This is a genomic window from Sphaerisporangium sp. NBC_01403, from assembly GCF_045040145.1.
In the GTDB taxonomy this organism is placed as follows: domain Bacteria; phylum Actinomycetota; class Actinomycetes; order Streptosporangiales; family Streptosporangiaceae; genus Sphaerisporangium; species Sphaerisporangium viridialbum.
The window spans coordinates 5,548,389-5,660,633 of sequence record NZ_CP109534.1 but is presented as its reverse complement, the minus strand read 5'-3'; the positions used below and the strand labels follow the sequence as shown (position 1 = coordinate 5,660,633).

The window sequence follows — 112,245 nt, the reverse complement described above, 5'->3', positions numbered from 1 at the left end:
CAGTTCCTCGTGTTCCTTGGCGATCGCCCACATGCGGATCTCGCTGGCCTCCGGCCAGTTCTGCCCGGAGGCCAGCAGGGAGATGAGCGTGTCGGCCCAGCCGGGCAGGGACTCGCCCCACGCGGGCTCGACGTCGGTGGTGGAGCTGCCGCCCCCGACGATGGACGACTGCCCCGAGGGGGTGTTCGGATTGACGTTGACGCCAGTGCTCTGAGCCACGTCACCCCGATCTCGTCGTCTGCTGGGCGGGCGCCGGGTGGCCGGCGCCCTCGCGGCCGGCGCCCCCGGCCGGCCTCATCCTCAAGGGGTTCGCAGAACCCGGTCAGATGCTCTTGATCGTCGCGGCCCCGCCGTGGTCGGTGTCGTCGGTCCTCGTGACGGCCGTGCGCACCTTCCCGGACAGGCCGCCGAGGTCGTCGATGACGCCGTCGCCTTTCCTGACCATGTCGTCGGCGCCGCCCGTCCGTTTGTACGCGGCCTCGAAGGCGCTGCCAGCGGAGTCGCGTCCCCAGGGCGACGCCGCGACGAGCTGCTGGAGCCGCGCCGAGCGCTCCCTCCACAGCGTGGTGAGGTCCGATGTCGTGGTACCCAGCCGGGATATGCCGAGGTGCGCGGGGCTCTTGTGGATGTCGACGTAGTCAGGCATGTGGATCACCTCTCTCCGAGCATCTGGGAGGCCATCTGGTCGAGCACGCGCTGGAGGTCTCCATCGAGGTGCGCCTTCATCTGCTCGCCGGGGATCAGCGGCTCGAACAGCTCGACGACCTTGTCCCGCGCCTTCTCCGCCGCCCTCTGGACCGTCTCGGTGATGGAGTCGGCCAGCTCGCGGGAGTCCGGCCGCCGGTAGACGCGGGGGTCGATGTCGAGCCTGATGAGGTCGCCGCGCGGGCCCACGGTCGCCGAGATCAGACCGTCGCGCGACGTCTCCGTCACCTGGATCGCCCGCGCTCTCTCGTGCATCGCCGGCGCTTCTTCCTGCAACCGCGTGAAGTTGGCCCGCAGCTCGTCGGCATAGGCCTGAAGGGCCGCCGCGTCCGCCCCGCCGAACGGCTCCATGCCACCTCCCCGAGCACCTGTCCACATGGATCGGGATGCTTAACGGCTCCGTAACCCCGGCCTAACTGAAGGGAAACAGTCCGCTGGCCGGTAATTCTGACATTTTCGAACGCCGTTCGGCAAGCATTGTGACCCGAAGCCGCCACATCAGGAGATTTGTCCGGATCGGCGGAATTCAAGGGATAATTGGCCGTACCAGCGGATTTGCACGTACGGCGGGGAACGCCGGCCGTACGAGAAGCCGAACGAGCGAGAGAAGTGGCGGCCGCGCTAGAGGTGCAGCGGTACGGCCTGCTCGTGGAGCCCCGTCACCTCGTCGCGGGGGACCCAGGCCCGGTGGACGCCGCGCTCGACCCGCTCGAAGCCCAGCTCACGCGCCACCGGCATCCGGCCTCCGGTGTACTCGACCAGCAGCTCGCCGTCGCGCTCGTCACGCACCAGGCACGGGGCGCCGCGCCAGTCGCCCACGGTCGTCACGAAGAAGACGGCCTCGCACTCATCCGCGGGAACCGGCCGCACGAAGCGGCCGGGCGCGAGCTCCTCGAAGCCCTCGCCGGGCCCGGAGCCGCGCAGACGCATCCACACCCGGTCGGACCGGGGCTCGGGGCTCGCCTCGTACTCCGCACCCCGCCAGCGGGCGCGGTACGAGCACCACCTCATCCCTGCTCCGCGACGGCGGGCCCGCCGGGCGGCAGGACGGCCACCAGCATCCAGCGTTCGAGGTCGCCGTCGTAGATGGCGCGGCGGTGCTCCACCCCGAAGACTGTCAGCTCCACGATCTCGGCCCCGTGCGGCAGCCCCACCCCGTCGATCTTGTACTCGCGGATCACACGGTCGGCGTTCGGCACGAGCCCCATGCCGGCGAACGGGGGCTCCTCGATCACCCACCCGGCCACCGCCGCCATGGTCTCCTCGTCCACGCCGCCGTACGGGGTGCGGTAGAGGTTCAGACCGGCCGTGCGCCACCGCAGGATGTTCACGGACCCATCGTCGGTGATGACGCCCTCGTCGGCCGACTGCCCCAGCGCTTCCGCCAGCACGGACGGGGTCGCGATGTGCGCGACGTCGAGGGCGTGGTGGCAGTAGCCGGAGACCCGTGTCTCCCCTTCGGCGATGAAGGCGTACAGGTCGGCGGGCCTGAGCAGCTTCTGCACCACCGGTGTACCCGAGTCCGGCTCCGCGAGGCGATCCTCGGCCAGCGACGGCACCGCGAGCCTCGCCACCGTGCCGGATTCGAGGAAGAAGTTAACCGGGAGACCGGGATTGACCGCCAGCCCCCAGCGCGTGTCGGGCCAGCCGGCGGCCAGCTCGGGCAGCGAGATGATCCGGTAGTGCCGGGTGACATCGCCGAGCATGGCCCACATCGCCTCCTGCGAGGTGTAGGCCACCATCCAGGTGCGCTCGCCATCCGGCGTGATCGGCCAGGCGGCCGGCTCCTGACCGGCGGCGGCGGCCGGGCTGATGGGGAGCGCGAGATCGGCCGCCCGCAGCAGCCCGAGGCAGACGGCCAGATCGCCCGCCGCGAACGCCGTGCTGAGGCTCTCCTCGAACGCCCCAGACGGCTCCCATTCCCGCACGGCGACCACTCTAGGTCGTCAGCGGACGGCCGCGGTCGCGGAGGTCTAGGCGGACGGGACGGCCGTCAGAGTAGACCACGGCCGAACGACTCGGCCTCGTCGAGGAACGGCCGCATCAGCGACTCGGCCCGCTCCGCGGCGTCGCCCTCGGCCTCCCTGGCCGCCCGCAGGATCGCCTCGGCGAGGGCCTCGGAGCCGAGCCGCATCGCGCGCGGATCGATGCGCAGGGCCGCGAGGGAGCCGCTGGGCAGCACCTCGACGACCACGCGCCCCTCCTCGGCCTCGCCCCGGCCCCGCGTCTCGGCGAGCCGCTGCCCGGCCTCCTGGAACCGCGCCGACTGCGTGGCGAGCGCCTCCAGCACCGCGTCGACCTCACGGTCACCGGTCGAGGGGAACGGCTCGCCACTCGTCGTCATCTCGGTCGTCGTCCTTCTGCTAGGTGGAGAGTCCGGCTATCCGCAGTTGGCGAACGGCACGCTGGTGGAGCCCCCTCCGGCGCTGCCGCTGAACCTCACGCACTTGCCCTTGGCCTCGGCGATCACCGGGCCCGCGTAGTACTGGAAGGACCCGCCGTCGCTCATCGGGCCCGCGCCCTGCACCTCCAGAGTCGCCGAGACGGGGCTGGCCTTGCCGATGGAGGTCGTCTTCAGCGTCACCACGCAGTTGGATCCCGTGGAGGCGTTGTAGAGCTGGTAGGTCACCCCGCCGCTGAACGCGCTCGACCGCTGGACGTAGAAGCCCGTTCCCTTGCCCGCCGAGTTGCAGACCTTCTGCGGCGTGTACGGGTTGGAGGCCGGGGCCGGCGGCTTGGGCGGCGCGGTGCTCGGCTTGGGCGCGGACGCCGTCGGCTTGGGCGCCACCGCGGTCGGGACGACCGTCTTGGTCACGGTCGGCCTGGGAGCCGCGGTCTTCGTCGCCGTGGGCCCGGGAGCGGCCGTCTTCGTGGCAGTCGGCCTGGGCACCGGGGGCGGTGTCGCGGACCTGGTCGGGGCCGCCGTGCGGGTGGCGCTCGGGGCGGGGGCCGGCGAGGACTCCGACGGCGTCGTCTCCGGCGTGGGACTCGCGGTGTCCGACGGGTCGGGAGTGGGAGTGTCGAGGCCCGAGGGCGTCGGCTCGGAGGACGGCGTGACCGTCGGCGTCTGCGTGACGGTGACCGTGGGCGCGGGGGTGGCCGAGGACGACCGGGTGGCCGTGGCCGTCGGCGCGGGCACCGAGGAGGGGATCGGCGGAGGGGTGAACATCGGCCCGGGCGTGAGGCTGGGCACCCCCGTGAACGCCGAAGGGGTCGTGAGCTGCAACGGGTACACGCCGGTCTCCTGCGGCCCGGGGGACAGCGCCCACGGCACGGTGACCTGCGGCCTGGGCGCCGTCGTACCGCCGGGGACCCCGACGCTGCCGACGCCTCCGGACGGCGCCGGGATGCTGGTCACCTGGCCCTCGGCCGCCACGCGCCCGATCTGCTGGGTGTCCGCGTAGTGCCCCGCGCCCCACAGCCCGAGACCGGACAGGCCGATCACCACGCCCACGCCCGCGGCGAGGCCAATGGGGAAGTGGGCGCCGGTCTTCTTGCGAGGCGGGACGCCGGGCGCGGCGGCAGGACCGGCGGAGACGGGCTGGGCCTGGGGCTCGGCCTCCGCCGACGGCAGCTCGGGCGCGCCCCACAGCTTCGGGGACTCCTGCGGCTGCGGGGGAACCGCCCACACTTGCGCGGCCCCCTCGCCCTCCGGCTGGTTCGGGACGAGCGCGGGGGGCGGAGCCTGGCCGTCCAGCCCGTTCACGTCCACCCAGGTCTGCCGGTCCGGGTCGCCCACCGGTACGGGGGGCAGGACGGGCTCGGGCCGGGCGGACTTCTCCTCGCCGAGCAGCCAGAGCATCGCGCCCTGGGCGGTGGGCCGCTCGACGACGGCCTTGGCCAGGCACGAGGCGACGACGTCCCGCAGCGGGAGGGGCAGGGCGCCGAGGTCGGGACGGGCCGTGGCGATCGCCTCGGCGCTGCCGCCGAACAGCTCGCTGCCGGTCGCGGCGTACGCGATCGTGGTCGCCCAGGCGAAGACGTCGGCGGCCGGGCCGGAGGGCTCCCCGCGCACCTGCTCGGGGGAGAGGTAGCTGGTCTCGCCGAGGCCGAAGTCGGCGACGCGGGGCCCGTCGGGGCCGAGCAGGACGTTCTCGGGGGTGAGCGCGCGGTGCGCGATCCCGGCCAGGTGGATGGCGGTGAGCGCGGTGAGCGTGCCGATGGCGACGCGCTCCAGGGCGTCGCCGGTCAGAGGCCCGCCGGCCTGGACCGTCTCGCGCAGGGAATGGCCCTCGATGTGCTCGCGCACGATGTAGGCGCGGTCGCCGGTCCATCCGGCGTCGACGGTCCTGGCCGTGTACGCGCTGGAGACCCGCTGGGCCGCGGAGAGGTCGTCGATGACGCGTGCGCGGGCGGCGGGGTCCGCCTCCGGCCACGGGGGCAGCAGCTTGACGACGAACAGACGATCAGGGTCGGCGGCCTGGAGTGCGGAGGCGGCCTGGAGTGCGGAGGCGGCCTGGGGCGCGGAGGCGGGCTCGGGTTCGCCCTGGCCCTCCGCGGAAGCCTCCGGGGCGGTCTGCGCGGCGGGTGACGCCTCATCGGGATCGGCGGCGGCCTCGGGCTCCCCGTTCCCGGCGCCGCCGGTGATCTTCGCCGTCTCGGGTGCCTCGGCGGGGTCCCCCTGACCCTCGCCTCGGGCTTCTCCGGAGAGCCGGCCAAGGTAGACAATTCCTCGCGGTCCCTGACCTAAGCGCCCAAGAAGGGTGTAATCCCCCACCTGCTTGGGGTCTTCCGGCAGCAATGACTGCATGTCCCCTATCGCCTTCCCCTGTGGCTCAAGTGTCGCGAGTCATGAGATCACATAACTAAGCCCCAATTACTGTATTTTGTCACGTCTGCATCACATGTTACGGATTTGTTGATCTTCGGTGCACGGAAACGGGTACGGCTTACTGCCTCACTCGCCGGGCACGGCCGTACGGCCCGGTTTCCACCCGCGCCTGCGGCCCAGGGGGACGACCAGGCTCACCGCCGTCACCAGCGCCGCGACGCAGACGGCCACCACCGCGACAGCCACCGACACATCGATCGCCTCCTGGTCGGGGCGCGGGGCCTTGCCGATGACGCCGGGGGGCAGCGGGTCGGGCGGGCGGGGCGCGATGGCGACGACCTCGGACGGCAGGATCTCGGACACGGCGAGGAGGGGGTTCACGATGCCCGCCCCCGTGCCCGCGCCGGAGGCGCCGTCGGCGGTGAGCTCGATGCGCCGCCGTACCCGCACGTTGTCGAGCTCGGGGTGCCGCGAGCGCACGAGAGCCGCGACCCCGGCGACGTACGGCGCGGCGTAGCTCGTGCCCTCCAGGTCCTGGCGGTACGCGGCGCCCGGCCACGTGCTGGTGATGCCCGCGCCCGGGGCCAGGACCGAGACGGGCGTGGTGGCGTTGGAGAAGTCGGTGCGCTTGCCGTCGGCCCCGGCCGATCCGACGGACAGCACGCCCGGATAGGCCGCGGGGTACGCGGGCGCGGGGGTGCCGTCCTCCTTCCGCAGGTTGCCGGCGGCGGCCACGATCACGACGTCGCCGGCCAGCGCGTAGTCGACGGCGCTCTTCAGGTCGGGCTGGTCGCTCGTCTGGATGGAGATGTTGACCACCTTGGCCCCGAGGTCGGTCGCCTGCCGGATGCCCTGGGCGAGCAGCGCCACATCGCCTTTCTCGCTATTCGTCTGCTTTATAGAGATAAGCCGGGCTTCAGGGGCTACGCCGGCGAAGGGAATCTCCTTCATGTCGGCGCCCGCGATGATCCCCGCGACCGCCGTCCCGTGCCCCACGCAGTCAAGGGGCCCGGTGCCGGTCAGGTCGACCGACCTCGCCACCCGCACCTGCGGATGGCGGGTGTCCACCCCGCTGTCGATCAGCGCCACGGTCACCCCCTCGCCCCGCGTGAGGGGCCACACCCGGGTGAAGGCGAGCCTCCGCTGCCCCCACGACTCCCCCACCTGGCTGCCGCCGCGCTGCGGCGCGCAGGGCTCGGGAGCGCGCACGACCGCCGCGGCGGCCGTGCCGGGCCCCGCCGCGAGCCCCAGCGCCAGCACACCGGCCACCATTCCCCGGATGCCCCGGATCCCCCGACCGGCCATGCGTCAACTCCGTCTCTCGCAAGGTGACCGCGGGGCGTACGAGTCGCCGGGCGGGCACGACGCAGAAGCCTAGCCAATTCCGCTTTACGGTTCTTTTGGATGTGTCACTTCGCGCTGAGATTGCGCCTTTTGCCGATCGGGAAGAAATCCCGCAGGCGGGGGCCGGGGATTCCCGCCGGGCGGGATTTCGGGGGAGCACGATGCGCATCACCGGTGTAGTCCTTGCCTTCGCGCTGGTCACCGGGGTGACGGCGGCCTGTGGCCTGGGCGAAGGCGTCTTCGGCGGGTCCGCGGGAAAGCAGGAGCTGTCGCGGGCGCGCAAGGCCCTGGCGGAGGTCGAGGACCCGTCGGTGGACTTCGCCGACCGCGCCGAGGCCGCGTGGCAGCCGCCGTTCGTCCCGGCCAAGCAGGAGTGCGGCAGGCTCTTCGAGCTCGCCGAGGGCAAGGCGCCCGACCTGGCGTCCGCGAAGGCGGAGTCCACGAGCTTCCGGGGCAACCGCCTGGGCGAGACGGCCGGGGTCGTCCTCGCCGCCTACGCCCCGGCCGAGGCACGGCAGGCCATGCGTACGGTCGCGGACCTGATGCGCGACTGCCCCGTCGCCGCCGTGAAGACCGCGGGCGGGGGCGACCGGCTGGTGGGGTCCGCGCTGCCCGTGGGCGACATCGGGGACGGGGTCGAGGCGCGGCGGTTCAAGGGCAGGGTCGGCGGCTATCCGTACGAGATGCACCTGGTCGTGGTGCGCTCGGGCAACATGCTGATCTCGCTCGTGCACACCGGACTGGCCAAGCTCGACCCCGAACGGACCGAGCGGCTGGCCACCGTCCTCGCCACCAAGGTCCGCGAGGCCGCCCAGTAATCTGGGCCCCGTGACTGAGACCACCCTCGACCCCGAGGACAGCAAGATCATCACCCTGGCCCGTGCCGCCCGCGCCCGCAACGGCACCGCCGAGGGCGGCGCGGTGCGTGACGAGACCGGGCGCACCTACACCGCGACGAACGTCGACCTTCCCTCGCTCAAGCTGTCCGCCGTGCAGGTGGCGGTCGCGATGGCCGTGTCCAGCGGGGCCGTCTCGCTGGAGGCCGCCGCGCTCGTCAGCGACGGTGGGGAGCCCTCCGAGCAGGACCTCGCGGTGGTCCGTGATCTCGGCGACGCCGTCGTCTTTCTGGCCGCTCCGGACGGCACCGTGAAGGGGCGGTACATCTGATCGGCGACAATGGGTGGCGTGAGTTCCTCAGCCGCTGAGTTCCGTGCCGGATTCGCCTGCTTCGTCGGCAGGCCCAACGTCGGCAAGTCGACGCTGATGAATGCGCTGGTCGGCGCCAAGGTGGCGATCACCTCCTCCAAGCCTCAGACGACCCGCCGTGCCATCCGCGGCATCGTCAACAGGCCGGCCGCCCAGCTCGTCATCGTCGACACGCCCGGCCTGCACCGGCCGCGCACCCTGCTCGGCGAGCGCCTCGACAGCCTGGTGCTGTCCACCTTGACCGAGGTCGACGTGATCGGCTTCTGCGTCCCCGCCAACGAGCCGATCGGCAAGGGCGACCGCTTCATCGCCGAGAAGCTCGCGGCCGTCAAGAAGACCCCGGTGGTCGCCGTGGTCACCAAGTGCGACCTCGCCACCCGGGAGCAGATCGCCGCCCAGCTTCTGGCCGTGTCGCAGCTCGCGGAGTTCGCCGAGATCATCCCGGTTTCGGCGGAGTCGGGGGAGCAGCTCGACGTCCTCGCCGACCAGCTGGTCGAGCGGCTGCCCGAGTCCCCTCCGCTGTACGCCGGGGGAGAGCTCACCGACGAGCCCGAGCAGGTGCTCGTCGCCGAGCTGATCCGCGAGGCGGCCCTCGAAGGGGTGCGGGACGAGCTCCCGCACTCCATCGCCGTGGTGGTCGAGGAGATGACCCCCCGCGAGGGCCGCGACGACCTTCTCGACGTGTACGCCCACATGTTCGTCGAGCGCCCCTCGCAGAAGGCCATCGTGATCGGGCCGAAGGGCGCGCGGCTCAAGGACGTCGGCAGCCGCGCCCGCAAGCAGATCGAGGCGCTCCTGGGCACCCACATCTACCTCGACCTGCGCATCAAGGTCGCCAAGGACTGGCAGCGCGACCCCAAGCAGCTCCGCCGCCTCGGCTTCTACGACTGATCGGCCCAGGGCGGGGGGCGTCACGCCGGGCGGAGCCGCTTCTCGCCCCAGGTCAGGCGCTCGCGCAGGGCGGCGGCGTCGGGGGCGAGGGCCGACACCAGCGTGCCCGGGCCCGCCAGGGGCAGCACGGCGCAACCCTCCGCCAGCACCGGTTCCGCCAGGGAGGGCTTCTCCCCGGGGGCGCCGCCATCCGCGACGGGTCCGGCCGTCCTCGCGTCGACGATCAGGACGCTGCCGACGCATCGCGCGTCGCCGTACACCGCCGGGCTGCCGTCCACTGCGGGGTCGCCCACGACGAACTCCTGCCGCAGCAGGGGCACCCCGTCCACCGTCGCGTCGAAGCGCGAGTGGCAGGTGCCGGGCCGCTCGCCGAAGCGGCCGAAGACGATCTCCTCCCGCCAGTGCACGGAGGCGCCCTCCTCCAGCGTCAGCCGCACGATCATCCGGTGCGCGCAGCCGGCCGCCAGCACGGTCGGCTCGGGCACGTACCGCAGCGTGGCGCCCGCTCCCACCCACGCCTCGACGATCGACACCGACTCACCCGGCCCGGGCAGCACGAGCGTGCTCGCCACGGAGGCGATCTCCAGGGAGGTGCCCGGGGCCACGTCGACGCGGAGCTCCAGGCGGTCGCCACCGAGCGGGCCCGCCGCCGTCGACACCAGATGGACCGTGCCGGGCCCGGTCTGGCGCAGGGTCAGCGGCGGGTCGGACCTGAGCGTGCCCAGCACGGTACGCCCGCCCGTCCGCTCGGTCGCGACGGCCGCCCGCGCGTCGAACGACCTCCTGTTCCGCGAGGGCGTGCCCGTGCCGATCGTGGTGCTCATCTCTTTCCGGCCGCTCGCTCAGGCGTTGGTCGTCGGGACGGCGGGGCCGTGCGGGTGCGCCCGCGCGTGGGCCCAGGACCCGACCACTCCGTGCACCCACTCGGCGACCGCGTACACCTCCGGCACCTCCCTGATCGAGGTGAACAGCACCGGCTTGCCGTCGCGCACGGCCGCGGCGTCCCTGGACATCACGGTCAGGTCGGCGCCCACGTGCTTCGCCAGGTCGGTCTTGTTGATGATCAGGAGGTCGGCGGTGGTGACGCCGGGGCCTCCCTTGCGCGGCACCTTGTCGCCGCCGGACACGTCCAGCACGAATATCTGCTGGTCGGCGAGCCCCCTGCTGAAGGTCGCCGTCAGGTTGTCCCCGCCGCTCTCCACGATCACGAGGTCGAGCGGGCCGAAGCGTTCCTCAAGGGTCTCGACCGCGTCGAGGTTGGCCGCGATGTCGTCGCGGATGGCGGTGTGCGGGCAGCAGCCGGTCTGCACGGCGACGATGCGCTCGGGGTCGAGCACCCCGGCCCTGCGCAGGAAGTCGGCGTCCTCGGTGGTGTAGATGTCGTTGGTGACCACGCCCAGGCGGAGTATCGGGCCGAGCGTGCGGCACAGCGCGGCGACCAGCGCGGTCTTGCCACTCCCCACGGGGCCGCCGACGCCGAGGCGCAGCGCCCTTCCATGCGGGTCGGGAGAGTCGTGACGGTCGTCGTGGTTAGCTGACAAAGAGCCGTACCTCCGTGCGTAGGTGCTGTTCAGCCAGCAGATCGAGTGCGGGAGCGGCATGCGCGGGAAGGTCCTCCCACGCGGTGCGGGCGCGAGCCGTGCGCGCCACGCCTTCCAAGTCGGGCACGAGGCCGGCGAGCACGCGGTGCACGACGACCGGGTCGAGCCCGAGCAGACGGACCGCCGCGGTGGCAGGCCCGGTTACAGAGGTGTACGCGGTGGCGAGCGCCGCGTCGTGGGGTGCGCATCCCGCCGCGGCCGCCACCGCGCCGAGGGCGATCGGATGGTGTGCTCCCTGCGGTACGGCCCGCGCCGGCGCGTCCAGGGCCGTGGACGGCCAGATGCGGCGGCCGGTTCTCAGCAGGAGCCTGCCCTGGGTGCGGCTCGCGCCGCGCTGCGCCGGTGAGGCCGTACGGGCGTCGGCCTCGGCGTCCAGCTCGCGCCACGCGCGCGTGCCCTCCTCGCCCGAGGCGCACAGCTCGCAGGCCGCCGCGGCGAGGGCCGCGGCGACCAGGCCGGTCGTGGCGAGCCGGCCACGGAGGAACCGCGCCAGGTCCTCCGGGCCGGTGATCGCCCCGATCCGCACCGCCTCCTCGGCTCCTCCCGAGTGGCCGTGGCCACCAGCGGGGAGCCGGGAGTCGGCGAGTAGCAGCAGCGCCGCGTCCATCTCAGAACAGGAAGTAGCGCTGGGCCATCGGAAGCTCCTCGGCCGGGGCGGGCTCTATCAGCTCGCCCTCCACGCGGACCGCGAACGTGTCGGGATCCACGTCGATGGCCGGGAGCGCGGCGTTGTGCGGCATGGACTCCTTACCGCGCCGTCGCACGTCGGCCACCGGGACCAGGCGACGCTGGACCCGCAGCCGGTCGGCCAGGCCGTCCTCGATGGCGAGCGGCGCGACGAAGTGCAGCGACGTGGCGGCAGCGGTGACCGGCGCGGCGCCGAACATCGGGCGGGGCATGACGGGCTGGGGCGTCGGGATGGAGGCGTTGGCGTCACCCATCTGCGCGTAGGCGATGACGCCGCCCTTGACCACGAGCTGCGGCTTCACCCCGAAGAAGGCGGGCTCCCAGAGGACGAGGTCGGCCAGCTTGCCGACCTCCACCGAGCCGACGTGCTCGTCCAGCCCGTGCGCGACGGCCGGGCAGATCGTGTACTTCGCGACATAGCGCTGGGCGCGGAGGTTGTCGGCCGGGCCGTCCCCGGGCAGGGCGCCCCTGCGCCGCTTCATCACGTGGGCGGTCTGCCAGGTCCTGATGATCGTCTCACCGACCCGGCCCATCGCCTGGGAGTCGGACCCGATCATCGAGATCGCGCCGATGTCGTGCAGCACGTCCTCGGCGGCCATCGTCGACGGGCGGATGCGCGACTCGGCGAAGGCGAGATCCTCGGGCACCGCCGGGTTGAGGTGGTGGCAGACCATGAGCATGTCGAGGTGCTCGTCCAGGGTGTTGACCGTGTGCGGGCGCGTCGGGTTGGTCGAGGACGGCAGCACGTTGGCGTACGCCGCGACGCGGATGATGTCGGGCGCGTGCCCGCCCCCCGCCCCCTCGGTGTGGTAGGCGTGGATCATCCGGTCGCCGATGGCCTGGAGCGTCGACTCGACGAACCCCGCCTCGTTGAGCGTGTCGGTGTGGATGGCCACCTGCACGCCCGTCGAGTCCGCGACCCGCAGGCACGCGTCGATGGCGGCGGGCGTCGTGCCCCAGTCCTCGTGGAGCTTGAATCCCGAGGCCCCGGCGCGGAGCTGCTCGGTCAGCCCCTCCGCGCTGACGGTGTTGCCCTTGCCCAGCAGCGCGACGTTGACCGGCATGCCGTCCATCGACTCAAGCATGCGCGCGAGGTACCAGGTGCCGGTGACCGTGGTGGCCTTGGTGCCCTCGGCGGGCCCGGTGCCGCCGCCGATGACCGTGGTCACGCCCGCCGCGAGCGCCTCGTCCACGATCTGCGGGCAGATCAGGTGGACGTGCGAGTCGATCGCCCCGGCGGTGAGGATCTTGCCGTTGCCCGCCAGGATCTCGGTGGAGGGGCCGATCACCAGGTCGGGGTGAACGCCGTCCATCGTGTCGGGGTTGCCGGCCTTGCCGATGGCGGTGATCCGCCCGTCCCTGACCCCGATGTCGGCCTTGACCACGCCCCAGTGATCGAGGATGACCGCGCCCGTGATCACCAGGTCGGGGGCGCCCTCGGCGCGGGTGGTCCTGGCCTGGCCCATGGACTCGCGGATCACCTTGCCGCCGCCGAACACCACCTCGTCGCCCGCGCCCGGCCCCCTGCTGAGGTCGTCGGAGACCTCGATGAACAGGTCGGTGTCCGCGAGCCGTACGCGGTCGCCGGTCGTCGGGCCGTACAGCATGGCGTACCGGGAACGGCCGATCGTCGGCTCAGTCATGCGAACCCCCGTCAGGTGCACGTGTGTCGAGCGGCCCCGCCCATTCGAGGCGCAGGCCCGGGACGACGCGATGCCCGGCGAGGGGCACCAGCGTCACGTCGCGCTCGATGCCGGGCTCGAACCTGACGGCGGTGCCGGCGGGCACGTCGAGCCGTCTGCCCCACGCGGCGTCCCGGTCGAAGGCCAGCCCCGGGTTGGCGGCGGCGAAGTGGTAGTGCGACCCCACCTGGATCGGCCGGTCGGCGGTGTTGACCACGCGGAGGGTCACGCGCTCGCGGCCGGGGTTCAGCGGGATGGGACCGTCGCCGAAGACGATCTCGCCGGGCACCATCGGCTCGGCGGTCACTGGATCGGCCGGTGGACGGTGACGAGCTTGGTGCCGTCGGGGAACGTCGCCTCGATCTGCACCGATTCCAGCATCTCGGGGATCCCCTCCATGACGTCCTCGCGGCGGAGCACCTTGCGGCCCGCCTCCATCAGGTCGGCGACGGTCCGGCCGTCCCTGGCGCCCTCCAGGAGGAACGACGCGATGATGGCGGTCGCCTCCGGATGGTTGAGGCGCAGCCCCCTGGCCTGGCGATCTCTGGCCACGCCCGCCGCGACGTGGATGAGCAGGCGTTCCTGTTCGTGTGGGGTGAGCCGCATGGCCGGACCTTAGGCAACCGCCGTTTCCGTGACGTGACATCGGCATTTCCGCCGTGTGTCGGCCGTTCGCGGGGCCGGATATCCCGCCCGCCGGCCCGCCGGGTGAATTCACGGCAAAGGCTACTTGGCGCCGAGTGGCCTTGCATGAGTTCAACCCCGTTCCCCCGGGACCCCTTATACGGACCTGCCGGCCGGACCCGTCATGTTGTTTCGGTGATGAGCCGGTAAACGGCAATTAACAAGCGCGACGTCGGCGGGAAACCTCACTCGATCACCTTGGCGGCAGATGGGTCGGTGCGGGGGCCGTATCGGCAAGGAGGAGTAATTGCGGAATTCAGCTTGGCGTATCGGGACCGCGATGGCGGTCCTGGCAACCGGGCTCGCGGCCTGTGGCGGTCAGTCCTCGACGACCACGGGCGGCACGGCGGCGGGAGGGGATTCCTCCACCATCAAGGTCGGCGTCCTGCACTCCCTGAGCGGCACGATGGCGATCAGCGAGGTCACCGTCCGTGACGCCGAACTGCTCGCGATCGAGGAGATAAACGCGGCGGGCGGCGTGCTCGGCAAGAAGCTCGTGCCCGTGGTGGAGGACGGCGCCTCTGACTGGCCGACCTTCGCCGAGAAGGCCACCAAGCTGATCGCGCAGGACAAGGTCGCCACGGTGTTCGGCGGCTGGACCTCGGCGAGCCGCAAGGCCATGCTCCCGGTCTTCGAGAAGCGCAAGGCCCTGCTGTGGTACCCGGTGCAGTACGAGGGCCTGGAGAGCTCACCGTACATCTTCTACACCGGCGCCACCACCAACCAGCAGATCGTGCCCGGCCTCGACTATCTCAAGGAAAAGGGCAAGAAGAAAATCTTCCTGGTCGGCAGCGACTACGTTTTCCCCCGTACGGCCAACAAAATCATCAAGGCGTACGCGGCGGCGAACGGAATGCAGGTTCTCGGCGAGGAATACACCCCGCTCGGCCACACCGAATACAGCACCCTCGTGAACAAGGTGGTCCAGGCCAAGCCCGACGCGGTGTTCAACACGCTCAACGGCGACAGCAACGTGGCCTTCTTCAAGCAGTTGAAGAGCGCCGGGGTCACCGCCGAGCGGATGCCCGTCATGTCGGTGAGCGTCGCCGAGGAGGAGGTCAAGGGCATCGGCGTCGACAACATCGCCGGGCACCTGGTGGCGTGGAACTACTACCAGACCACCGACAACCCGGCGAACAAGAAGTTCGTCGAGGCGTTCAAGGCCAAGTACGGCGCCGACCGGGTGACCTCCGACCCGATGGAGGCCGGCTACAACGCCGTCTACCTGTGGGCCGAGGCGGCCAAGAAGGCCGGCTCCACCGAGGTCGAAGCGGTGAAGAAGGCCGCGGGCGGCATCACCCTGGACCGTCCCGAGGGCGCGGTCACGATCGACGGCGAGAACCAGCACATGTACAAGACCGCCAGGATCGGCGTCGTCGAACCGGACGGCCAGATCAAGGAGGTCTGGAACTCCGGCAAGCCGATCAAGCCCGACCCCTACCTCAAGACCTACTCCTGGGCCGGTGGCCTCGCCTAGCGGCGAGACGGCTCACACGAACGTGGCCGGGTCGAGGGGGAGTCTCCACCCGGCCACCCACGACGGTTCCGGAACGCGGGCGCGACCTGACCGCGGACACGACCGCGGCGCGGTGACGCGGCGCGGCGCGGCCCGCGTTCCGGAACCGTACGAGGCACCAGGGGCAAGGACAGGCACGAGCACGAGGAGAGCCCCATCAGCGACAGCGACACGGCCGCCCCGCGGCCGGCGGAAACGATGCGGCAGGCGAAGACGGTGCGGCGGACGGTGCGGTACGCGGCGACGCGGGGAGAGGCACGGGAGGTGAGGCCGCGATGGAGGCCATAGTCAACCAGCTCCCCATCGGGCTCTCGATCGGAGCGGTGCTGCTGCTCATCGCGCTCGGACTGACCTTCACGTTCGGCCAGATGGGCGTGATCAACATGGCCCACGGCGAGTTCATCATGGCCGGCGCCTACACCGCGTACCTGCTCCAGGGCTGGGCGGGACGGCAGGCGGTGCTCGTCGCGCTGCCGGTGGCGTTCGGCGTGGCCGGGCTCATGGGCCTGATCCTGGAGCGCACCGCGATCCGGCACTTCTACGGCCGCCCCCTCGACACACTGCTGCTCACCTGGGGGGTCAGCCTGGTGCTGCAGCAGCTCGCGAGGGACCTGTTCGGCGCCCCCAACGTGCAGGTGCAGGCGCCCACCTGGTTGCAGGGCGGCTTCGGCATCCTGCCCTACAACCGGCTCTTCATCTTCGCGCTGGCGGTCGGCAGCGTCGTGGCGATCTGGGGGTACATGAGCCGTACGTCCCAGGGACGCCGCATGCAGGCGGTCATGCAGAACCGCCGGCTCGCCGCCGTCATGGGCATCAACACCGGACGGGTGGACCAGCGCACGTTCTTCATCGGCTCCGGCCTCGCCGGTATCGCCGGGGTGGCGCTCACGCTGATCGGCCCCGTCGGCCCCGCCCTCGGCACCTACTACATCGTGGACGCGTTCCTCGTCGTGGTCGCCGGCGGCCTCGGGCAGCTGCGCGGCGCGGTGATCGCGGCGGTCGCGCTCGGGCTGCTCAACTCGTACGCGGAGTTCTGGACCAACGCCAGCCTGGCCAAGGTCATCGTCTTCGTGGCGATCATCGCGTTCCTCCAGGTACGGCCCCAGGGCCTGTTCGTGCTCAGATCGAGGGCCCTGACATGACCACGACCGTGCGCGACGTCGTACAGCTCGCGCCGCCGGAGCCCGGCGGCTCATGGCGCGGCCGGCTTCGCGGCCCGGCAGTGTTCGTCCTGATAGCGGTGCTGGCACTGGTGGTGGCCCCGCTGGCGCTTGAGCCCTTCCGCCTCGGGCTCCTGGCCAAGTACCTCTGCTTCGGCATCGTGGCTCTCGGCATCGGCCTGGCGTGGGGGCAGGGCGGCATGCTCACCCTCGGCCAGGGCGTGTTCTTCGGCCTCGGCGGCTACGCGATGGGCATGTACCTAAAGCTCCACGACGCCGGGGGCGACCTGCCGGACTTCATGGTGTGGAGCGGCGTCGAGAAGCTGCCCGCGCTGTGGATCCCGTTCGAGAACCCGTTCTTCGCCATCGCGTTCGCCGTCATCGGGCCGGTGCTGCTCGCGGTGCTGCTCGGGTCGCTGGTGTTCCGGCAACGCGTGCGCGGCGCCTACTTCGCGATCCTCACGCAGGCCCTCGCCGCCGCGATGGTCATCCTCCTGGTCGGGCAGCAGGGCCTGACCGGCGGGACGAACGGCCTGACCAACTTCTTCGACCTCTTCGGTCAGGACCTGGCCGTCGACGGCACGCAGCGCGGGCTGTACGTCGTCGTGGCGGCCGTCCTCGGGGTGCTGTACCTGGTGGCCTGGCAGCTCGTCCGGAGCAGGTTCGGCAGGCTGCTGGTCGCGATCAGGGACGGCGAGGACCGTGTGCGGTTCCTCGGGTACAACCCGGCGACCGTCAAGACCATCACCTTCGCCGTCTCGGCGGGCATGGCCGGCCTCGCGGGGGCGCTGTTCGTGCCCGTCGTCGGCATCATCTCGCCCGCGCTGCTCGGCGTCGTCCCCTCCCTGGAGCTGGTCGTCGCGGTGGCGGTCGGCGGGCGGTTCTCGCTCGCGGGCGCCGTGCTCGGGGCGGTCGTCATGGGGTACGCCAAGACCTCCTTCAGCGAGGAGTTCGCCGACGGCTGGCTCTACCTGCAAGGAGCGCTGTTCATCCTGGTCATGACGCTGGCACCCAAGGGCATCTTCGGCCTGGCCGCCACCGTGCGCGACCTGCTGCCGTCGAGGAGGGCACGGGCATGAGCGGCGCCCTGCTGGAGGTACGCGACCTGTCGGTGGTCTTCGACGGGTTCCGGGCGATCGACGGGGTCGACTTCACGGTCGAGCAGGGGGAGCTGCGCTTCCTCATCGGCCCGAACGGCGCGGGCAAGACCACGCTGATCGACGTGATCACCGGCCTGACCAGGCCCGCGGCGGGCTCGGTGCGGTTCGAGGGCTGGGACCTCGTCGGCCGCAAGGAGCACGAGATCGTCCGCATGGGCGTGGGCCGCACGTTCCAGACCTCGGTGGTGTTCGACCGGCTCACCGTCGTGGAGAACCTCGACCTGGCCGCGTCGTTCCGCCGTCCGCTGTGGTCGCTGGCGCGGCGGCGGCGCGGCGTGTCCGAGGCCGTCGCCGCCGCGATGGCGACCACCGGGCTCGACGCGCTCGCCGACCAGCCGGCGGGGGTGCTGTCCCACGGCCAGCGGCAGTGGCTGGAGATCGGCATGCTCATCGCCCAGCGCCCCAGGCTGCTGCTCCTCGACGAGCCGGTCGCGGGGATGTCGGGGGACGAGCGCTCGCGCACGGGCGAGCTGCTCACCGAGATCGCCAAGGACCACACGGTGATCGTGATCGAGCACGACATGGACTTCCTGCGGCGGTACGCCTCCCAGGTGACGGTGCTGCACGAGGGCAAGCTGCTCGTGGAGGGCTCCGTCGACCAGGTCAGGGCGGATCCCCGCGTCCAGGAGGTGTATCTCGGCCGCGCCGAGGAAAGAGGCAGGACCGGGGATCCGGCCGTCGCTTCGGCCGCGAGCCCGGCCGCGAGCCCGGCCACGAGTTCGGCCGCGAGCCCGGGCACGAGTTCGGCCGCCGCTTCGGCCGCCGGGGAGGTGAAGTGATGCTGTCGGTACAGGGACTCGAGTCGGGGTACGGCAGGGCGCGCGTGCTGTTCGGCGTGTCGTTCGACGTGCGGCCGGGCAGCCTGGTCTGCGTCATGGGACGCAACGGCGTGGGCAAGACCACGCTGCTCAACACCGTCATGGGGGTGCTGCCCGCCACCGCGGGCACCGTCACGTTCGAGGGCAAGGACGTCACGCGGCTGCGGCCCCACGAGCGGGTGCGGCTCGGCCTGGGCTACGTCCCCCAGGGGCACGAGACGTTCCCGCAGCTCAGCGTGATGGGGAACCTGTTGGTGACGCTGGAGGCCTCCCCGCACAAGGACCCCTCCGCGATCGAGGAGGCCCTCACGGTCTTCCCCAGGCTCAAGCCGCTGCTGAAGAGGCGGGCGGGCTTCCTGTCCGGGGGCCAGCAGCAGCAGCTCGCCATGGCGCGGGCCCTGGTCACCCGGCCCAAGCTGCTGATACTCGACGAGCCCACCGAGGGCATCCAGCCGTCGATCATCCTGGAGATCGAGGAGGCCATCGAGCGGTTGCACGCCTCCGGGCTCGCCGTGCTCCTCGTCGAGCAGTACCTCGATCTCGCGCTCAGGCTCGCCGACCGGTTCATCATCCTCGACGCGGGCCACGTGGTACGCGCGGGCAGCGCCGAGGAGCTTCACGAGGAGGAGGTCCACCGCCTCCTGGCCGTCTGAGGTTTCACGGTCGCGTCCTGCCCGCCCGCTGGGTCTCGATGGCGAGGTGGGAGTAGTGGTAGTCGAACGCCGGACGCTCGGAGCGGATCGGAGGGATGAACAGGAAGTTGTGCCGGGGAGGCGGGCACGACGTCACCCACTCCAGCGAGTTGCCGAACCCCCACGGGTCGTCGACGGTCACCTTCGGGGCGTACCTCCAGGTGTGCCAGACGTTGTACAGGAAGGGCAGCGTCGAGGCGCCGAGGATGAACGCGCCTATCGAGGAGACCAGGTTGAGGGTCGTGAAGCCGTCCGTGGGGGAGTAGTCGGCGTAGCGGCGCGGAAAGCCTTCGGTGCCCAGCAAGTGCTGCACCAGGAAGGTGGTGTGGAAGCCGATGAACAGCAGCCAGAAGTGCCATTTGCCCAGCGTGTCGTTGAGCATCCTGCCGGTGAACTTCGGCCACCAGAAGTAGAACCCGGCGAACATCGCGAAGACGACGGTGCCGAAGACGACGTAGTGGAAGTGCGCGACCACGAAGTAGGTGTCGCTCACGTGGAAGTCCAGCGGTGGTGAGGCGAGGATAACGCCGGTGAGCCCGCCCAGCAGGAACGTGACCAGGAAGCCGACGGCGAACAGCATCGGCGACTCGAACGACAGGTGGCCCCGCCACATCGTGCCGACCCAGTTGAAGAACTTCACCCCCGTCGGCACGGCGATGAGGAACGACATGAACGAGAAGAACGGCAGCAGCACGTGACCGGTGACGAACATGTGGTGGGCCCACACCACGGCTGACAGCCCCGCGATGGCGATCGTCGCCCCGACCAGGCCTATGTAGCCGAAGATCGGCTTGCGGCTGAAGACCGGGAGCACCTCGGTGATGATGCCGAAGAACGGCAACGCGATGATGTACACCTCTGGATGCCCGAAGAACCAGAACAGGTGCTGCCACAGCAGGGCGCCGCCGTTCTCGGCGCGGAAGACGTGCGCGCCGAGTTCCCTGTCGATCCCCAGCACCAGCAGCGCGGCGGCCAGCACCGGGAAGGCCAGCAGCACCAGCACGCTGGTGAGCAGGACGTTCCACGTGAAGATCGGCATCCGGAACATGGTCATGCCCGGCGCGCGCATGCAGATGATCGTGGTGATGAAGTTCACCGCGCCGAGGATCGTCCCGAGCCCCGACAGGACCAGCCCGACGATCCACAGTCCCTTGCCGATGCCGGGCGAGTAGGTGTCGGTGGACAGGGGCGCGTAGGCGGTCCATCCGAAGTCCGCCGCGCCGTCGGCGGTGAAGAACCCGGCGATGACGATCAGGCCGCCGAACAGGAACAGCCAGTAGCTCAGCATGTTGAGCCGGGGGAAGGCCACGTCGGGGGAACCGATCTGCAGCGGCATGATCGCGTTCGTGAAGCCGGCGAACAGCGGGGTGGCGAACAGCAGCAGCATGAGCGCGCCGTGCATGGTGAACAACTCGTTGTAGTGCTTCTGGGTGACGAACTGCAGGCCGGGCTGGGCCAGCTCGGCGCGGATGATCATCGCCATCACGCCCGCGAGCAAGAAGAACAGGAAGGACGTGACGAGGTACAGGTTGCCGATGACCTTGTGGTCGGTGGTGGTCGCCCATCTGATGATGAGCTGGCCCTTGCGGACGGGCTTGCGGGGCTCCTCGATTCGGGACGCTCGGGTGGAGGTCACGGGACCACCCCCTCAGGGTCGCGTAGCGCTCGCACGACACACCCCCCCGCCACGGCTGACAATCGTGCTACATGTGGTTGTAATCCGATTACAGCCCGCTAAAGGCGCCTGTTGGCGAAACGAGCGGCAAAGACACGACAGCAACGGCCAGGCTTTCTTGGCGAAAACCTGGCCGTCGTACGCGCTTGGTGGCTACTGGTTGTAATTCTCGACCTCGTCGACGGGGCGCGGGGTGGAGAAGTCGGGGTCCTCGCCGAACTCCCGGCGCGCCTTGCGCTGACGCAGGAGGTCCCAGCACTGGTCGAGCGCCTGCTCCAGCTCGCCGACGCGGGCCTTCTCGTCGTCGGCGGAGACGTCTCCCGTGCCGACCCGCTCGCGCAGAAGGTGCTCCTCCGCGATGAGTTCCTTTATCTTGGTGAGGATCTCGCCATCCTGCATCTTCGTGCCTCCTACTCTCCAATGCGAGCTTACGGGGTGGAAGGCGGCGGCATCGGGTGAGTGCTCGTAGGGGTCCGACCCCCGGGTTCCGGCATCGCGTTCCGGCGACTCCCCGGGGTCTGCTACGGTCTGGGTATGCTGCGCGGGCTGCTTCTTAGCTGCCGCGGCGAGGGCCTGTAAGAGGCCGGCTCCCTCGCCGCGGAGCGAGCCATGCGCGTCGGCCGCTTGTGGGTCAATCCCGGTGGCGACCTCTCTCTGATCCGTCAGACCAGTTCAGGCGTGATGTCCTGCCGTGTGCCGCCCCGGTTCAGAAAACCGATCAGGAGCACGCAATGTATCCCCAGCAGCAGCCCAGCCCCATGCCGTTCCAGCGCTACCAGGCGTTCGCCCCCGTGCGCCTGGCCGACCGCACCTGGCCCGACAAGGTCATCGACCGGGCCCCCCAGTGGTGCGCGGTCGACCTGCGCGACGGCAACCAGGCGCTGATCGACCCCATGGACCCCCACCGCAAGCTCCAGATGTTCGAGCTGCTGGTACGCATGGGCTACAAGGAGATCGAGGTCGGTTTCCCCGCCGCCTCGCAGACCGACTTCGACTTCGTACGGCAGATCATCGAGGAGGGCCGCGTCCCCGACGACGTGGTGATCCAGGTGCTGACCCAGGCGAGGGCCGAGCTGATCGAGCGCACCTTCGAGGCCGTGCGGGGCGCCAAGCAGGCCATCGTCCACCTCTACAACTCCACCTCGACCCTGCAGCGCCGCGTGGTGTTCGGCCAGGACAAGGACGGCATCACGGCGATCGCCGTCGAGGGCGCGAAGCTGTGCAAGAAGCTCGCCGCCCAGATGGGCGACACCGAGATCTACTTCCAGTACTCGCCGGAGTCCTTCACCGGCACCGAGCTGGAGTACGCCGTCGAGGTCTGCGACGCCGTCAACGACGTGTGGCAGCCCACGCCCGACCGCAAGGTCATCATCAACCTGCCCGCGACCGTCGAGATGGCCACGCCCAACGTCTACGCCGACCAGATCGAGTGGATGCACCGCAACCTGGCCTACCGCGACTCGATCGTGCTGTCGCTGCACCCCCACAACGACCGGGGCACGGCCGTCGCCGCCGCCGAGCTGGGCTTCCAGGCCGGGGCCGACCGCATCGAGGGCTGCCTGTTCGGCAACGGCGAGCGCACCGGCAACGTCTGCCTGGTCACGCTGGGCATGAACCTCTTCTCCCAGGGCGTCGACCCGATGATCGACTTCGGCGACATCGACGAGATCCGCCGCGTCGTGGAGTACTGCAACCAGCTCCCGGTCCACCCCCGCCACCCGTACGGCGGCGAGCTGGTGTACACCGCCTTCTCCGGCTCCCACCAGGACGCCATCAAGAAGGGCCTGGAGGCCCTCGACCGCGACGCGACGGCGGCCGGGGCGACGGTCGACGACTTCGCGTGGGCCGTGCCCTACCTGCCGATCGACCCCAAGGACGTCGGCCGCACCTACGAGGCCGTCATCCGGGTCAACAGCCAGTCCGGCAAGGGCGGCGTCGCGTACATCATGAAGGCCGAGCACGGCTTCGACCTCCCGCGCCGCCTGCAGATCGAGTTCTCCGGCGTCATCCAGGCCCACACCGACACCCAGGGCGGCGAGGTCACCCCCGCCCAGATGTGGGAGGTCTTCAGCGACGAGTTCCTGCCGAACCCCGCGAAGCCCTGGGGCAGCTTCGGCCTGCTGGCCCACCGCAACGTCTCGCAGGTGGACGAGAAGGACGCCATCAGCGCCGACATCCGCGTCGACGGCCAGATCCGCGAGGTCGAGGGCGTGGGCAACGGGCCCATCTCGGCGTTCGTTGACGCGCTCAGCAGCGTCGGGGTCGACGTACGGGTGCTCGACTACACCGAGCACGCCATGAGCGCCGGCAGCGACGCCCGCGCCGCCGCCTACGTCGAGTGCCAGGTCGGCGACCGCGTGCTGTGGGGCATCGGCGTCGACGCCAACACCGTCACCGCCTCCCTCAAGGCCATCCTGTCGGCCGTCAACCGCGCCACCCGCTGACCGTTTCCCTCAGGCGATCGGGGCGCGTCAGAGCCGCCTGAGTGAACCGGATCATCCGGTTCACTCAGGTCTCGTAAGAGCCCGGCGACCTCTTCAACATCGACCTGGAAACCCCGGCATAGCCAGGTGGCGACTCCGGTCAGCTCGATACTTCGCTCTGAGGGCGCCGGTGCGCGCCGCGCCCATGGGTGAACCTACAGATGCGACCAACATGTCGGCAGAGCACCGTCCAACGTGCCAGCAAATCTCCGGCCAGCATGCCAGTGATATTGCGACCAACGTGCCAGCAACCTGGCGGCCAGCATGTCGTTGGAGTTTCGTCACGAAGACCAGTTGGACCTGCATGGCGGAAACTGGGTGTCTTCCACGCGATGTTCGGGTTCTGTCGTCATGGATACCGGGTGCTCTGGATAATGTGTTCGAGTAACCGGTGAGGTTCCAGCTTGCGTTCGTGACGGGAGGTGTTGGGGGTGAGGCTGCGTTACAACTACCGGCTTTACCCTGATGAGTCTCAGCGGCAACTGCTGGCCAGGACGTTCGGGTGTGCCCGGGTGGTGTGGAACGACGCTTTGGCGGCGCGCAGGGCCGCCCGCAAGGCCGGGCTGCCCTACATCGGGGACGCCGAGATCCAGCGTCTGGTGCTCACCGCAGCGAAGAAGACCCCGGAGCGGGCGTGGCTGCGTGAGGTGTCTTCTGTGGTGCTGCAGCAGTCGGTGCGCGACCTGAACACCGCGTACAACAACTTCTTCGACTCGGTGTCGGGCAGGCGCAAGGGCCCCCGGATGGGTCTGCCCCGGTTCAAGTCCCGCCACGACCACCGGCAGGCGGCCCGGTTCAACACCAACGCCTTCTCCCTCACTGCCGAGGGCCGGCTGTGCCTGGCGAAGGTCGGGCAGGTGGAGGTCCGCTGGTCGCGTGCGCTGCCCGCGGCCCCGTCGTCGGTCACGGTCGTCAAGGACGCCGCGGGGCGGTATTTCGCCTCGTTCGTGGTGGAGGTCGACGATGCCGCTCAGGTGCTGCCTGAGGTCGATGCGGAGACGGGGATCGATCTGGGGCTGACCCATTATGCGATCCTGTCCGGCGGGGAGAAGATCGCGAACCCGAGGTGGTTGCGGCGCAGGGAGAAGAAGCTCGCCCGGCTGCAGCGGGGCCTGTCGCGTAAGAAGAAGGGCTCGGCCAATCGGGACAAGGCGCGGGTGCGGGTCGCCCGCCAGCACGTCAAGGTCGCCGACGCGCGCCGTGATTTCCTGCACCAGACCAGCACCTCGATCATCCGTGAGAGCCAAGCGGTGCATGTCGAGGATCTGGCGGTGCGGGGGCTGGCGCGGGGCCGGTTGGCCAAGTCGGTGAACGACGCGAGCTGGGCGGCGTTCCTGGCCTTGCTGGCGGGCAAGGCCGCCCGGTACGGCCGTACCCTGACCAGGATCGGCCGCTGGTATCCGTCCTCCCAGTTGTGTCCCTGCTGCGGGTGGCGGAACGGGAAACTCCCGCTCGATGTGCGGGAGTGGGACTGCCCGTCGTGTGGCGAGCATCATGACCGGGATGTCGCCGCGGCGATCAACATTCTGCTTGAGGGGCAGCGGCTCACCGCTGCGACCGTGGCCGCCGGGCCGGCTGGACACGGCATAAACGACTGTGGAGGGCAGGTAAGACCAGGGAAGGCAACTCCGACCCTGGCACCGCCCGGAACCTGCGACGCGCAAGCGGCGTAGCAGAAGCAGTAAGAACCCCACGGCGACGTGGGGGAGCCCCCGGCGTTCACGCCGGGGAGGATGTCAAACGGGCACGCAGACTCTCCCCCCCTTTGGCGATCGCATGCGCGCCATGCCGGTGAGCGCCCTATGGGAAGGGCGCGACCGCGCCGTTGAGGTAACGGCATACCCAACCCAGCTCCCGCGCGGCGGCGCGTAGGGACGGCCCCGCGGGCCCTCGACGGTGAGATGACGCCGGACGGACGCCGCTCTTGCGTCTATACGCTGTCATAGGTGGCTATACGCGTGTATATTCAGCTGGCCATCATGTGTAGCAGGTAATCCTGGCGTATAGGAGTGGAGGACAGCAGTGACTCACCCGATTGGCGAGCCGGCGTTCGAGGATCTGACGGCTCGGGCGCGGATCAGGGACGTGGCGCTGCGCCTCTTCGCCGAGCGGGGCATCGAGGGAACGACGATCCGGGACATCGCCAAGGAGGCGGGCGTGTCAGGAGGGCTCATCCGGCACCACTTCGGGTCGAAGGAAGGGCTGCGAGAGTCCTGCGACGAGCACATGCTCGACCGGATGATGCGCATCAAGGAAGGGATGCTCCGGGGCGGCACGCGCGATGCGGGGCTGTTCCTGAAGGTCCACCCGACGGTGCTGCTGGGCTACCGCTACTTCGCGCGTGCGATGGTCGACGGCTCGCCGGCGGCCGCGACCACGTTCGACGACATGGTCGAGCTCGGCGAGAAGTGGCTGGCCACCCAGAGCCCTGACCACATCAGCGATCCCCGGGCCTACGCCGCGGTGCTCGTCGCGATGCAGGCAGGCCTGCTGGTGTTGCACGACCACGTCTCCCGCGCCCTGGGAGCCGACGTCTTCGCCCCCGAAGGAAGCCTGCGGATGATCAGGGCGATGGTCGACTTCCACTCGCACGCCCTGCTCAGCCCGGAGCTGGCCGTCCAAGCGCAGGCGGTGCTGGACGAACTACGAGCGCAACAACCCCCTACCGCCGCGGAGCCGGACTCCGCGGGTGAAGGAGCAAGCGATGACCGAGGCGACCCGCGATGACGCGGAGCCACGCTCCACGTCCGAAGGAGCACGGTTATGACCGAGGCGATCCGCGCTGAGGGCCTGGTCAAGACGTTCGGGCGCACCCGCGCCCTCGACGGGCTCGACCTGACCGTGCGCACCGGCGAGGTACACGGCTTCCTCGGCCCCAACGGAGCCGGGAAGAGCACCACCATCCGCGTCCTGCTCGGGCTGCTGCGCCCCGACGCCGGTACGGCCGCGCTGCTCGGCGGCGACCCCTGGCGTGACGCCACCGAGCTGCACCGGCGCCTGGCGTACGTGCCCGGCGATGTCACGCTGTGGCCGAACCTGTCGGGGGGTGAGGTGATCGACCTGCTCGGCCGGTTGCGGGGCGGGCTGGACAAGCGGCGCCGCGCCGACCTGCTGGAGCGGTTCGATCTGGACCCCCGCAAGAAGGGCCGCGCGTACTCCAAGGGCAACCGGCAGAAGGTGGCGCTGGTCGCCGCGCTGGCCTCCGATGTGGAGCTGCTGGTGCTGGACGAGCCGACCTCGGGCCTGGACCCGTTGATGGAGGAGGTGTTCCGCGAGGTCATCGCGGAGGAGCGCAGGAACGGCCGCACCGTGCTGCTGTCCAGCCACATCCTGGCCGAGGTCGAGGCGCTGTGCGACCGGGTCACCATCATCCGGGAGGGCCGGACCGTGGAGACCGGCACCCTGGCCGAGCTGCGGCACCTGACTCGCACGTCCATCCAGGCCGAGCTGGCCGGTCCTGCGAGCGGCCTGGAGGATCTGCCGGGTGTGCACGACCTGCGGACGCAGGACGGCCGGGTGCGCTTCGACGTCGAGACCGGCTCGCTGGACGCGGCGCTGCGCCATCTCACCGACGTGGGCGTGCGCAGCCTCGTCAGCCAGCCGCCCACCCTGGAGGAGCTGTTCCTGCGGCACTACGACCGCACCCGCGCGAACGGTGAAGATCACGCCGAGGTGTCGCGATGACGACCCTGACCGGCACCGGCAAGCTGGTCCGCCTGATCCTGCGGCGAGACCGGCTGCTGATGCTGTGGATCCCCATTCTCAGCGTCATCCCGCTCAGCTACGTGGCCTCCCTCAACGAGATCTATCCGACGGCCGCGGGGCGTCAGCAGTACGCCGACGCCAGCGCGGGCAACGCGGGTTTCGTCGCGCTCTACGGTCGTCCGTACGGGTCGAGTCTCGGTGAGCTGGTCGCATGGCGGTCAGGCTTCATACCGGTAATGGTGGGGTTGATCAGCCTCCTCGCGGTCATCCGGCACACCCGCACCGAGGAGGAGGCCGGACGCCGTGAGCTGCTCGGCTCGACCGTGGTGGGCCGGCACGCGGGCCTCGCCGCGGCGCTGACCACGACGTTCGGCGCCAACGTCGTTCTTGCGCTCCTCATGGGGCTCGCCTTGATCGGCCAGGGCCTGCCCGCCGCCGGTTCGTTCGCCCTGGGAGCGGAGTGCGCCGCCGCCGGATGGGTGTTCGCCGCGGTAGGAGGGCTGACCGCGCAGCTCACCGACGGAGCCGGCAGTGCGCGGGGGATCGCCGTCGGCACCCTCGGCGCGGCCTACGTGCTGAGGATCGCCGGCGACCTCAGCGGGAGCGGCGACGGCGTCCTGTCGTGGGTGTCGCCGATCGCGTGGGTGGTGCGGATCCATGCCTATGGGGGCGACCACTGGTGGCTGCTGTCGCTCGCCGCCTGCCTCACAGCCGTGCTCGGCATGGTGGCCGTCGCGCTGTCGGCGCGGCGAGACGTCGGCGCCGGCCTGCTGCCGGCGCGCCTCGGCCCCGCCACGGCCGCGCCCGGCCTGCGCACGCCGCTGGCCCTGGCCTGGCGGTTACACCGGAACCTGCTGGCCGGCTGGGTCGCCGGGTTCACCGTGCTCGGTGTCGTGCTCGGCGGCCTGGCGAAGAACATCGGCGACCTGGCACGAGACAATGTGATGCAGGACATCCTCGCCCGGATGGGAGGCACAGGAGCGCTCATCGACGCCTACCTCGCCTCGATGATGAGCCTCCTCGGGCTGATCGCCGCGGCGTACGCGATCCAGGCGACCCTCAGGCTGCGGTCCGAGGAGAGCGCCCTGCGCGCCGAACCCTTGCTGGCAGCCTCGGTCGGCCGGTTGCGGTGGGCGGGCAGCCACATCACCTTCTCGGTTCTCGGTCCGGCCGCCGCCCTGACCGCCGCCGGGCTGGCCGCCGGGCTCGCCCACGGGCTGAACACCGGCGACGTCGGCCGAGACCTGCCCCGAGTGCTGGCCGGCGCCATCGTGCAGCTACCCGCGGTGTGGGTGCTGGCCGCGATCGCGATCGCGCTGTCAGGGCTGCTGCCCCGCCTGGTCCCCGCCGCGTGGGGTGCGCTCGCGGTCTGCCTGCTCCTCGGCCTGGTCGGTGCCGCCATGCGGCTCAGCCAGGGGCTCATGGACGTCTCGCCGTTCACCCATATCCCTAAGGCCCCGGCCGCCGCGGTGTCCGCCGCGCCCCTGGTCTGGCTCGTCGTGATCGCCGTGGCGATCGCCACCGCCGGCCTGGCCGCCCTGCGCCGCCGCGACATCCCCGTCATCTGACCCACACACCCGGTGCCCGCCGCGCGACGGGCACCGGGCCACCGTCCTAGTACGGCGATGCCGGCGCCGCTGTACGGTGGCCGACCTGGTGAACGTTCGTTGAGGCCGCCTTAGACGAGGTCGCCGTTCTTGATGCTCTTGGCGAAGGCGTTCCACTGCCGGCCGGTGAACACCAGCGCCGGTCCCGTGACGTTCTTGCTGTCACGGACCCCTCGACGTCCACCGGACAGCTTCGCGACTTCAACGCAGTTACCGCCGTCCGGGCCTGACCAGGTGGACTTACGCCAAACGGCCGCTTCCAGTTCTAGAGTCAGCTCGTCCATTGATGCATGGTCTCCTTGATCAGCTCCATGGAATCCCGCTGGGGGAGCGCTTCGGACCGTATTCCTTCGTACCTGAATGTTAGGGTTCGGAGGTCTTCTGGTCGTTCGGTTACCCGTCCCAATATCCCGGCTGATTCGACGTATGCCGTATCGGCGACACCCTGCGCTTGTGCGATAACGAACCCACCGGCGAGGCCGGTCGTGGAGTAGGCGCTGTGCGGGAGTATCTGGATGGTCGTCCGAGGCAACTGCCCGACTTCGAGGAGATGCTCGAGCTGCGCGGCCATTACGGCGGGACTGCCGATCGGGCGCTTCAGGACTCCTTCGTCGAGTACCACCCAAAGGAGCGGAGGTTTGGGGCGCCTCAGAATCGACTGGCGTTCCATCCGCGCAACCACCTGTTCTTCGATCTGCTCGGGTGTCACACCGATCTCGCCACTCAAGATCGCTCTGGCATAGTCCTCGGTCTGGAACAGCCCGGGAATCACCAGGGCTTCCCAGGTGCGAAGAGCTTCTGCCGTGGCTTCGACGTCCAGCCATGGACGGAACCAGGGCGGGGCCGTCGAACGACTGACCATCGGCCAGAGGCGCATCAATGCCCCTTCGGCTTCCAAAGCCTCGTCGCAGTGGCGGGCGAACTCCTCGGACGGTGACCGTTTCGCGGTCTCGATCATGCTGATCGTGCCGACCGAGTACGGCACCGCGCGGGCCAGGCGCAGCTGGGACCATCCTCGTTCCTTGCGGTGTCGCCGCAGCTCGAAGCCGAACAGGGCGGTCGGGGATTCGGAGGGGTTGAGATCGATTTCCTTTGGCATCGGGGGCTCCGAAGGCTCTTCCTCAGCTTTTCACGAGGGTTTCAGTTAAAGCGTTGATGACTGGTTGAAGTTGATCAATCACACACTGTAGCCAAAGCCTGGGAAGGTGGAAAGGTCGGTCGGGAACGAGTTTTCGAGCAGGGGAAGTCATGGAGCCATCGAGCGCGGAGCCGAGGATTCTCGGAGCGGCGACTCTCGCCAGTGTTCACGAATCTGTTTCGCGCGCATGCTCTGAAGTGCGCGGATGGCTGGGAGCCGCCCATCCCGTCATCGACGACGTAGTCCTCGCCACATCCGAGCTGGTGACCAATGCGATCACGCACTCCAGCTCGAAGCCGAGCGATTTCATCGGCCTCACCCTCATCGAGGCGGACGACGCCGTCGTCATAGAGGTGAGTGATCCGGGTTCCATCTTCTCCGGCCCTCATGTACGGAAAGAGCCGCAGTCCGAGCACGGCCGGGGGCTGCTGATAGTCCGCGAGATCTCGCTCGCCTGGGGAACGCGTGAACTCAGCCCGGGTCTGGGCCGTACCGTCTGGTGTGCCATCCGGTTGATCAAGGCTCGCGATGACGCGCCAACTCGCGTGTCCGGCTAGAAAGGCGCCGCCCCGCAAGCGGCTCGCCTTTTGGACGTGGCTCCTCGGCGGAGGTGAGAACGGAGCCCGTCACCAGACGTCCGGCCGGGGCCTTCCCCTCGTGCCCCGCCCGGACCGGCCCCCCGGCGACCTCGGTCGCGCCCCCGCGGGGGGCCACACCACACTTCAGACCGGCGCGCGGTGTGGGGTGCCCTTTAGATCGCCTCCTCGCGGCTGGAGAAGTAGTTGTTGTAGGTACGAGGTGACGCATCCGCCGCCGCGGCGATCTCCTCGACGTGTCGCCAGGGCGCCGACCGGCGTGTCAGTGAGAAGCGGCCGGGCCGTTCATTTCGTGGGGGTCAGGCCCAGGAGGTGGGCCTGGGTCAGCGCCATGTGGTCGAAGGCGGCGGCGCGGTCTTGCTCGATGACGTTCTTGTACATGCCGAACAGCTCGAAGCTCACCGAGCCGTAGATGGCGGTCCAGGACTCCAGCGCCCGCAGGATCATGTCGTCGGAGAGCGTGGAGAACAGTGCCTCGCGGAGCGGCCCGGCATCCGCCGCGAAGCTTTCGGGAGCGGGCGGAAGGCCTGGCAACGGCGACAACCGCCCCGCTTCGTCGGCGTCGCGCAGGATCTCCGCGAAGACGATGCCGTCGCGGGCGGCGGCCACCGCGGTGTCCTGGGGCGCGACGTAGCCGGGCACGGGGGAGCCGTGGATCAGGGCGTACTCGTACGGGTGGGCGAGCGCCCAGGTGCGTATGGACCGGCAGGTGGCCATCCACCGGTCGAGGTGGCGGTCGCGGGGACACGCCGCGTCGGCCTCCTCCACGGCGGCCCCCACCGCGTTGAACGCCTCGATGATGAGCGCGGTGAGCAACTCGTCGCGGCTGGGGAAGTAACGGTAGATCGCCGACGAGACCATGCCGAGCTCCCGTGCCACGGCGCGCAGGGAGAGCCCGGAGGCGCCCTCGACGGCGAGCTGGCGCCGGGCCACCTCTTTGATCTCGCTGATCAGCTCGGCGCGGACACGTTCGCGAGCGGTACGGCTGGCGTTCATCCACCAGATCCTATCAGAGCGCTGCCGTGAATCGAGAGCACCGCTCTCCATCTCTCTATTTGGAGAGGAAGATCGTAAATAGGGTTAGAGGATATGATTTATTGGCGCTTGAGTTCTTATAAGGGTGGGAATTCGTATGCGTGAGCCGCTTGCCATCGCCGTCTCCCAGCCGTCGTGCGTTCCTTACGACGTCTCGGTGAACGCGATGACACACGCGGAGACGATACGTGCCGCCGGGGCCAGGGTGGTCGTCTTTCCCGAGCTCTCTTTGACGGGATACGAGCTGGACGCCCCGGCGATCACAGCCGAGGATCCGCGGCTGGCCCCGATGATCGAGGCCTGCGCCGAGACGGGATCGGTGGCGCTGGTGGGCGCTCCGGTGCGGGGCGAGGAGGGCCGTTCGCACATCGCGATGCTGGCCGTCGAAGGCACCGGTGCCACCGTGGCCTACCGCAAGATGTGGCTCGGCGCCATCGAGGCGGAGCGGTTCACGCCGGGTGGCAAGCCTGCCGTGCTCGACGTCGGCGGATGGCGGCTCGGCCTGGCCATCTGCAAGGACACCGGCGTGCCGCGGCACGCGTCCGACACCGCCGCCCTGGGGATCGACGTCTACGTGGCCGCCGTCCTGGAGTCCGTGGGGGACGCGGCCGTCCAGGAGGAGCGCGCCCGTCGCGTGGTCGCCGACCACCGGGTCCCGGTCGCGATGGCCAGCTTCGCCGGGTCGACCGGCGGTGGCTACGACCACGCCGCCGGACGTTCGGGTATCTGGTCGGCCGACGGGGCCGTGATCGCCCAGGCGGGCCCCGAGGTCGGCGCCATCACCCGCGCGACGCTCACCTGAGGACCTGTCGGCGGCGCAGGATGAGCCCGGCGAGGCAGGCCAGCAGGCTCGCAAGGAAGGCCGCGAAGAACAGGGCGATCGCAGGGTTGACCCAGGCGGGCACGAGGTCGTAGCCGGATCCGTCCGTCCACCTGCAGATCTGTCTCACCGGGAACGACGCCTGGGTCTCGATGGTCCTGAAGGCGCTGAAGGCCCGTCCGGCGGCCATCCCGCACATCTGGTCGGGGTCGAGGATGTAGAAGCCCGATCCGATGCCCGCGGCCCAGCAGAGCGCGGTGCCGAGAAACGACATCGCGGCCAGCTCGAGCAGCGGCTTCGGCGACAGGGCCTGCGCGGGTGTCGGTGGCCGGCCCCGCCTGACGGCACGGACGACACGCAGGGCCAGCCGGACGGCCAGCACGAGGAAGACCAGAGGTGCGAGAAGGAGGCAACAAATCAGGAACTCGGCCACCGAGGCACGCTATCGCGGGTTTCGCGGGCGATCCGCCCCGGCGGCGGCCGTCGACGACGTGGAAGCTGAGAGCGGCTAGTTGATTCGAGAGCGCTGCTCTTGACGTCAGGTGCTCTCTTGAGAGAGCATTGCTCTCGAAGCGGAGCGATGTAAACCTCACAGAGCTGGAGCCCACGATGCTGGCCGTGTTCAAGGGTGCCAACGCCGCCCTGATGTTCTTCCTGGAGCTGGGCGTCTACGGGGCCGTCGGCTACTGGGGTTTCACGTTCGCCTCCGGCTGGTGGCTCAAGATCCTCTTGGGCGTCGGAGCTCCGGTGCTGTTCGCCGTCGTGTGGGGCGTCTTCGGGTCGCCGAAGGCCGGCATCCCGCTGCACGGCCTGGCGCGCGCCGTCCTGGAGATCGCCTGGTTCGGCGGTGGCGTCGCCGCGGCGGCCGCCGCCGGCCTCATCACCACGTCGGTCGTCTTCGCCGCTCTCTTCGTCGTCAACGCGATCCTGCGGATCGTGTGGAACCAGGTCTGAGAACGACCCCCGCAAAGCAGATAGGGAGCCAGAACCATGGGCAAGCACGTCATCGTCGGTGCCGGACAGGTCGGCTCGCAGCTCGCCGAGTCACTCGCGGCGGACGGTCACGAGGTCGTCGTCGTCACCAGATCCGGCTCAGGCCCGGCCGCGGCCGGAGTCACCCGGGTGGCGGCGGACGCCGGGAACGCGGAGCGGCTCACCGACCTCGTGAAGGGCGCCGACGCGCTCTACAACTGCGCGAACCCGCAATACCACCGCTGGGCGCAAGACTGGCCGCCGATGGCCACGGCGCTGCTCACGGCGGCGGAGCGGAGCGGCGCCGTGCTGGTCACCCTCAGCAACCTCTACGGGTACGGGCCGGTCGACCGACCGATGACCGAGGACCTGCCCATGGCCGCGCCCGGTACGAAGGGGCAGGTGCGGGCGCGGATGTGGTCCGACGCGCTCGCCGCCCACCGGGCGGGGCGGGTACGGATGACCGAGGTGCGCGGATCCGACTACTTCGGGCCGGGGATGTCCGCCCAGTCGGTGTTCGGCGACCGCTTCATCGCGCCGATCCTGGCCGGGAAGACGGCATGGATCCCTGCCGACCCGGACCAGCCGCACAGCATGACCTACCTCCCTGACGTGGCCCGGGCCATGGCGGCGGTCGCCACCGACGAGCGGGCGTTGGGCCGCGCCTGGCACGTCCCGACGAGCCCCGCGCTGACGATCCGCCAGGTGGCCGAGCGCACCGCCGCGATCGCCGGCGCCCCGGCGCCCCGACTCAGGAGCATCCCCCACCTGGTGATGCGTGCGGCCGGGCTGTTCTCGCCCCTGCTGCGCGAGCTGGAGGAGACCCGCTACCAGTTCGTCCGGCCCTTCGTCGTCGACTCCTCGGCCTTCGAGACCACCTTCGGCATCGCCCCCACCCCCCTGGACGAAGCCCTCAAGCAAACCATCACCTGGCTGCGCACTACCAATCCCGCCCAGAACTCCTGAACCAAAGGATCTCAATCGTCGACACCCTTTGTGGTGCACCAAGCCGATCGCCGATGACCTCGTTCGCCGTACGATTTCGTAGCCGGACTTCTACGCTGTGTGAGCGAAGTGTGCTGAGTCCTCTGCGGTGACATCAGAGGTGCCGCGCACGGAGGCTCGGAACGTGACCGATGAAGGGGCGCTGCTGCCCGTGCATCCCGCGGCGGGGCACCCTATCCGGTGATTGGTCGATCGGCGATGATGATGACGAGCACAGCAAGGGGAGGAGGAACGCGACATGGACGACATCAGGACCCAGGCCGGTCTGCTGAATCAGAGCGATGCCGCACGCTTCCTCGATATCCGGCAGCAGACCTTCAACCGCTGGGCGCGGGGTTACGAACGGGGACGCCCGCTTCTGCACGTCCTCCCCTCTGCTGGGGCACGGGAGGCGACCGTGCCGTTCGTGGCCATGGCGGAGGCGTACGTCCTGGACGCCCTGAAGCGGGCCGGGGTGAAGCCGCACAAGATCCGGCCGGCGCTTCAACGGCTGCAGAAGGAGTTCGGGCACGAATATGCCCTCCTGGCTCCCGAGCTGGCGACGGACGGCATCGACGTTCTCTGGGATTTCTCGCGCACCAAGGCCGGTGCGGGGCTCATCGAGGCGAGAACCGGTCAGCATGTGATCCGCGAGATAGTGACCGACTACCTCGACTACGTCATGCGTGCCGAGGACGGCTTTCCCGGGAGTCTGCGCCTGCGGAGTTGCCTTCCGTCGAATGTGGTGGTCGACCCACTTCGAGCGTTCGGGCAACCTATCTTCGCCGGTACGCGAACACGGGTAGCCGAGGTGGCCGCCATGATGAAGGCAGGCGAGGCACCCGAGGTGATCGTCGATGAGCTTGGAGTCACGCTCGACGACGTCAGAACCGCCACCCGCATCCTCCTGGGCCACGCCGCCTGAGTTCTATCTCGACGAGAACAGCGTCAGCCGCAGCGTGCGAAAGCTGCTGTCAGGACTGGGCTACCAGGTCCACACCCCGTCTGAGCTGTTCGGGTCGCGAGAAAAGGCCCTCGGTGCGCCTGATGATCAGTGGCTCCCGATGGTCGGGCAGCGCGGCTGGGTAGTGATCGCGTCCGACATTCACATCTTCCAACGTCCGCATGAGCATCAGGCCTACCTCAAGGCCAGAGTCGCGGTGTTCCTGCTGCCGGGGGAGTCGAAGATCGAGGAGCGCACGACATTGATCGCGCACAATCTGTCCGCGATGTGCAGTGAAGCCAGCCAGTTTCGTTCGGGCGTGTGGCGGCTGACGCTGCGCGGGGCCGAGCCATACGTTGCGCCGGAAGCCAAGGGCAAGGGTGTCCGGCGCCCCAAGACCGTGAAATGTGAGTCTTCTGGTGGCTCGCTCACCTGGTTGACCGAACGTTTCGTACCTGTCGGGGATGGTGGCGATATCCAACGGGACGCTCGGAGCCGGTCAACTCGGTGACAAATACCAGGTCAACGTCCTGGCTAGGTGGTTGGTGCTTGGGTGCGCGATGATTTCCGAACATCTGGGGCTGTGGGGGCATCCAACAGAGGGCCTACCGACAGACAGGGAGTCACTGTGAACAATCGTGCACTGGCCGGTGCCGCGCTCGCCGTCGTGTTCACCTCCGCGTTCGCGTCAGCGCCGGGCGCCTCCGCCGAGGCGGGAGCGGCGCCGCGGCCGATCACCGGCGAGGCGGTCTACTTCTCCTACGAGCAGAAGTTCGGCGTCGACCGCTACGTGCCCGGCAAGGGCTTCGTGCGGATCGGCGAGCCGTCGGACAACTCCCAGTTCGCCGCCTCACCCGATGGCACGAAGGTCGCCTGGGTCACGCAGCGCGGAGAGGTGAAGGTCAAGAAGGGGGCCAAGGTGACGACCGTCGCCAAGAACGTGCCGACAGGCGTCCCCTGCCTCACGCCCGCCTGGTCGCCGGACTCCAGGCAGGTGGCGTTCGTCCCGGCGGGCAAGGGGGACTCCGTCATGGTGGTGAACGCCGACGGCACCGGCCGGCACCAGGCCGGTAAGACCCCCGGCGTCTGCCACCTCGCCTGGTCCGGCGACGGACGCTACCTGGCGGGCTACACCGGCACCGCCGATGCCGTCTACCGGCTCGATCTGCGGACCGGCAGGTCGGCGAAGGCCAAGGGCATCACGGCCCCCACCCACGTGCAGAGCGTGTCTCCCGGCGGGCGCGACGTGATCGTGAACGTCGTGCCCAAGGGCGAGCCGACGGGCGACGGCGGCTGGCCCAGCGCGTTCAGGCCGACCATCGTGGACATGGTCTCCGGCAAGCAGGTGGCGATCCCGGTCAAGGGGCGCCTGCTGGGCGCGCTCTATCTGCCCGACGGGCGGCTGGTGGTCCGGGTCGCCGGTGCCACGCGCAACACCCTGGTCGTGCTCGACCGCACGGGCAAGGAGTCGCAGCGCCTCGCCGAGCCCGCGGCTGCCAGGAAGAAGGGCTTGCTGCAGGTGGTCGCGTAACCGGGCGCGGGGGACGGGGAAACCGCTCGCGACGAGACCCGGGTACGGCTGGTCAAGCTCAACGCCACCGGGGACGGGCTCGCGCTCTACCGGAATGCGGGCCAGTGCTCTCGCCTTTAGGCGGGAGGTGGGGGCCCATGCGGGGGGTGCCTTCTGGGGTGCGGGCGTGTCTGAACCTTAGCGGGTGGGCCGGTCCTGGCCCTGGATGTACTTCCTGACGGTGGCGAGGTTGGCTCCGCCGGTTGAGCCCGCGTAGTAGGAGCGGGACCAGAAATGTCCGTCCCATAGGTACTTGCGGACGTGGGAGTCGTATTCCTTGCGCAGGTAGCGGGCGGAGACGCCCTTGAGGGAGTTCACCAAGATGGAGAGTGCGACCTTGGGCGGGAAGCCGACGAGCAGGTGGACGTGGTCGTCGGCGCCGTTGAACTCCACCAGCTCGCATCCGAAGTCGGCGCAGACGTTCCTCATGATCTCTTCGCAGCGAGTCAGCATCGGCTCCGTGAAGACGTTGCGAGGGTATTTGGTCAGGAAAACGAGGTGGACACTGAGTTCATGAACGCAGTGCCTTCCCCTGCGTACATCAGGGTTCTGCTCCATGACACCAAATGATACGATCATAGTGTGGAGATGGTGAAACAGACGCGTGCGCACGTCGCGCGCCTGGACCTGGACAAGCGGCAATCAGCCGTTTTGGGCGGTCAGGCGCACACCGCGCGCGCCTTGTGGAACCTGCTCCATGAGCTCACGACCTTCCGCCAGGGCCGGTTGGCGTCACTGAAGGAGTGCGACGCGGCGATTCGCCAGGGCCGCCACGAGATCGAGTGGATGGGGCAACTCCCCGCTCAGGCTGCGCAAGCCGTACTGAAGACCTACCGGCAGGCGTGGGCGAACTTCTTCAACCCCGACCACCCGGCCAAGCGCCCGACGTTAAAGGGCCGGTTCCGGTCCCGGATGGCCGTGGACGTCCCCCAGGCCCGCGACTTGCAGATCACCCGGATCAACCGCAGGTGGGGTGCGGTGAACCTGCCCAAGGTCGGGCGGGTGAGGTTCCGGTGGACAAAAGACCTGCCGGGCGTCACCAAGGGCGGACCATCCGGGAGGATCACCGGGGCTCGCCTGGTGAAACAAGCCCACGGGTGGAACATCGTGTTCCGTACCGAGCCGCTGGTATCGGCCCCCGTACCGCACACCGGACCGAAGGCCGGCATGGACCGGGGCATCACGGTCCCCCTCGCCCTGTCAAACGGGGAACACCTTCGGCACGGCCCGTGGCTCACCAGCGGGCAGAGCGAGCGGCTCTTGCGTCTGGAGCGCAAAAGCGCCCGTCAGCGCGCCACCCGCGAGAAAGGCAACCCGGTCTCCAACCGGGAACGCCGCACCTACGACCAGATCGCCCGGCTCCGCGCGACAGCCAAGCGCCGAGCCGTCGACTGGCAGCATCAGACCACGACCGACCTCGCGCGGCGGTTCAGCGTGATCGTGGTCGAAGACCTGAAGATCACCAACATGATGGCCTCGGCGTCTGGGACCGTGCAGGAGCCGGGGGTCAACGTCGCCCAGAAGCGGGGCCTGAACCGCTCGATCGCGGGCCAGGCGTGGGGCCGGACGGTGGAGCTGCTGACCTACAAGACCGCCGGCCGTGGCGGCCTGGTCGCCAAGGTCCGCCCGCACGGCACCAGCCAAGAGTGCCACCGCTGCCACACCACCACTCCAGGATCACGCGAAACGCAGTCGCGGTTCGCGTGCAAGAACCTGGCGTGCGGATGGATCGGCAACGCCGACACCAACGCCGCCCGAAACCAGCTTCATCGGTACAACTCTGCCGCCGGATGGGCGGTCACAGGACGTGGAGACTCCGGGATACCGGGGCCTGTGAAGCGTCAAGCATCCTGTCCCACAGTCTCGCCCGCACCCGCGCTGCGAGCTGCTGCGTAAGCAGCACAGGAATCCTCCACATTTATGTGGAGGAGCACGTCAAAGGTCCTTCGGGTTCGACCTACTGACCTACCTGCCCCGCTATCCGGCACTCCAGCTCCGGCTGGACGACTCCATGGCCTTCCCCCTGGGGAGGCGGGCTCCGCTGTGACGGGGCTCCGGCCGTAGTCTCTCGCCATGGAGACCACGCGGGTGGCGATGATCGGGCTCGGGGACATCGCGGAGAAGGCCTATCTGCCGGTCCTGGGGGCCACCCCGGGCATCGAGCTGCTGCTCTGCACGAGGAACGGGGCGGCGCTCGACCGCCTGGGTGAGGCCTATCGCGTTCCGGCCAGGTACACCTCGGTCGAGCAGGTGATCGACGCCGGCGTCGAGGCGGCGTTCGTGCACGCCGCGACCCGGGCGCACGTGGAGATCGTGGAGTCGCTGCTGCTGGCCGGGGTGCACGTCTACGTCGACAAGCCGATCGCCGACAACCTCGCCGACGCCGAGAAGCTCGTACGGTTGGCCGGCGAGCGGCGGCGGTCGCTCATGGTGGGCTTCAACAGGCGGTACGCCCCGGGGTACGCCGGGCTGCGGGAGCTCCCGCGTGACCTGGTCATCATGCAGAAGAACCGGGCAGGGCAGCCTGACGATCCGAGGCGGGTCATCTTCGACGACTTCATCCATGTGGTGGATACGCTGCGATTCCTGGCGTCGGGCGAAATTTCGGAAATGTCAGTAGACCTCCGGCTCCGCGACGGGCTGCTGGAGCACGTGGTCCTCCACCTCTCCGGACGGGCCTCCGGGGAAGGAGGACGGGCCTCCGGGGGAGGGGGACGATCCTCCGGGGCAGGCGGACGGGCCTATGGGGCAGACGGACGAGTCTCTGGGGGAGGCGAGCAGTCCTCGGGTGGAGGCGGGCGGGGCACAGGGAACGCGGGTGGCTCCTCGGTGGCCGGTGAGGTGTCCATGTTCACCGCGATCGGCATCATGAGCAGGGTCAGCGGGGCGAACGAGGAGACCTGCGAGGTGATCGGCGGTGGCGGCAAGCGCCGGGTCGCCAACCTCGCCGACGTGGTGGACCACTCGGGCGGCGAGACGCTGACACGGCGCGGCGACTGGACCCCGGTCGCCCGGCAGCGCGGCATCGAGCAGCTCTGCCAGGAGTTCCTCGCGTCCGTACGGGAGGGCCGGGTCATCTCGGCGGAGGATGCCCTCGCCACCCACGCCATCTGCGAGGACATCGTCACCCAGGCACTCAACGGCAAGTCCGCCCCCTGGTAGCCGATCGTCACTCCGGCTCCTGCCGGGAGGGCCGTCCGCTTGGTAAGGAAACGTCGCTCAGCCGCTGGCCGGAGGTACCCCTGGCAGGGCGGGGTCGCTCAGGCGCTTGCGGGAAGGCCGACGGGCTCCGCGGTGAAATGACACACCCCTCGTCCGTCGGGCACACGGGAGAGGGGTGCGCCGGGACGGAGAGGGGCGTGCCGCGCGCTGACCGGCTATCGGGTCGGCGCGCTGCCGCAGCCGTTGGCCCGTTCAGGATTACGGGCCCGGCCACAGGCGGGGAAACAGGTCACTGGTCTCCTTACGGTTCAACGGGAGTAGAGGCCGCGGTCACTCTCGCGGGAAGAGGCCGGCGGGAGGAGTCCCCGGCCGGGGGGTGGGTTTTCGGAGGGGTCAGCGGGAGGAGAGGTACTGGTCGCCGAGGGCGCGCAGGCGGGTGTGGGCGGACTCGTAGATCTCCGGGCCGCCGAGGTACGCCTTCGGGAGCTTGGCGACCATCGTGTAGTTGGTGTCGCACACGTTGCCCACGGGAGCCTCGGCGCCCTGGCTGATCAACTGGTAGGCGTCCAGCTCGTCGAGCCCGGTCAGCGACGCCGTCCAGGTGATGAGGTCGTGCTGGCTGATCCGGTAGGCGTCCTCCAGCGGGCGCGCCGACCCCGTGGACATGAGGTGCCCGTCGTCCTCCAGGCGCGGCCACGGCGTGGCGACGCCCTTGATCAGCTCGACGGCGACGACGGTGTTCATCGCCGCCTCCACCGCGGTGCCGCAGACCTCGCCGTGCCCCTGGCGGCAGTGCCCGTCGCCGATGGAGAACAGCCCGCCCTCGACGTTGACCCCGAGGTACACCGTGACCCCGGCCCGCAGTTCGGGGGTGTCCATGTTGCCGCCGTGCGCGTCCGGCGTGATCGTCATCCGCGCCTCGGAGGCCGCCGGGGCGACGCCCACGGTGCCGTGCATCGGGTCGAGCGGCATCTCGACGCTGAAGTCGCCGCGCCTGGCCTGGTAGCGCACGACCCGCTTCTCCACGTCGACCTCGTACAGCCACACGACCTCTTCGAGCGGCTGGTGCAGCATCGCCGTGGTGTGGGTGGCGGTCAGCGCCCCGAAGTGCGGGAACGTCGTGGAGACCGCCCAGTCGCGTGCCGGCTCGATGGAGACGAAGTGCAGGGCGAGCGTGTCGCCCGGCTCGGCGCCCTCGACGTGGAAGGGGCCGGTGACCGGGTTGAGGTACGGGAACTCGCACACCTTCGAGGGCAGGTCGCCGAAGCCGCGCACCCGCCCGCCGAAGCAGTCCTCGGTGAAGAGCTCCACGACCGTGCCCGGCCTGATCCTGCCCACGGCGGGACGACCCCCGAACGTGTAGGACAGTTCCTCCGCGGCGGGCTGGTAGGAGACGACGTTCACTCGGAGACCTCCGTGTTGATCGCGGACAGGGTGGGACGCCGGCCCATCATGTAGCTGCCGGCGAGGATGATGACGCCGATCGCCAGCCAGACGAAGCCGAGCACCTGGGCGGCGACCTTGGCGTTGATGACGACGTAGAGCAGGATCAGGAAGCCGATGGCCGGGGCCACGAGGTGCCTCCACCAGTCGCGGCTGCCCTTGCGCACCACGTAGTGGACGACGACGGACACGTGCAGGGCCAGGAACGCCGTCATCGCGCCGAAGTTCACCAGCGTGCCCAGCAGCGTGATGCCGTCTTCGCGCGAGCTCATGTACACGCCGAGCACCAGGGAGACCGCGGCGACCAGGAAGGTGGCGTTGACCGGCACCTTGTGCTTCGGGTGGACCTTGCCGAGGAAGCTCGGGAGCTGGCGGTCGCGGGCCATCGCGAACAGCAGGCGCGAGGTGGCGGCCTGGGCGACCAGGGAGTTGGCGAAGCCCCAGGCCACGGCGGTGGCGACGGCGGTCAGCACGCTCAGCCAGTGGCCGCCCGCGTACGCGGCGGTGTCGTAGAAGGCCGTGCCCGCCGGGTCGCCCTTGGTGAGGAGCTCCTCGCGGTTGGGAGCGAGCAGGGCGGCGACCCAGGTCTGCACGATGAACAGCACGCCGGCCAGCGCGAGCGCGTAGACCATGGACCGGCCGAGCTTGCGGCTGTCCTCGCGGCTCTCCTCGGCCAGCATCGAGATGCCGTCGAAGCCGAGGAAGGACAGCACCGCCACCGACACGGCTCCGAAGACCAGTGGCCAGGAGAACGTCGAAGAGTTGAACAGCGGGCTGAACGGGTCGCCGTGCCCCTTGCCCTGCGCCAGGGCGACGAGCCCGATGACCAGGAAGATGGCCAGCACGATCAGCTCGGCCACCAGCATGATCTTGTTCATCCGCGCGGTCATCTCGATGCCGAGGTAGTTGACCACGGTGTTGAGCACGATGAAGCCGATCAGCCACGCCCAGATCGGCACGGCAGGGATGAACGACGCCATGGCCGCGCTCGCCACGAGGTACAGCAGGGCCGGCACGAGCACGTAGTCGAGCAGGATGACCCAGCCCGCGAGGAAGCCCACCGGGGCGGAGATCCCGCGTCCCGCGTAGGTGTAGACCGAGCCCGCCATCGGGAAGGCCCGCGCCATCTGCGAGTACGACAGCGCCGTGAACGCCATCGCGACCATGCCGATGACGTAGGCGAGCGCCACCATCCCGCCCGAGGCCTGGAAGACGCCGCCGAAGATGCCGAACGGCGCGATCGGCACCATGAAGATCAGGCCGTAGATCAGCAGGTCGGTGAAGCTCAGCGACCGCTGCAGCTCCTGCTTGTAGCCGAAGCGCTCAACGCCGGGGCCCGTGCCCGGCGGGGATGCGGACGATGGCGACGTATCGGAGGGAGAGGACATGGACGGCTCCTTCAAACGCGGGGGCAGAGCCGTACGATAGGGGTATTCCTTGAAAACGAAAAGGTTTCTTATGGAAGTTTTACGCGCCGGTCACACCGCACGCCCGTACCTAGGCGGAGGTCACCATCTCGAAGTCGAGCCCGTCGGCCCGTCCCACGTAGACCCGCTGCCGCACGTGGCGGTCCGTGAGGGTGAGGCGGCCCCGGCCGCTGGTGATCGTGGTGCCGTCGGCGACCGCCTCGATCGCGGGGACCGCGAGGGTGCCCGCGCGGCCGGCCAGGGCCGCGAGCATGAGCACACCCTCGTAGCAGCCGTGGCCGTGCCCGTTCAGCAGCGGCGCGGCCGGGCCGAACCGCCGGGTGTACCGCTCGGCCAGGCTGACGTTGGCGTCGGTGGCGATGCTGCCGAAGTAGCCCATCGCGGCGTACAGCTCGCCGGTGGAGTCGCCGCCGATGGCCAGCAGGCCGTGCTCCTCCAGCGCCCCGCACAGCCGCGCGCATGCCAGCCCGCTCGCCGTGAAGGCCCGGTTGAACGCCACCAGGTCGCTGCCGATGAGGTTGAGCAGCACCGCGTCGGGCCGTACGGCGGCCAGCTCCTCGATCAGCGGGGCCATCGCGGCGGTGCCGGACGGGACGAACCGCTCGCCGACGACGGTCGCCGAGCGCGCCCGGATGTGCCTGCGCGCCGAGGCGTGCACCAGGCGCGGCCAGACGTAGTCGTTGCCGAGCAGAAACCAGCGCTTCGCCCCGCGGTGGTCGATCAGCCAGTCGAGACCCGGGCCGACCTGCCGGGACGCGGGCTCGCCGAGGAAGTAGACCCCGGGGTCGCGCGCGCGGCCCTCGTAGGGCGGGGTGTAGACGAACGGCACGGCGGCGCCCAGCGAGCGCTCGATCGCGACGCGCACGTCGCTGGCGTGGGTGCCGACGAGGGCCTGTACGGCGCCCTCGCGCACGAGCGCGATGACCTCGCGGGCGACCTGGGCCGGGCCGCGGCCGCCGTCGATGAGGACCAGCTCGACCTGCCTGCCGAGCACGCCGCCCGCGGCGTTGACCTCGGAGGCGGCGAGCATGGCGCAGTTGATGGCGCACGGCCCGAGCAGGCCGAGCACGCCGGAGACGGGCACCACCAGGCCGACGCGAAGCGTTTCGGCCCTGAGCAGATGAGCTTCAAGGGGGTCGATGACCACCGTGACGGGATCGGCCACGTGCAAGAGTATCCTCCTTGCGCACTCGCGGACGAAGGGAGCCCTCGATGGTGACGGCGGAGTCCGATGGTGACGGCGGGGCTCGCGATTCGTCCCTGCGATCGGTGACGACCGGGCTCGGCTCCTCCCTGGCGTACCTGCTGAGCCGTGCCGAGCGGAGCGTGAACCGCGACCTGGCCGCGGTGCTGGCGGCGGAGGAGATCTCCGTCGACCAGTGGCGCATCCTCCAGGCGCTCGCCGACGGCCGAGGTCACACCATGGGCGACCTGGCCGAGGCCGCGCTCATGCCGCACCCCACGCTGACCAAGGCGGTCGACCGGCTCGTCGAGCGGGCGGTGGTTTACAGAGGACATGACCCAGCGGATCGCCGCAAAGTAGCTGTTTTCCTCGCAAATCGGGGCAGTGACCTCCTGAGCCGCCTGGAGGCGGGCATCGCCGAGCACCACCGGGCCATCCTCGCGACCTACGGCACGGAGCGCACCGAGCGGCTCATGCACGAGCTCGAACTGCTGGTCCGGTCCCTCGAAGGCTGACCTCCAGCGGGACGAGTTTGAGCATATGGTTCATAACGCTGCTCAAAGGGGAGGTCAAGTGCCCGACTTGCTGGTAGGGCCCATGCTGCGTCACGTCGACGAGACGAGCGCGTCCATATGGGTCGAGACGAGCGAGCCCTGTGAGGTCACGGTCACGGTCGAGGGGGCGCACGCCGCCGACCGCACCTTCACGGTGCACGGCCATCACTACGCGATCGTCGACATCGAGGCGACCGGCGCCTACACCGTCGAGCTCGACGGGGAGCGCGTGTGGCCGGTCGAGGGCTTCCCCGACAGCCGGATCTGCCCGCTGGAGGAGCTCAACCGCGTGGTCTTCGGCTCCTGCCGCACCACCGTCCCCCACGACGACGCGCACGTGGCCACCCACGGCGTCGACGTGCTCCGCGAGTACGGCCGGCGCCTGCTGCAGGGGGAGGACCTCCCCAGCCTGGTGATCTTCCTCGGCGACCAGGTGTACGCCGACGAGCCGTCGCGGGAGATGCTCGCCTTCATCCACGCCCGCAGGCAGGACGGGCCGGACGAGATCGTCGACTTCGAGGAGTACGCCGAGCTGTACCGGCAGGCCTGGACCGACCCGGTCGTCCGCTGGGTGCTGTCCACCGTGCCGACCGCGATGATCTTCGACGACCACGACGTGCGCGACGACTGGAACACCTCCGTGGCCTGGCGGGAGAAGATGGCCGAGGTGCCGTGGTGGTCCACCCGCATCACCTCCGCGCTCGGCGCGTACTGGGTCTACCAGCACCTGGGCAACCTCTCGCCGTCCGAGCGCAAGGCCGACCCCATGTACGCCGAGCTGCACGGCAGCGAGGGCGACGGGGCCGCGGCGCTCGACGCGTTCGCGAAGAGAGCCGACGAGGACCCCTCCTCGACGCGCTGGAGCTACACGCGCGACATCGGCAGGACACGGCTGATCATGCTCGACACCCGATGCGCACGGGAGCTCGACCCCGGCCACCGCCGCATGCTCGACGACGAGGAGTGGTCCTGGTTCGCCGAGAACGCCACCGGCGACCTCGACCACCTGCTCATCGGATCCTCGGTCCCGGTCTTCCTCCCGAGCGGCATCTTCGACGTGGAGAGCTGGAACGAGGCCGTCGCGGGCGGCGCGTGGGGCCGCAGGGCGACCGCCTGGGGCGAGAAGATCCGCCAGGCGCTCGACCTCGAACACTGGGGCGCCTTCCGCCAGTCGTTCGAGGAGCTGGGCAGCGTACTCGTCGACGTCGCGGCGGGGCGCAAGGGACGGGCCCCCGCCACGATCGTCCTCCTCTCGGGCGACGTCCACTACTCGTACCTGGCGGCGGCGGGCCCGGCGTCCGCCGACCTCGAATCCGCCCGCATCTACCAGGCGGTCTGCTCCCCGATCCGCAACCCGCTGAGCCGCACGCTGCGCCTCGCCAACGTGATCGGGTCGTTCGGAGTGGCCAGCATCGTCGGCGGCATCCTCACCCGTACGGTAAGGCTGCCCCGCCGGCGCCTGCGGTGGAAGATCACCAATGGCCCGTGGTTCCCCAACGCGCTCGCGGCCCTCGACCTCGACGGCCGCTCGGCCGAGCTGCGCTGGCACACCGCCCGCCCCACCTTCGAGGAGCTGACCAAGGTGCGGCTCACGCCCTGAGGCGCGAGCCGCACCCCTGGCGTCAGAGCGCGTCGTCGTCGGTGACCACGAGCCGGGTGAAGCAGCGTGCTCCCTACTCGGCCGCCAGCTCCGACAGGACGGCGGCGAGCTGGTCCACGGCCCAGTTGAGGTCCTCCTCCGAGACCACCAGCGGAGGCGCGAAGCGGATCGTGGAACCGTGGGTGTCCTTGGCGAGGACCCCGCGCCGCATCAGCGCTTCGCAGACCTGCCGCCCGGTGCCGATCGAGGGATCGATGTCCACGCCCGCCCACAGGCCCCGCCCGCGTACGGCGACGACGCCGTGGCCGCCCTGGCCGGCCGGCCCGATCAGGCCGCGCAGCCTCTCGTGCAGGAGCGCGCCGAGCTCCCTGGCCCTGGCCTGGTACTCGCCGGTCCCGAGCATCTCGACGACCGCGCTGCCGACGGCGCAGGCCAGCGGGTTGCCGCCGAACGTCGAGCCGTGCTGCCCCGGCCTGATGACCCCGAGGACGTCGGTGTTCGCGACCACCGCGGACACCGGCACGACGCCTCCGCCGAGCGCCTTGCCCAGCACGTACATGTCGGGGACCACGCCGTCGTGGTCGCAGGCGAAGGTGTCACCGGTGCGGCCGAGACCCGACTGGATCTCGTCGGCGATGAACAGCACGTTGTTCTCGGTGCAGATCTCCCTGACCTGGCCCAGGTAGCCGGCCGGCGGCACCAGCACGCCCGCCTCGCCCTGGATGGGCTCGATCAGCACCGCGACGGTGTTCTCGTCGATCGCGTCGCGGATCGCCTCGGCGGAGCCGTACTTCACGATCGTGAAGCCCGGCGTCGCGGGGCCGAAGCCCTCACGGGCGTCCGGGTCGGTGGAGAAGCTCACGATCGTGGTGGTACGGCCGTGGAAGTTGTCCTCCATGACCACGATGTTCGCCTGGCCGGGGGCGACGCCCTTGACCTCGTAGCCCCACTTGCGGGCCACCTTGATCGCGGTCTCGACGGCCTCGGCGCCGGTGTTCATCGGCAGGACCAGGTCCTTGCCGCACAGGTCGGCCAGGCCCTGGCAGAAGTCCGCGAACTGGTCGTGGAAGAACGCCCGGCTGGTCAGCGTCACCCGCTGGAGCTGCTCCTGGGCCGCCTGGAGGATCTTGGGGTTGCCGTGGCCGAAGTTCAGCGAGGAGTAGCCGGCGAGGCAGTCGAGGTAGCGCCTGCCCTCGACGTCGGTGACCCACGCGCCACGCGCCTCCCGCACGACGACCGGCAGAGGGTGGTAGTTGTGCGCGCTGCGCCGCTCGCTGAGCTCGATGAGTTCCTGGCTTCTGCTCATGCGCGGATCTCCAGTGTGCAGCACTTCGGACCGCCGCCGGCCTTGCGGAGCTCGCTCAGGTCGACGGGGATGACGTTGAGGCCCCGGCGCTTCAGCTCCAGGGACAGTTCGCCCGCCTCGACGTTGACGACCACGTTGTGGCCGTCGCTGACGGCGTTGAGGCCGAGCACGGCGGCGTCGTCGGCGGAGGCGAGGAGGGCGTCGGGGAACATGCGCCGCAGCACCTCCTGGCTGCCCGGCGAGAACGCGCCCGGGAAGTACGCCACGTTGCGCCCGTCGATCGGGAACAGCGCGGTGTCGAGGTGGTAGTAGCGCGGGTCGACCAGCTGGAGGGTGACCACCGGGCGGCCGAGGAACTCCTGGGCCTCCTTGTGCGCGGTGATCGCCGTGCGGAAGCCGGTGCCGGCCAGGACCACGTCGTCCAGGGTGAGGAAGTCGCCCTCGCCCTCGTTGGTCTGCGACGGCTCCATGGCGGGGCCGTACCCGTTGGCGGTGAACCAGCTCAGGTAGGCGGGGCCCTCGGCGGCGCGCTCGGCGCTCGCGAACCTCGCGCCGTAGACCCGGCCGCCCACCACCAGGGCGCCGTTGGCGGCGAAGACCATGTCCGGCAGGCCGTCGATCGGGTCGATCAGGCTGACCGTGTGGCCCAGTTCCTCGTAGACGTCCTTGAGGCGCTCCCACTGGCGGACGGCGGTGGCGGCGTCCGCCCCCGCGCTCGGGTCCATCCAGGGGTTGATCGCGTACTCGACCGCAAAGTAGTCGGGACGACACATGAGGTAGTGCCGGCTGTGCGCCATCTATCACTCCGTCGGATAACGGCTGGTCAGGGATGGCTTCAGCCTAGGAACGGCGGCAGGTCCGGGCCAGGCTCGTACCTTGCGCGCTCCCGAGGATCGGTTGCGTTCTTAGCCACATACACGGTGATTTGTTGTGTATGTGCGGAATGTCGTTTAAGTGGTCTCGGTCCATGCGTCGTGGGGGTTACGACATGTTTCATCGGTGTGTCGGTGAATGTCATGGTGTCCCATCGGCCTCACACCTCGTGGGGTGCTCCGTTACGGGTGTGCGGGGGGTCGTCGATGAGGCGTGAGAGCACGATCGCGCTCTTGGTGCGCACGACGAACGGCTCGGACGCCACGCGCTCGATCACCTGCTCGACGTGCCGGACGTCCTTGGCGCGGATGTGCAGCAGGGCGTCCGCCTCGCCGGTGATCGTGCAGGCGGAGATCACCTCGGGGTGGCGGGCGACGGCCATGCCGATCTCGGCCGGGGAGGTCTTCCCCCGGCAGAACAGCTCCACGTACGCCTCGGTGGTCCAGCCGAGCGCGGAGGGCTCCACGCGGGCGGTGAAGCCGGTGATCGCTCCGGTGCTCAGCAGGCGATCGACCCGCCGCTTGACCGCTGGGGCCGAAAGCCCGATTTGATGCCCAATTTCGGCGTATGTCGAGCGAGCGTCCTCGACCAAGGCTCCGACAATCGCACGATCAAGCGCATCCAACTCCACGGTCACTGTATACAGCCGCTTCGCTCGCGGTACACAGTTCGGGGTCACTGCAAAGTTTAAGTGACACCAAGTTTGGTGTTACTGTGCTGGGTATGATTCATGCCAGAGGTCTCACCCGGACCTTCACCTCCAAGACCGCGACGGTCGACGCCGTCCGAGGAGTGGACCTCGACGTCTCTCCAGGCGAGATCGTCGGGTTCCTCGGCCCCAACGGCGCGGGAAAGACGACCACTCTCCGCGTCCTGACCACGCTGCTGCGCCCCACGTGCGGCACGGCCACGGTGGCGGGTCACGACCTGGTCGCCGAGCCCGCAAAGGTCAGGCGCCGCATCGGGTACGTCCCCCAGGGCGGCACGATCCACCCCGGCTCCCTGCTCGGCGAGGAGCTCACGCTCCAGGCCCGCCTGTACGGCCTGCGGCCCGCCGAGGCGCGCCGCCGGGTCACCGACCTGCTCGCCCGGCTCGACCTGCCCGGCGTCGAGGGACGCCCCGCCGGCTCGCTCTCTGGCGGGCAGCGGCGGCGCGTGGACATCGCGATGGGCCTGGTCCACGAGCCGGGGCTGCTGTTCCTCGACGAGCCGACCACCGGGCTCGACCCGCAGAGCAGGGCCAACCTGTGGGACCACATCAGGCGGCTGCGCGCCGAGAGCGGCCTGACGGTCTTCCTCTCCACGCACTACCTCGAAGAGGCGGACGCCCTGTGCGACCGAGTCCTGATCATCGACGCCGGGCGCATCGTCAGCGAGGGCACGCCCGAGGCCCTCAAGGCGGAGCTCGGCCCAGGGGCGACGCTCGACGACGTCTTCCTGGCCGTCACCGGCCGCGCACTTCGCGAGGAGGCACCCGCGTGAACACCTTCGTCCTGGCCCGCCACTACATACGCGAGACGATGCGCAACAAGGCCGGGCTCATCTTCGGCGCACTGCAGCCCGTGCTGTTCCTCGCCCTGTTCGGCCCCCTGTTCGCCCGCAGCGGCGTCGGGTCCTGGGAGGTGCTCGTGCCCGGCCTGCTGATCCAGCTCGGCCTGCTCAGCGCCGGGATGAGCGGGTTCGGCATCGTCTTCGACCAGCGCTTCGGCGTGCTCGAACGGCTGCGGGTCACCCCGGTGAGCCGGATGTCGCTGCTGCTCGGCCGCGTGCTCAAGGACGCCCTGGTGCTGATGATCCAGGCGACCGGGCTGGTGCTGCTCGGGTACGCCTTCGGGCTGCGCGCGCCCGTCCTCGGCGTGCTGCTCGGGCTGGTGCTCATGCTGCTGCTCGCGGTGAGCCTGTCGTCCCTGTCGTACGCGCTCGCGCTGACGCTGAACCAGGATCTCTTCGCGCCCATCATGAGCACGGTGCTCGTGCCGCTGCTCCTGCTGTCGGGGGCGCTGCTGCCGATGTCCCTGGCCCCCGGATGGCTGGACGTGCTCTCGCGCCTCACCCCGTTCCGCTACGTCGTCGAGGCGCTCCGTGCGTTCTTCGCGGGCGCCTACACCTCCACGGCCGCCCTGGTGGGTGTCGGCGTGACCCTGCTGTTCGTCCTCGCCGGCGTGGCGGCCGGCACGCGCCGCTTCCAGCGCGAGAACGCCTGACCCCGCACGCGTGGAAGGCCGGGGTGGACAGTCCACCCCGGCCTTCGAGTCGCGTACGGCGCCCGCGTGTGGCGTCTATGCCTTCTCGGCCTCGCCTGTGGCCTGCTCCATGGCGTCCTCGGGGGAGGCCTCCAGGTCGTCGCCGGCCTGGGCCAGCGCGGTCTCCTTGTCGAGGCCGACCCAGCTCTTGATGCTCTCGATGGCGAACAGCACGCCGAGGTACACCGACATCACGGCGACCACCCAGGTGAGCACGCCGAGGGCCGCGCCGGCGCCCAGGAGCAGCAGCCGGACCTCCCAGCCGAGCCCGGCCTGGAACACCCACGGGGCCGGCCAGATGCTCTGCCGCGTGCGGTACACCGTGTCGTAGGTGTGGTAGCCGACGACGTAGATGAGCACGAACAGCAGCCACTTGGGCGTGCCCGCGGCCAGGCCGAGGAAGATGATCGTGAGGAACTCGGTGCCCCTGATCAGCGGCGGCACCAGCCAGTCGAACCGGCCGAGATGGTCGCGCGGCGCGGTCGGCACCATCAGCGCCACCATCACCAGCACGGGAAGCAGCATGATCGGCCCATTGGCGGGCGCCGCGCCGTCGCCCAGCACGCCGGTGACGCCGATGGCGATCACGGCGAGCAGCGAGGCCAGCCCGGCGGGCACCGGAGGCAGCCCCGGGCCCATCTTGCCGCGCAGCAGCGCCACCAGGGGCCCGTCGTCGCGGTAGGCGAGCAGGCGGGCCGTCTGGATGCGGCGGCGCTCCTCGTCGGGATCGGGAACGGGGGCGGCTGCGGCCTGCGGATGGGTGATCATGCGAGCGACCTCATGAGACGTCCGGTGAGGGTGTAGGCGGCCGCGACGCCGCCCCAGATCACGAGCGTGAGGAACGTGACCCGGGGCTCGAAGACGGCCGCGGTGATCGCGATGGCGGCGAAGCGCTCGCCGATGGGGAAGACGATCATCTTGCGGGCCCAGTGCACGGCGCGGAACCGCCCGGCCTGGGTCCACAGCCTGAGCAGCCCGCGCACGCCGGTGCTGCGCGAGACGCGGCGCTTCTCCAGCGCGTCGCGCAGCGGCCGGTCGTCGGTGGCGGTGAGCGCCAGCGTCGGCAGGGGCACGGGCGGCTTGCGCCGGTTGGCCGCGCCGAAGGAGAAGTCGAGCAGGTGCCGTACCGACTGGACCGACAGCGCGACCAGCGCCAGGGTCCACACGTCGCCCTGCCCGGCGACGACGGAGCCGACGGCGAGGCCGGCGAACACGATGTATTCCTTGGCGCGGTCGAACGTGGCGTCCAGCCACGCGCCGAGCACGCCGAACTTGCGGGCGTACCTGGCCACCTGGCCGTCGACGCAGTCGAACACGAAGGCGAAGTAGATCAGCAGGCCGCCGGCCACCCAGCCCGGGCGCGTGCCCGTGGCGAAGGCCAGCGCCGAGAGCACCCCGAGCGCGATCGAGATCAGCGTGACCTGGTTGGGGGTGAGGCCCCGCCGCGCCGCCCACCGGGCGATGAAGCGGGAGTAGGTGCTCACGAAGTACGTGGTGAAGAAGCCGTCGGCGCCCTTGACGGCGTTGTTCAGGCGGGCGCGGTCCTCGTCGTACTCCGACATCGCGACCACGGCCGCGTCGGCCTCGGGCTGGGAGCCGACCCGGGCGAAGAACAGGTCTCTGCGGCCGCGGGTGCCGACCGAGACGCCCTTGCGGACGAGGCCGAGCACGATCAGCTGAACGAGGTCGTCCTCGGGGCCGAACAGGTGGGCCATGCCGGCGAGCTCGCGGGCCGTCTCGGCGAGGGTGGCCGCGTGGCGCTGGTGCAGGTAGAGCGGGCCGAGCGCCACGGCGTTCGGCCGGGTGACCTGGTGGTAGGCCGAGCCGGCGGAGATGACGCGCGAGCGGCCCGCGCGCAGCCGTACGGGCAGGCCTTCGAGGACGCGGTCGCCGAACTCGGGCTCGGCCTCCTCGATCGGGATCTCCGGCTGGATCGGCTCGCCGTTCTCGTCCTCCGGGCGCGGCTCCTTGACGATCAGCGCCAGCGCGCCCCGCTTGGACTTGGTGATCTGGTAGATCAGCTCGTCGTGGATCACGACCCCGGCGGGGACGAGGAAGAGGTTGTCCGTCGCCTGCTCCACGGCGTCGGCCAGCGCGCGCAGATCGCCCGCGAGGTCGCCGGACTCGATGACCTGGCCGGGGAACGCCCGGTAGTCGGCGGCGTCGCCCGGGCGGACCAGGGCGACCGGCTCGGGGTCCATCGAGGCGACCTGGGCGTGCAGCCGGGATAGGACGGTGGGTGCGCCGGGGAGCGACGTCAGCGCCAGGCGACCGGGCGGGACGTTCGTTTCGGGAGAACCGATCGGGCCGGGCGAGGCGCCCAGCAGGACCACGCGGGTCATGTCACCCTTTCAGGCAGCGTGCGGGGGGCGGAGGCGATTAACAGGGGGTGTCGCCAGGGAGCAAAGTTTAGTGACTGTTCTTCCAAAGGATGCCATCCATGGTTCACCCGAGATCGATTCGTCGCTTGCGCGAGTCACATCCTGTTTCGTGCGTCCCGGGTGCACCTTCCGATTCGCGGCTTCACCTGCGGGGCCGGTGTTCGGTTGCCGTCTGATTCGTCCCTCGGCGGCGCCACGTCCCTAGACTGGGCGGGTGAACCTCTACCGTGACGAGGGCGTCGTGCTGCGCACCCAGAAGCTGGGCGAGGCCGACCGCATCGTCACGATCCTGACCAAGCGCACCGGCAAGGTGCGGGGGGTCGCCAAGGGCGTCCGGCGCACCACCTCCAGGTTCGGCGCGCGCCTGGAGCCCTTCAGTCACGTCGACCTGCAGCTCCACACCGGGCGCTCGCTCGACGTGATCACGCAGGTCGAGACGCTCCGGCCGTACGGGGAGGCCCTGGTCTCCGACTACCCCCGCTACACCGCCGGCACCGCCATGCTGGAGACCGCCGACCGGCTCACGGTGGGGGAGAAGGAGCCCGCGCTCCGGCAGTTCCTGCTGCTGCTCGGCGGGCTCCGCACGCTCGTCGAGGGAGGCCACGAGGCCAGGCTCGTCCTCGACGCCTACTTCCTGCGGTCACTCGCGGTCGCGGGGTACGCGCCCGCCCTCGACTCCTGCGCCCGCTGCTCGACCCCCGCGATCAGGGCCTTCGCCATCGCCGCGGGCGGTGTGGTGTGCGGCGGGTGCCGCCCGCCGGGAGCCGCGGTGCCCGCCGCCGAGACCATCGGCCTCATGATCGCGCTCATCCGCGGCGACTGGGACTCCGCCGACGCCTCCGAGCAGCGGCACCGCACCGAGTGCAGCGGCCTGGTCGCGGCCTACCTGCAATGGCACCTCGAGCACGGAATACGCTCGCTACGACATGTCGAGCGCGTCTGAGCGCGCCCCGCCTCCCCACAGACCCGCACAGGAGAAGCAGACCGTGAACGTCCGCCCGCCCACCCCCCACCCCTCCGGGGCCGTCCCGCCCCCGATCCCGCGCGAGCTGGTCCCCCGGCACGTCGCGATCGTCATGGACGGCAACGGGCGCTGGGCCAAGGCGCGCGGGCTGGCGAGAACCGAAGGCCACAAGGCGGGCGAGGCCTCGCTGTTCGACGTGATCGAGGGGGCCATCGAGCTCGGCATCCCGAACCTCTCGGCCTATGCCTTCTCCACCGAGAACTGGCGGCGGTCCCCGGACGAGGTCCGCTTCCTGATGGGGTTCAACCGCGACGTGATCCGCCGCCGCCGCGACGAGCTGCACGCCATGGGCGTACGGGTGCGCTGGGCGGGGCGTCCCGGCCGGCTCTGGAAGAGCGTCATCAAGGAGCTCCAGGACGCCGAGGAGATGACCCGGGACAACCGCACGCTGACCCTGCAGTTCTGCGTGAACTACGGGGGCCGGGCCGAGATCGTCGACGCCGCCGTGCGCCTGGCGCAGGACATCGCCGCGGGCCGGGTCAGAGCCGACAAGGTCTCAGAGCGCACTTTCGCCCGCTATCTCGACGAGCCCGAGATCCCCGACGTCGACCTGTTCGTACGGTCCTCCGGCGAGCAGCGCACCTCCAACTTCCTTCTCTGGCAGTCGGCGTACGCCGAGATGGTCTTCCTCAACCAGCTCTGGCCCGACTTCGACCGCCGCGACCTCTGGCAGGCCTGCGAGGTCTACGCCAAGCGCGACCGCAGGTACGGCGGAGCCCTCCCCAACCAGGTCTGAGCCGTCCCGACCCCTCGTCACCGTACGGACCCGCGTGCTTCGAGCCGTTGGGACGGCCTGCGGGGTCTGAGCCGCCAGGACCGTCCGGTCGCGCTCAGGGGGAGCAGTCGCAGCACCCGCAGTCACAGTCGCAGCCGCTGCAGCAGTCACAGCCGCTGCAGCAGTCGCAGAACCGCAGGTAGCAGCGGTCGTCGCACGGACGGCCGTGCCTCTGGCTCCACCTCGGGCGCCACATGCCGCAGGTGAGCAGGGTCCCCACCCCGGCGGCGGACTTGCGGGCGAACCCGGGCCGCTCGTATGAGGCTGCCGGCGCCGAGTGGGCGAACGTCCGCTCCACCGCCCGCCGCACCTCGGTGCCGAGCAGCACCTCCACCAGGTGCCGGTCCTCCAGCTCCACCTCTCGCAGGGCGAGGTCCAGGCCGTGCGCGGCGTCGTCGCAGAGCCGCCGGGCCTCCTCGCGGGTGGCGCCGGTCGCGGTGAGCGGGTTGAACGCCCCGCGCCCGTCGTCGTCCGCCTGGTCCTCGACCGCGTCCAGCAGGTGGGCGACGCGCCCGAAGAACCGGCCCGCCTCGGCGAGCGGGGCCGCGTTGCCCGGCTTCCCCGACAGCGTGGCCGTGTGCGCGAACGCGGCGGCCACCGCGTCCTCCGTGGGACCGGTCAGCTCCATAAGCGCGGCTGTTCCCCCCGGGACGGGCGTGCCGCCGGTGCCGAGCAGGCGTTCCCGGCCGGTTCCGCCTTCGAGGTCGTGCCGGCGTTCCAGGTCGAGCTGGCGGTCGATCGTCGCGGTGAGCGCGGTGGCGTCGAATCCGACGGACGTGCCCATGCGGGTGCCCGCCGCCTCCCACCGGGCCGCCAGGCGCCTGCGGGCCGGGCCGGTGCCGCGGGCGGCGTCGCCGTCAGCCACGTGGTCGCGGAGCTTGCCGGCCGCGAGGACGAGCGAGACCGCGGCGGCCAGCCGTACCCCCTCAGCCCGGGCGTCGACCACGTCGGCCCGCCTGAACCCGCGCAGGGCGCACGGCCCGGCGGTCCGGTGCGGTGAGGCGGCCGTCCCCTGCGCCTCGGTGAGCACCGAGATGATCAGCCCGTCGTAGTTGGTGGCCACCCGGGCGCCCTGGCCCTGACCGTCCCGGAGGGCCAGGCAGAGCCCGCACAGGTGCGCCAGCCAGGCGCGGTGCAGCGCTGGGCAGGAGTGTTGCCCGCACGGGCGAATGATGCCGAACATCCGGCCTCGCATACTTCGGGGGAGATCCGTGGACCTGATCCGCTTCTGTCGGGCCAGAATCTATCGGTCCTGATCGCCCGGCGCCTCAGCCTCGCGGCGGACTTCGCGTCCGTCCCGGGAGTGGCCGCGAGCCTCCTCTCACGAGCGCTCGCGGCGGGCTACCCAGGCCTCGCGGCGGACGTCTCAGGTCTTGCGGGCGGCTTTCAGGCCTTGCGGCGGGCGCGGTAGGCGGCGACGTGCATGCGGTTGCCGCACGTGCGGCTGTCGCAGTAGACCCGTGAACGGTTGCGGGACTCGTCCACGAAGACCTTGTCGCAGTCGGGAGCCGAGCAGGTGCGCAGCCGCTCCCACTCGCCCTCGACCAGCAGGTGGGCCAGCGCCACGCCGCAGTCGGCGGCCAGATGCTCGGCCACCGACGCCTCGGGGGCGAAGTAGTGCACGTGCAGCGGGAAACCGTCGTGCTCGGTCAGCCGGGCGGTGATCCGGGTGCGGTCGAGCAGGACGTTCAGCCGGGTGACCGCCGTGGCCGGGTCGGGAGCGGTGAACACCTCGTGGAAGGTCGTGCGCAGGGTGCGCACCTGATCAAGGTCGGCCGCGTCGACCGCCTCGATGCCGCTCATCTCGTGGCGCTTGACGAACGCGTCGAGATCGGCGGTGCCGGTCAGGCCGTCAGGGCCGCCCGTCTCGGGCGCGGTGTTGATCAGGTCGGCCACGGCGGCCAGCGAGCACACCATGTCATGGCTGAATGGCATGGTCTCTCCCGTTGGACGTGGTGCGGGCGGTGGCACGGTCGCCGGGTGGCGCGGACGCCGCTCGCGCGGCTTCCCGTCCCGGAAGCGTATCCGGTCGGCGCGCCCGTACAAGATTGCTTCGGGGAGACAGGTGCGGGCGTACGGCGATCAGCCCGCCGAGGCGATGGCGGAACAGGACGGGCAGGTTCCGAAGACCTCGACGGTGTGCGTGATCGCCGTGAAGCCGTGCTCGGCCCCCACGCTCTCCGCCCAGCGCTCGACGGCGGGCCCCGCCACCTCGACCGTGCGGCCGCAGCGGCGGCAGACCAGGTGATGGTGGTGGGTGCCGGTGGCGCAGGCCCGGTAGACCGACTCGCCGTCGTCGGTGCGCAGCACGTCGATCTGGCCCGCGTCGGCGAGCGCCTGCAGAGCGCGGTAAACGGTGGTGAGCCCGATCTTGGCGCCGTCGGACCGCAGCTGAGCGTAGATGTCCTGCGCGCTCCGGAAACCCTCACTGTGGACGAGGATGTTCCGCACGGCGTCTCGGCGGTTCGTCATCGGCTGCGCTCCCGGGTACGGCATGACCGCTCGCTCATGTACTGGGCTCCTGTGTACGACCTCGTCGTACGAATCTACCCACACCCAGGGCCACGACGAAGCCGAGGAGCGCGAGGAGCACGATCGCCGCCCCCGGCGCGACGCTCGCGTAGAACGCGGACGTGAGCCCCCCGACCGTCGCCACCACGCCGAGCGCCATGGCCAGCGTCATGGTGGTGACGAAGCCACGCGTGACCTGCTGGCTGGTGGCGACGGGCACCACCATCAGGGCGCTGACCAGCAGCAACCCCACCACGCGCATCGCGATCACCACGGTGAGCGCGGCCGTCACCGCGATGAGCAGGCTCAGGAAGCGCACCGGCAGCCCGTTGACCCTGGCGACCTCCTCGTCCTGGCAGAGCACGAACAGCTCGCGCCCGAAGATCACCACCACGCCCAGCACGAAGGCCGCGAGCACCGCGATGACCCATACGTCCTGGGCCGTGACGCTGCTGATCGAGCCGAAGAGGTAGGACGTCAGCGTGGAGTTGCTGCCGCCGGGGGCGAGCCCGATGAGCAGCACGCCGCCCGCGATGCCCCCGTAGAACAGCAGCGCGAGCGCGACGTCCCCGGTGGTGCGGCCGCGTGCCCGCACCAGCTCGATGGCCACCGCCCCGAGCACCGCCACCGCGACGGCGGTGAGCACGGGCGCGGTGCCGGTGAGGAAGCCGAGCGCCACGCCGGTCAGCGCCACGTGGCCGATGCCGTCGCCGAGCAGGGCGAGCCGCCGCTGCACGATGAACGTGCCCACGGCCGGGGCGGCCAGCCCCACGAGCAGCGCGGCGATCAGCGCACGCCACATGAAGTCGTACTCGAACATCTCGATCACTGCGCCGCCCCCGGCATCATCGGCCCGCCCGAGACGTCGTAGGCGTGCGGACGGGCCTGTTCGCGGCCCGGGTGCGGGTGGCAGCCCGTCCCGTCCGCGCCGTCGTGGACGGGGCCGTCGTGACGGTGGCCGGGCTCGGCGGGAGGCGCGCCGTCGTGCAGGACGCGGCCGTCGCGCAGGACCACCGACCGGGTGATCAGCGGTGCCATCGGCCCCAGCTCGTGGGCCACCAGCAGCACGGTCTTCCCCTGCTCGACCAGCGTCGCGAGCGTGGCGGCCAGGTGCCGCTGGCTCTCGGCGTCCACACCGGCCGTCGGCTCGTCCATGACGAACGTGTCGGGCTCGCCGGCCAGCGCCCGGGCGATGAGCACCCGCTGCTGCTGGCCCCCGGAGAGCCACCCCACGGGGTCGCCGGCCCGTCCGGTGAGGCCCACGGCGTCGAGCGCCCCTGCGACGGCCGCGCGGTCACCGGCGCTCGTACGGCGCAGCCGGCGCTGCCTGGCCACCCGGCCGGAGGCCACCACCTCACGCACGGTGGCGGGCACCCCTCCGCCGACCGACAGGCGCTGCGGCACGTAGCCGATGCGCCACCAGTCGCGGAACCGGCCGGGCGAGACGCCGTACAGCTCGGCGGAGCCCGCCGACAGCGGCGTCAGGCCGAGAAGGGCCCGGATGAGCGTGGACTTGCCCGAGCCGTTGGCGCCGAGGACGGCGACCACCTCGCCGGCCTCGATGCGCAGGTCGATGCCGCGCAGCACGGGCCGCCCGTCGAGGTTGACATGGCCGGCCGTCATTGCGAACGCGACGGGCGTGACTCCCTGTGACTGCTGCGGGGCCACACCGGTCGCCTGTGCTGATCGCGTCATGAACATCCAAGTGCGGTACGGAGAGCGGAGAGGTTCGCGCGTGCGGCTGACAGGTAGTCCCCTGCCGGGGGACGGCTCTCGATCGGGTTGAGAACCGCCGTCTTGGCGCCGACCTCCTTGGCGAGGACTTCGGCGACCTTGGGGCTGACGAGTTCCTCGGTGAAAATGGTAGTCACTCGCTCCTGCCTGGCGACCCCGGCCACCTCGGCCAGGCGCGCGGGGGAGGGTTCGGCGTCCGGGTCGACGCCGCTGATGCCGACCTGCTTGAGCTTGTAGCGGTCGGCCAGGTAGCCGAACGCGGCGTGGCCGGTGACGATCGTGCGGCTTCCGCACGTGGTCAGACCCTGCTGGAACTCCTTGTCCAGGGCGCCGAGCTCCCCGGCCGCCGACCCCGCCCGGCCGGTGTACGCGGCGGCGTGCGCGGCGTCGGCCCGGCCCAGCCTCTTGCCCAGCTCGGTGACCGTGGTGGCGAGCCTGCTCGGGTCGAGCCACACATGCGGGTCGTAGCCGAGCCGCTCGTGGGCGTCCGCGCCCTCCTGGAACCGCTCCTCGGCGGCGGCCGGCAGCGTGGTGACCGTGGAGGCGGCGTCGAAGGCCCTGTCCCCGGCGTGCTCCCTGACGGCGTCGTCGAGGGCCGGCTGGACGCCCTTGATGTACACGACCAGGTCGGCCCGCTCGATCTCGGCGATCTGGCGCGGGGTGAGCTCCAGGTCGTGCGGCTCGACGCCGGGCTGGGTCAGGCCGGTCACCGTGATGTCCGGTCCGCCCACGCGGGTGGAGATCCACTCAAGGGGATAGAAGGCGGCCAGGACCTTCGGCTTGCCCGTGCCCCGCTCGTCCGCCGAGGCGCTGGTGCCCGCGGAGCAGGCGGTCGCGGTGAGCAGCGCGCCCGCGCCGAGCAGGACGGCGACGGCGCTCGGGCGCGGATTTCTGGACGGCTTGCGCCGGTTGTATCCGGACGAAAAGGGCATCACGCCCCTGAGTATGCTTCAGAATGAAAACCGTTGTCAAAATCGCCCGGCGGGTCGTATCTCAGAACAGCCCGAAACGGTTGGCCGCGACGGCGATCAGAAACGTGGCGACCGCGACGCGCAAGATCCTCGCCCCCGTGCCGAGCGACGGCCAGGACATGTACGCCAGCCAGCCCACGAAGCCGAGCACCGGCAGGACCGCGACGCCGCCCCGCCAGTCGGGCACGGCGAAGCCCACCAGCAACAGGATCACCAGGACGACCGGGGTCAGCCAGCGCGGCAGCCCGTACAGGAAGACCAGCGGGGCCGCGCTCTTGTGCTCCACCGCGCGGCGCAGCCCCGTCGCCCCCGGCGTGAGGAAGTGCTCGCCGCGGGGAAGGGGCCGCGACGCCGTGCGCCCGGCGCCCGTACGGCCGGTGGGCCTCCCGCGCTGCGCCAGCGGATGGTCGGGCACGCCGCGCTTCGGCGAGGAAGGCGAGGAGGACGAGGAGGACGAGGAGTCGCTGGGATCGTGCTTGTCGGCCACGCTTCGAGCCTAACGTCGGAGGGCTACGTCACGGCACCCTATGCGTACTGGCATGCTGAACGGCATGCTTGCCCTCATCAGGTACTCCGTCCCAGGCGCGCGGGCCGACGAGTTCGTCGGCAGGGCCACGTCGATCCTCGACACGCTGGCCGCCCAGACCGGGTATCTCCGCGGGCACGTCGGCAGATCGGTCGACGAGCCCGACCTGTGGGCCGTCGTCAGCGAGTGGGAGGGCGCCGGGTTCTACCGTCGCGCCTTGTCAGCCGCGCGTATGGAGATGTATCCGCTCATGACATTGATGATCAATGAGCCAAGCGCCTTCGAGGTTCTGGTCAGCAAACCTTGAACCGCGCGGCCGGCGGCGGAAGCGGCCGGACGCTCGGCGCCGATTGTGGGCGGGTCGCGTCACCGCTTCCCCTAAGCTGGGGGGTGATCGGGCAGGTGACGCGCCCTCTGATCGATAAACCCAACCCCGACCGCCAGCCGGATGGAGATTCTTGATGGCCCGCCGTACCGACATCATGGACACGATCGTCAGCCTCGCCAAGCGACGCGGGCTCGTTTACCCGTCGAGCGAGATCTACGGAGGTCTGCGCGCGTCCTGGGACTACGGTCCGCTCGGCGTCGAGCTCAAGAACAACGTCAAGCGCGAGTGGTGGAAGTCCATGGTCCAGGGCCGCGACGACGTCGTCGGCCTCGACTCCTCGGTGATCCTCGCCCGCGAGGTGTGGGAGGCCAGCGGCCACGTCAGGGAGTTCGTCGACCCGCTGACCGAGTGCCAGTCCTGCCACAAGCGCTACCGCGCCGACCACCTCGAGGAGGCCTACGCCGAGAAGCACGGCGGCAAGGCCCCCGAGAACGGCCTGGCCGACCTGACCTGCCCGAGCTGCGGCACCAAGGGCGCCTTCACCGCGCCCCGCATGTTCAACGGCCTGCTCAAGACCTACCTCGGCGCCGTCGAGGACGAGTCCGGCCTGGCCTACCTCCGGCCCGAGACCGCGCAGGGCATCTTCATCAACTACCTCAACGTCCAGCAGTCGTCCCGCAAGAAGATCCCGTTCGGCATCGGCCAGATCGGCAAGTCGTTCCGCAACGAGATCACCCCGGGCAACTTCATCTTCCGCACCCGCGAGTTCGAGCAGATGGAGATGGAGTTCTTCGTCAAGCCCGGCAGCGACGAGGAGTGGCACCAGTACTGGATCGACGAGCGCTTCCAGTGGTACGTCGACCTCGGCATCAACCGCGACAACCTCCGGCTGTACGAGCACCCGAAGGACAAGCTGTCGCACTACTCCAAGCGCACCGTCGACGTGGAGTACCGCTTCAACTTCACCGGCTCCGAGTGGGGTGAGCTGGAGGGCGTGGCCAACCGCACCGACTTCGACCTCACCACGCACGCGGCGGCCTCGGGCACCGACCTGTCGTTCTTCGAGCAGGACTCCGGCGAGCGCTACGTCCCGTACGTCATCGAGCCGGCCGCCGGCGTCGACCGCTGCACGCTGACCTTCATGATGGACGCCTACACCGTCGACGAGGCGCCCAACGCCAAGGGCGTCATGGAGCAGCGCACGGTCATGCGGCTCGACCACCGGCTCGCGCCGGTGAAGGCCGCGGTGCTGCCCCTGTCGCGCAACTCCGACCTGTCGCCCAAGGCCCGCGACCTCGCCGCCCAGCTCCGCCGCCGCTGGAACGTCGAGTTCGACGACGCGGGAGCGATCGGCCGCCGCTACCGCCGCCAGGACGAGATCGGCACGCCGTTCTGCATCACGGTCGACTTCGACACCCTCGAAGACCACGCCGTGACGATCCGCGAGCGCGACTCCATGGCGCAGAAGCGCATCGCCCTCGACCAGGTCGACTCCTACCTGCGCCAGCACCTCAACGACTGAGTCACGCGCAGGGCGGCGCCCGGTCCCGCGAGGGGCCGGGCGCCTTCGGCGTTTCGGCGAACGATGTGCACGCCGTGGCAACCGCCGGGCCACGGGATGGTCACCGCGCGGGTCGAGGATGGTCGCTCTCCATCCTTCGAACGTGGGGAGTTTCACGTGAGCGGTACTGGCCACACCGGATACGACTGGTTCTCGCGGAGCGACACGGGGTACTGCTTCACCTTCGTGCGAGATCTCACGCCGGAGGAGGCCCTGCGGCGCATCGGCGTCGAGCTGCTCACCGACGAGGACGACGAGGAGGACCTCCTCGAAGGCCTGCTGCTGGCGCAGCCCTCCGAGGGCGGCACGCTGCTGATCGAGGAGAACGGCTACGCCGCCACCATGGACCAGTTCCTGCGCCCCCTCTCGGCCGGCACGGTGGTCGCGAGCGTGTTCCGCAACGTGAACTTCGACCAGACCTTCGTCTTCTACGAGGAGGGCGAGGAGATCCTCAGCTTTGACCCGCAGTTCCCCGGCGACTCCCGCTCGGGCAGCGAGCCCGACCGCTACCTCGCCGAGATGCGCGGGCTCGGCCTGCTCGGCGGCGACGGCGAGGACGGCCCGAAGGCGGACGTCACCACGGCGCTCGTCCTCGCCGAGAGCCTCACCGGCGTGCGGGGCGCCGGGGACCCGCACACGGGCACGGGAGTCAGGGGCATCCTCCCCGACTACTGAGGGGTCAGCGGGGCGCCCCGAGCGACGAGGGGGCGATGTTCACGTCGTCGGCCATGACGTAGGCGATTCGGTGGCCGAGCTGGATCTGGTAGTACAGCGTGCGGCCCCTGACCACCGTGTGGGTGTCCCGGTCGAAGGTCACCGCGTAGTAGTACTCCCCGCGCGTCGCCAGGCCGACGGAGTACCGCTGGCCCTGCGGGATCGAGTACTGCAGGGGGACGATCGTCTGGACCGGCACGCCCTTCGGGTACGCCTCAGGCTCCGGATAGGCCCTTCCGTACACCGGCACAGGGCCGAGACCCGGCTTCGGCGTGACGACCAGCCCGGTGGCGTTGACCGCCGTGGGGTTGTCGTGCGGATTGCGGAACCACGCGAGCCGGCCGAGGTACCAGATGGCCGTCCAGTCGCCCTTCCTGCCGGCGAGCGCGTACTGCTGGCCCGTGGTGGCCCTGGCGCCGTGGTCGGAGACGTCGTACGTCGACTCCCCGCCGGGCCTGCGCCCGATGTCCTTCACCAGGGGAGCGTCTTCGCTGGGCTCGGTGTGCAGCCAGACGGACGCGGAACCGTGCGGCGGGCAGTCCACGCCCGGCCTGTCGCAACCGGTGTAGCGCGGCCGGTGGTTCGCGTAGTCCGTCCTGATCGTCACCAGGCCGCCGTGCGCGCCGCCCGTGGCCTTGAACGGACGGCGCATCAGCGCGAAGTAGTGGCCCCAGTCCCAGTACGGCCCCGGGTCGACGTGCATGGTCGCCACGTTGCCGGGGATGGTGCCGGGGACGTTGTCGTGGCCGAGGATGTGCGCGCGGTCCAGCGGGATGTCGTACCGCTTGGCGAGGTAGCGCACCAGCCGCGCCGAGCTGCGGTACATCGCCTCGGTGTACCAGGAGCCGGCCTTCGCCAGGAAGCCCTCGTGCTCGATGCCGATGGACTTGGCGTTGACGTACCAGTTGCCCGCGTGCCAGGCGACGTCCCTGGTCCGCACGTGCTGGGCGATGTGACCGTCGGCCGAGCGGATCGTGTAGTGCCAGCTCACGTAGGTGGGGTCGGCCACCAGCCTGAGGGTCTTGTCGTAGGTCTCCTCGGTGTCGTGGATGACGATGTAGTTGATCCGCTGGTTGCGCGGCCGGTCGGACAGGTCGTGGTTGCCGTAGTCGCCGGGGGCGTCCGACAGCTTCTGGTAGGGCGCGGGAAGCCACTCACAGGCGAGTTTCTTCGGGCACTCGACGGTCTTGCTCTCAGCCTCGCGCAGCCCCAGGCGGTCCACTTGCTCCATGCGCGGAGCGATCTCCGGTGAGGCGGGCAGCGAAACCTTCTGGCCGTCATCGGTGACCCTGCTCGCGCCCTCTTCGAGGGTGGAGAACACCTCGTCGGCGAACTGCCGGGCGGTCTCGGCGTCCCCCGCCCCCGAGTAGCGGGCCACCGCGCCGTACCAGTCCGCCGGATCGGAGCTCGCCGGGATCTTCAGATCCCTCTGGTACTGGGCCAGCAGGGCCGCTCCGCCGAGCAGGTTGGCGCTCGGGTCCTTGACCAGTTGTTCCGCCGGGAGCCCGGTGAGCCGGGCGGCCTCGTCGGCCGTCTGCGACCCCGGCTCCGCCGGTTGCGCGGGCTCGGCGCTCTTCGGAGGCTTCGAGGGTCTCGCGTCGTCGCCGCGCGGGTCCTCCGCGCCTTCGCTGTGATGGGGCAGGCTCCCCGCGAGAGCCGTGCGCGCGTCCGTCAGGTGCATCGGCCCGTACCCCGCCGTGACGCTGGGCAGGCCCTGGTTGGCGTCCCAGCGGGACTCCAGGTAGGAGACGCCGAGCAGGACGTACTCCGGCACGCCGTACTTGCCGGCGGCCGCCCTGAAGGCCTCCTGGCGCGAGGGCCGGGCGCCGGGCGTCTCCGCATAGGCCGTCTCCGCGTGGGCGGGATCCGTGTGGGTGGGATCCGTGTGGGCGGGATCGGCGTGGGCCGGGGGGAGGGTGACGAGCAAGGTCGCCGCCATCGAGGCGGCGACCGCCAGGGTTCTGCGCATCTGGGACCCTTTCTCAATCAGAGGACGGCGCAACACGTCGCGACTTCAGCGGGTCCGCGCAGAAGACATAGCCCGGGATCACGACGGTCACCATACGGGATCTTGCGGCGCCATCCCATTCTTGTAATGCGGCGTGTCAAGGATTATTGCCCGGCCTTGGGGAATCCTCCCCGGCCTCCGAGAGCCGATTCTCACCGTGTAAAGATGAAAGGGCGAGATATGCGGGACCGCGCGGGATGCTTGGCACTATGACCGATGCGAAATGGCACGCCCGGCAGTGCTCGCGAACAGGTTCATAGAGCCCCGGCAGGTGCACGGAAACGCCGCTCTGTACATGGGGGGAACACATGCTGGAAGTCATCGGGGCCGGAATGGGCCGTACCGGTACGTACACGCTCAAGGCGGCCCTGGAGCGCCTCGGCTGCGGGCCATGTCATCACATGTCCTCTCTCGATGGGGACCTCGACCGAATCAGGGGCTGGGAGGCGGCGGCACGCGGCGAGCCGGTGGCCTGGGACGAGCTGCTGGACGGATACCAGGCCACCGTCGACTGGCCCTCGTGCTACTTCTGGCAGGAGCTGATGGACGCCTACCAGGAAGCACGGGTGATCCTCACCGTGCGGGACGCCGGCAGGTGGTACGAGAGCGTGCGTGACACGATCTACCGGTCCAGCCACCGGCAGCCGGGACTGGCCGGGATGCTGATGCGGCTGGAGGACGGCGTCTGCCAGGGGCTGCGGCACCGCCGCCGGATGTGCGAGAGGGTGATCTGGGAGGGCACCTTCGGCGCCCGGTTCGACGACCCCGACTACGCGATGCGCGTCTTCGAGTGGCACACCGCACACGTGCTGGCCGCGGTCCCTGCCGACCGGCTGCTGGTGTACGAGGTGCGCCAGGGCTGGGGACCGCTGTGCGACTTCCTCGGCGTCCCCGTACCCGGCGAGTCGTTCCCCCACCTGAACGACACCGCCGCCTTCCGCCGCATGGCGGCCCGCCGCCGCAGACGCGTGCTCACCCTGCGCTCACCCGAATCCGGCAGCCACACCGCGATCCGATGAACGGGGGGATACGGGACCTGACCGGCGCTCGGCGGGTGCCGGTGGCCAGGGCGCGGATGTACTACGCGCAGGGGTGGTGGCGTACGGAGACGTTCGCCGACGACCTGCGCGCCGCGGCGTCCTCGGCCCCCGATCGCACGGCGTTCGTCAACTGGCGCAGGGACGAGGGGCGGGAGGTGACGGTGACCTTCGGCGAGCTGGCCTCGTACGTGGGCCGGCTGTCGGCGGGGCTGGGTGAACTCGGGATCCGCCCTGGTGACGCGGTGGCCTACCAGCTTCCCAACTGGTGGGAGACCGCGGCGCTGACCCTCGCGTGCCTGGACGCCGGGGCGGTCGCCGTGCCGATGATGATGACGCTGGGCGCGCGCGAGGTGGAGCGGATACTCGCCGGCACGAGGGCGAGCGCGTGCGTGACCGTCGGCCGATGGGAAGGCCGGAGTCCCGCCCAGCTCCTGGCCGACCTCGCCCCCCGCCTGCCGCACCTCCACCACCGCATCGTCCTCGGCACCCCCCACCCCGCCGCCGCGACCCCCTTCGCCACCCTCCTCGACCCCCGCTTCCCCGGCCCGGACAGCGCGTCCTCCGGACGGAGCGACGAGGTGTCGCTTGTGCTGTTCACCTCCGGCACCACGGGCGAGGCCAAGGGCGTGCTGCACACGCCCAACACGCAGTTCGCCTCCACCCGGGCGAGGCAGGAGGCTCTGCACGAGATGCCAGACCCGAGAGTCGGCACGCCGGCGGATCTGACGCATTCGTTGGGGATGCGTACCAACGTGCTGACGCCCCTGGTGGCCCGGTGCACCTCCGTGTTCGCCGATACGCGCGACCCGGAGGTCTGGCTGGACCTCCTGGCCCGGCACCACGTCACCCATTTCCTCGCGGCGCCGGAGATGCTGGGCAACCTGGTCCGAGCACAGCGGCGGCGACGCCGTCCCCTGCCCGACCTGTGCGTGGTGACCAGTACCGGCGCGCCGCTGCCCGCCTCGCTCGTCGCTCCGCTCAGAGAACTGCTGTGCCCGCGGCTGGTCAACGGCTTCGGCATGACCGAGACGGGCGGGCTCACCCTGACGGCCGTCGACGACCCGCCCGGCTGGCCTGGCAAGAGCATCGGCCGCCCCACCCCGGGCCGCGAAGTCCGCCTACTTCCCGATGCCCCCGACCTGCCCGAACCTCCCACAGACCGTGAGGGCGGCGGCGTGCCCGGTGGCCCGGTGTTCCGGTTGCATGTGCGCGGTCCATCGGTGTGCGTCGGCACCTTCGAGCTCAGCGGCCGGCGCCCGGTGTGGGCCCCGGACACCTCGGACGGCTGGTACGACACCGGGGACCTCGTGGGGGAGGACGGACGTGGCGGCCTGCGCTACCTGTCCAGGGTCGCCGACCGCGTCGGCAGCCCGCACCCGATCCCGATCCTGGAGGTCGAGGACGAGCTGCGGGGGCACCCGGCCGTCGCCGACGTGGCGATCGTCGGTTGCCCGGGCTCGGGCGGCAAGGAGATGGTGTACGCCGTCGTCGTTCCCGAAGGCACCCCACCCACCCTCGACGGCCTTCGAGGCCACCTCCTCCGGCGCGGCATGACCGAGTGGTATCTGCCCACCCACCTCACCTGCGTCGACGCCCTCCCCCGCAACCCCCTGGGCAAGGTCCTGAAAAATCGACTGCGCGAACGCCTGCTCCACCAGCCCCGCCCTTGATCTCCATCTCACCGGTCCGCTGACGTGTTCGCAGGGGTTCGGGCGGTTCGGAATGGCCAGGGGTTGGGGCGGCAGCGCTGGAGGGATATGGTCTGCTGGGCCATCACCGGGGCTCGTTCGCCCGGGGCGCGGCAGAACTCGTGGCCATGGCCGAGCGCGTGGCCCACCTCGTGGTTGATCACGTACTCCCGGTAGGCGGCCAGGTCGCCGCGGTATCCCGGGACACCCTGCCCCCACCGCTTCGCGTTGATGACCGCCTGCCGGCCGTTCCAGCAGGAAAGCTCCCCGTACGTAGTCATCGGCAGGCAGCGCGCGTTCGTCATCTCGGGGCTGGACAGCGCCACCCGGAACCGCACAGGCCCGTGATCGACCCGCTTGAACCGCATCCGGCCCCCGGATCCCCAGCTACGCGGGTCGTTCAAGGTCCGGTGCACGGCGGCGGCGAATTCCTTCTTGTCGAAAGGAAGACCCTTCTCGACCTCGACCATGTATCGGATGACTTTTCCGTGGCTCTTCTTCGGCGGCTTGGCTACCCCCTGCACCACGGAGTAGCGGCCTTTCGCGGCCTGCGGAACTCGCACTACGGCCGGCTGGCGTCGCTCGCCCGGGAGTTGCTTTTCTGAATCATCGGATTCCGCCGGTGATTTCTTTCTGGGCCCCGGTTCGGGCGTCGGGCGGGAGAGCGCGAGAGCCGGGGAAGTCGCTTCCAGGTGCCCGGCCGGATCCGACGGACCGGACGGGATGCTCTGGGCGGACGACCCCTTCGCACCGTCGAGTACGAGCGTGCCTGCGCCGATCATGACCGCGGCTCCGGCGGCACATGCGAGCAGAAGAGTGGCGGGCTTCTTAGGGCGAGAACCCTGGGGCGTTACGTTGCGGGACATCGACAGCGAAGCCTATTACCGATCACTCATCACCCCGCTACCCGCCCCCGCGCAGGCAGGGGTTTCCCCACGACCCCATCCCCGGCAAGAGGCCGGCCCCCGCGGTCGCGGCGGCCGGGTGGAGGACTTCGCCGATGCCATGGGTGACGCGCCGATCTCCTTCGATAACTAACAGTGATTGATCAATGACCTAGAGTGGCGACGGTTGGAGTGCTCAAAGATCTTCGCCGACTGCCTCTGTCCGGTGTCCAGGCAGTGGCGGGAACGAGGAGGAATCATGCGTAGTGTCGGCACGACCCTGGCCAGCGTGGCGCTGGCGGGAGCCGGTCTGTTCGTCGCGTTCCCCGCGACCACCGCTCAGGCCGCCTCGCCGAAGATCTCACCGGCGGCCACGTGCACGCGAACGATCGACGACGCGAGAGGCGTGATCTGCTTCCTGCGCTACTGCGACGACTACTACTGCTACTACGACTGCTACATCACCGCGGACGCCCGCAAGGCCGGCGCCAAGCCGACCACCACCGTGCGAGTCCCCAAGCCCGCGGGCACCCCCGCCCCGGTGATCAACCGCTGAGCCCCGCCGCATCCGGCAGCACGGTCCACCGGCCTCCGAAGGGGGCGGGGTCGCCGCAATGCGCCTCCGCCCCTCGCACGAGTGCCGGAAAGCCCCGCCCGTTGACGCCGGTCGGGTGAACTCATCGGCGCGGTGTCGGCGCGTCATTTCGCGGGGGGCAGGGCTCTGCCCAGCGGGCCGGCTTCGTGGGCGTCGACCAGGTGTTTGGGGGCCGTGAGGCACCAGGCCTCGGTGACCAGCTCCAACAGCTCGTCGGGATCGATCTTCGCGAGGTGGACCACGACCCAGCCGAACCGCCCCGCGGTGAACTGGGGCTCGAACACCTCCGGACGCTCCGTGACCAGCGCGATCTGCTCCTCGATCGTCGCCTTGAGCCCCACGGTCTCGGTCTTCTCCCAGAGGTAGCCGAAGCCCTTGCCGCGCACCTTCAGCGAGACCCAGTCGCCGCCTTCGCTCTGCTTCACCTCGGGCAGTTGGCCGAGCATGCCCAGGAACTCATCGACAGTCACACCCATGACCCACATGTATCAAAGCTCACCGACAGTTTCGCCACGCGTCCCCTGGTGAAGAGCCGGTCATCAGCCCTTGCGGGGTTCGCCGCGGTAGGTGCCGAAGGACCACAGGTTGCCCTCCGGGTCGCGGACGGCGAAGTCGCGAGATCCGTAGTCGGTCTCGCGCAGCCCGTAGACCACCTCGGCGCCGGCCTTCGTGGCCCGGGCGAACAGCGCGTCGGGATCGTCGGTGACGACGTACGCGCCGAAGGTGCCAGGCGGCAGGGACCACGGGTTGTCCGCACCGGGCTCACGCACGGAGCCGAGCATGATGCCCCCGCCGAGCGGCCAGTCGAGTTGGGCGTGGTCGACACGCTCGCCGTCGCCGTACGAGACGGTCTCCTCGAAGCCGAAGGCGTCGACGAGGAACGCGATGAGCGAGCGGGCGTCACGGGCGCGCAGTGTCGGCCAGACCTGGGGTCGCGGTGTCTGTGTCATGCCATCGAGTCTGCCGTCGCGACCGACGCAGCGGCTTGGACATTTCGGAACTCCTCGGCCAGCCACCGGGTGGGCGAGCACCCGGCCAGGTCGCGGAAGTCGCGGGCGAGGTGCGCCTGGTCGTAGTAACCGGACTCGGCGGCCAGATCGGCGAGCCCAAGGGCGGAGCCGGCCCGCCTTTGCAGCCTGTGCCGCGTCCTGTCGAACCTGATGACCCGGGCGGCGGCCTTGGGGCTGAGCCCGATCTCGCCGGCGAAGCGCGTGGCGAGGTGGCGGCTGCTCCAGCCGATCTCGCGGGCGAGGTCGGAGATCGGCACCCGGCCACCGCTGGACATCAGCAGCCTCCAGGCCCGCGCTATCTCGTCGGGCACGGGGCGTTCGCGACCGGCATGGCGCAGCAGCAGCTCGTCCAGGATCGCGAACCGCTCGGGCCAGCCCGACGCGGCGTTCAGGCGCTCGTGCAGCTCATGAGCGGTGCGCCCCAGGACGTCGGCCGCGTCCAGGTCGATGTTCCGCAGCTCGCCGGCTGGCAGGCCGAGCAGCCGCCGGGTGCCGAGAGGGCTCAGCGCGATCTGCACACCGGCCTGACGGCCCTGGTGGGTGATCAGCGCGGGCGAGGTGTGCAGGCCGCCGACCAGCGTGTCGTACTGCCCTGGCGCCTGCCGCACGTCGGGGTGCGTGGCGACGGTGAGCGGCTCGCCGAGGGTGACGATGACGGTCAGGTACGGCGAGGGGAGCCCTCGGTGGCAGCCGGGAGCCCCGTCGTGCTCCCGATACCCGTGGTAGCGGGCGATCAGCGGGCGCAGCCCGCCGGCGGGCACCCCGAATGCCATCTCCACGACCGACTCCTCCCGCCGGCGTCCCGGCACACGTCAACCCGGCACCCAGACCATCGTGCCGTCCCCGCCCGCTGACCGCGAGCGCGGCGTACCGGGGCTTCGCGTACTTGACCCGGGGGACGGGGTGCCACTACGGATGGCCTTCATGCATATCGAGAAGAGACTGGACGAGCTGGGACTCGTACTGCCTGAGCCGATGCGGCTGCCGCCGGGGGCCGAGCTGCCGTTCCCCTGGGTACGGATCCACGGCGACCGGGCGTACGTCTCGGGGCATGGGCCGTTGGCGGCGGACGGCTCGCTGGCCGAGCCGCTGGGCAAGGTGGGGGACCGGCTCACCCGCGAGCAGGGTTACCAGGCGGCGCGGCTCACGGGCCTGGCGATCCTCGCGAGCCTGAAGCGCGAGCTCGGCGACCTCGACCGGATCACCGGCTGGCTCAGGGTCTACGGCATGGTCAACACCGCACCCGGGTTCACCGAGACGCCGGGAGTGATCAACGGCTTCTCCGACCTGATCCTCCAGCTCTGGGGCCCCGAGCAGGGAAGGCACGCCCGCTCCGCCGTCGGCCTGGCAGAGCTTCCGTACTCGATCCCCGTCGAGATCGAGGCCGAAGTCGCCATCACCTGAAGACGACCCCGCACAGCGGGCCGTCCTCGGCCGGAGCGGCCGGTCGCCTCGATCTCTCATACCGGTCGAGGGAATTTGCGGGCCGCCGTATCCAGCCGCGATGCTGAGCACCATGCCCCTCGAACCCCCGCCCCCCGCCGCCCACCCCACGATCGATTCCCCACCGGACACCCACGCTCAGCGCGGGCAGACGGTCGGCGTCCCCATCCCGCGCAGCCCCGGGCTGGCAGGGAGGGGCGTTCCCGGCGGGCGGGTTGAGGGCGGGTTCCTCTCGGGGCGCGCATATGTCGAGGGGGGCGCCTTCGGGCGAGGGTGATGCCGTCCCTTGACCTCCTGCAGTGGGCGGTGCTGCTGTTCTCCCTGGTACTCGTAGGGTTCTCCAAGACCGGCGTCTCCGGCACTGGGACGGTGGCGGTCGCCCTGTTCGCGCTCGTGCTCCCGACGAAGAGCTCCACCGGCACTCTCCTGCCGCTGCTGCTCGTCGGCGACGTGGTGGCCGTGGCCTCCTACCGCCGCCACGCGGACTGGCCGAGGCTGCTCAGGCTCTTCCCGTGGGTGGCCGCCGGAGTGGTGGCCGGTGCCGTCGTCGTCCGCTGGGTCGACGACGCGCAGATGAGACGGCTCATCGGGGTGATCCTGCTGGCCATCATCGCCGTCCACTTCTGGAACCGGCGCAGAGGGGCCGAGGCGTCCCTGGCCCACCACCGGGCGGTGGCCGCCTTCGCGGGGATCTTCTCCGGCTTCGCCACCATGACGGCCAACGCCGCGGGGCCGATCATGGCCCTCTACCTGCTGGCGGCGGGCATGCCGATGCTGGGGTTCCTCGGCACCAGCGCGTGGTTCTTCCTGACGATCAACGCCTTCAAGGTGCCGTTCAGCGTCGGGCTCGGCCTCATCACCCCCGCCTCGCTGGCCTTCGCCGCGGTGACCGCCCCGGCCGTCCTCGCCGGCGCGGCGGCCGGCCGCGCGGTCATCGGCCACATCAACAGGACGTGGTTCGAACGGGTGACGCTGCTCCTCACCTTCGTCGCGGCCGTACGCCTCCTGCTCTGACACCTTCACGGTGCCGGCGGCCCGTTCAGCAGGCCACTGCACCGGGCCCGCGGCCACTCCTCGCCTCGTGGACCTCGTGCAGGAGCGCCGCCGCCGCCGCGCTCATCGGGTCGCCCGTCACGGTCACGGTCTCCCAGGCCGGTACGGCCCCGGCGAGCTCGACGAAGCGCACCCGATCGGTCTTCACCGAGAACGACTGCGGCACGAGCGCCACGCCGAGCCCGAAGGTCACCACATCGAGCAGCGAGTGCACGTCGGTCACCTCCAGGGACACGCGTCGTTCGACACCCTCGGCGGTGAGCACGCTGTCGACCAGGTCTCGGGTGCCCCAGTCCGGGGGGAAGTCCACGAACCGCTCCGCCCGCAGCTCCGCGGGCTCGACCTTCTCCCGCGCGGCGAACGGGTGCTCGGGAGCGCAGGCGAGCACGAGCGGCTCGCCGGCAAGCGGCTCGACCAGCACATCGTCCGGGTAACGGGCCGGACGGGAGACGAAGGCCAGGTCCAGCCGTCCCGCGCGTACCTGCTCGATGAGCTCGCCGGATCCGCCCTGGCGCAGGCTGATCTCCAGACCTGGATGCGCGGCTATGAAGCGGGCGAGCACGGCCGGCAGGTGCACCACGTGCAGGCACTGCAGCGATCCGATCGCCAGGCTGCCGCGAAGCAGACCCTGTACGGCCGCGACGGCGTCCTTGGCGGCGTCGGTGGCCGACAGCGCGCGCCGGGCCTCGACCAGGAGCGCCCGTCCGGCGGGGGTCAGCTCGACCTGCCGGGTGCTGCGCAGGAACAGCGGGGCGCCCAGCTCACGCTCAAGGGACCGGATCGAGGCCGACAGGCCCGACTGGGCGACGCGTAAACGCTTGGCCGCCCGCGTGAAGTGGCACTCCTCCGCGACGGCGATGAAGTATTCGAGTTGCCGGAGTTCCATGATTCATCACCAGGGCTGCTCAATAGAATCAGTATCTGCTGTTGGACAGCTTAATGCCGGGCAGGGAAGACTGGACAGGTACCAAGTCATCTCCGAGGAGGAACTCCCATGCAGACTCGCCGCATCGGCGATGTCCAGGTCAGCGCGATCGGGCTCGGCGGGATGCCGATGTCGATCGAGGGGCGCCCCGACGAGCGGCGTTCGGTAGCGACCATCCACGCCGCGCTGGACGCGGGCGTGACGCTGTTCGACACCGCGGACGCCTACCACCTGCACGCGGACGAGGTCGGCCACAACGAGACCCTGATCGCGCGCGCCGTGGCCGGTTACGGTGGCGACACCTCCGACGTGCTCATCGCGACCAAGGGCGGCCACCTGCGCCCCGGCGACGGCTCCTGGACGTTGAACGGCTCGCCCGACTACCTCAAGCAGGCCTGCGACGCCTCGCTCAAGCGACTCGGCGTCGAGGCGATCGGCCTCTACCAGTTCCACCGTCCGGACCCGAAGGTGCCGTACGCGGAGTCGGTCGGGGCGATCCGCGACCTGCTGGACGCCGGCAAGATCCGCTTCGCGGGCATCTCGAACGCCGACCCCGGCCAGATCCGTCAGGCGAACGAGATCCTCGGCGGGCGTCTGGTCAGCGTGCAGAACGAGTTCTCACCCGCGTTCCGCTCCAGCGAGCCGGAGCTGGAGCTCTGCACCGAGCTGGGCATCACGTTCCTGCCCTGGAGCCCGTTCGGTGGCATCGTCCGCTCGGGCGAGCTGGGCTCGCGCTTCGACGCCTTCGCGGACGTGGCCAAGTCACATGGAGTCAGCGCGCACCAGGTGTGCCTGGCGTGGATGCTCGCCAAGTCCCCGGTGCTGATCCCCATCCCGGGCTCCTCACGCCCCGAGACGATCCGCGACTCTGTCGGCGCGGTGGACCTGAAACTGACCCCAGAGGAACTGGGCCGCCTCGACCGAGCGTGACCCGGAGGCCGCACGGCTGCGCTGAGCTGATGGTTCACCTACAGGTCTCGGTTCCTGCGCGATCATTGGACGATGAGAGCATGACCTAGGAGGCTTCCGTTGGGTCACCCAGGCCAGGCTCGGCGAGGTGGCGTTCGCGGTCGACGACGTCATCGATGGTGACCGTCACGGCTGGATCGACGCCGGAGAAGAGGGTGCCTTCATGCTGTACCGCGGCCGCCGCCCACCCCAGCGCATTACGCAAGGCGTCACGGCCGTCTCCTCCCGCCGCCAGGAAGCCGGCGAGCAGAGCGTCCCCGGCGCCCACGGCACTGACCACCCGGGGCACCACGGCCTGCCCGTGGAGCACGTCGTTGTCATCGACGAGGATCGCCCCGTCGGCGCCGAGGCTCGCGAGGACGGATCGGGCGCCCCGCTGCCGTAGGACGACGGCTGCGTCGACGACGTCGCCCAGGGTCTTGAGCGGGCGTTCGACGACTTCGGCCAGTTCGTGAACGTTGGGCTTGACGAGGTCGGGGGTGCCGGGAAGTGCCGCACGTAGCGTGGCACCTGAACTGTCGATGGCCACCTTGACGCCGCGATGGCGACCCTCGGCGGCCAGTTGCGCGTAGAAGTTCTCGGGCAGGCCGGCGGGTAGGCTGCCACACCCGGCGAGCCAACTGACGCCATCGGTCTTCTTGATCGCCGCGACGGTCAACGCTTCGGCCTCGGCCGCGTCCAGTATCGGCCCGGCTTCGTTGATTTTGGTGACGGTGCCGTCGGGCTCGACCAGGCTGACGTTGCTGCGGATCTCACCGGCGATGGGAACCGTGATGGTGGGAACGCCGGCGACGTCGAGCATTGCCATGATCTGGGTACCTACGGTGCCTCCCACCGGCAGTACCGCGATCACGTCGTGGCCGTGCGCACGCAGGGCCAGTGCGACGTTGACCCCCTTGCCGCTCGGTTCCGTGCGGGTACGCCGACTGCGGACGACCGTCCCTCTCGGCAACGCATCGATGAAGACGGTGCGGTCGACGCTGGGGTTGGGGGTAACGGTGACGATCACGTCTGCTCCACTTCGAGGCCGGCGGCCTGCAGGGCTTTCACGTCGGCTTCGGGAAGGCCGGTGTCGGTGATGAGCAGGTCGATATCGGATAGGTCCGCGTGCTTGCAGAGACTGACGGCGCCGACCTTGCTGTGGTCGGCGAGGAGTATCCGCCGACGGGCGCTGGCGAGCATGAGGCGTTTGATCGCCGCCTCGGCATGGTCTGGGGTGGTCAACCCGCGCTCCACGGAGATCGCGTTGGCGCCGAGGAAGGCCACGTCGACATTGATCTCGCTCAGGGCCCGGGCCGCCCAGTCATCGACTCCGGCGAGGGTCAGCGGGCGGATACGGCCGCCGAGGGTGATGACGGTGAGCCGGGGACGGGTGATGAGCGTCAGCGCAATCGAAAGGGTGTTGGTGTAGACGGTCAGCTCCCGATCGGCCGGGAACAGCTCCGCGAGCCGTCCGGTGGTGGAACCGGCGTCGATGAGGACGGACCCGCGGACGGGCAGATGGGCGAGCGCCGCCATCGCGATCCGGGTCTTCTCGTCCCCGTAGTACGTGCGGGTGGACACGGCCGGCTCGAAAGAGAGCTGTTCCACGGGTACGGCCCCGCCGTGCACGCGCAGCAGCAGCCCCTGCCGTTCAAGGTCGATGAGGTCCTTTCGCACCGTCTCCTTGGTCACCCCGAGCTGGGCGGCCATGTCGGCGGCGTCGACCCGCCCGTTGGCGCGAAGCTGTGTGACGATGGCCTGCTTACGCTGCGAGGCAAAGGGACTCCGCTCAGGCGGCGTGGGCGTGCTCACGACGCGCCCCCTGCTCCGGAGGCGGAGCCGTACCACGCCGCGACGCCGTGGGCCGTGCACGTGATGTTCATCCGAGCTGCTCCTTCATCAGACCGCCCGCTCACCCGAGGGGCGGGAACTGCTCCCGTCCGGCGTACACGCCCGCGGCCATGCCGGCCAGCAGCGCCGCGCCGCGAGCACCCGCCTCAGAGACGGCAGGATTGCGCAGTGGACCGAGCACTCGGCGTTTTATCTCGAGCAGAGCCTGGCTGCGCGACCAGCCTCCGGTTACCACCAGCGCCTGGTGGCCGCCGACGACCGCGGACATCGCGGAGTGGACCTGCTCGGCCTGCGCGGCGACCGCCTCCAGCGCGGCGCGCCAGAGATCGGCAGGGCTGACGTCGTTGGTGATACCGGAGACGTGTAGCTCGTCGGTCTCCACGCCGGTGACGGTCACGGTGCGCGGGTTCCGGGCCAGTGCCTCCCGGTCGAGCTCGGCAAGATCGTTGGACGTGCGTCCGAGCAGGCCGAGGACACTTTGGAGGGCAAGGCCCCCCTGGGTCCCGCCGAGCAGGCACCAGTGGTCGGCCAGCACGTGCCAGCCGGTCGTGATCCCGCCCTTCGCGAGCGTCGCGACGGCCAGGGTGTCCACGAGGCCGGCTGGGACCGTACGGACGAGCGCCTCGGCGGTTCCGCACGAGTCCAGCTCGTCTCCGGGCCCCGATGCCTCCGCGCCGACGGTCGCGGCCTGGTGGTCGTGGCCGGCGACGGTCAGGACCGCGCCGGTCAGTCGTGGGATGCCCACCTCATCGCTGACCCTGCCCAGCGGCGTGCCCGCCGTCACGAGGTCGGGCATCAGTGAGCGATCGGCACCCGACCACTCCAGGGCTTCCGGCCACCAGCGCCGCGTGGCCAGCTCCAGCCAGCCGGTACGCGAAGCCAGTGACTGCTCGGCCGACTCCTCACCGCCCAGTCCCCGCACCACCCATTCGGCGATGTTGAGGCGGCGGACCGCTTCCTTGGTCTGGGGATGGTGCGCCAGCAGCCAGCGGTGCTTGGTAAGGGACCACTGACCGCGAAGCGGCAGGCCGGTGTGGCCGGCGAAGCGATCCTCGCCCAGTGCGGTGGTCAGGTCGCGGACCTCGGCCCTGTCCCGGGTGTCATGCCAGGCGATGACGGGCGCCAGTGGCACGCCGTGCGCGTTCAGCAGCACGCCTGACTCGCCCATGCTTGTCACGCCGACGGCGAGTACCGGTCCGTCCGGGGCTTCCGCCAGGGCCTGCCGCAACGCTTCCCGGGCCGACTCGAGCAGTTCACCGGCGTCCATCTGCGTGCCGTGGGGAGTGATGACCCATGGGGTGACCGCCTTGCCCTCGCCGACGGGCCGCCCTTCGGCGGTGAAGACAACCGCCTTGCTCGTGGTCGTGCCGACGTCCAAGCCGACGATCAGCGGATCCATGCACCCACCTTCTGTGACGACCCGTTGCCTGGTTGTGGGTCGATGGATATCGTTGCGTTTCGTTGGTGCAGTGTCAAGGGATCAACTTTCGATACGCAACATCCCGATTCAATCGCGAGACGCCTCGCGCCTATCACTTCGGAGGCAGTGGATGCCGCTCGTCACTACCCAGCAGATCGTGGATTCCGCGCGCGCCCGAGGCGTCGGAGTGGGTGCGTTCAACGTCATCACCCTTGAGCACGCCGAGGCGATCGTCGCCGGCGCCGAACAGGCGGGTGCACCGGTGATCCTACAGATCAGCGAGAACGCGGTGAAGTTCCACGGCGGCCGGCTGGCGCCTATCGCGGCGGCTGCGTCGGCGATCGCCGAGCTCGCGACGGTGTCGGTCTCCCTGCATTTGGACCACGTCGAGGACATGGCACTGCTGCACCAGGCCGCCGATGCGGGGATGAGTTCCGTGATGTTCGACGCCTCGAAGCTCGACTACGACGCCAATGTCGCCGCCACGCGCGCCGCGGCGGAGTGGGCCCACGAGCGGGGCCTGCACCTGGAGGCGGAACTGGGCGAGGTCGGCGGCAAGGACGGTGCACATGCTCCGGGCGTACGCACCGACCCGGCGCAAGCGGCAGCGTATGTCTCCGCCACCGGGGTCGACGCCCTCGCCGTCGCCGTCGGCAGTTCCCACGCCATGACGACCCGTACCGCCAGGCTCGACCACGATCTGATCGTCAAGCTGCGCGAGGCCGTACCCGTGCCGCTGGTGCTGCACGGCTCGTCCGGCGTCGCCGATGACGAGCTGCGCGGCGCCGTCACGGCCGGCATCGTCAAGGTGAACATCGGCACGATCTTGAATGTCGCTTTCAGCGGGGCGGTGCGGGAAATTCTGCGGGAGCCGTCGTTGGTCGATCCCCGCAAGTACCTGGCCCCGGCGCGCACCGAGATGACGAACGTGGTGCGGCACATGCTCGCCGTGCTGACCGGCGTCGACGCCGGCGCCGGCGCGTCCTGAGGTCAGCTCCGGCGCCCGTCTCGCTCGGTGCGGATGCGGTGCGGAGGATAGCCCTTGACAGGTTAAAACCGTGTGTCTAGGTTCTAACCACCTGATGTGACATCGATTACCTCGCCTGATCACAGTGACCTTGAAGGATGGCGAGCCGTGTGAACAGTGCTGACTCGACCAGTAGGAACCGCACTGCACCATGGTCGGTCCCGACGAGTGCGGCCGTCGCACGCGGCGGTGTCGTGGTGCGGGGTCATGCGCACGTGCGACACTCCGTGCCGCGAGCCGTTTGTGCTCGTCGGTCGGCTTGTTGACCCTACCGGGTCGGCCAGCGCGGCAGTATCGCGGAGCCTTCGTGGTAACCCCGAAACGCCTGCTGGGGAATCACGGTGGTGGGATGAATAGGTCCTCAGGACCCCCCTAACGGTGTACGAAAAAATGCTATTTGGACGAGGCTTGACATCCCCCGTTGGCGGTATCTAGCTTGAGTTCACTCAGCCGTGACATCGATTACCTACTCGTAACCGCAGTGGCCACGGGTTACCTGACCAGCACCGCCGCACGTTGCTGATCGGACCCGCACTCCCGCTGAACCAAAGACGTGACATCACATCCTGAGGCCGCCGGACGAAGGCAGTCGGGAACGGCGGCGAATCGGCCGGTTAACCGGCATCTCCCCCATACAGCGCGAAACGCCTCGGAATCGAAAGGGATCCACCGCATGCGAAGATTCGCCGCACAGACGCGACGCGCGTCTGTGGCCTTGGTCGCGGTAGCCATTCTCATCACGGCGGCGGCATGTGGCTCGTCGCCGGAGACGAAGTCCGGCTCCGGCAAGGAGATTACGATCGGTTGGTCGGTGGCGTACTTCGACCACCCCGTCTATCAGTTGATGATGGAGGGGGTGAAGGAAGAGGCTGCCAAGCAGGGCGTGAAGGTCATCTTGGCGGACGGCAAGAACGACCCGGCCATCCAGACGCAGCAGCTCAACAACTTCCTGGCGCAGAAGGTCGACGGCATCATCCTGACGCCGGCGGTCTCCGATCCGATGATTCCCGCGGTGAAGAAGGTCAACGCGGCCAAGGTGCCATTCGCCATCGTCGACCGGCGGATGGAGACCAAGGGCTCGGGCATCAAGTGGGACTTCCTCGTCAGCTGGGACATGGTCAAGTCCGGCACGGTCGGCGGTGAGCAGGTCGTCAAGGCGCTGAACGGCAAGGGCAAGATCGCCGTTGTCGAGGGCACCGCGGGCGCGGGCTCCACGGTCGACCGGGGTGGTGCGTTCTACAAGGTGATCGCCCAGAACCCGGGTATCCAGGTGGTCTACAAGGCGGACGGCAACTTCACCCGCAGCGGTGGCCAGCAGGTGACCGAAGCCATCCTCCAGCGCTTCCCCAAGGGCCAGCTCGACGCCATCTACTTCATGGCCGACGAGATGCTGTTCGGAGGCATCCAGGCCATCAAGAACGCCGGCCGCCGCGACGACCTCAAGATCATCAGCTGTGACGGCGACAAGAACGCCCTGGACCTTCTGCGCAAGGGCGACATCGACTACGACGGCATCTTCTTCCCCAAGGACGAAGGCGTCATCGGTACCCGGCTGATGGCCCAGCAGCTCAAGGGCCAGAAGCCCGACTTCGCCAACCAGGAGTTCGAGGGCCGCAAGGCCGCTCTCGTCCAGCACGAGGGCATGCCGTGGGTGAAGCCGGACTTCTTCGGGGTCGATCCCAGCAACATGAAGGACCCGCAGTTCGTCGGCTGGTAACAGACCCGGCTTTCCGTCGCGGATCGCATTCCGCACCCGCCCTTCCCGCTCGCCGCCGGCTAGCGGCGAGCGGGAAGGGCTCTTTATCGACCGACCGCCAACGGGGAGTACGAGAAAGGGGGCGTGCCATGGTCGGTTCATCGACTCCACAGCCCCTCCTGCGCATGGAGGGCATAACCAAGTCGTACGGCAGCGTCCAGGTAGTCCATGGCGTCGACCTTTCGGTCGGGCGCGGCGAGGTCCTGGGGCTGCTGGGCGAGAACGGCGCCGGCAAGTCGACGCTGCTGAACATCCTCAACGGAGTGATCGAGCGGGATGGCGGCTCGATCTTCATTGACGGCGCGCCGGTCGAGTTCACCGGGCCGAAGCAGGCGCAGGAGGCCGGCCTGGCCTTCATCCACCAGGAACTGAGCGTGCTGCCGTACCTCAGCGTCGCGGAGAACGTTTTCCTCAACCGCATGCCTCGCCGCAAGGGCGCCCCCTGGCTGGTGGACTGGGCGGCCTGTTACCGGCAGGCGGGGGAGATCCTCGAGCGCCTCGCGGTGAAGATCGACCCGCGTACTCTCGTCGGCCGCCTCGGCACCGCCGAGCAGGAGCTGGTCGAGATCGCCAAGTCGCTGTCCATGAACGCCCGGATCATCACCATGGATGAGCCGACGGCATCGCTGACCGAGTCGGAGATCGAGCGCCTCTTCACCCTCATGCGGTCGCTGAAGGCCGATGGCGTCTCCGTGCTCTACGTCTCGCACCGTCTGGACGAGGTCGCCGAGATCTGCGACCGGGCCACCATCCTGCGCGACGGTAAGATCGTGAACACCGTCGACGCCAAGACGACCGACTCTCATGCCCTGGCGACGATGATGGTGGGGCGGGAGCTGTCGGAGCTCTTTCCCAAGACCGAGCACGAGCGGGGGCGCGAAACGCTCCGGGTGTCGAAGCTGTCGACCGTGAAGCTCGACGACGTCAGCTTCGCCGCCCACGCGGGCGAGGTTCTCGGCATCGCGGGGCTCGTGGGCTCCGGCCGGACCGAGCTGGTCCGGGCCGTCTTCGGCGCCGATCCGATCACCTCCGGTGAGGTGTTCGTGAATGGCGAGGCGGTCACTCTGGACTCGCCGGGCAGCGCTATCCGACACGGTATCGGCCTGGTGCCAGAGGACCGGAAGCTTCAGGGCGCGGTCCTGTCGATGACCAACGCGCACAACATCACTCTGGCCGGCCTGTCCAAGGTGAGCCGGTGGGGTCAGCTCGACCGGGGCGGTGAGAAGCAGGCGGCCAAGCGGCTCATCCAGGACCTGCAGATCACCCCGTCGCGCATCGAGCAGGAGACCGGCCGCCTGAGCGGCGGCAACCAGCAGAAGGTGGTGCTGGCCAAGTGGCTGTTCGCCGGCTCCGACATTCTGATCGTGGACGAGCCCACCCGCGGCGTCGACGTCGGCGCCAGGGCCGCCATCCACGGGCTGCTCAACGACCTGGCCGGGCAGGGCGCGACGATCATCATGATCTCTTCGGACCTCCCCGAGGTGATGGGCATGAGCGACCGGATCCTCGTCATGCACGAAGGACGGATCGCGGGTGAGCTCGCTCGGAAGGACTTCAGCGAGGAGGCGATCGTGATGTACGCCTCGGGACTCGAGCCGACTACAGAAGGGGCGAAGGCGTGAGCTCTACCGCGCAGATGGACCGCCCGGTCGACGCCGACGCGCCGAGGCGCCGCTGGGCCAGACTAGACATTCGTGCCGAGAACGTGGCCAGCGGCGTCGTGCTGGTCGGCCTGGTGATCGTGCTGAGTGTGGTCTCGCCGGCCTTCCTGTCGTTTTCCAACTTCCTGGACATCGCCCGGGTCGTGGCCATCACGGGCATCATCGCCGCGGGCATGACCCTCGTCATCATCACCGCCGGAATCGACCTCTCGGTCGGCTCCACCGTCGGGCTGGTCGGCGCGGTCACCGCGTCGCTGGTGGCGGGATCCACCAGCAACTCCACGTTCGTCACAGACTTCAAACTTTCGGTGCCGCTCGCCGTCATCGTCGGCCTCGCCGTCGGCAGCGCGATCGGCTTCGTCAACGGCTTGATCATCACCAAGACGCGGATCGAGCCATTCATGGCCACCCTCGGCACGATGATCTTCGTGCGCGGTCTGGTCTACCTGTTCACCGGCGGGTACCCGATCCACTTCGATCCCATGCCCCACGACTTCGCGTTCATCGGGCAGGGCGCGGTTCTCGGGATTCCGACGCCGGTCTGGCTGTTCGCGATCGTCGTCGCCGCGCTCTGGTGGGCTTCCCGGCGCATGTCGGTCGGCCGTGCCATCTACGCCATCGGCGGTAACCCGGAGGCGGCCCGGCTCAGTGGACTGAGAGTCGACCGGACGAAGATCTTCGTGTACACGCTCCTGGGCTTTCTCGCCGGTCTGGCGGGAATCATCCTGACGTCGCGGCTCGCCAGCGCCGACACCGTCAATGGCCAGGGGTACGAGCTGATCGCGATCTCCGGGGTCGTGATCGGCGGGACGAGCCTCGGGGGCGGCCGGGGCTCTGTCATCGGCAGCGTCATCGGCGTCTTCACCGTCGGAGTCATCCAGAACGCGCTCAACCTGTTCGGCGCCTCGACGCAGGTCCAGTACGTCGTCACCGGGCTGGTGCTGCTGCTGGCGATCAGCCTCGACGGGATCGCCAGGCTCCGGAGGCGGACATGACGACATCGAGGTCGCTTCGGTTCGGACGCGCAGAGAGCAGGAACAGTTAGATGTCGTCGTTGCTAGCACAGATTCCAGGGCGCCAACGCGGAGGGGGCGCGCCCAGGGCCGGCCGCCGCCTACCCCTGCAGGGACAGCAACTGGCGCTCGTTCTGCTGATCGGCGCGCTGGCGGCCGGGTTCGCCAGCCAGGCGCCGGAGTTCCTGTCCGTGGACAGCATCGAGAACCTGCTGCGCAGCGCCTCGATGTTCGGCATCGTCGGCCTGGGCATGACGGTCGTCATCATCAGCTGCGGGTCGCTCGGCGGCATCGACCTGTCGGTCGGCTCCATGATGGCTCTCGGCGGAGCGATCGGCGCCGGCCTTCTCGGCACGGCGTTCACCGCCGCCAACCCGGTCAAGCTCCCGGCCGCCCTCGCCATGCTGATCGCCCTGTTGGTGACGGGACTTCTCGGCGCCGTCAGCGGTTTGCTGATAGCGCGCCTGAAGCTCGCGCCCTTCGCGGTCACGCTGGGCATGATGAGCGTGACGCGTGGCCTCACCTACCTGATGGTCGCCTTCGCGATCGGAAGCTCGAACACCGCGGGCATCACGTTCTCCGACCCGCTGTTCGACTGGTTCGGCCTCAACAACTTCGGGCCGATCCCGAGCATCACCGTTCTCTTCCTCGTCCTCGCCGCGCTGATCGCGTTCGTGCTCAAGGCGACCGCCTTCGGGCGCAGCCTGTTCGTACTGGGTGGGAACGCCGAGAACGCGCGGCTGGCGGGAATCAACGTCCGCCGGACGATTGTGATCGTGTTCGCGATCAGCGGGCTGCTTGCGGGCCTCGGCGGTCTGATCCTGACCGGCCGCCTGTCGTCAGCCTCACCGCTGGCGGCGACCGGTTACGAGCTCGAGGTCATCATGGTCGCGGTGATCGGCGGCACCAGCCTGTCCGGCGGCCGGGGCTCGATCCTCGGCACCGTCCTGGCGGCGGTACTGGTCAGCGAGATCGATACCGGCCTGGACATGATGAACGTGCCCTCGTTCAACCAGTATCTGATCAAGGGCACCATCCTGGTCGTGGCCGTGGTGATGGACAAGGTTTACCAGGCCAGAAGCACCCGAAACCTGGTGCGGGGCGCGTGAGGTCACCAGGCGCCGACCGGTCCGTCGCAGGAGGAAGGGAAAGCCACATGCAGTATGCACGAAAGCCGGACCCCGTCGACGTAGTGATCGTCGGGATGGGCGCGTCCGGGGGCACCGCCGCGAAGGTGCTGTGCGAGGCCGGCCTGAAGGTGGTCGGCCTGGAGCGGGGGCCTTGGCTACGGTCGCGGGAGCACTTCTCCGGTGATGAGATCAAGTTCCTCAACCGGACGTACCTGTGGTCAGACCCCCGGGTCAACCCCCGGACCGTGCGGATGGACGAGAACGAGACCGCCGTACCGACGCCGTTCTCGATGGTCCCGCAGATGGTGGGCGGCGGAACGGTGCACTGGGCGGGCTGGCTGCCGCGCCCGCGCCCGTCCGACTTCCGGATGCGCACGCTGCACGGCGACATCGAGGGGGCCAGCCTCGCCGACTGGCCGATCGGCTATGACGACCTCGAGCCGTACCTGTCCAAGGTGGAGTGGGCCTTCGGCTGCGCGGGCCTGGACGGCGCGGACAAATACGAGCCGTACCGCAGTACGCGGTACCCGTGCCCGCCGCTGCCGCCGACCCGGGCCGGCAAGCGGTTCTACGACGCTTGCAAGAAGCTGGGCATCAACGCGATGCCGATCCCACAGGCGCTGATCACCGAACCGTACCGGGGACGGACCCCGTCCAACTGGACCAGCTTCTGGAACGGGTACGGCGATCCGAGCGGAATGCGCTCGTCGACACTGGACACGTTCGTGCCGGAGGCGCTCGCGACGGGGAACCTCGAACTCCGGCCGGAGTCCTACGTACGCGAGGTGACGGTCGGGCCGGACGGCCGTGCCCGTGGCGTCGTGTATATCGACGCGCTCGGCCGCGAGGTTGAGCAGGAGGCCACGCTCGTCCTGCTGTGCCTGGGCGCGGTCGAGTCGGCGCGGCTCATGTTGCTGTCGAAGTCCCGGCTGCACCCCGACGGCCTTGCCAACAGCAGCGGGCAGGTCGGGCGCAACGCCACCTTCCACGAGTACCTCTTCGCCGTGGGCCTGTTCAACGACGAGCAACCGCTGTACGGGTTCCCCGGTAACTACATCAGCGGCGGATCCTTCCAGTTCTACGAGACCGACTACGACCGTGGGCACATCGGCGGGGCGCTGATCGGCGCGTCGCATGTCGGTCAGCCGATCAACTGGAACTTCCCAGGACGGCCGCAGTGGGGTAGTGCCGCGAAGGACGCCGACCGCGACTTCTACAACCACGCCATGAAGATCGGCCACACGCTGCACGATCTGCCGGTCGCGTCGAACCGGGTGGACCTCGACCCCGAGGTGAAGGACGCCTGGGGCCTGCCGGCGGCCAGGATCACCCACAAGGCGCACCCCAACGACTTCCGCCTCGCGAAGTGGCAGGTCGACAAGAACGTCGAAATACTCCAGGCGGCGGGCGCCTGGAAGACGATCCCGGTCTACCTCGAACGCGGCCGCGCCAGCGGTAACACCTGCCACCAACACGGCACGGTTCGCATGGGCACGGACCCCGCCAACACCGTCCTCAACGAGTGGTGTCAGGCGCACGACGTCGACAACCTCTACGTTCTGGACGGCGCCGGCTTCCCGACGGCGACCGGTGTGAACCCGACGCTGACCATCATGGCCAATGCCTGGCGGTGCGCCGATTACATCGCCGGTGTCCACGCGAAGGGTCGTACCGAACGTTTGTCGCAGGGGCGGTCCGGCCGGGCCGCGGCACAGACGAGCTGAGGAGAAGACGTTGACATCTATGGCTGACTGGCCCGTCGTTCCTGCGCCGGTGGATCCCCACTCCGAGGACCGGCTCTTCTTCGACGACCACGAGTGGGACACGATCGAGGCCGCGACCGCACGCATCATCCCGACGGATCACGATCCCGGCGCGCGCGAGGCGCGCGCCGTGCGCTTCATCGACCGGTACCTGTCCGGAATCGGCTACGTGTACGCCGCCGCCGATGGCAGTGGGTTCCTTCAGATGAGCGGCAGGCTGGCCGATGCCTGGCGGGCGCGGATCGCAGACCTGGGGGAGACCTACCGCCAGGGCGTCCTGGACCTGGACACGATCGCCCGCGAGCGGTTCGGGGCGAACTTCGTGTCGCTGCGCGAGTCCGACCAGGACGCCGTCCTCGAGCAGTTGTCCGGCGCGTCGAAGCCGGCACCCGTCGGGCTCACGGGCGAGCATGGGAACCCCACGATCCAGGTCTACGCCTTCGATGACGGGCTGACGTTCTTCGACGCCCTCGTGGCGCACACCCGGCAGGGCTTCTACGGCGACCCGGTGTATGGCGGCAACCGCCACCAGGTCGGCTGGACGGTGATCGGCTTCCCGGGGCCGGAATCACTCAGAGACACGATGGACGGCACGTACAGCGTGCGTGAGTACTACGTGCAGGACTACGACTGGCGCGACCTCATTCCCCACTTGAGAGGGGCGGGTAGGTCGTGACCCGGTCATTGTCGGGTCACTGTGCCGCCGGTGGCGGGCCATGAGCGCCGTTGAATCGGCGAGCTCAGGCGTCCGTGGCGGGCCCTCGGCCCTATGCACGGCGACTAAACATCGAAACATTAACGCCCATAAGCACAGATGGACATCTGAAACCCGGCGTGATAACGATTACCTGTCTCACATTGGCTGCGAGGACGGCGAGCCGGTTGATTAACGACAATCCATACCGCAATACAACAGCGCCCACATGCGTCGTGTCGTGCTCGGATACCGTCTCCCTCACCGCCTCGGAAACGGGGGCGTACAGCGGCGCCGCGTGGGGTGTCACCACGCGCTGCGCTCAGGTGTCCGTCGTGGTGCCGGACGGGCTCCACGCGCCTGGCCAGGTGTCATTGTGAAGAAACTGGTGCGGCTCAGTGACGTCGCTGTGGCCGCCAAGACAAGCGCCAAGACCGCGTCGCGCGTGATCAACGGGGATCCCCGGGTCTCGGCGGAGACCCGCCGGCGAGTGGAGGAGGCGGTGGTCCGCCTGGGGTACCGTGTCGACCTGCTGGCCAGGTCGTTGCGCCGGGGCGTGGATGACACGATCGGTGTCGTCGTGGAGTCGATCGCCGACCCGTTCTTCGCGGCTGTCATCAGCGAGATCGAGCTTGCGGCGCTTCGTCGTGGATTGAACGTCATAGTGACGAGCAACCGGCGGCTTCCCAATCGCGAGGCCGCGATCGTCGACGGCCTTCGGCAGCGCCGGGTCGCCGGCCTGATCATCACGCCGCATACCTCTGACCTGTCGTACCTGGTGTCCACCGAGACGCCGGTGGTATTCGTGGACCGTCATCCAGGGAACTTCCCGGCGGATGTCGTGACGTTCGACGACCGCGGTGGCGCGCGGACGGCTGTGCGTCACCTGCTTCGCTACGGTCATCGGAGGATCGCGTTCGTCAGTGATGACCTGGAGATCGAGACGTCCCGTAACCGGCATGCGGGGTATGTCGACGCGCTACAGGAAGCCGGCGTTTCGGTGGTCCCCGAGCTGGTCGCGACCGACTGCGCGGATGCGGCCATCGCGCGGGCGCGCACCTGCGAGTTCCTGGACCTCGATGAGCCGCCGACGGCGATCTTCAGCGCCCGTTCGGCGACGTCACTGGGGGTGGTGAAGGTGCTCCACGACCGGAAACGTACCGACATCGCCATGGTGTCGTTCGGGGACTTCGCGCTGGCGGATGTCGTGTCGCCGGCGATCACCGTGCTCGAGCAGTCTCCTGAGCTTCTCGGGCGGCTCGCGGCCGAACGGCTTTTCGCCCGGCTGGACGGCGACCACAGCGATCCGATCAATACGGTCATCCCGTTGCGTCTGGTTCCTCGCGGATCAGGGGAGATCGTCCCGGCCGGTAATCCGGACGCGGCCGGTAGTGCCGGGGCATGACGATCGAGTTCTCGGTCGACTGGGGGTCGGGCTAGGCGCCCGGGTCCATCGGTGGTGGCCCGTGGCTGCCTCGGGGCCGCAAAGCGTTAGGGCACAAGGTATTTCGCGGCGGTCCCGAGCGTTGACCTGTAGGTTTTCCGTTCTTTGATCCGCCCGCTTCATTGCTTGACACGCCAGATGGAGGTGTTTACGGTGTTGCTTTCAGGCTGTGACATCGATTACCTAAGCCCTGAGCGTCGAGGACACGGCGACGCTGTCTCTGTGGACCGTAGTCGGTTGAGCATCACCAATCCACGTCATGCTCCGTCGCCGGTGTGAACCGCACCCCCCGAGCAACGACGCCCTTTGTAAGAAAAGTGCCTAACGGCATTCCGCCGAGGCGCATGAGTCAGGAGGAATCTGGCTGTGGTTGACCCGTACGCAGTGGTTGCGATCTCGCCGCGCATCGTCACGATGAAGAAGCGCGAGGACGCGCTGGAGAACGCGAAGCGCATCTGTGACTTCATGGACCCGGCTGTCCAGGTCTCCGCCACGGAGGGCGCGCCGGTCAAGCTGATCGTCCTGCCCGAGATGGCGATCCAGGGCATGCCGATGGACTTTCAGGCCGGCAACCGGGCCGCCCACGAGGCCTTCGCCCTGGACATCCCCGGCCCGGAGACCGAGGTCCTCGCGCAGAAGGCGCGCGAGCTCAACACCTACATCGCCGCCGAGCTGCTGATGGTGCGCGACGAGGACTTCCCGGGCCACCTTTTCAACGTGGCCTTCCTCATCAGCCCTCAGGGTGAGGTCGTCTACAAGCGTGCCAAGGCGACGAGCGACGCGTACGAGGGCGGCGCGCTCGGCACGACGAACCCGCACGACATCTACGACGAGTGGGTGCAGAAGAAGGGCAATGGCAACGCACTCGACGCCATCTTCCCGGTCGCCAAGACCGAGATCGGCAACATCGGCTACATCATCTGCCACGAGGGCGCGTATCCGGAGATCTCGCGAGGCCTGGCGATGAACGGCGCGGAGATCATCATCCGCTCCACGCTGATCGACCCGCAGGTCAGCCAAGGCATGTGGGAGCTGCAGAACCGCGCCCACGCGATGTTCAACCAGGTCTACGTGATCTCCCCGAACCTGGGCCCGCAGATGGACGACAACGGGCACATGTTCGACCTGTTCGGCGGCCGGTCGATGATCGTGGACAACAAGGGCCGCATCGTCACCCGGCAGGAGGGGGTCAGCCCGGGTGACTCGTTCATCAGCACCGTGATCGACCTTGAGGCGCTGCGCCGCTCCCGCAAGCTCAACGGTGTCACCAACTGGTTCAAGGACCTGCGCACGGAGCAGTACGCGGCCATCTACGCAGAGTCGATCTACGAGAAGAACCAGTACGCCACCGAGTCGCCGCAGGAGGACTGGCTCGCCCGCGAGGACGTCCGACGCGCCGGGAACATCGAGAAGCTCGTCAAGCGCGGGATCCTGACGCCCCCGTCGGCCTGAAGCATCCCCCGTGCCCGGCCCTTGAGCGGCACGTCCGCTCAAGGGCCGGGCAGGACCTCACCACCGTCCGTTCAGGAAGAAGCAGGTAATGAAGGCAGCCCTACTCGAACACGCAGGCCCGATCGAGGACAAGCCGCTCCAGTTGCGGGACGTCGCCGAGCCAACGGCGGGCCCGAGTCAGATCGTCATCAAGGTCACCGCGTGCGGGGTGTGCCGGTCGAACCTGCACATGGTCGAGGGCGACTGGCTGCCCGCCACTCCGTCGAGTCTGCCGATCATCCCGGGGCACGAGGTGGTCGGGACCGTCTCGGCGCTCGGCAGCGCCGTGCGCCACCTCGCCGTCGGGGACCGGGTCGGTGTCCAACCCATCTGGTCCACCTGCGGGGTCTGTGAGTTCTGCCTGTCCGGACGGGAGCAGCTCTGCCGCACGAAGCAGATCACGGGGGAGACCCTCGACGGCGGCTACGCCGAGTACATGCTCGCCGAGTCGGCGTACGCCTACCCGATCCCCGCCGGGGTGTCCGACACCGAGGCCGCGCCGCTGTTCTGCCCCGGCATCACCGCCTACGGCTCGGTGCGCAAGGCCGCCCTGTCGCCCGGGCAGAAGGTCGCCGTGCTGGGCGTCGGCGGGGTGGGTCACATGGTGATCCAGATGGCCGGCCTCACGGGCGCCGACGTGTACGCGGTGACGCGAAGCGCCATGCACCAGGCGGTGGCCGAGGAGCTTGGCGCCGTGAAGTCCTACAGCCCGAAGGGCGCGGACGGCAGCTTCGTGCCCGACGCCTCGCTCGACGCGGCGATCGTCTTCGCGCCGTCGGCGGCCTCCGTCGCCGAAGCGGTGCGCATCACCAAGCCCGGGGCGCGCATCGTCCTCGGTGTCGCCGAGCCGGTCCCCGGCGCGATCGACATCGGCGACGAGAAGATCATCGTCGGCTCCGTGCTCGGCAACCGCCAGCAGATGCGCGAGGTGCTGGACATGGCCGCCGCGGGCAAGCTGCGCAGCATCCATGCCGACTTCCCGCTGGCTGAGGCCAACGAGGTGCTGCGCATGCTCAAGGCCGGCGAGATCCGGGCACGCGCGGTCCTCGTTCCCTGATCCTCACCGCGTTCACAACAGATGGAGAGCCCGAGTATGTCGGTCAGTTCCGCGGCTGAGCCTGCCGACCCGGTCCGCTACGGCATCGTCGGGCACGGCTGGCGGGCCGACTTCTACCTCCGCCTGGCCCGCCAGGCGCCGGAGCGCTTCCAATGCGTTGGCGCGGTGACCCGCCGCGCCGACGTCGGCGCGCGGCTCGAACAGCAGTGGGGCATCCCAACGTATCGGCGTCCGGAGGAACTCGTGGCGGCCGGCGCGCCCGAGGTCGTGGTCACGTCCGTGCCCAGGGAAGCCAACCCGCAGGTGGTGGAGTCGCTGGTCGCGCTCGGCACGCCGGTGCTGTCGGAGACGCCGCCCGCTCCCGACCCGGACGGGCTGCGCCGGCTCTGGGCCGCTGTCGGTGCCAGCGACCTGGTCCAGGTCGCCGAGCAGCACCCGTACCTGCCGGTGGTTGTCGCGCTGCGGACGCTCATCGCGGAAGGCGTACTGGGCCGGGTCACCTCCGCGCAGGTGTCCTGGACGCACGACTACCACGCCACCGCGCTGTTGCGGACCCTGCTCGGAGTCCGGGCAGAGCCGGCGCGGGTGAGCGCGGCGCGTACGGCCGGCCCGCTGCTCGAAGGCCCCGATCGGGGCGGCTGGCCGGCGACGCAGGAGGTGCGGCAGTCCGACCACACCCTCGCGGTGCTGGAGATGGCGGGCCGCACCGGCGTTTACGACTTCACGGAGGGGCAGTGGTTCAACCCTTGGCGCCGCCGGCACGTGATCGTGCGGGGCAGCCACGGCGAGATCGTCGGCGACCAGGTCACCTGGAGCACGGAGAGCGGCACGCCGGTGAGCGCGCCCATCATGCGCCGGCATACCGGGCTGGACGGCAACCTCGAAGGGGCGGACCTCGACACGCTGAGCTGCGCCGGCCGGGTGCTCTACCGCAACCCGTACCCCGGCAGGCGGCTGTCGGACGAAGAGATCGCGATCGCCACCTGCCTGGAGCGGACCGGCCTTTGGCGGCGCGGCCTCGCCCCGGCGCCGTACCCGCTCGCCGATGCGTGCCAGGACCACCTGCTGGCACTCGCCATCCACGCCGCCGCCGATGCTGGGGGGCCGGTCACCACCGGCGCCGAGCCGTGGGCCACGGCCGTCCGACCATAGTCCGAGTTGCCGGTGTCCCGGCGGGCCCAGCGCCCGCCGGGAGTCGTAGAGAGCGAGCCTGGAAATGACGATCCTTGCGGGAAAGGTCGCCTTCGTTACGGGGGCCAGCAGCGGTATCGGGGTTGCCGTCGCGCACGCGCTGGCCGCGGAGGGGGTCAAGCTGGGCCTCGCGTCCCGCACCGCGCCGGATCCGGGGCTTGCGGACTGCGTGAGCGTGTCCTGCGATGTGCGGGACCCGACGCAGGTGGAGGCGGCGGTCGCGGAGACCGTGGAGCGCTTCGGCGGCCTGGATATCGTGGTCGCGAACGCTGGCGTCGGCTCGTGGGGCGACTTCGCGGACACGCCCCTGGCCGACCTCGACGAGATGGTCGACGTCAACATCAGGGGCCTGTTCCACACCGTCCGCGCCGCGCTGCCGCACCTGCGCGCCCGCCGCGCCGCGGACATCATCACCGTGGCGTCCGAAGCCGGCCGGCGGGGGCTGCCCAATGAGGCCGCCTACGTGGCGACCAAGTTCGCCGCGGTCGGATTCACCCGGTCTCTGGATCACGAGCTCCGCGAGAGCGGCATCCGCTGCTGCAACGTCTGCCCGGGCGGGGTGGCCACCAACTTCGGGATGGGGCGCGGCCTCCGCACTCCCGAGATGCCGGAACTGGCGGACATGATGCGGCCCGAGGACGTGGCGGAGATGGTCGTCTTCGCGCTCACCCGACCGCGCCACTACCGCATGCTCGAGGTCGCCTTCCGCTCCATGACGGAGCAGTCGTGGGGCTGACGTACCGCCCCGGCCGGGTTGCGGCCGGGGCGCATCGTGCAGTCGGAAGGTCCTGGTGACCGTTCACATGGCCCGATCGGGCGCGAGCGCGATCACGCGTACGGTCACCGCGCTGGCCGACGGTCGCGAGCTCATCTGTTTCGACGAGACCGGCGACGCGCCGCGGACCGGGTTCGACGGAGGTCACCGCCCGGCGCGTACGGCATGCGGTCCCGGAGAACGACCGCGTCGTGTCCGCGCCGTCGTGGCTTGACAACAGTCCCAACGAGTTGCAATAGTTCCCAACGATTCGCAAGATGGCCCGGCTTGCCGGGCAGGCTGCTTCTCGGTGGTCTTCGACGCAGGGAAGGCCGCGAAGCCGCACGGGAGTGGGTTGGTGTGGGTTCCATGAATGATCACGCAGATGTCCTGATCGTTGGAGCGGGGACTTCGGCGGGAATTGCAGCCAGGCATCTGGCTGAGGCGGGGTTCAAGGTCGTCTGCCTTGAGCAGGGTGCGTGGGTCGACCCCGGTAACCTGCCGGGGAACAAGCCCGAATACGAGCTGGCCGGGTCCAAGAACTGGCATCCGGACCCGAACGTTCGCGGTCGCCGCGAGGACTATCCTGTGGACCACAGCGAGTCTGACCTGCCGGTATGGATGTACAACGGTGTGGGTGGCTCGAGCGTGCTCTACGGCGGCATCTGGGCCCGGGCCCTGCCCTCCGACTTCCGGGTGCGCACTCTCGATGGCCTAGCCGATGACTGGCCCCTCACGTACGAGGAGCTCCTCCCGTACTACCAGGCCGTCGAGCGCGAGATGGCCGTCTCCGGTCTCGCCGGAAACCCTGCCTACCCTCCGGGGTTCGAGCCGCCCCTGCCGGCCGCGCCCATCCACCGGACCGGCCGGACCATGGCCGAAGGCATGAACCGGCTCGGTTGGCACTGGTGGCCTGGCACCAATTCCATCCCGACGGTGAATCGCGGGAAGGAGGGGCAGTGCGTCCGCTATGGCATCTGCCGGATGGGCTGCCCGGAAGGTGCGAAGTCCTCCACCGACGTCACCCACCTGCCGGACGCGGTGGCGCTGGGTGCGAAGGTCATCACCCGCGCTCGGGTCGCGCGGGTGACGCTCGACGAACGCGGTCGCGCCAACGGAGCGGTCTACCTGCGCGACGGTCATGAGCACTTCCAGTCGGCTTCGGTGGTCATCATGGCGGCCGGCGGTATCGGAACCCCCCGCCTGCTTCTGATGTCGGCGTCCGACCGCTTCCCGGACGGCCTGGCGAACTCCTCTGGCCTGGTCGGAAAGCGGCTCATGCTGCACCCGTACGCCGCGTCCGTCGGCATCTACGAGGATGACCTGGAGAACTGGCTGGGACCGGCCGGCGAGCATATCGGCTCGATGCAGTTCTACGAGTCGGACCCGTCGCGCGGTTTCGTCCGCGGCGCGAAGTGGTCCCTGCTGCCCATCGCGGGGCCCCTCGAAGCGGCTGAGAAGTGGACGGATCCAGGGAGTCTCAGTGGCGAGGAGTTCTGGGGGCAAGGCTCGGCCGCCAGGATGAAGTCGTTCGTTCGCATGCTTCAGTGGCACGTCGTCCCGGAAGACCTCCCGGAGGAGACGAACTTCGTTTCGTTGCACCCCTCGCTCACCGACTCCGACGGGCTGCCGGCGGCGAAGGTGCACTACCGGGTCTCCGACAACACGCGCAAGATCGTCGACTTCAACCTGGCAAGGACGCTGGAGGCACACGAGGCCGCTGGCGCGAAGAAGGCCTGGGTCGCCGGGCGCAACTTCATGACCGGGCACAACACGGGCACCGCCAAGATGGGCGACGACCCGGCCACGTCGGTCGTCGACCGCTTCGGCAGGACGCACGACGTGCCAAACCTCTACGTCATCGATGCAAGCGTGTTCACCACCTCGACGGCCGTGAACCCGACCGCCACGATCTGCGCGCTGGCGAAACGTACTGCCAGCTACATCGCATCCAACGCTCGGGAACAGGAGGTGACGGCGTGACCGCCCTCGACCTTTCGACTGAACCGGGTGACGTTTCGCGGGCTCGCCTCGCCGCGTTGGCCGACGTCCTGATCCCCGGCGGATCCGGCCTCCCGTCCGCCGGTGACGCGGACGTGGCGGGCCAGTGGATCAATCGCGCGCTGGCTGCGAACCCCGACCTGGCTAGCGCCGTCACCCACGCACTCGCGAGTCCTGGTGCGCCCGAGGAGGCACTCAGGGATCTGCGGCTCCGTCAACGCGACGTCTTCGAGAGGTTCGCGTTCGCCGTAGCCGGTGCCTATTTCATGAATCCGGCCGTACGCGCTGCCCTGGGCTATCCCGGTATCGCGCCGCGCCGTCTCCCTGCCGCTGACGGGGAAGCTGAGTATTATCTCGAGGACGAGATTCTTGCCCCGGTAGTCGATCGAGGCCACATCTATCGCCGAGTGCCAGCGTAATCGTCGCATGTTCCGCGGGCGCTCGCGAACTGATGTGACGCGAGCCCGGCGGGCGCGCGCCGCGCTACGTCCGCGGCGCGGCGGTGGCCACCACGACGGGGTAGGCGTCTACGACGTGGGACTTCCTGAAAGACCCCTGCGTGAACCCCCACGAACCCGCGCCGCCTCGGGAAGCGGACCGTGGCGATCAGGCCGGTGGCAGGGGGTTCAGCGCGCCGCTGGCGAGTCCCATGGCGACCGACGCCGCCACCGTCAGGCCGGAACCGTGCACTTCGCGTAGCTCTGCCTCGAAGGCGAAAAGGTTCCTGAACGCTTCGCCGTACCGGCGCTGCCCGTCCAGGGGAAGGCGCGGCACCTGGGCGCGGCGTGGATCGAAGCGCGTCAGACCCGACTGGGTGCCGCCCGTCGACAGCGACAGGGTGCGCACGAACCCCGCGAGAAAGTACGGATCGATACGGTCCGCATCTGGCCTGAGAAGGGTGAGACGAGGGCCGAGCAGGTAGCCGGCGTCCTCGACCACCTCGGCCGCGATCTCCCGATCGCGCGTCGCGACGACCACGTCACCCGGCTGGATCACGACCCTGTTCTCGGGCCGCGTGCGCGCCACGACAGGTCCTCCCGTGAACAGGTGGCCGGCGTCGAGTACGAGCTCACCCGAGCCGTCGACGTCGTACCTGCCGGACTGGTGGATCGTCAGCGCTCCGGTCCGTTCCAGCTCCGAGAGCGGGACCATCGGCATCTCCCTGGCCTTACCGGGCAGCGCGTCGGGCACCAGCGTCGCGAGTCGTTCGAGGCGGCGCACGAACTGCTCGCGGAAGGAGGGATAGTCGCCTCCCGCCTCGTCCGCGACGCCCACGTGCCGCGCCGGGGTCACGTCGATGTCCTCGTCGATCAGGTCGATGATCGGGACTGTGCGGATCTCACCCGGCAGGTCCACCTCGCGCCCGGCATCATCCTGGAAGGCGCGCCACAGCTCGGCGATCGCGTCGAAGCCGGCGGGCTCGGCCTCGGCCATCAGCACGCGCGACGGCGTACGGCTGTCGCCCGCGGGCTTGCGCAGAACCCAGACGTGCACGGGAAGCCCGGTGCCGGACGCCATCTTCGGCGGGAGGCCGATCACGGCCTGGACCACGCCCCGGCGGAGCAGGTTGCTGCGGATCCGCCGGCCCGATCGGCGGTTGGCGGCGACGGCGGGCATCAGCAGGACCGCGACACCGCCGGGGTTCAGGTGGGCGAGCGCGTGCTGGACCCAGGCGAGCTCCGACTCCGACTTGGGAGGAAGGCCGTACTCCCAGCGCGGGTCGCTCGTCAGCTCGTCGTATCCCCAGTTGCGCTCGTTGAACGGCGGATGGCAGATCACGGCGTCCACGGTCACGCCCGGCCAGGCGTCCTGGCGGAGGGAATCGCCGGTCCGCACTTCGCCCTCGACCCCGTCCAGCGAAAGACGCGTCTGCGACAGCCGGGCGAGAGAGTCGTCGTACTCCTGCCCGTAGACGCGTTCCACTCCGCTCATCGCGGTCAGGAGAATCCCCAACCCGCAGGCGGGGTCCAGAACCGTCTGGACGCCCGGTCCGGCCAGCTTCACCATGAAGTCCGCCACTTCGGCGGGCGTCTCGACCAGCCGGCGGGAGTGGACCTCGGCGTAGCGGTCCAGCAGGAATCGGGTCGCCTCGGCGCTGCCCTGCTCTTCGGCGTACTCCTTGATGAGCTTCCACGCGGGCCGCGGTACCAGCCGGGGCTTGCCCTGACCGCGCAGCAGCTCGGTGGCCTCCGCCACCACCTCGCCGAGCCGGATCTCGTCGGTGGCCGCCCTGATCTGCTGCCAGACCCGCTCCTGCAAGGGCAGCTCCTCGACCTTGCCCTGGCCGAGCAGCCACGCCTCGACATCCTTGAGGGAGAAGGTGGGGCTGGTCGCCGTCCCGCCGACCGGCTCGGGAAAGTCCTCGTGCCGGCGCCGCCAGTTGCTCACAGCAGCGCGCCCAACCCCCGCCATACGCGCGATATCGGCCGACGTGACGGTCGCCTCGTCTCCGGCCATCGCACACCCCTGGTCTCTTCTCGTACCAACGTCTTGCCATGTCAGGCGGATGCCAACTTATACGAGGAGAGTTACGAGAGTCGATTACGCGCCCAGAACACGTGTATCAGATTCACGCCCTACTAGGCGACCGTTAGCCGCGATCGATCTGGGTGCGTTGCCGGAAGACCTGAAGAAGCGTGCCGGGTGCCATCACCCTCCGTCCTCGTCGTCAACCGGGCCAATGCGCTCCGCTGCCGTCTGGTCCGACGCAGTGCAGGCGTGGGGTTCTTCTGAGCTGTCGGGAAGTTGCCTGCGCGTCGGGCGCGGTGTCCCGGGTGGTGACACGGTTAAATCGTCAGAAGACGAGATCAACCGCTTGCCTAGGTGGTAGTCCGAGTCAAGGTAGAGTCCCGTCTCGGGGTCCTGGCCGATCCGTTCGCGATACAAGCGCAGGAACTCCGGATCCTCGGCAGGATCGACCTGATAGGTGAGCGCCCACTCGCGGTGCATCTCGTTGTAGATGCGGTTCGCCTCAGCTCCGACGATTCGCATAGGACTTGACTCCGTTCAACTTAGAGGCTGGACGCGTGCGCATCCTGATAGGCCTCGATCACATGCCCGGGCAGGCGGCCCCGCTCGCCGATGGCGTAACAGCCATCCTCGGGGTACCGCCGGCAAGTATCAGCGTCGGACCAGGGTCCAGGAGCCGTCGGCCTTGACCGTGACCAGGCGGGTGCCGGTGGGCAGCAGCACTTTGCCCTTGTAGGAACCGATCTCGTTGATGAGCAGATCGGGGTAGAAGCCGATGCGCGGGTAGCCGTACACGATGAAGTTGGAGTCGCCGTCGTGGGTCGCGCGCATGGTGCGGAGTCCCCTGGTGGGGGTGAGCTTGAGGACCTGGTCACCGGTGCCCCGCAGCGTCGCCGAACACCAGCAGCGGGCGCCGGAGACGGGCTTGAAGGTGGCGGTCCAGGCACCGTCCGCCTTGATCGCAAGGCCTATGGTCCCCTTGCTGGAGTAGGCGTTGTAGAGCACGGTGCCGTCGTAGGGTCCGATCTCGTTGACCAGCAGGTCGTCCTTCTTCCCGCGCGGGTTGACCGTGTAGACGATGAAGTTGGACTCGCCGTCGTGGGTGAAGCGGATGATGCCGGGCTTCTTGGTGGCGCTGATGCGCAGCACCTGGTCGCCCTCGCCCCTGTACTTCGTGTCGGCGTACGCGGAGGTCGCGCTGACACCGCCGGTGGTGAACGCGACGGCGGCAAGGGTCAGCATGGCGAGTAAACGGCGGAACATGTCGGTTTCTCCTTGAACGAGGTGGAGCGGTTTGCGCACTCAGCCCTGATCGGACGGGTCGCTGGAGGGGGCGTCGGGGGAGTTTCCTGGCTCGGGGGAGGGGCGGCCGCGCTTTCGGGTTCTGCGGTGCCAGCTCGCGAGGGCTTCCTTGGAGACGCGCTTGCGGTCCATGTACGAGTCGCGGGCGTACCCGCGCAGTTCGCGCACCTCGGCGGCCAGTTCCGCACCGTTGGGCGCCCAGGCGAGGCCCTTCTCCAGCTCGTCCCCGGCGGCCTTGAGCACTTCCTCGGCTCCGGCGATGTCGCCCTTGAGCAAGGCCTCGGAGGCCTGGCGTTTGGCGTCCTGCGCCTCCTGGAACAGGCGCTCCGCCCGTACGGTCAGGTCGGGAACACGGCCGGCGGCCTCTTCGCCCGGGACGACGTTGATCGTGACCGGGACGGTGACGGTGTACGTGGTCAGCGTCTCCGCTTCCACATACGTGAAGACGAGCTCCGCGATCGTGAGCATGCCGAACTGTGAGATGCCGGGGACGAGCAGCCGCAGGAGGGTCTTGCGGGTCTCTCCCGCGTAGAGATCGCCCAGCTCGGCCATGATCGCGCCGTTGGGCAGCCGGCTCGACGGCAGCCCGCCGTACAGCAGGACGGAGGTGACGGGGTGACGAGGGGTGATCGTCAGCGAGGCGGCCTGGGTGACCTTGGCGAGCAGGCCGTCGACCTCGGCGGCGATGAGCTGCCCCGCCGTGTCCGGGTCCTGGGCGTGCAGGGCGCTGCCGGTCCCACCGTCGGCGATGGCGGCCATGAGCTCCTCGTCGTAGTCGAGGCCGTATCCGAGCGTGGTGGTCGCGACGCCCTGGCGATGGGCGGCCATGGCTATCTGGCCCAGCCTCCCCGGGTCGGTGACGCCCACGTTGGCGTGCCCGTCCGAGATCAGCAGGAGGGTCGCGCCGCGGTCGCTCGCCGCCCGATGGGCCTCGTGGATGCCGCGCAGCAGTCCGCTGGACAGGTCGGTGGAATTGCCGGGGCGGAGTGCGGCGATCGCGTGCTTGGCGGCGCGCTTGTCGGTCAGCGGCCCGGCGGGCACGTCCACCTGGGCGGTGTCGTCGAAGCTGACCAGGCCGAAGTTGTCGGCCGCGTCAAGCCGGTCCACCAGGGCGAGCAGCGCTCTTTGAGCACCTTCGAGGCGGCCTCCGGCCATGGAGCCGCTGCGGTCGAGGACGATCTGAAGGGTGGCGGGCTGCCGGAGCGCGGAAGGCTTCGGTTTGGGGGCGGTGACCTGGACGAGGACGGTGACCTCGTCCTCCTGGTCGAGCGGGACCACGTCTAGGTCCAGGTGAGCTGAGACGTGCATGACACATGTCCTATCGGCGAAGGTGAAGACAGGCTGGGGGTGCCGGGAGCCGGCGGAGGTGTAGACGGGTTGGAGCGCGGGGACCACGCTCTTTCGCGACGGGGCGATGGCGAGGCCCGTACCCAGGAGGTGTCAGCGCAGCGTGACGGAGACGCCGTCGGAGAAGATCGAGTCGTGGAGTTCGACGGCCTTGAGCCGCAGATCCTTGGGCACGTCGAAGAGCAGGATGCCCTGCACGGAGTTGCCGGGGTTGATGTTGTTGAGGAAGGCGTTGGAGTCGTCGAGACCCAGCGCGGCGGCTCCCGTGGCCGCGTCGTACTGCCGGTCCTTGGTGTCGATGAGCTTCTGCGCGGAGTCGGTGAAAAGCTGAGCCTTGTCACCGATGTTCTTCACGGTGAGGTGGACCAGCACGTACTGCCCCTGCGCCTTGGAAACCGTGAAACCTTCGCCGACCTGTGCCAGCCCCTTCTCGACCCGGGTCACCTTGAAGGCGAACTTCCCGTCCTTGACGACGTCGCCGACGCCGGGCGGCTTTGGCTTGGTCGTCGCCTTCTCCTTGGCGGGCGCGGACGCCGCGGTGACGCCAACGCTGTCATCAGACGACCCGCCGCCGCTGACCAGCGTGCCGAGGAGGATGAGCCCGGCCATCACCGCCGCGCCGATGAGAAAGGCGCGCAGGCAACCGCTGCCCTTCTTCTGCACGATCACGGTCTGCGGGTACGGCTGCGCGTAGCCGTACCGCGGCGGCCCGTCGTGCGGCTGGTTTCCGTGCATGGCAAAACTCCTGGTTAAGGGGAAGGTGAGTGACTTTCCGGCATGGGCGACAAAGCTCGTACGTGAGGAGGTTCAGCTACTGCGAGAGGGCCAATCGAGGTCGCGCGTGTACGTCGATCGGGTAGCGGAGTCGTGTCTGCTGACGCGGCGCCGTGCCTGCGGGTATCACGGTGGCTGAGAAGTGTGAAGCAAAGCAGTGATGCTGTTCTTCATTTAACCATGTGTGAATCGAGTGCACAACTGTGATTGCTGTAGTGCGGAACTGTCCTCTAGCCCGCGCTCCGGCGGTATGAACCGTGCACCGCCAGGGACTCGAACCCCCCGGGCCTGCTCCGGCCGCGAGGGGCTGGCATGCGTGCGCGTGAGGGTGTAATCCTCGTCATATTGAGCGGTTGTTCTGGGACCACCGCGGGGCCGCGTTCGCCGTTCGGAGCCGGTCGGGACGCGCACGCAGCGGGGGCACCGAGATCGAAAATCCGTTCCCCAAGGCGTTCTTCAACGCGATCTAGGAGGGCGAGAAGGTTTGTCCGACGACGAGGGGCAAAGCCGGCGGGATCAGCTGCCGCCTGAGATCGACACGTCCAAACCGAGCATCGCGCGCGTCTACGACTTCATGATCGGAGGCACGAACAACTTCGCCGTCGACCGGCAGTTCGGCGAGATGGCGCTGCGGATCGCGCCCGACGGGAAGACGGCCGGAATCGCGAGCCGGCGGTTCCTGCGGCGCGTAGTGCGCTACTTGACCGCTGACGCGGGGATCCGCCAGTTCCTCGATCTCGGATCTGGGCTTCCCACCCAGGGAAACGTGCACGAGATCGCCCAGGAGATCGACCCGATGGCACGGGTCGTCTACGTGGACAATGATCCTATGGTGCTCGCCCACGGCAGACAGCTCCTCGCCGACAACGGCACCACCACGGTGATCCAGGCGGACGTACGCGAGCCCGAGTCGATCATTGACCACCCGCAGGTAAGGCACTTGATCGACTTCACCGAGCCGGTAGGGCTGCTGCTCTTCAGCATTCTGCACCACTTCCACGACGAGGAAGGCCCTGGCAGCGTGGCGGCCGCGTTTCGGGAGGTGCTCCCATCGGGCAGCTACATGGCGATCGCGCATTTCTTCAACCCCGGCGACGAGCATCCGGACGCATCCAGACAGGCCTTGGTCGGCGAGAAGGTCTTCAACGAGAACCTGGGGACTGGGCGGTGGCGCACCCGTGAGGAGATTCTCGGGTACTTCGGTGACATGGAGTTCGTGGAGCCGGGTCTCGTACCGCTGTCGGAGTGGCGGCCCGATCCGGGGGACCTCACCGAGCTGAGCCTCACCCTCCACACCTACGCCGGCGCCGTCGCCAGGAAGCCCTAGCCTTCGACGGCGAAAGGAGCACCTGTCGCCAAGATGAAGATCACCGTAGGGTGATGGGCCATGGACTGGGTGGAGCGGGTCGCCGACATCCGGCGCTGGACGCGTAATGGCGAACGGGCGCCGCACAAGCCGCTCCTGCTGCTCTACGCCCTGGGCCGGTTCCAAAGCCACGGCGCCGGACCGATCCCGTTCAGCGCCGCTGAGGCTGACCTGAAGCGTCTTCTCAAGGAGTTCGGACCGCCGCGTGACACCAGCCCCGGCTACCCGTTCCACCATTTGACCAGCGACGGCATCTGGCTCGTGGACACCGTGAACGGGCCGGGAAGCCCTGGCTCAGAGCTCAGCCGTCTTCGTGACTCCCAGGCGTCCGGCCGACTCCACCCCGACCTCCTGCGTGCCCTGTTCGACGACTCCCATCTGGTGGTCCGCCTCGCGCGATACCTGCTCGACGCCAACTTCGAACCCTCCCTGCACGCCGACATCTGCCAGCTCACCGGCCTGGACCTGGAGACTCTCGGCGCAGCCGATCCGGTGAGAACCACGGCACGTGCGATGGTCCGGCGAAATACCGCGTTCCGCCAGAACGTCCTCATGGCTTATGAGTACTGCTGCGCGTTCTGCGAGTACGACGGCTGGCTGGACGGCACAGCGGTCGGCCTCGACGCCGCCCACGTCCGCTGGTGGGCATTCGAAGGACCGGACGCGACGTCCAACGGACTGTGCCTGTGCGCGATCCACCACAAGCTGTTCGACAAGGGCGTCCTCGGCCTGACCCCCGACCGTACGATCGCCGTCTCCGCGAAGTTCGTCGGCCGGTCGCGGGCGGCCAAGGAGATGGTCCTCGCCCTGACCGAGCGCCCCGTCCGCCAACCACAGCCAGGCCTCGAACCCATCGACACCGCCAACATCGAATGGCACAACCGCCAGGTCTTCCGCGCTCCCGCTCGCGGCACGTAAGCGAGCTGGGCACCCGCCTGCGGCGGGCGGGTGGTGCAGGCCACCGCGACGAGCGCCCTGCCGCATCCGGGTCAGGAGCGTTCAGGTGTCGAGGAGGCGGGAGTTCTCCACCGACGAGGGAACGGACTTCCTCAACAGCTTCATCGCCAGAGATCTCGCCCGTGTGGCGCAGGCGGTCAGGCTCGGCCGGTACGGCGCCGCACTTGACGCGTACATGCGGACCTCCGAGCCTGCTCGGGTCGATTTGCGCCGCCACCCAGAGGTCGTGTTCGACCGCGTGGCACCTGACATGGTGCCGCTCGGCCGATGGCCGCAGGCGGCGGACCTACCGCTCGCGCTCAGCCAGCAGTTCGCGGTGGACAGCGTGATGGCCGACCTCGCTCCCGGTAAGGGCATGTTCGCGGTGAACGGTCCTCCCGGCACGGGGAAGACCACAATGCTGCGGGACCTGATCGCGGCCATCGTGGTCGAGCGGGCGCACCGGCTCTCGAAGCTCTCCCGTACCGGCGACGCCTTCACGGCCACCCACCGGTGGTCGAGCGGGGTTTACCGGCGAGCAGTACGCGCGTGGCGCGAGGGCCTCACGGGTTTCGAGATCGTGGTCGCCTCCGCGAACAACGGAGCGGTGCAGAACGTCACGCTGGAGATCCCCGGCAAGAACGCCATCCACCCGCCGTGGCGCGACACCACCGACTACCTCGCCGACATCGGCAGCCGGGTGCTCGGCCAGCCGGCCCGGCTGCACGACCGGATCGCCGAACTCCGGCGACAGGTCAGCCGGCACGCGGACGACCTGGGCCACTTCCTTCCCGGCGACGACTGGTGGACCGACGAGACCAAGCGGGAGCGAAGCTCCCCATGGATCGACGCCGCCTGGAACACCGCCCGCAGCGAGCTGTTCGTCGAAGCTCTCCGGCTCCACCAGGCGTTACTGCGCGCCGAGGCGGCGACCATGCGCAGGAACCTGCAAGGAGCGATGGACGTCCTCACCGGCGCGGCCCCGAAGGACGCCGCGGAAGCCGCCATCCGGGCCGCCTGGCAGAGCCTTTTCTTCGTCGTCCCCGCCGTCTCCACCACCTTCTCCTCCATCGATCGAATGTTCACCCACCTGACCAGGGAGTCCCTGGGGTGGCTGTTCATCGACGAGGCGGGGCAGGCGACGCCCCAGGCCGCCGTCGGGGCGATCTGGCGGTCCCGCCGCGTCGTGGTGGTCGGTGACCCCCTGCAACTGGAGCCGGTCATCACCCTCCCGTTCACGGCCCAGCAGGCGCTCCGCCGTGCCTTTCATGTGCCGGAGGAACGCTGGCTACCGGGCAGGACCTCCGTGCAACAGCTGGCGGACCACGCCAACGCGTACGGCACCTATCTGCCCGGGGATGACGAGCCCGTCTGGGTCGGCGCCCCGCTTCGGGTGCACCGGCGCTGCGACCAGCCGATGTTCGGCACCTCCAACAAGATCGCCTATGACGGCCTGATGGTGTACGGAAAGGCCCCCGGGAAGCCACTCGACTGGCCCACGAGCACGTGGATCGACGTGATGAGCACCGAGTCGGACGGCCACTGGATTCCCCAGGAGCGCAAGGCGCTGGCCTGGGTGCTGGAGGGGCTTGTCAACAACCGCGGCATCGACCCCGAGGACATCATGGTGATCGCGCCCTTCCGCGAAGTGGCGAGAGCCGCGGCGAAGATCGCCGCCCCGTACAAGAAGATCAAAGCCGGTACCGTCCACACCGCCCAGGGAAAGGAAGCCGAGATCGTCGTACTTGTTCTCGGCGGCGACCCGAACAAGCCAGGCGCCAAGGGTTGGGCCGCCCAACGCCCCAACCTGCTCAACGTCGCGGTAAGCCGCGCGAAACGACGCCTCTATGTCATCGGAAACCGCGCCGAATGGGCCCGCCAACGCCACGCCACTTCGACGTTCTCGCCGCGAGCCTCGAAGTGCGCACATCGCGGCAGTGAATCCTCTTGCCGAACGCCAGGGCCGGGGGGCTGCTCAAAATGGCCGCCCGTCGGGGCGGTGTACTCGACCCGCGAGAAGTGTCGTAGTCAGGCGGCACACTGGTTCCCGGCGTGGGAGGTGGGGGTCTTGGCGAAGGGCTTCGGCCGGGAGAGGGCCCGGGGGCTGCTCGGGCTCGCCGTCTGGGAGGTGGAGCTCGCCGTGGAGACCGGTCTGCTCAGACGTCTCCCCGATCGCACCTTCGACCCCGTCTCCATCAACACGGCACAAGCCGACCTGGAGCTGTTCCGACGGCTTCTCGCCGCTGAGCGTCGCCGCAATACCAGTGAGGCGGCGGCCAGGCTTGGCGTCTCGACTGACGCCTTCAAACGGATCGCCGCTGTGGTCGGCCTGGCGCCCGTGGTCACTGAGGAGATCAGGAAATACGGCCGGATCCTGACCGTCGCGTACTACCGCACGGCAGATGTCGACGCCTTGGCCGATCACGCCCGCGCCGACACCGAGCTTCGCGCCGTCGCCCGGGCGGTCTCCCGTTCGGAGGCCGCCAAGAAAGCCGCCCGGACGCGAAAGCTGAACCTCGCTCGGGCCGCAGCGGCCCGCGCGGAAATCGGGGTCATCAAGCCGGCCCCCGACGCGGATCCGGTTCAGGTCCTCCTCTGGGCCGCAGCGCTGATGGCGGCTGGCGGGGTCTGGCCTGGACCGCTCCAGCCCCTCCGCCGCATGTCGGATCGGCGCGTCGATCCACTGATCGCGACTTTGCGCGAGGCCCGCCTTTCCCGTGCGGAGCTGGAGGGGATGCTCGCTGAGCTCGCCGAGAGATCGACCGAGCTGATCGGTCTCCTGGTCCCGCCTGAGGTCGCGGAGCGGGAGTTGGGTGTCCCGGTCGCCATGCTGCCGGCGGATCTGCCCCGGTTCGGAGACCACCTGTTGGCGCCCGTCGTCCACGAGGTGGTCTCCTCGCCACCGTCTTGGCTGCTGCGGGCGCGAGCGGATCGGGAGCTGGAACTGGCCGCTGACGCGGAGGCCAAGCGCGCCGCCGAAGAGGTTGCCAGACGGCGGCGGGCCGAGCAGGCTGCGGTCGACGATGCCGTCCGAGTGGTCTCCAGGTTGTCCGACGAGTCCGTGGCGGAGATCTTCGGCCTGTCTGTCGAGGTGATCCGGCTGCTCCGTCCGAACAGCGGTCACTGGTCGGCCGAGTTCGTCGCGGGGTTGTCCCGGCGTACTCCGCCGTGGCTACAGGGTGAGGCCGCAGCCCGCCGGGAGGCCGATCGCCGCCGTCGCGCCACCGCCAACCGCGTTCGGCGGCGCACAGCCCGTCGACTCTCCTGGCGTCGACACTGGGCCGAGGCGTTCGGCCTTCCCCTCGAATACGTCCCCGAAACGATCGGACGGCCCACCCCCAAAGCGATCGAGGCCGCCAGGCGAGACCCGCCCCACTGGACGCGCGGGCCGGCGCCCGGCTGAAGCTCGTACCGACAGCGACGCTGGAGGTGCCGTCAGGATCCTCAGCCGATGCCTGCACGTTGGCGTCTGGCAAGGGAGTCCGGAGAGTAGGACCGGGTCCCCTGGTCGTGCCGTGAAGGGCGCCGCACGAGCGATCCCGGTGGTGCGGATACGGCAACGTGTGGAGCAATGACATCACCGAACGCAGTTCATCTCATACTGTAAGTTTTCGGTGACATGCTCAGGTATGAGGGAGATTGCGCTGACTTCCTCAAATGTCCGGATGGGGTAGCCGGTCACCACGTCCCGGTACCGCTGGCGGATGATCAGCTCCGGGTTGGCGAAGACCTCCTGCGCCAGGCAGGTCGAGCGCCTGCTCGCTGAGGCCGAACGCGCCTATTCCCAAGGTGCCACTGATCGCGACCGGCGTGGATCGCACTGCACGAGACAGTGGAATTGAACGCCGAGGCGGGACGCTGCTGGAGCCTGCTGGGCGAGCATCACCGGGCGGCGGAGTGTGCCGAAGCAGCCGTGCGCGCGTTCCAGGAACGTCTTCCTCGCTCGGCTCAGTTCAACCAGGTGCACGCCGCCGAGGCGTACCTGGGACTGGACGAACTGGATCACGCCCTCGACTTCGCCCGAGCCGCGATCCCGATGGCCAAGGCACTCAGCTCCGCCCGCGCGACCGAGGGCCTCACCGGCTTCGTCGACCGCCTGGATCCATACAGCACCAGCGTGGCGGTCCGAGAGTTCCGCGACCACCTGCGAAGTGAACTGGCCGCTTGAGGTCCTGAAGATCGACTACGCGTGCGACCTCCACCGCACCGCCTGGCAGACCGTATGGACCGACTCCCGAAGCCTTCCGGGTGGGGTACCGCACGGTGGTGACAATCGGCCGCGGGTGGGGCCGTGACGGAGGATTAAGATACTTATGAGGAGTCGGCCTCATGCTTCACCTGCGCCGACGGGCACCCAGGGGGGTGCAAAATGACCATCTTTAATGCGATCTTCGTAGCCTTGATCCTTGGCACGGCGTGGCTGGTGACGAGCGTGCGCATCGTCCGGCAGTTCGAACGGGGCATCGTCTACCGGTTCGGGCGCGTGCAATCGGCGATCCGCGGACCCGGGCTGGCGCTGCTCGTGCCGATCGCCGACCGTCTGCAGAAGGTCAACCTGCAGATCATCACGATGCCGGTACCCGGCCAGGACGGCATCACCCGCGACAATGTGACCGTCCGCGTGGACGCCGTTGTCTATTTCAATGTCATCGACCCGATGCGGGTGGCCGTTGACGTGCAGGACTACGTGTCCGCCATCGGCCAGGTCGCGCAGACCTCGCTGCGGTCGATCATCGGCAAGAGCGAGCTCGACGACCTGCTGTCCAACCGGGAGCAACTCAACCAGGGCCTGGAACTGATGATCGACAGTCCGGCGCTGGGCTGGGGCGTGCACATCGACCGCGTGGAGATCAAGGATGTGGCGCTGCCCGAGTCGATGAAACGGTCGATCGCCCGCCAGGCCGAAGCCGAGCGCGAGCGGCGGGCCCGCGTCATCACCGCCGACGGCGAACTACAGGCCTCGGCCAAGTTGAGCCAGGCCGCCGAAACGATGGCACTGCACCCGGCCGCGCTGCAATTGCGCCTGCTCCAGACCGTGGTCGAAGTCGCCGCCGAGAAGAACTCGACGCTCGTGCTGCCCTTCCCTGTAGAGCTGCTCAGGTTCCTGGAAAGAGCGGCACCCGTTGGGGAGGACGGCCGGTCGGATGATGCCGCGATCGTACCGTCCGACACGGCGCCTGCCACGGACAACGGCCCGTCGATCTCGCGCGCGCCGCACATCCCCGACGCCCGCCAAGCCGAGCAGGCCACGCCCGTCGGCGGACGATCGACCGGCTAGGTCGCTGGCCTGGCCTGGTGGTCACCGTCGCCCGCTCCGACGGCCTGCGGCGGGGTCGGTAGGGGCGGCCACGGTACGCTTCGCGCCGATATGGCATCAGAGCAGGTCAACCGGGGCGGCGGCGGCCCCCTGCCTGCCGCCGCCCCTCCGGGTCACAGCCCGTACAACCGGCGGGCCTCCTGAACGGTCTCCGGCTTGACCTCGCCGCGCCGGGCCAGCGCCGCGAGCGCCGCGACCACGATCGACTCCGGGTCGACCCCGAAGTGGCGGCGGGCCGCCTCGCGGGTGTCTGACAGGCCGAAGCCGTCCGTGCCGATCGAGTGCCAGTCCTGCGGCACCCACTGGCTGATCTGGTCCGGGACCGCCCGCATCCAGTCGCTGACCGCGAGCACCGGCCCGGGCGCGCCCTGAAGGACGCGGGTGACGTACGGGACCCGCTCCTCGCCCCTCAGCAGCGCCTCGTCGCAGGCCAGGGCGTCGCGGCGCAGCTCGCTCCAGGAGGTGGCGGACCACACGTCGGCGGCTACGCCCCACTCGGCGAGGGCCCGCTGGGCCGCGAGGACCCAGTGGATGGCGGTGCCGGAGGCGAGCAACTGCAGGCGCGGGGCGTCCCCGGGCAGGCCCTCGGCCTCCTGGAAGCGGTAGAGGCCCTTGACGATGCCCTCCTCGACCCCCTTGGGCATGGCGGGCTGGACCTTCGGCTCGTTGTACACCGTGAGGTAGTAGAAGACGTTCTCCGCGTCCGGCCCGTACATCCGGCGCAGGCCGTCGCGGACGATCATCGCCACCTCGTACCCGAACGCCGGGTCGTAGGCGAGCGCCGCCGGGTTGGTGGAGGCGATCAGGTGCGAGTGGCCGTCCGCGTGCTGCAGGCCCTCGCCGGTCATCGTCGTACGGCCGGCGGTCGCGCCGATGAGGAAGCCGCGGCCGAGCTGGTCGGCGAGCGCCCACATCTGGTCGGCCGTCCGCTGCCAGCCGAACATCGAGTAGAAGATGTAGAACGGGATCATCGGCTCGCCGTGGGTGGCGTACGACGTGGCGGCCGCGGTGAAGTCCGCCATCGAACCTGCCTCGGTGATGCCCTCGTTCAGGATCTGGCCGTCCGCGGCCTCCTTGTAGTACATCAGCATGTCGCGGTCGACCGGATCGTAGGTCTGGCCGAGCGGGGAGTAGATGCCGGCGCTCGGGAACAGCGACTCCATGCCGAAGGTGCGCGCCTCGTCCGGGACGATCGGCACCCAGCGCCTGCCGGTCGCCTCGTCCCGCAGCAGGTCCTTGACCAGGCGGACGAACGCCATGGTCGTCGCGATCTCCTGGCTGCCCGACCCCTTGGCCAGGGTCTCGAACGGCTTGGTCGGCGGCTCGGGCAACGCCACCGGGCGCACCTTGCGGGCCGGGGCGGGGCCGCCCAGCGCGGCCCGGCGCTCCTGCAGGTAGCGAACCTCGGGCGAGCCGGCGCCCGGGTGAACGTACGGCACGATGTCCTCGTCCAGCCTGCTGTCGGGGATGGGGAGCTCCAGCAGGTCGCGCATCGCGCGGAACTGCTTGCCCGTCAGCTTCTTCATCTGGTGGTTGGCGTTGCGCGACTCGAAGCCGGGGCCGAGCGTATAGCCCTTGACCGTCTGGGCGAGGATCACGGTCGGCGCGCCGCGGTGCTCGACCGCGGCGCGGTAGGCGGCGTACACCTTGCGCGGCTCGTGGCCCGCCCGCGAGGTGTGGAAGCACTCGACGATCTTCGCGTCGGTGAACACCTTCGCCATCTCGGCCAGCGCCGGGTGGGCGCCGAAGAAGTGCTCGCGGATGTAGGCGGCGTCGCGGGTCGCGTACGTCTGGAACTGGGCGTCGGGCACCTCACGCAGCCGCTGTACGAGCGCTCCGGTGGTGTCGAGTGCGAACAGCTCGTCCCAGGCCGAGCCCCAGAGGGCCTTGATCACATTCCAGCCCGCCGCGCGGAACCGGGCCTCCAGCTCCTGAACGATCTTGAAGTTGGCGCGTACCGGCCCGTCGAGCCGCTGCAGGTTGCAGTTGATCACGAAGGTGAGGTTGTCCAGCTCCTCGCGACCGGCCAGGGTGAGCGCGGCGGTCGACTCGGGCTCGTCCATCTCGCCGTCACCGAGGAACGCCCATACTCGGGATCCGGAGGTGTCCTTGATGCCGCGGTGCTGCAGGTAGCGGTTGAACCGCGCCTGGTAGATCGCCGCCAGCGGGCCCAGGCCCATCGACACGGTCGGGAACTCCCAGAGCCAGGGCAGCCGGCGCGGGTGCGGGTAGGAAGGCAGGCCGTCGCCGCCCACCTCCCGGCGGAAGCGGTCGAGGTGCTCCTCGCTCAGCCGTCCATCGAGGAAGGCCCGGGCGTAGATGCCGGGGGAGGCGTGGCCCTGGATGAACAGCTGGTCGCCCGAGCCGTCGGCCTCCTTGCCGCGGAAGAAGTGCTGGAAACCGATCTCGTAGAGCCAGGCGGCGGAGGCGTACGTGGCGATGTGGCCTCCAAGGCCATCGCGGCTGCCCCGGGTCACCATGACCGCCGCGTTCCAGCGGTTCCAGGCCGTGACGCGCCGCTCCATCTCCTCGTCGCCGGGGAACTCCGGCTCGGCGGCCGTCGGGATGGTGTTGACGTAGTCGGTCTCCAGCAGCCTCGGCAGCGCGAGACCGGCGCCCTCGGCGTGCTCGAGGGTGCGGCGCATGAGGTAGGCGGCCCGGTTAGGGCCGGCGGCCTCGGTGACCGCGTCCAGCGAGGCCGCCCACTCGGCGGTCTCCTCCGGATCACGGTCGGGGAACTGGTCGAGGGCGCTCGGCTGGGTGCGCATGGCGTCGCTCATAGGGGCTGCCTTCCAAGTGGCCCGCACCTCGGGGGAGGACGAGACGGTACGAAAGGGGCCCTGCCGTCCGGACAGGGTGCGGACCGGTAGGCCCGCCCGCCTACTGTACGTCTGATCGATGATCGATCAAAATACTTGCGGCAAATTTCGCCAAGGGCAATGATCTCAATTTTTGCCACCCGCCCGCCACCCTCGGTCCTCCCGGCCTCGGGCAGCCGGCCGCCAAACCTCGGCCTCCGGCCCATGGCGCTGGCCCTGGCCCTGGCACGTCGATCTTCAGACCTCCCCTGGGCCTGAGTGATGCCTCGGACCTATGGCATGGGTATGCGGGAGCCTTCGGGATCACGCCCGGGCGCGGTAGGGCGTCGCGGCGCGCAAGTGAGCACGTGCTCCTTGACCAACCGGCCCACCTGCGGATCCTTTCGCCGGAAGGCCTCGACGACCGCCTCGTGCTCCTCCGCGTACGACTGCTGGTGGGTGCCCAGCCACCGTATCGAGAGCGCCGTCCAGACCTCGATGCCCAGTGACTCCCAGGTGTGCAGCAGCACGCCGTTCCCCGAGGCGCGCACCAGCTCCCGATGGAAGGCCACCGTATGCCGCACCTGTGCCTCGGCATCGCTCCTGCGGTCGGCCTCGTACAGCGCGGCCACCTCGGGCTCCAGGACCGAGACGTCCTTGCCCAACCGGGGCGCGGCCAGCTCGGCGGCGATCTGCTCCAGGCCCGCCCGCACCGGATAGATCTCCTCCAGGTCGGCCGCGGTCAGATTGCGGACCCGGACCCCCTTGTTCGGCGCCGACTCGATCAGCCGCAGCGTCTCCAGCTCCCGCAGCGCCTCCCGGACCGGCGTCTGGCTGACCTCCAGCTCCGTGGCGATCCGCCGCTCCACGATGCGCTCGCCCGGCTTCCACCGCCCGCTGACGATCCCCTCCACGATGTACTCGCGGATCTGCTCGCGCAGCGAGCGCACAACAGGCGAGGCCATGGGCACTCCTTGAAAGACCGGCGCCTGCCCGGCCCCCGCGGCCGGACCCCACGCCGCAACGCCGGCACCCGCACCGGCGGACCCGGCCGAGGAGGTTCGGTGAGCGGTCATCTGCTACCGAGCCTAGTACGGCCCGCGCCCTTGGCCAGGTAGGTGTGCGCGGGTAGACCCAAACGGCCCCATTCTCCCGAATCAAGCATTTGGATGGGCATCATGACACCTATCACCAAGCGGGACATCGGGCTGGACCATGTCGCCGATGCTGAACCGGGGGTCGCCTGCGAGCCGAGGTGCGCCCTCCCACTTCTGCTGCTGGACGGCCCAGGCGTCCAGCAGGTGACCGTCCTCCAGGTATCGGCG

109 protein-coding genes (2 of these 109 running past the window's edge) are annotated in these 112,245 nt (G+C 69.6%); 56 read left to right on the top strand and 53 right to left on the bottom strand.

Going from position 1 to position 112,245, the window contains the following annotated elements:
• From OG589_RS25240 to OG589_RS25205, 8 genes are all read right to left on the bottom strand, one after another.
• A protein-coding gene (locus tag OG589_RS25240; RefSeq protein ID WP_405140147.1) for a hypothetical protein crosses the window boundary here: on the bottom strand, positions 1-219 show its 5' end (the start). It extends 8,709 nt beyond the left edge of the window; 219 of the gene's 8,928 nt are visible here — the first part of the coding sequence; its start codon is at positions 217-219; its stop codon lies beyond the left edge, outside the window.
• 103 nt (positions 220-322) lie between these two features.
• The gene (locus OG589_RS25235; protein ID WP_405140145.1) at positions 323-646 is read right to left on the bottom strand and encodes a hypothetical protein; all 324 of its coding nucleotides are present in this window, start codon (positions 644-646) and stop codon (positions 323-325) included.
• 5 nt (positions 647-651) lie between these two features.
• A complete protein-coding gene (locus OG589_RS25230; protein ID WP_405140143.1) occupies positions 652-1,056 on the bottom strand; it encodes a YbaB/EbfC family nucleoid-associated protein in 405 nt (134 codons plus the stop codon).
• 270 nt (positions 1,057-1,326) lie between these two features.
• Positions 1,327-1,716, bottom strand: a complete 390-nt coding sequence (locus tag OG589_RS25225) for a hypothetical protein (protein ID WP_405140141.1) — start codon at positions 1,714-1,716, stop codon at positions 1,327-1,329.
• Positions 1,713-2,633 carry an SseB family protein gene (locus tag OG589_RS25220; RefSeq protein WP_405140139.1) on the bottom strand — a complete coding sequence of 307 codons (921 nt, stop codon included), beginning with the start codon at positions 2,631-2,633 and terminating at the stop codon, positions 1,713-1,715. The genes OG589_RS25225 and OG589_RS25220 overlap by 4 nt, the downstream gene beginning before the upstream one ends.
• A 65-nt stretch (positions 2,634-2,698) precedes the next feature.
• Positions 2,699-3,049 carry a YbaB/EbfC family nucleoid-associated protein gene (locus OG589_RS25215; protein ID WP_405140137.1) on the bottom strand — a complete coding sequence of 117 codons (351 nt, stop codon included), beginning with the start codon at positions 3,047-3,049 and terminating at the stop codon, positions 2,699-2,701.
• A 36-nt stretch (positions 3,050-3,085) separates the two neighbouring features.
• Complete coding sequence (locus OG589_RS25210; protein ID WP_405140135.1) at positions 3,086-5,455, bottom strand: protein kinase domain-containing protein; 2,370 nt, start codon at positions 5,453-5,455, stop codon at positions 3,086-3,088.
• Positions 5,456-5,602: 147 nt separating this feature from the next.
• Complete coding sequence (locus OG589_RS25205; protein ID WP_405140133.1) at positions 5,603-6,781, bottom strand: S8 family serine peptidase; 1,179 nt, start codon at positions 6,779-6,781, stop codon at positions 5,603-5,605.
• Between the two features lie 200 nt (positions 6,782-6,981).
• Between OG589_RS25205 and OG589_RS25200 the strand changes: the two genes are divergently transcribed.
• From OG589_RS25200 to era, 3 genes are read left to right on the top strand one after another with little or no spacing between them, the layout of a single operon-like run.
• Entirely contained in the window at positions 6,982-7,638 is a 657-nt protein-coding gene (locus OG589_RS25200) for a hypothetical protein (protein ID WP_405140132.1), read from the top strand.
• Positions 7,639-7,648: 10 nt separating this feature from the next.
• On the top strand, positions 7,649-7,987 hold the full coding sequence (locus tag OG589_RS25195; RefSeq protein WP_405140130.1) for a cytidine deaminase: 339 nt from the start codon (positions 7,649-7,651) through the stop codon (positions 7,985-7,987).
• Between the two features lie 9 nt (positions 7,988-7,996).
• Complete coding sequence (gene era, locus OG589_RS25190; protein ID WP_405140128.1) at positions 7,997-8,917, top strand: GTPase Era; 921 nt, start codon at positions 7,997-7,999, stop codon at positions 8,915-8,917.
• 20 nt (positions 8,918-8,937) lie between these two features.
• Here era and OG589_RS25185 read toward each other — a convergent pair whose 3' ends face one another.
• Genes OG589_RS25185 through OG589_RS25160 form a run of 6 tightly spaced genes read right to left on the bottom strand, consistent with a single transcriptional unit; the run spans position 8,938 to position 13,493 of the window.
• Positions 8,938-9,741, bottom strand: coding sequence for an urease accessory protein UreD (locus tag OG589_RS25185; protein WP_405140126.1), 804 nt, complete (start codon positions 9,739-9,741; stop codon positions 8,938-8,940).
• An 18-nt stretch (positions 9,742-9,759) separates the two neighbouring features.
• On the bottom strand, positions 9,760-10,458 hold the full coding sequence (gene ureG / locus OG589_RS25180; RefSeq protein WP_405140124.1) for an urease accessory protein UreG: 699 nt from the start codon (positions 10,456-10,458) through the stop codon (positions 9,760-9,762).
• On the bottom strand, positions 10,448-11,125 hold the full coding sequence (locus OG589_RS25175; RefSeq protein WP_405140122.1) for an urease accessory protein UreF: 678 nt from the start codon (positions 11,123-11,125) through the stop codon (positions 10,448-10,450). Before OG589_RS25175 ends, ureG begins: the two co-directional genes overlap by 11 nt.
• Position 11,126: 1 nt before the next feature.
• On the bottom strand, positions 11,127-12,848 hold the full coding sequence (locus tag OG589_RS25170) for an urease subunit alpha (protein WP_405140120.1): 1,722 nt from the start codon (positions 12,846-12,848) through the stop codon (positions 11,127-11,129).
• Positions 12,841-13,179, bottom strand: a complete 339-nt coding sequence (locus OG589_RS25165; protein WP_405152120.1) for an urease subunit beta — start codon at positions 13,177-13,179, stop codon at positions 12,841-12,843. Before OG589_RS25165 ends, OG589_RS25170 begins: the two co-directional genes overlap by 8 nt.
• Positions 13,180-13,190: 11 nt before the next feature.
• Entirely contained in the window at positions 13,191-13,493 is a 303-nt protein-coding gene (locus tag OG589_RS25160; protein WP_262842735.1) for an urease subunit gamma, read from the bottom strand.
• A 358-nt stretch (positions 13,494-13,851) separates the two neighbouring features.
• On the opposite strand from OG589_RS25160, the gene urtA reads away from it, so the two are divergent.
• The 5 genes from urtA to urtE all read left to right on the top strand — a co-directional run bounded on the left by urtA (position 13,852) and on the right by urtE (position 18,878).
• On the top strand, positions 13,852-15,048 hold the full coding sequence (gene urtA, locus OG589_RS25155) for an urea ABC transporter substrate-binding protein (protein ID WP_405140118.1): 1,197 nt from the start codon (positions 13,852-13,854) through the stop codon (positions 15,046-15,048).
• Positions 15,049-15,362: 314 nt separating this feature from the next.
• Entirely contained in the window at positions 15,363-16,229 is an 867-nt protein-coding gene (gene urtB / locus OG589_RS25150; protein WP_405140116.1) for an urea ABC transporter permease subunit UrtB, read from the top strand.
• A complete protein-coding gene (gene urtC / locus OG589_RS25145) occupies positions 16,226-17,326 on the top strand; it encodes an urea ABC transporter permease subunit UrtC (RefSeq protein ID WP_405140114.1) in 1,101 nt (366 codons plus the stop codon). Before urtB ends, urtC begins: the two co-directional genes overlap by 4 nt.
• Positions 17,323-18,186 (top strand): urea ABC transporter ATP-binding protein UrtD, encoded by an 864-nt coding sequence (gene urtD / locus OG589_RS25140; protein WP_405140112.1) that lies wholly within the window; start codon positions 17,323-17,325, stop codon positions 18,184-18,186. The genes urtC and urtD overlap by 4 nt, the downstream gene beginning before the upstream one ends.
• Positions 18,186-18,878, top strand: coding sequence for an urea ABC transporter ATP-binding subunit UrtE (gene urtE / locus OG589_RS25135; RefSeq protein WP_405140110.1), 693 nt, complete (start codon positions 18,186-18,188; stop codon positions 18,876-18,878). Before urtD ends, urtE begins: the two co-directional genes overlap by 1 nt.
• Positions 18,879-18,882: 4 nt before the next feature.
• On the opposite strand, the gene ctaD is transcribed toward urtE, so the two are convergent.
• Together ctaD and OG589_RS25125 are read right to left on the bottom strand one after the other, a co-directional pair.
• Positions 18,883-20,529, bottom strand: coding sequence for a cytochrome c oxidase subunit I (gene ctaD / locus OG589_RS25130; RefSeq protein WP_405152119.1), 1,647 nt, complete (start codon positions 20,527-20,529; stop codon positions 18,883-18,885).
• Positions 20,530-20,745: 216 nt separating this feature from the next.
• Positions 20,746-20,991 (bottom strand): DUF2630 family protein, encoded by a 246-nt coding sequence (locus tag OG589_RS25125; RefSeq protein ID WP_405140108.1) that lies wholly within the window; start codon positions 20,989-20,991, stop codon positions 20,746-20,748.
• Positions 20,992-21,323: 332 nt separating this feature from the next.
• Here OG589_RS25125 and leuA point away from each other — a divergent pair, with 332 nt between their 5' ends.
• The 5 genes from leuA (at position 21,324) to OG589_RS25100 (ending at position 28,348) form a co-directional block, all read left to right on the top strand.
• Positions 21,324-23,036: a 2-isopropylmalate synthase gene (leuA, locus tag OG589_RS25120; RefSeq protein ID WP_405140107.1), complete on the top strand. Its 1,713-nt coding sequence runs from the start codon at positions 21,324-21,326 to the stop codon at positions 23,034-23,036.
• Positions 23,037-23,506: 470 nt separating this feature from the next.
• Entirely contained in the window at positions 23,507-24,748 is a 1,242-nt protein-coding gene (locus tag OG589_RS25115; protein WP_405140105.1) for an RNA-guided endonuclease InsQ/TnpB family protein, read from the top strand.
• Between the two features lie 349 nt (positions 24,749-25,097).
• On the top strand, positions 25,098-25,802 hold the full coding sequence (locus tag OG589_RS25110; RefSeq protein WP_405140103.1) for a TetR/AcrR family transcriptional regulator: 705 nt from the start codon (positions 25,098-25,100) through the stop codon (positions 25,800-25,802).
• A gap of 36 nt (positions 25,803-25,838) precedes the next feature.
• Positions 25,839-26,759, top strand: a complete 921-nt coding sequence (locus OG589_RS25105; RefSeq protein WP_405140101.1) for an ATP-binding cassette domain-containing protein — start codon at positions 25,839-25,841, stop codon at positions 26,757-26,759.
• A complete protein-coding gene (locus OG589_RS25100; protein ID WP_405140099.1) occupies positions 26,756-28,348 on the top strand; it encodes an ABC transporter permease in 1,593 nt (530 codons plus the stop codon). Before OG589_RS25105 ends, OG589_RS25100 begins: the two co-directional genes overlap by 4 nt.
• 110 nt (positions 28,349-28,458) lie before the next feature.
• Here the strand turns inward: OG589_RS25100 and OG589_RS25095 are convergent, their stop codons facing one another.
• Complete coding sequence (locus OG589_RS25095; protein WP_405140097.1) at positions 28,459-28,671, bottom strand: DUF397 domain-containing protein; 213 nt, start codon at positions 28,669-28,671, stop codon at positions 28,459-28,461.
• Positions 28,659-29,486, bottom strand: coding sequence for a helix-turn-helix domain-containing protein (locus tag OG589_RS25090; RefSeq protein ID WP_405140096.1), 828 nt, complete (start codon positions 29,484-29,486; stop codon positions 28,659-28,661). Before OG589_RS25090 ends, OG589_RS25095 begins: the two co-directional genes overlap by 13 nt.
• 149 nt (positions 29,487-29,635) lie before the next feature.
• Between OG589_RS25090 and OG589_RS25085 the strand changes: the two genes are divergently transcribed.
• Positions 29,636-30,082 (top strand): ATP-binding protein, encoded by a 447-nt coding sequence (locus tag OG589_RS25085; RefSeq protein ID WP_405140094.1) that lies wholly within the window; start codon positions 29,636-29,638, stop codon positions 30,080-30,082.
• Positions 30,083-30,406: 324 nt separating this feature from the next.
• Here OG589_RS25085 and OG589_RS25080 read toward each other — a convergent pair whose 3' ends face one another.
• Positions 30,407-31,117 (bottom strand): TetR/AcrR family transcriptional regulator, encoded by a 711-nt coding sequence (locus OG589_RS25080; RefSeq protein WP_405140092.1) that lies wholly within the window; start codon positions 31,115-31,117, stop codon positions 30,407-30,409.
• A 136-nt stretch (positions 31,118-31,253) separates the two neighbouring features.
• Between OG589_RS25080 and OG589_RS25075 the strand changes: the two genes are divergently transcribed.
• Complete coding sequence (locus tag OG589_RS25075; protein ID WP_405140090.1) at positions 31,254-31,958, top strand: carbon-nitrogen hydrolase family protein; 705 nt, start codon at positions 31,254-31,256, stop codon at positions 31,956-31,958.
• On the opposite strand, the gene OG589_RS25070 is transcribed toward OG589_RS25075, so the two are convergent.
• Positions 31,951-32,409: a hypothetical protein gene (locus OG589_RS25070; protein ID WP_405140088.1), complete on the bottom strand. Its 459-nt coding sequence runs from the start codon at positions 32,407-32,409 to the stop codon at positions 31,951-31,953. The two genes, OG589_RS25075 and OG589_RS25070, sit on opposite strands and share 8 nt — an antisense overlap.
• 176 nt (positions 32,410-32,585) lie before the next feature.
• Here OG589_RS25070 and OG589_RS25065 point away from each other — a divergent pair, with 176 nt between their 5' ends.
• From OG589_RS25065 to OG589_RS25045, 5 genes are all read left to right on the top strand, one after another.
• Positions 32,586-32,930: a YrdB family protein gene (locus tag OG589_RS25065; protein WP_405140087.1), complete on the top strand. Its 345-nt coding sequence runs from the start codon at positions 32,586-32,588 to the stop codon at positions 32,928-32,930.
• Positions 32,931-32,966: 36 nt separating this feature from the next.
• Entirely contained in the window at positions 32,967-33,914 is a 948-nt protein-coding gene (locus OG589_RS25060) for an NAD-dependent epimerase/dehydratase family protein (RefSeq protein WP_405140085.1), read from the top strand.
• A gap of 277 nt (positions 33,915-34,191) precedes the next feature.
• The gene (locus OG589_RS25055; RefSeq protein ID WP_405140083.1) at positions 34,192-34,857 is read left to right on the top strand and encodes a DUF433 domain-containing protein; all 666 of its coding nucleotides are present in this window, start codon (positions 34,192-34,194) and stop codon (positions 34,855-34,857) included.
• Positions 34,790-35,386, top strand: a complete 597-nt coding sequence (locus tag OG589_RS25050; RefSeq protein ID WP_405140081.1) for a hypothetical protein — start codon at positions 34,790-34,792, stop codon at positions 35,384-35,386. Before OG589_RS25055 ends, OG589_RS25050 begins: the two co-directional genes overlap by 68 nt.
• A 117-nt stretch (positions 35,387-35,503) precedes the next feature.
• A complete protein-coding gene (locus OG589_RS25045) occupies positions 35,504-36,406 on the top strand; it encodes a hypothetical protein (RefSeq protein ID WP_405140079.1) in 903 nt (300 codons plus the stop codon).
• A 177-nt stretch (positions 36,407-36,583) separates the two neighbouring features.
• On the opposite strand, the gene tnpA is transcribed toward OG589_RS25045, so the two are convergent.
• Positions 36,584-37,003, bottom strand: a complete 420-nt coding sequence (gene tnpA / locus OG589_RS25040; protein ID WP_405140077.1) for an IS200/IS605 family transposase — start codon at positions 37,001-37,003, stop codon at positions 36,584-36,586.
• Between the two features lie 30 nt (positions 37,004-37,033).
• Here tnpA and OG589_RS25035 point away from each other — a divergent pair, with 30 nt between their 5' ends.
• Positions 37,034-38,341 (top strand): RNA-guided endonuclease InsQ/TnpB family protein, encoded by a 1,308-nt coding sequence (locus tag OG589_RS25035; RefSeq protein ID WP_405140075.1) that lies wholly within the window; start codon positions 37,034-37,036, stop codon positions 38,339-38,341.
• A gap of 177 nt (positions 38,342-38,518) precedes the next feature.
• On the top strand, positions 38,519-39,607 hold the full coding sequence (locus OG589_RS25030) for a Gfo/Idh/MocA family protein (RefSeq protein ID WP_405140073.1): 1,089 nt from the start codon (positions 38,519-38,521) through the stop codon (positions 39,605-39,607).
• 393 nt (positions 39,608-40,000) lie between these two features.
• Here the strand turns inward: OG589_RS25030 and OG589_RS25025 are convergent, their stop codons facing one another.
• The 3 genes from OG589_RS25025 to OG589_RS25015 form a co-directional block, all read right to left on the bottom strand.
• The gene (locus tag OG589_RS25025) at positions 40,001-41,011 is read right to left on the bottom strand and encodes an acetamidase/formamidase family protein (RefSeq protein ID WP_405140071.1); all 1,011 of its coding nucleotides are present in this window, start codon (positions 41,009-41,011) and stop codon (positions 40,001-40,003) included.
• Entirely contained in the window at positions 41,008-42,438 is a 1,431-nt protein-coding gene (locus OG589_RS25020; protein ID WP_405140069.1) for an APC family permease, read from the bottom strand. Before OG589_RS25020 ends, OG589_RS25025 begins: the two co-directional genes overlap by 4 nt.
• A gap of 109 nt (positions 42,439-42,547) precedes the next feature.
• Positions 42,548-43,642 (bottom strand): substrate-binding domain-containing protein, encoded by a 1,095-nt coding sequence (locus OG589_RS25015; RefSeq protein ID WP_405140067.1) that lies wholly within the window; start codon positions 43,640-43,642, stop codon positions 42,548-42,550.
• Between the two features lie 47 nt (positions 43,643-43,689).
• Between OG589_RS25015 and OG589_RS25010 the strand changes: the two genes are divergently transcribed.
• Both OG589_RS25010 and OG589_RS25005 read left to right on the top strand, forming a co-directional pair.
• Positions 43,690-44,175, top strand: coding sequence for a MarR family winged helix-turn-helix transcriptional regulator (locus tag OG589_RS25010; RefSeq protein WP_405140065.1), 486 nt, complete (start codon positions 43,690-43,692; stop codon positions 44,173-44,175).
• Between the two features lie 58 nt (positions 44,176-44,233).
• Positions 44,234-45,814 (top strand): alkaline phosphatase D family protein, encoded by a 1,581-nt coding sequence (locus OG589_RS25005; protein ID WP_405140063.1) that lies wholly within the window; start codon positions 44,234-44,236, stop codon positions 45,812-45,814.
• Positions 45,815-45,887: 73 nt separating this feature from the next.
• On the opposite strand, the gene rocD is transcribed toward OG589_RS25005, so the two are convergent.
• From rocD to OG589_RS24990, 3 genes are all read right to left on the bottom strand, one after another.
• Positions 45,888-47,120 (bottom strand): ornithine--oxo-acid transaminase, encoded by a 1,233-nt coding sequence (rocD, locus tag OG589_RS25000; RefSeq protein ID WP_405140061.1) that lies wholly within the window; start codon positions 47,118-47,120, stop codon positions 45,888-45,890.
• Entirely contained in the window at positions 47,117-47,917 is an 801-nt protein-coding gene (ddaH, locus tag OG589_RS24995; protein WP_405140059.1) for a dimethylargininase, read from the bottom strand. The genes rocD and ddaH overlap by 4 nt, the downstream gene beginning before the upstream one ends.
• A 236-nt stretch (positions 47,918-48,153) precedes the next feature.
• On the bottom strand, positions 48,154-48,624 hold the full coding sequence (locus OG589_RS24990) for an Lrp/AsnC family transcriptional regulator (RefSeq protein WP_405140057.1): 471 nt from the start codon (positions 48,622-48,624) through the stop codon (positions 48,154-48,156).
• Between the two features lie 92 nt (positions 48,625-48,716).
• On the opposite strand from OG589_RS24990, the gene OG589_RS24985 reads away from it, so the two are divergent.
• Both OG589_RS24985 and OG589_RS24980 read left to right on the top strand, forming a co-directional pair.
• Positions 48,717-49,475 carry an ABC transporter ATP-binding protein gene (locus tag OG589_RS24985; RefSeq protein ID WP_405140055.1) on the top strand — a complete coding sequence of 253 codons (759 nt, stop codon included), beginning with the start codon at positions 48,717-48,719 and terminating at the stop codon, positions 49,473-49,475.
• Entirely contained in the window at positions 49,472-50,197 is a 726-nt protein-coding gene (locus OG589_RS24980; RefSeq protein ID WP_405140053.1) for an ABC transporter permease, read from the top strand. The genes OG589_RS24985 and OG589_RS24980 overlap by 4 nt, the downstream gene beginning before the upstream one ends.
• Positions 50,198-50,272: 75 nt before the next feature.
• Here the strand turns inward: OG589_RS24980 and OG589_RS24975 are convergent, their stop codons facing one another.
• Together OG589_RS24975 and OG589_RS24970 are read right to left on the bottom strand one after the other, a co-directional pair.
• On the bottom strand, positions 50,273-51,004 hold the full coding sequence (locus OG589_RS24975; RefSeq protein WP_405140051.1) for a DUF5941 domain-containing protein: 732 nt from the start codon (positions 51,002-51,004) through the stop codon (positions 50,273-50,275).
• A complete protein-coding gene (locus OG589_RS24970; RefSeq protein ID WP_405140049.1) occupies positions 51,001-52,578 on the bottom strand; it encodes a CDP-alcohol phosphatidyltransferase family protein in 1,578 nt (525 codons plus the stop codon). The genes OG589_RS24975 and OG589_RS24970 overlap by 4 nt, the downstream gene beginning before the upstream one ends.
• A 253-nt stretch (positions 52,579-52,831) precedes the next feature.
• On the opposite strand from OG589_RS24970, the gene recO reads away from it, so the two are divergent.
• Both recO and OG589_RS24960 read left to right on the top strand, forming a co-directional pair.
• Complete coding sequence (gene recO, locus OG589_RS24965) at positions 52,832-53,560, top strand: DNA repair protein RecO (RefSeq protein WP_405140047.1); 729 nt, start codon at positions 52,832-52,834, stop codon at positions 53,558-53,560.
• A gap of 43 nt (positions 53,561-53,603) precedes the next feature.
• Positions 53,604-54,377, top strand: coding sequence for an isoprenyl transferase (locus OG589_RS24960; protein ID WP_405140045.1), 774 nt, complete (start codon positions 53,604-53,606; stop codon positions 54,375-54,377).
• A gap of 94 nt (positions 54,378-54,471) precedes the next feature.
• Here the strand turns inward: OG589_RS24960 and OG589_RS24955 are convergent, their stop codons facing one another.
• The 7 genes from OG589_RS24955 to OG589_RS24925 all read right to left on the bottom strand — a co-directional run bounded on the left by OG589_RS24955 (position 54,472) and on the right by OG589_RS24925 (position 60,119).
• On the bottom strand, positions 54,472-55,599 hold the full coding sequence (locus OG589_RS24955) for a DUF5685 family protein (RefSeq protein WP_405140043.1): 1,128 nt from the start codon (positions 55,597-55,599) through the stop codon (positions 54,472-54,474).
• A gap of 203 nt (positions 55,600-55,802) precedes the next feature.
• A complete protein-coding gene (locus tag OG589_RS24950; protein WP_405140041.1) occupies positions 55,803-56,351 on the bottom strand; it encodes a CGNR zinc finger domain-containing protein in 549 nt (182 codons plus the stop codon).
• Positions 56,352-56,498: 147 nt separating this feature from the next.
• Positions 56,499-56,888, bottom strand: coding sequence for a Fur family transcriptional regulator (locus OG589_RS24945; protein ID WP_405140039.1), 390 nt, complete (start codon positions 56,886-56,888; stop codon positions 56,499-56,501).
• 34 nt (positions 56,889-56,922) lie between these two features.
• Positions 56,923-57,756, bottom strand: a complete 834-nt coding sequence (locus tag OG589_RS24940; RefSeq protein ID WP_405140037.1) for a metal ABC transporter permease — start codon at positions 57,754-57,756, stop codon at positions 56,923-56,925.
• On the bottom strand, positions 57,753-58,622 hold the full coding sequence (locus tag OG589_RS24935; protein WP_405140035.1) for a metal ABC transporter ATP-binding protein: 870 nt from the start codon (positions 58,620-58,622) through the stop codon (positions 57,753-57,755). The genes OG589_RS24940 and OG589_RS24935 overlap by 4 nt, the downstream gene beginning before the upstream one ends.
• A complete protein-coding gene (locus tag OG589_RS24930; RefSeq protein ID WP_405152118.1) occupies positions 58,619-59,593 on the bottom strand; it encodes a metal ABC transporter substrate-binding protein in 975 nt (324 codons plus the stop codon). Before OG589_RS24930 ends, OG589_RS24935 begins: the two co-directional genes overlap by 4 nt.
• A 61-nt stretch (positions 59,594-59,654) precedes the next feature.
• Positions 59,655-60,119 (bottom strand): DUF6703 family protein, encoded by a 465-nt coding sequence (locus OG589_RS24925; protein ID WP_405140033.1) that lies wholly within the window; start codon positions 60,117-60,119, stop codon positions 59,655-59,657.
• Between the two features lie 64 nt (positions 60,120-60,183).
• Between OG589_RS24925 and OG589_RS24920 the strand changes: the two genes are divergently transcribed.
• The 3 genes from OG589_RS24920 to OG589_RS24910 all read left to right on the top strand — a co-directional run bounded on the left by OG589_RS24920 (position 60,184) and on the right by OG589_RS24910 (position 62,722).
• Entirely contained in the window at positions 60,184-60,465 is a 282-nt protein-coding gene (locus OG589_RS24920) for an antibiotic biosynthesis monooxygenase family protein (RefSeq protein WP_405140031.1), read from the top strand.
• A 154-nt stretch (positions 60,466-60,619) separates the two neighbouring features.
• A complete protein-coding gene (locus OG589_RS24915) occupies positions 60,620-62,008 on the top strand; it encodes a glycine--tRNA ligase (protein WP_405140029.1) in 1,389 nt (462 codons plus the stop codon).
• 156 nt (positions 62,009-62,164) lie between these two features.
• On the top strand, positions 62,165-62,722 hold the full coding sequence (locus OG589_RS24910; RefSeq protein ID WP_405140027.1) for a DUF6461 domain-containing protein: 558 nt from the start codon (positions 62,165-62,167) through the stop codon (positions 62,720-62,722).
• A gap of 4 nt (positions 62,723-62,726) precedes the next feature.
• Here OG589_RS24910 and OG589_RS24905 read toward each other — a convergent pair whose 3' ends face one another.
• The gene (locus OG589_RS24905; RefSeq protein ID WP_405140025.1) at positions 62,727-64,730 is read right to left on the bottom strand and encodes an N-acetylmuramoyl-L-alanine amidase; all 2,004 of its coding nucleotides are present in this window, start codon (positions 64,728-64,730) and stop codon (positions 62,727-62,729) included.
• A 347-nt stretch (positions 64,731-65,077) separates the two neighbouring features.
• Here OG589_RS24905 and OG589_RS24900 point away from each other — a divergent pair, with 347 nt between their 5' ends.
• On the top strand, positions 65,078-65,788 hold the full coding sequence (locus tag OG589_RS24900) for a sulfotransferase family protein (RefSeq protein ID WP_405140023.1): 711 nt from the start codon (positions 65,078-65,080) through the stop codon (positions 65,786-65,788).
• Entirely contained in the window at positions 65,785-67,479 is a 1,695-nt protein-coding gene (locus tag OG589_RS24895; RefSeq protein ID WP_405140021.1) for an AMP-binding protein, read from the top strand. The genes OG589_RS24900 and OG589_RS24895 overlap by 4 nt, the downstream gene beginning before the upstream one ends.
• 8 nt (positions 67,480-67,487) lie before the next feature.
• Here the strand turns inward: OG589_RS24895 and OG589_RS24890 are convergent, their stop codons facing one another.
• The gene (locus OG589_RS24890; protein WP_405140019.1) at positions 67,488-68,279 is read right to left on the bottom strand and encodes a DUF3152 domain-containing protein; all 792 of its coding nucleotides are present in this window, start codon (positions 68,277-68,279) and stop codon (positions 67,488-67,490) included.
• 361 nt (positions 68,280-68,640) lie between these two features.
• Between OG589_RS24890 and OG589_RS24885 the strand changes: the two genes are divergently transcribed.
• Positions 68,641-68,937, top strand: coding sequence for a hypothetical protein (locus OG589_RS24885; RefSeq protein WP_405140017.1), 297 nt, complete (start codon positions 68,641-68,643; stop codon positions 68,935-68,937).
• Between the two features lie 143 nt (positions 68,938-69,080).
• Here OG589_RS24885 and OG589_RS24880 read toward each other — a convergent pair whose 3' ends face one another.
• The 3 genes from OG589_RS24880 to OG589_RS24870 form a co-directional block, all read right to left on the bottom strand.
• Positions 69,081-69,422 (bottom strand): MmcQ/YjbR family DNA-binding protein, encoded by a 342-nt coding sequence (locus OG589_RS24880; protein ID WP_405152117.1) that lies wholly within the window; start codon positions 69,420-69,422, stop codon positions 69,081-69,083.
• 93 nt (positions 69,423-69,515) lie between these two features.
• Positions 69,516-69,926: a VOC family protein gene (locus OG589_RS24875; protein ID WP_405140015.1), complete on the bottom strand. Its 411-nt coding sequence runs from the start codon at positions 69,924-69,926 to the stop codon at positions 69,516-69,518.
• Positions 69,923-70,759 carry a helix-turn-helix domain-containing protein gene (locus OG589_RS24870; protein WP_405152116.1) on the bottom strand — a complete coding sequence of 279 codons (837 nt, stop codon included), beginning with the start codon at positions 70,757-70,759 and terminating at the stop codon, positions 69,923-69,925. The genes OG589_RS24875 and OG589_RS24870 overlap by 4 nt, the downstream gene beginning before the upstream one ends.
• 151 nt (positions 70,760-70,910) lie before the next feature.
• Here OG589_RS24870 and OG589_RS24865 point away from each other — a divergent pair, with 151 nt between their 5' ends.
• Positions 70,911-71,390, top strand: coding sequence for a RidA family protein (locus OG589_RS24865; RefSeq protein WP_405140013.1), 480 nt, complete (start codon positions 70,911-70,913; stop codon positions 71,388-71,390).
• Positions 71,391-71,705: 315 nt separating this feature from the next.
• The gene (locus OG589_RS24860) at positions 71,706-72,443 is read left to right on the top strand and encodes a sulfite exporter TauE/SafE family protein (protein WP_405140011.1); all 738 of its coding nucleotides are present in this window, start codon (positions 71,706-71,708) and stop codon (positions 72,441-72,443) included.
• A gap of 25 nt (positions 72,444-72,468) precedes the next feature.
• Here the strand turns inward: OG589_RS24860 and OG589_RS24855 are convergent, their stop codons facing one another.
• The gene (locus OG589_RS24855) at positions 72,469-73,368 is read right to left on the bottom strand and encodes a LysR family transcriptional regulator (protein WP_405140009.1); all 900 of its coding nucleotides are present in this window, start codon (positions 73,366-73,368) and stop codon (positions 72,469-72,471) included.
• Positions 73,369-73,476: 108 nt separating this feature from the next.
• Between OG589_RS24855 and OG589_RS24850 the strand changes: the two genes are divergently transcribed.
• On the top strand, positions 73,477-74,337 hold the full coding sequence (locus OG589_RS24850) for an aldo/keto reductase (protein ID WP_405140007.1): 861 nt from the start codon (positions 73,477-73,479) through the stop codon (positions 74,335-74,337).
• An 85-nt stretch (positions 74,338-74,422) separates the two neighbouring features.
• On the opposite strand, the gene OG589_RS24845 is transcribed toward OG589_RS24850, so the two are convergent.
• The 3 genes from OG589_RS24845 to OG589_RS24835 form a co-directional block, all read right to left on the bottom strand.
• Positions 74,423-75,385, bottom strand: a complete 963-nt coding sequence (locus OG589_RS24845; protein WP_405140005.1) for a 1-phosphofructokinase family hexose kinase — start codon at positions 75,383-75,385, stop codon at positions 74,423-74,425.
• On the bottom strand, positions 75,382-76,170 hold the full coding sequence (locus OG589_RS24840; protein WP_405140003.1) for a DeoR/GlpR family DNA-binding transcription regulator: 789 nt from the start codon (positions 76,168-76,170) through the stop codon (positions 75,382-75,384). The genes OG589_RS24845 and OG589_RS24840 overlap by 4 nt, the downstream gene beginning before the upstream one ends.
• Positions 76,171-76,270: 100 nt before the next feature.
• On the bottom strand, positions 76,271-77,608 hold the full coding sequence (locus tag OG589_RS24835; protein ID WP_405140001.1) for an L-fuculokinase: 1,338 nt from the start codon (positions 77,606-77,608) through the stop codon (positions 76,271-76,273).
• A gap of 151 nt (positions 77,609-77,759) precedes the next feature.
• On the opposite strand from OG589_RS24835, the gene OG589_RS24830 reads away from it, so the two are divergent.
• From OG589_RS24830 to OG589_RS24765, 14 genes are all read left to right on the top strand, one after another.
• Positions 77,760-78,617 carry a ketose-bisphosphate aldolase gene (locus OG589_RS24830; RefSeq protein ID WP_405139999.1) on the top strand — a complete coding sequence of 286 codons (858 nt, stop codon included), beginning with the start codon at positions 77,760-77,762 and terminating at the stop codon, positions 78,615-78,617.
• Positions 78,618-79,329: 712 nt separating this feature from the next.
• Positions 79,330-80,373: a substrate-binding domain-containing protein gene (locus OG589_RS24825; protein ID WP_405139997.1), complete on the top strand. Its 1,044-nt coding sequence runs from the start codon at positions 79,330-79,332 to the stop codon at positions 80,371-80,373.
• 128 nt (positions 80,374-80,501) lie between these two features.
• Positions 80,502-82,034, top strand: coding sequence for a sugar ABC transporter ATP-binding protein (locus OG589_RS24820; RefSeq protein WP_405139995.1), 1,533 nt, complete (start codon positions 80,502-80,504; stop codon positions 82,032-82,034).
• A complete protein-coding gene (locus OG589_RS24815) occupies positions 82,031-83,068 on the top strand; it encodes an ABC transporter permease (protein ID WP_405139993.1) in 1,038 nt (345 codons plus the stop codon). The genes OG589_RS24820 and OG589_RS24815 overlap by 4 nt, the downstream gene beginning before the upstream one ends.
• Positions 83,069-83,118: 50 nt before the next feature.
• Positions 83,119-84,195, top strand: coding sequence for an ABC transporter permease (locus tag OG589_RS24810; protein ID WP_405139991.1), 1,077 nt, complete (start codon positions 83,119-83,121; stop codon positions 84,193-84,195).
• Positions 84,196-84,242: 47 nt separating this feature from the next.
• The gene (locus tag OG589_RS24805; protein WP_405139989.1) at positions 84,243-85,940 is read left to right on the top strand and encodes a GMC family oxidoreductase; all 1,698 of its coding nucleotides are present in this window, start codon (positions 84,243-84,245) and stop codon (positions 85,938-85,940) included.
• Between the two features lie 19 nt (positions 85,941-85,959).
• Complete coding sequence (locus OG589_RS24800) at positions 85,960-86,655, top strand: gluconate 2-dehydrogenase subunit 3 family protein (protein WP_405152115.1); 696 nt, start codon at positions 85,960-85,962, stop codon at positions 86,653-86,655.
• 394 nt (positions 86,656-87,049) lie between these two features.
• A complete protein-coding gene (locus OG589_RS24795) occupies positions 87,050-88,078 on the top strand; it encodes a LacI family DNA-binding transcriptional regulator (protein ID WP_405139987.1) in 1,029 nt (342 codons plus the stop codon).
• A gap of 405 nt (positions 88,079-88,483) precedes the next feature.
• Positions 88,484-89,569, top strand: coding sequence for a nitrilase-related carbon-nitrogen hydrolase (locus tag OG589_RS24790; protein ID WP_405139985.1), 1,086 nt, complete (start codon positions 88,484-88,486; stop codon positions 89,567-89,569).
• An 88-nt stretch (positions 89,570-89,657) separates the two neighbouring features.
• Positions 89,658-90,665 carry an alcohol dehydrogenase catalytic domain-containing protein gene (locus OG589_RS24785; RefSeq protein ID WP_405139983.1) on the top strand — a complete coding sequence of 336 codons (1,008 nt, stop codon included), beginning with the start codon at positions 89,658-89,660 and terminating at the stop codon, positions 90,663-90,665.
• A gap of 36 nt (positions 90,666-90,701) precedes the next feature.
• Entirely contained in the window at positions 90,702-91,817 is a 1,116-nt protein-coding gene (locus OG589_RS24780; RefSeq protein ID WP_405139981.1) for a Gfo/Idh/MocA family protein, read from the top strand.
• 64 nt (positions 91,818-91,881) lie between these two features.
• Entirely contained in the window at positions 91,882-92,592 is a 711-nt protein-coding gene (locus OG589_RS24775; RefSeq protein ID WP_405139979.1) for an SDR family oxidoreductase, read from the top strand.
• A gap of 306 nt (positions 92,593-92,898) precedes the next feature.
• Positions 92,899-94,593, top strand: a complete 1,695-nt coding sequence (locus tag OG589_RS24770; protein WP_405139977.1) for a GMC family oxidoreductase — start codon at positions 92,899-92,901, stop codon at positions 94,591-94,593.
• The gene (locus OG589_RS24765) at positions 94,590-95,030 is read left to right on the top strand and encodes a hypothetical protein (RefSeq protein ID WP_405139976.1); all 441 of its coding nucleotides are present in this window, start codon (positions 94,590-94,592) and stop codon (positions 95,028-95,030) included. The genes OG589_RS24770 and OG589_RS24765 overlap by 4 nt, the downstream gene beginning before the upstream one ends.
• A 187-nt stretch (positions 95,031-95,217) precedes the next feature.
• On the opposite strand, the gene OG589_RS24760 is transcribed toward OG589_RS24765, so the two are convergent.
• The 5 genes from OG589_RS24760 to OG589_RS24740 form a co-directional block, all read right to left on the bottom strand.
• The gene (locus tag OG589_RS24760; protein WP_405139974.1) at positions 95,218-96,999 is read right to left on the bottom strand and encodes an N-6 DNA methylase; all 1,782 of its coding nucleotides are present in this window, start codon (positions 96,997-96,999) and stop codon (positions 95,218-95,220) included.
• 261 nt (positions 97,000-97,260) lie between these two features.
• Entirely contained in the window at positions 97,261-97,602 is a 342-nt protein-coding gene (locus OG589_RS24755) for a hypothetical protein (protein WP_405139972.1), read from the bottom strand.
• A gap of 129 nt (positions 97,603-97,731) precedes the next feature.
• Positions 97,732-98,343, bottom strand: coding sequence for a hypothetical protein (locus tag OG589_RS24750; protein WP_405139970.1), 612 nt, complete (start codon positions 98,341-98,343; stop codon positions 97,732-97,734).
• 39 nt (positions 98,344-98,382) lie between these two features.
• Entirely contained in the window at positions 98,383-99,690 is a 1,308-nt protein-coding gene (locus OG589_RS24745; RefSeq protein ID WP_405139968.1) for a vWA domain-containing protein, read from the bottom strand.
• 132 nt (positions 99,691-99,822) lie between these two features.
• A complete protein-coding gene (locus tag OG589_RS24740) occupies positions 99,823-100,464 on the bottom strand; it encodes a DUF4352 domain-containing protein (protein ID WP_405139966.1) in 642 nt (213 codons plus the stop codon).
• A gap of 523 nt (positions 100,465-100,987) precedes the next feature.
• Here OG589_RS24740 and OG589_RS24735 point away from each other — a divergent pair.
• The 5 genes from OG589_RS24735 to OG589_RS24715 all read left to right on the top strand — a co-directional run bounded on the left by OG589_RS24735 (position 100,988) and on the right by OG589_RS24715 (position 108,083).
• Complete coding sequence (locus OG589_RS24735) at positions 100,988-101,830, top strand: SAM-dependent methyltransferase (protein WP_405139964.1); 843 nt, start codon at positions 100,988-100,990, stop codon at positions 101,828-101,830.
• 60 nt (positions 101,831-101,890) lie between these two features.
• Positions 101,891-102,787 carry a phosphorothioated DNA-binding restriction endonuclease gene (locus tag OG589_RS24730; RefSeq protein ID WP_405139962.1) on the top strand — a complete coding sequence of 299 codons (897 nt, stop codon included), beginning with the start codon at positions 101,891-101,893 and terminating at the stop codon, positions 102,785-102,787.
• Positions 102,788-102,872: 85 nt separating this feature from the next.
• The gene (locus tag OG589_RS24725; protein ID WP_405139960.1) at positions 102,873-106,208 is read left to right on the top strand and encodes a DEAD/DEAH box helicase; all 3,336 of its coding nucleotides are present in this window, start codon (positions 102,873-102,875) and stop codon (positions 106,206-106,208) included.
• A gap of 435 nt (positions 106,209-106,643) precedes the next feature.
• Positions 106,644-106,973, top strand: a complete 330-nt coding sequence (locus tag OG589_RS24720; protein ID WP_405139958.1) for a hypothetical protein — start codon at positions 106,644-106,646, stop codon at positions 106,971-106,973.
• 201 nt (positions 106,974-107,174) lie between these two features.
• Positions 107,175-108,083 (top strand): SPFH domain-containing protein, encoded by a 909-nt coding sequence (locus tag OG589_RS24715; RefSeq protein ID WP_405139956.1) that lies wholly within the window; start codon positions 107,175-107,177, stop codon positions 108,081-108,083.
• 152 nt (positions 108,084-108,235) lie between these two features.
• Here the strand turns inward: OG589_RS24715 and aceE are convergent, their stop codons facing one another.
• The 3 genes from aceE to OG589_RS24700 all read right to left on the bottom strand — a co-directional run.
• Positions 108,236-110,902 (bottom strand): pyruvate dehydrogenase (acetyl-transferring), homodimeric type, encoded by a 2,667-nt coding sequence (aceE, locus tag OG589_RS24710; RefSeq protein ID WP_405139954.1) that lies wholly within the window; start codon positions 110,900-110,902, stop codon positions 108,236-108,238.
• A gap of 311 nt (positions 110,903-111,213) precedes the next feature.
• Positions 111,214-111,885, bottom strand: coding sequence for a GntR family transcriptional regulator (locus OG589_RS24705; RefSeq protein ID WP_405139952.1), 672 nt, complete (start codon positions 111,883-111,885; stop codon positions 111,214-111,216).
• Between the two features lie 192 nt (positions 111,886-112,077).
• Positions 112,078-112,245 carry the end of a hypothetical protein gene (locus tag OG589_RS24700; protein ID WP_405139951.1) on the bottom strand. It continues 270 nt past the right edge of the window, so only the last 168 of its 438 coding nucleotides appear in the window; its start codon lies off the right edge, out of view — the gene reads right to left on this strand; it ends in the stop codon at positions 112,078-112,080.

What these genes read in the sequence shown, in the direction of transcription:
- OG589_RS24835 (WP_405140001.1), bottom strand. Translation starts at nt 77,608, where the DNA reads ATGGATCCGCTGATCGTCGGCTTGGACGTCGGCACGACCACGAGCAAG.
- OG589_RS24800 (WP_405152115.1), top strand. Translation starts at nt 85,960, where the DNA reads ATGGCTGACTGGCCCGTCGTTCCTGCGCCGGTGGATCCCCACTCCGAG.
- urtE (WP_405140110.1), top strand. Translation starts at nt 18,186, where the DNA reads ATGCTGTCGGTACAGGGACTCGAGTCGGGGTACGGCAGGGCGCGCGTG.
- OG589_RS25175 (WP_405140122.1), bottom strand. Translation starts at nt 11,125, where the DNA reads ATGGACGCGGCGCTGCTGCTACTCGCCGACTCCCGGCTCCCCGCTGGT.
- OG589_RS25095 (WP_405140097.1), bottom strand. Translation starts at nt 28,671, where the DNA reads ATGGACGAGCTGACTCTAGAACTGGAAGCGGCCGTTTGGCGTAAGTCC.
- ddaH (WP_405140059.1), bottom strand. Translation starts at nt 47,917, where the DNA reads ATGGCGCACAGCCGGCACTACCTCATGTGTCGTCCCGACTACTTTGCG.
- OG589_RS24855 (WP_405140009.1), bottom strand. Translation starts at nt 73,368, where the DNA reads ATGGAACTCCGGCAACTCGAATACTTCATCGCCGTCGCGGAGGAGTGC.
- OG589_RS24885 (WP_405140017.1), top strand. Translation starts at nt 68,641, where the DNA reads ATGCGTAGTGTCGGCACGACCCTGGCCAGCGTGGCGCTGGCGGGAGCC.
- urtC (WP_405140114.1), top strand. Translation starts at nt 16,226, where the DNA reads ATGACCACGACCGTGCGCGACGTCGTACAGCTCGCGCCGCCGGAGCCC.
- OG589_RS24920 (WP_405140031.1), top strand. Translation starts at nt 60,184, where the DNA reads ATGCTTGCCCTCATCAGGTACTCCGTCCCAGGCGCGCGGGCCGACGAG.
- OG589_RS24850 (WP_405140007.1), top strand. Translation starts at nt 73,477, where the DNA reads ATGCAGACTCGCCGCATCGGCGATGTCCAGGTCAGCGCGATCGGGCTC.
- OG589_RS25010 (WP_405140065.1), top strand. Translation starts at nt 43,690, where the DNA reads ATGGTGACGGCGGAGTCCGATGGTGACGGCGGGGCTCGCGATTCGTCC.
- era (WP_405140128.1), top strand. Translation starts at nt 7,997, where the DNA reads ATGGGTGGCGTGAGTTCCTCAGCCGCTGAGTTCCGTGCCGGATTCGCC.
- OG589_RS24930 (WP_405152118.1), bottom strand. Translation starts at nt 59,593, where the DNA reads ATGCCCTTTTCGTCCGGATACAACCGGCGCAAGCCGTCCAGAAATCCG.
- OG589_RS24785 (WP_405139983.1), top strand. Translation starts at nt 89,658, where the DNA reads ATGAAGGCAGCCCTACTCGAACACGCAGGCCCGATCGAGGACAAGCCG.
- OG589_RS25210 (WP_405140135.1), bottom strand. Translation starts at nt 5,455, where the DNA reads ATGCAGTCATTGCTGCCGGAAGACCCCAAGCAGGTGGGGGATTACACC.
- aceE (WP_405139954.1), bottom strand. Translation starts at nt 110,902, where the DNA reads ATGAGCGACGCCATGCGCACCCAGCCGAGCGCCCTCGACCAGTTCCCC.
- OG589_RS25185 (WP_405140126.1), bottom strand. Translation starts at nt 9,741, where the DNA reads ATGAGCACCACGATCGGCACGGGCACGCCCTCGCGGAACAGGAGGTCG.
- urtB (WP_405140116.1), top strand. Translation starts at nt 15,363, where the DNA reads ATGGAGGCCATAGTCAACCAGCTCCCCATCGGGCTCTCGATCGGAGCG.
- OG589_RS24715 (WP_405139956.1), top strand. Translation starts at nt 107,175, where the DNA reads ATGACCATCTTTAATGCGATCTTCGTAGCCTTGATCCTTGGCACGGCG.
- OG589_RS24740 (WP_405139966.1), bottom strand. Translation starts at nt 100,464, where the DNA reads ATGCACGGAAACCAGCCGCACGACGGGCCGCCGCGGTACGGCTACGCG.
- OG589_RS25055 (WP_405140083.1), top strand. Translation starts at nt 34,192, where the DNA reads ATGGACGACATCAGGACCCAGGCCGGTCTGCTGAATCAGAGCGATGCC.
- tnpA (WP_405140077.1), bottom strand. Translation starts at nt 37,003, where the DNA reads ATGGAGCAGAACCCTGATGTACGCAGGGGAAGGCACTGCGTTCATGAA.
- OG589_RS24755 (WP_405139972.1), bottom strand. Translation starts at nt 97,602, where the DNA reads ATGCGAATCGTCGGAGCTGAGGCGAACCGCATCTACAACGAGATGCAC.
- OG589_RS25080 (WP_405140092.1), bottom strand. Translation starts at nt 31,117, where the DNA reads ATGAACGCCAGCCGTACCGCTCGCGAACGTGTCCGCGCCGAGCTGATC.
- OG589_RS25125 (WP_405140108.1), bottom strand. Translation starts at nt 20,991, where the DNA reads ATGCAGGATGGCGAGATCCTCACCAAGATAAAGGAACTCATCGCGGAG.
- OG589_RS24745 (WP_405139968.1), bottom strand. Translation starts at nt 99,690, where the DNA reads ATGCACGTCTCAGCTCACCTGGACCTAGACGTGGTCCCGCTCGACCAG.
- OG589_RS24730 (WP_405139962.1), top strand. Translation starts at nt 101,891, where the DNA reads ATGGACTGGGTGGAGCGGGTCGCCGACATCCGGCGCTGGACGCGTAAT.
- OG589_RS25065 (WP_405140087.1), top strand. Translation starts at nt 32,586, where the DNA reads ATGCTGGCCGTGTTCAAGGGTGCCAACGCCGCCCTGATGTTCTTCCTG.
- OG589_RS24865 (WP_405140013.1), top strand. Translation starts at nt 70,911, where the DNA reads ATGCATATCGAGAAGAGACTGGACGAGCTGGGACTCGTACTGCCTGAG.
- OG589_RS25035 (WP_405140075.1), top strand. Translation starts at nt 37,034, where the DNA reads ATGGTGAAACAGACGCGTGCGCACGTCGCGCGCCTGGACCTGGACAAG.
- OG589_RS24830 (WP_405139999.1), top strand. Translation starts at nt 77,760, where the DNA reads ATGCCGCTCGTCACTACCCAGCAGATCGTGGATTCCGCGCGCGCCCGA.
- OG589_RS24915 (WP_405140029.1), top strand. Translation starts at nt 60,620, where the DNA reads ATGGCCCGCCGTACCGACATCATGGACACGATCGTCAGCCTCGCCAAG.
- OG589_RS24975 (WP_405140051.1), bottom strand. Translation starts at nt 51,004, where the DNA reads ATGATCACCCATCCGCAGGCCGCAGCCGCCCCCGTTCCCGATCCCGAC.
- OG589_RS25105 (WP_405140101.1), top strand. Translation starts at nt 25,839, where the DNA reads ATGACCGAGGCGATCCGCGCTGAGGGCCTGGTCAAGACGTTCGGGCGC.
- OG589_RS24905 (WP_405140025.1), bottom strand. Translation starts at nt 64,730, where the DNA reads ATGCGCAGAACCCTGGCGGTCGCCGCCTCGATGGCGGCGACCTTGCTC.
- OG589_RS25030 (WP_405140073.1), top strand. Translation starts at nt 38,519, where the DNA reads ATGGAGACCACGCGGGTGGCGATGATCGGGCTCGGGGACATCGCGGAG.
- OG589_RS25235 (WP_405140145.1), bottom strand. Translation starts at nt 646, where the DNA reads ATGCCTGACTACGTCGACATCCACAAGAGCCCCGCGCACCTCGGCATA.
- OG589_RS25050 (WP_405140081.1), top strand. Translation starts at nt 34,790, where the DNA reads ATGAGCTTGGAGTCACGCTCGACGACGTCAGAACCGCCACCCGCATCC.
- OG589_RS24805 (WP_405139989.1), top strand. Translation starts at nt 84,243, where the DNA reads ATGCAGTATGCACGAAAGCCGGACCCCGTCGACGTAGTGATCGTCGGG.
- OG589_RS25020 (WP_405140069.1), bottom strand. Translation starts at nt 42,438, where the DNA reads ATGTCCTCTCCCTCCGATACGTCGCCATCGTCCGCATCCCCGCCGGGC.
- OG589_RS24820 (WP_405139995.1), top strand. Translation starts at nt 80,502, where the DNA reads ATGGTCGGTTCATCGACTCCACAGCCCCTCCTGCGCATGGAGGGCATA.
- OG589_RS25085 (WP_405140094.1), top strand. Translation starts at nt 29,636, where the DNA reads ATGGAGCCATCGAGCGCGGAGCCGAGGATTCTCGGAGCGGCGACTCTC.
- OG589_RS25160 (WP_262842735.1), bottom strand. Translation starts at nt 13,493, where the DNA reads ATGCGGCTCACCCCACACGAACAGGAACGCCTGCTCATCCACGTCGCG.
- OG589_RS24825 (WP_405139997.1), top strand. Translation starts at nt 79,330, where the DNA reads ATGCGAAGATTCGCCGCACAGACGCGACGCGCGTCTGTGGCCTTGGTC.
- rocD (WP_405140061.1), bottom strand. Translation starts at nt 47,120, where the DNA reads ATGAGCAGAAGCCAGGAACTCATCGAGCTCAGCGAGCGGCGCAGCGCG.
- OG589_RS25205 (WP_405140133.1), bottom strand. Translation starts at nt 6,781, where the DNA reads ATGGCCGGTCGGGGGATCCGGGGCATCCGGGGAATGGTGGCCGGTGTG.
- OG589_RS24705 (WP_405139952.1), bottom strand. Translation starts at nt 111,885, where the DNA reads ATGGCCTCGCCTGTTGTGCGCTCGCTGCGCGAGCAGATCCGCGAGTAC.
- OG589_RS24880 (WP_405152117.1), bottom strand. Translation starts at nt 69,422, where the DNA reads ATGCTCGGCCAACTGCCCGAGGTGAAGCAGAGCGAAGGCGGCGACTGG.
- OG589_RS25225 (WP_405140141.1), bottom strand. Translation starts at nt 1,716, where the DNA reads ATGAGGTGGTGCTCGTACCGCGCCCGCTGGCGGGGTGCGGAGTACGAG.
- OG589_RS25200 (WP_405140132.1), top strand. Translation starts at nt 6,982, where the DNA reads ATGCGCATCACCGGTGTAGTCCTTGCCTTCGCGCTGGTCACCGGGGTG.
- urtA (WP_405140118.1), top strand. Translation starts at nt 13,852, where the DNA reads ATGGCGGTCCTGGCAACCGGGCTCGCGGCCTGTGGCGGTCAGTCCTCG.
- OG589_RS25090 (WP_405140096.1), bottom strand. Translation starts at nt 29,486, where the DNA reads ATGCCAAAGGAAATCGATCTCAACCCCTCCGAATCCCCGACCGCCCTG.
- OG589_RS24985 (WP_405140055.1), top strand. Translation starts at nt 48,717, where the DNA reads ATGATTCATGCCAGAGGTCTCACCCGGACCTTCACCTCCAAGACCGCG.
- leuA (WP_405140107.1), top strand. Translation starts at nt 21,324, where the DNA reads ATGTATCCCCAGCAGCAGCCCAGCCCCATGCCGTTCCAGCGCTACCAG.
- OG589_RS25170 (WP_405140120.1), bottom strand. Translation starts at nt 12,848, where the DNA reads ATGACTGAGCCGACGATCGGCCGTTCCCGGTACGCCATGCTGTACGGC.
- OG589_RS24775 (WP_405139979.1), top strand. Translation starts at nt 91,882, where the DNA reads ATGACGATCCTTGCGGGAAAGGTCGCCTTCGTTACGGGGGCCAGCAGC.
- OG589_RS24950 (WP_405140041.1), bottom strand. Translation starts at nt 56,351, where the DNA reads ATGCCATTCAGCCATGACATGGTGTGCTCGCTGGCCGCCGTGGCCGAC.
- OG589_RS24860 (WP_405140011.1), top strand. Translation starts at nt 71,706, where the DNA reads ATGCCGTCCCTTGACCTCCTGCAGTGGGCGGTGCTGCTGTTCTCCCTG.
- OG589_RS25215 (WP_405140137.1), bottom strand. Translation starts at nt 3,049, where the DNA reads ATGACGACGAGTGGCGAGCCGTTCCCCTCGACCGGTGACCGTGAGGTC.
- OG589_RS25075 (WP_405140090.1), top strand. Translation starts at nt 31,254, where the DNA reads ATGCGTGAGCCGCTTGCCATCGCCGTCTCCCAGCCGTCGTGCGTTCCT.
- OG589_RS24945 (WP_405140039.1), bottom strand. Translation starts at nt 56,888, where the DNA reads ATGACGAACCGCCGAGACGCCGTGCGGAACATCCTCGTCCACAGTGAG.
- OG589_RS24780 (WP_405139981.1), top strand. Translation starts at nt 90,702, where the DNA reads ATGTCGGTCAGTTCCGCGGCTGAGCCTGCCGACCCGGTCCGCTACGGC.
- OG589_RS24895 (WP_405140021.1), top strand. Translation starts at nt 65,785, where the DNA reads ATGAACGGGGGGATACGGGACCTGACCGGCGCTCGGCGGGTGCCGGTG.
- OG589_RS24870 (WP_405152116.1), bottom strand. Translation starts at nt 70,759, where the DNA reads ATGGCATTCGGGGTGCCCGCCGGCGGGCTGCGCCCGCTGATCGCCCGC.
- OG589_RS24750 (WP_405139970.1), bottom strand. Translation starts at nt 98,343, where the DNA reads ATGTTCCGCCGTTTACTCGCCATGCTGACCCTTGCCGCCGTCGCGTTC.
- OG589_RS24900 (WP_405140023.1), top strand. Translation starts at nt 65,078, where the DNA reads ATGCTGGAAGTCATCGGGGCCGGAATGGGCCGTACCGGTACGTACACG.
- OG589_RS25060 (WP_405140085.1), top strand. Translation starts at nt 32,967, where the DNA reads ATGGGCAAGCACGTCATCGTCGGTGCCGGACAGGTCGGCTCGCAGCTC.
- OG589_RS24875 (WP_405140015.1), bottom strand. Translation starts at nt 69,926, where the DNA reads ATGACACAGACACCGCGACCCCAGGTCTGGCCGACACTGCGCGCCCGT.
- OG589_RS24970 (WP_405140049.1), bottom strand. Translation starts at nt 52,578, where the DNA reads ATGACCCGCGTGGTCCTGCTGGGCGCCTCGCCCGGCCCGATCGGTTCT.
- urtD (WP_405140112.1), top strand. Translation starts at nt 17,323, where the DNA reads ATGAGCGGCGCCCTGCTGGAGGTACGCGACCTGTCGGTGGTCTTCGAC.
- OG589_RS25100 (WP_405140099.1), top strand. Translation starts at nt 26,756, where the DNA reads ATGACGACCCTGACCGGCACCGGCAAGCTGGTCCGCCTGATCCTGCGG.
- OG589_RS25230 (WP_405140143.1), bottom strand. Translation starts at nt 1,056, where the DNA reads ATGGAGCCGTTCGGCGGGGCGGACGCGGCGGCCCTTCAGGCCTATGCC.
- OG589_RS24935 (WP_405140035.1), bottom strand. Translation starts at nt 58,622, where the DNA reads ATGACGCGATCAGCACAGGCGACCGGTGTGGCCCCGCAGCAGTCACAG.
- OG589_RS24810 (WP_405139991.1), top strand. Translation starts at nt 83,119, where the DNA reads ATGTCGTCGTTGCTAGCACAGATTCCAGGGCGCCAACGCGGAGGGGGC.
- OG589_RS24955 (WP_405140043.1), bottom strand. Translation starts at nt 55,599, where the DNA reads ATGTTCGGCATCATTCGCCCGTGCGGGCAACACTCCTGCCCAGCGCTG.
- OG589_RS24890 (WP_405140019.1), bottom strand. Translation starts at nt 68,279, where the DNA reads ATGATCGGCGCAGGCACGCTCGTACTCGACGGTGCGAAGGGGTCGTCC.
- OG589_RS25165 (WP_405152120.1), bottom strand. Translation starts at nt 13,179, where the DNA reads ATGGTGCCCGGCGAGATCGTCTTCGGCGACGGTCCCATCCCGCTGAAC.